The organism is Mesorhizobium sp. M7D.F.Ca.US.005.01.1.1, from assembly GCF_003952545.1.
GTDB classification, from domain to species: domain Bacteria; phylum Pseudomonadota; class Alphaproteobacteria; order Rhizobiales; family Rhizobiaceae; genus Mesorhizobium; species Mesorhizobium loti.
Genome location: NZ_CP034453.1, coordinates 2,045,686 through 2,156,915 on the forward strand (window position 1 = coordinate 2,045,686; position 111,230 = coordinate 2,156,915).

At 58.8% G+C, this 111,230-nt stretch carries 110 protein-coding genes and 11 pseudogenes (1 of these 121 running past the window's edge); 62 read left to right on the forward strand and 59 right to left on the reverse strand.

The window, feature by feature from the left end:
• The 8 genes in view from trbE to EJ076_RS09770 are tightly spaced (at most 10 nt apart) and all read left to right on the forward strand, a layout consistent with a single transcriptional unit that may run on beyond the window.
• Positions 1 to 820, forward strand: the final stretch of a protein-coding gene (gene trbE, locus EJ076_RS09735; protein ID WP_109671158.1) for a conjugal transfer protein TrbE. The gene continues 1,634 nt to the left of window position 1, outside the view; 820 of the gene's 2,454 nt are visible here — the last part of the coding sequence; the start codon falls outside the window, past its left edge; the stop codon is at positions 818 to 820.
• Positions 817 to 1,575, forward strand: a complete 759-nt coding sequence (trbJ, locus tag EJ076_RS09740) for a P-type conjugative transfer protein TrbJ (RefSeq protein WP_109671155.1) — start codon at positions 817 to 819, stop codon at positions 1,573 to 1,575. Before trbE ends, trbJ begins: the two co-directional genes overlap by 4 nt.
• A 10-nt stretch (positions 1,576 to 1,585) precedes the next feature.
• Entirely contained in the window at positions 1,586 to 1,981 is a 396-nt protein-coding gene (trbK-alt, locus tag EJ076_RS09745) for a putative entry exclusion protein TrbK-alt (protein ID WP_109671195.1), read from the forward strand.
• A gap of 1 nt (position 1,982) precedes the next feature.
• Positions 1,983 to 3,344 carry a P-type conjugative transfer protein TrbL gene (gene trbL, locus EJ076_RS09750; protein WP_109671153.1) on the forward strand — a complete coding sequence of 454 codons (1,362 nt, stop codon included), beginning with the start codon at positions 1,983 to 1,985 and terminating at the stop codon, positions 3,342 to 3,344.
• 2 nt (positions 3,345 to 3,346) lie between these two features.
• Positions 3,347 to 4,030, forward strand: a complete 684-nt coding sequence (gene trbF / locus EJ076_RS09755) for a conjugal transfer protein TrbF (protein ID WP_109671150.1) — start codon at positions 3,347 to 3,349, stop codon at positions 4,028 to 4,030.
• The gene (gene trbG / locus EJ076_RS09760; RefSeq protein ID WP_245462985.1) at positions 4,027 to 5,166 is read left to right on the forward strand and encodes a P-type conjugative transfer protein TrbG; all 1,140 of its coding nucleotides are present in this window, start codon (positions 4,027 to 4,029) and stop codon (positions 5,164 to 5,166) included. Before trbF ends, trbG begins: the two co-directional genes overlap by 4 nt.
• On the forward strand, positions 5,163 to 6,407 hold the full coding sequence (locus EJ076_RS09765; protein ID WP_109671147.1) for a TrbI/VirB10 family protein: 1,245 nt from the start codon (positions 5,163 to 5,165) through the stop codon (positions 6,405 to 6,407). The genes trbG and EJ076_RS09765 overlap by 4 nt, the downstream gene beginning before the upstream one ends.
• 2 nt (positions 6,408 to 6,409) lie before the next feature.
• Positions 6,410 to 6,634, forward strand: coding sequence for a DUF2274 domain-containing protein (locus tag EJ076_RS09770; protein ID WP_109671145.1), 225 nt, complete (start codon positions 6,410 to 6,412; stop codon positions 6,632 to 6,634).
• A gap of 159 nt (positions 6,635 to 6,793) precedes the next feature.
• Here EJ076_RS09770 and EJ076_RS09775 read toward each other — a convergent pair whose 3' ends face one another.
• Positions 6,794 to 7,276, reverse strand: coding sequence for a MucR family transcriptional regulator (locus tag EJ076_RS09775; protein ID WP_109671143.1), 483 nt, complete (start codon positions 7,274 to 7,276; stop codon positions 6,794 to 6,796).
• 385 nt (positions 7,277 to 7,661) lie between these two features.
• Here EJ076_RS09775 and EJ076_RS09780 point away from each other — a divergent pair, with 385 nt between their 5' ends.
• From EJ076_RS09780 to EJ076_RS09790, 3 genes are all read left to right on the forward strand, one after another.
• On the forward strand, positions 7,662 to 7,949 hold the full coding sequence (locus tag EJ076_RS09780; protein WP_109671141.1) for a hypothetical protein: 288 nt from the start codon (positions 7,662 to 7,664) through the stop codon (positions 7,947 to 7,949).
• 122 nt (positions 7,950 to 8,071) lie between these two features.
• A complete protein-coding gene (locus EJ076_RS09785; RefSeq protein ID WP_348639825.1) occupies positions 8,072 to 9,121 on the forward strand; it encodes a kinase in 1,050 nt (349 codons plus the stop codon).
• Positions 9,118 to 10,146 (forward strand): PLP-dependent cysteine synthase family protein, encoded by a 1,029-nt coding sequence (locus tag EJ076_RS09790; RefSeq protein WP_109671138.1) that lies wholly within the window; start codon positions 9,118 to 9,120, stop codon positions 10,144 to 10,146. The genes EJ076_RS09785 and EJ076_RS09790 overlap by 4 nt, the downstream gene beginning before the upstream one ends.
• Before the next feature lie 67 nt (positions 10,147 to 10,213).
• Here the strand turns inward: EJ076_RS09790 and EJ076_RS09795 are convergent, their stop codons facing one another.
• The 6 genes from EJ076_RS09795 to EJ076_RS09820 all read right to left on the reverse strand — a co-directional run bounded on the left by EJ076_RS09795 (position 10,214) and on the right by EJ076_RS09820 (position 15,823).
• The gene (locus EJ076_RS09795) at positions 10,214 to 10,945 is read right to left on the reverse strand and encodes an amino acid ABC transporter ATP-binding protein (protein ID WP_109671135.1); all 732 of its coding nucleotides are present in this window, start codon (positions 10,943 to 10,945) and stop codon (positions 10,214 to 10,216) included.
• On the reverse strand, positions 10,942 to 11,598 hold the full coding sequence (locus EJ076_RS09800; RefSeq protein ID WP_109671132.1) for an amino acid ABC transporter permease: 657 nt from the start codon (positions 11,596 to 11,598) through the stop codon (positions 10,942 to 10,944). The genes EJ076_RS09795 and EJ076_RS09800 overlap by 4 nt, the downstream gene beginning before the upstream one ends.
• 93 nt (positions 11,599 to 11,691) lie before the next feature.
• Positions 11,692 to 12,432, reverse strand: a complete 741-nt coding sequence (locus EJ076_RS09805; protein WP_245462987.1) for an ABC transporter substrate-binding protein — start codon at positions 12,430 to 12,432, stop codon at positions 11,692 to 11,694.
• A gap of 154 nt (positions 12,433 to 12,586) precedes the next feature.
• A complete protein-coding gene (locus EJ076_RS09810; protein ID WP_126067726.1) occupies positions 12,587 to 13,864 on the reverse strand; it encodes a threonine synthase in 1,278 nt (425 codons plus the stop codon).
• Positions 13,861 to 15,054, reverse strand: a complete 1,194-nt coding sequence (locus tag EJ076_RS09815) for a Xaa-Pro peptidase family protein (RefSeq protein ID WP_109671124.1) — start codon at positions 15,052 to 15,054, stop codon at positions 13,861 to 13,863. Before EJ076_RS09815 ends, EJ076_RS09810 begins: the two co-directional genes overlap by 4 nt.
• Positions 15,044 to 15,823: an IclR family transcriptional regulator gene (locus EJ076_RS09820; RefSeq protein ID WP_245462988.1), complete on the reverse strand. Its 780-nt coding sequence runs from the start codon at positions 15,821 to 15,823 to the stop codon at positions 15,044 to 15,046. The genes EJ076_RS09815 and EJ076_RS09820 overlap by 11 nt, the downstream gene beginning before the upstream one ends.
• Positions 15,824 to 15,970: 147 nt before the next feature.
• Between EJ076_RS09820 and EJ076_RS09825 the strand changes: the two genes are divergently transcribed.
• Positions 15,971 to 16,234, forward strand: coding sequence for a helix-turn-helix transcriptional regulator (locus tag EJ076_RS09825; protein ID WP_109671118.1), 264 nt, complete (start codon positions 15,971 to 15,973; stop codon positions 16,232 to 16,234).
• A 37-nt stretch (positions 16,235 to 16,271) separates the two neighbouring features.
• Here the strand turns inward: EJ076_RS09825 and EJ076_RS09830 are convergent, their stop codons facing one another.
• Entirely contained in the window at positions 16,272 to 16,496 is a 225-nt protein-coding gene (locus EJ076_RS09830) for a helix-turn-helix transcriptional regulator (protein ID WP_109671115.1), read from the reverse strand.
• Positions 16,497 to 16,623: 127 nt separating this feature from the next.
• Between EJ076_RS09830 and EJ076_RS09835 the strand changes: the two genes are divergently transcribed.
• The 3 genes from EJ076_RS09835 (at position 16,624) to EJ076_RS09845 (ending at position 19,035) form a co-directional block, all read left to right on the forward strand.
• On the forward strand, positions 16,624 to 17,370 hold the full coding sequence (locus EJ076_RS09835) for a LuxR family transcriptional regulator (protein WP_109671113.1): 747 nt from the start codon (positions 16,624 to 16,626) through the stop codon (positions 17,368 to 17,370).
• Positions 17,371 to 17,442: 72 nt separating this feature from the next.
• Positions 17,443 to 18,078: an acyl-homoserine-lactone synthase gene (locus EJ076_RS09840; RefSeq protein WP_109671192.1), complete on the forward strand. Its 636-nt coding sequence runs from the start codon at positions 17,443 to 17,445 to the stop codon at positions 18,076 to 18,078.
• Between the two features lie 63 nt (positions 18,079 to 18,141).
• A complete protein-coding gene (locus tag EJ076_RS09845) occupies positions 18,142 to 19,035 on the forward strand; it encodes a LysR family transcriptional regulator (protein WP_109671110.1) in 894 nt (297 codons plus the stop codon).
• 303 nt (positions 19,036 to 19,338) lie between these two features.
• Here the strand turns inward: EJ076_RS09845 and EJ076_RS09850 are convergent, their stop codons facing one another.
• The gene (locus EJ076_RS09850) at positions 19,339 to 21,732 is read right to left on the reverse strand and encodes a transketolase (protein WP_109671107.1); all 2,394 of its coding nucleotides are present in this window, start codon (positions 21,730 to 21,732) and stop codon (positions 19,339 to 19,341) included.
• Between the two features lie 129 nt (positions 21,733 to 21,861).
• Here EJ076_RS09850 and EJ076_RS09855 point away from each other — a divergent pair, with 129 nt between their 5' ends.
• Both EJ076_RS09855 and EJ076_RS09860 read left to right on the forward strand, forming a co-directional pair.
• Positions 21,862 to 22,326: an Lrp/AsnC family transcriptional regulator gene (locus EJ076_RS09855; protein ID WP_109671105.1), complete on the forward strand. Its 465-nt coding sequence runs from the start codon at positions 21,862 to 21,864 to the stop codon at positions 22,324 to 22,326.
• Positions 22,327 to 22,383: 57 nt separating this feature from the next.
• A pseudogene (locus EJ076_RS09860) lies at positions 22,384 to 22,587 on the forward strand (SAM-dependent methyltransferase); the annotation flags it as partial.
• A 449-nt stretch (positions 22,588 to 23,036) separates the two neighbouring features.
• Here EJ076_RS09860 and EJ076_RS09865 read toward each other — a convergent pair.
• A complete protein-coding gene (locus tag EJ076_RS09865) occupies positions 23,037 to 23,945 on the reverse strand; it encodes a LysR family transcriptional regulator (RefSeq protein WP_109671102.1) in 909 nt (302 codons plus the stop codon).
• A gap of 53 nt (positions 23,946 to 23,998) precedes the next feature.
• Here EJ076_RS09865 and EJ076_RS09870 point away from each other — a divergent pair, with 53 nt between their 5' ends.
• The 4 genes from EJ076_RS09870 to EJ076_RS09885 all read left to right on the forward strand — a co-directional run bounded on the left by EJ076_RS09870 (position 23,999) and on the right by EJ076_RS09885 (position 28,614).
• Positions 23,999 to 24,898 (forward strand): isocitrate lyase/phosphoenolpyruvate mutase family protein, encoded by a 900-nt coding sequence (locus tag EJ076_RS09870; RefSeq protein ID WP_206438779.1) that lies wholly within the window; start codon positions 23,999 to 24,001, stop codon positions 24,896 to 24,898.
• A gap of 153 nt (positions 24,899 to 25,051) precedes the next feature.
• Complete coding sequence (locus EJ076_RS09875; RefSeq protein ID WP_245462989.1) at positions 25,052 to 26,077, forward strand: amino acid ABC transporter substrate-binding protein; 1,026 nt, start codon at positions 25,052 to 25,054, stop codon at positions 26,075 to 26,077.
• Positions 26,078 to 26,121: 44 nt separating this feature from the next.
• Positions 26,122 to 27,324, forward strand: a complete 1,203-nt coding sequence (locus EJ076_RS09880) for a cystathionine beta-lyase (protein ID WP_109671095.1) — start codon at positions 26,122 to 26,124, stop codon at positions 27,322 to 27,324.
• 12 nt (positions 27,325 to 27,336) lie between these two features.
• Entirely contained in the window at positions 27,337 to 28,614 is a 1,278-nt protein-coding gene (locus EJ076_RS09885; RefSeq protein ID WP_109671093.1) for a cytochrome P450, read from the forward strand.
• A gap of 742 nt (positions 28,615 to 29,356) precedes the next feature.
• Here the strand turns inward: EJ076_RS09885 and EJ076_RS09890 are convergent.
• The 5 genes from EJ076_RS09890 to EJ076_RS09910 form a co-directional block, all read right to left on the reverse strand.
• Positions 29,357 to 32,005: an EAL domain-containing protein gene (locus tag EJ076_RS09890; RefSeq protein WP_126070999.1), complete on the reverse strand. Its 2,649-nt coding sequence runs from the start codon at positions 32,003 to 32,005 to the stop codon at positions 29,357 to 29,359.
• Between the two features lie 250 nt (positions 32,006 to 32,255).
• On the reverse strand, positions 32,256 to 32,462 hold the full coding sequence (locus EJ076_RS09895) for a hypothetical protein (RefSeq protein WP_109671083.1): 207 nt from the start codon (positions 32,460 to 32,462) through the stop codon (positions 32,256 to 32,258).
• A gap of 950 nt (positions 32,463 to 33,412) precedes the next feature.
• Complete coding sequence (locus EJ076_RS09900) at positions 33,413 to 34,315, reverse strand: plasmid partitioning protein RepB C-terminal domain-containing protein (protein ID WP_109671072.1); 903 nt, start codon at positions 34,313 to 34,315, stop codon at positions 33,413 to 33,415.
• A complete protein-coding gene (locus EJ076_RS09905) occupies positions 34,312 to 35,199 on the reverse strand; it encodes a plasmid partitioning protein RepB C-terminal domain-containing protein (RefSeq protein WP_109671070.1) in 888 nt (295 codons plus the stop codon). Before EJ076_RS09905 ends, EJ076_RS09900 begins: the two co-directional genes overlap by 4 nt.
• The gene (locus EJ076_RS09910; protein WP_109671067.1) at positions 35,199 to 36,764 is read right to left on the reverse strand and encodes a recombinase family protein; all 1,566 of its coding nucleotides are present in this window, start codon (positions 36,762 to 36,764) and stop codon (positions 35,199 to 35,201) included. Before EJ076_RS09910 ends, EJ076_RS09905 begins: the two co-directional genes overlap by 1 nt.
• A 270-nt stretch (positions 36,765 to 37,034) precedes the next feature.
• Here EJ076_RS09910 and EJ076_RS09915 point away from each other — a divergent pair, with 270 nt between their 5' ends.
• From EJ076_RS09915 to EJ076_RS09925, 4 genes are all read left to right on the forward strand, one after another.
• On the forward strand, positions 37,035 to 37,364 hold the full coding sequence (locus EJ076_RS09915; protein ID WP_109671065.1) for a YMGG-like glycine zipper-containing protein: 330 nt from the start codon (positions 37,035 to 37,037) through the stop codon (positions 37,362 to 37,364).
• A 417-nt stretch (positions 37,365 to 37,781) separates the two neighbouring features.
• Complete coding sequence (locus EJ076_RS35125; RefSeq protein WP_164548590.1) at positions 37,782 to 37,955, forward strand: hypothetical protein; 174 nt, start codon at positions 37,782 to 37,784, stop codon at positions 37,953 to 37,955.
• A 163-nt stretch (positions 37,956 to 38,118) separates the two neighbouring features.
• Positions 38,119 to 38,730: a methyltransferase domain-containing protein gene (locus EJ076_RS09920; protein WP_109671191.1), complete on the forward strand. Its 612-nt coding sequence runs from the start codon at positions 38,119 to 38,121 to the stop codon at positions 38,728 to 38,730.
• Between the two features lie 226 nt (positions 38,731 to 38,956).
• The gene (locus tag EJ076_RS09925; RefSeq protein WP_206438780.1) at positions 38,957 to 39,172 is read left to right on the forward strand and encodes a hypothetical protein; all 216 of its coding nucleotides are present in this window, start codon (positions 38,957 to 38,959) and stop codon (positions 39,170 to 39,172) included.
• 315 nt (positions 39,173 to 39,487) lie between these two features.
• Here the strand turns inward: EJ076_RS09925 and EJ076_RS09930 are convergent, their stop codons facing one another.
• Positions 39,488 to 39,796: a helix-turn-helix transcriptional regulator gene (locus EJ076_RS09930; RefSeq protein ID WP_109671190.1), complete on the reverse strand. Its 309-nt coding sequence runs from the start codon at positions 39,794 to 39,796 to the stop codon at positions 39,488 to 39,490.
• A 35-nt stretch (positions 39,797 to 39,831) separates the two neighbouring features.
• A complete protein-coding gene (locus tag EJ076_RS09935; RefSeq protein ID WP_109671063.1) occupies positions 39,832 to 40,659 on the reverse strand; it encodes a Ku protein in 828 nt (275 codons plus the stop codon).
• Positions 40,660 to 40,759: 100 nt separating this feature from the next.
• Here EJ076_RS09935 and EJ076_RS35130 point away from each other — a divergent pair, with 100 nt between their 5' ends.
• From EJ076_RS35130 to EJ076_RS09950, 4 genes are all read left to right on the forward strand, one after another.
• Positions 40,760 to 40,927 carry a hypothetical protein gene (locus EJ076_RS35130; RefSeq protein WP_164548591.1) on the forward strand — a complete coding sequence of 56 codons (168 nt, stop codon included), beginning with the start codon at positions 40,760 to 40,762 and terminating at the stop codon, positions 40,925 to 40,927.
• A gap of 99 nt (positions 40,928 to 41,026) precedes the next feature.
• Positions 41,027 to 43,684 carry a DNA ligase D gene (gene ligD, locus EJ076_RS09940; protein ID WP_109671060.1) on the forward strand — a complete coding sequence of 886 codons (2,658 nt, stop codon included), beginning with the start codon at positions 41,027 to 41,029 and terminating at the stop codon, positions 43,682 to 43,684.
• Positions 43,681 to 44,697, forward strand: coding sequence for an ATP-dependent DNA ligase (locus EJ076_RS09945; RefSeq protein WP_109671057.1), 1,017 nt, complete (start codon positions 43,681 to 43,683; stop codon positions 44,695 to 44,697). Before ligD ends, EJ076_RS09945 begins: the two co-directional genes overlap by 4 nt.
• 406 nt (positions 44,698 to 45,103) lie before the next feature.
• Positions 45,104 to 45,328: a DUF768 domain-containing protein gene (locus tag EJ076_RS09950; RefSeq protein ID WP_109671054.1), complete on the forward strand. Its 225-nt coding sequence runs from the start codon at positions 45,104 to 45,106 to the stop codon at positions 45,326 to 45,328.
• A gap of 136 nt (positions 45,329 to 45,464) precedes the next feature.
• On the opposite strand, the gene EJ076_RS09955 is transcribed toward EJ076_RS09950, so the two are convergent.
• A complete protein-coding gene (locus tag EJ076_RS09955; protein WP_126067727.1) occupies positions 45,465 to 46,280 on the reverse strand; it encodes a class I SAM-dependent methyltransferase in 816 nt (271 codons plus the stop codon).
• 486 nt (positions 46,281 to 46,766) lie between these two features.
• Between EJ076_RS09955 and EJ076_RS35695 the strand changes: the two genes are divergently transcribed.
• Positions 46,767 to 47,156, forward strand: a complete 390-nt coding sequence (locus EJ076_RS35695; RefSeq protein WP_245462990.1) for a hypothetical protein — start codon at positions 46,767 to 46,769, stop codon at positions 47,154 to 47,156.
• A gap of 112 nt (positions 47,157 to 47,268) precedes the next feature.
• Here EJ076_RS35695 and EJ076_RS09965 read toward each other — a convergent pair whose 3' ends face one another.
• Positions 47,269 to 47,553, reverse strand: coding sequence for a hypothetical protein (locus EJ076_RS09965; RefSeq protein WP_126067728.1), 285 nt, complete (start codon positions 47,551 to 47,553; stop codon positions 47,269 to 47,271).
• A 491-nt stretch (positions 47,554 to 48,044) separates the two neighbouring features.
• Here EJ076_RS09965 and EJ076_RS09970 point away from each other — a divergent pair, with 491 nt between their 5' ends.
• From EJ076_RS09970 to EJ076_RS09985, 3 genes and pseudogenes are all read left to right on the forward strand, one after another.
• A complete protein-coding gene (locus EJ076_RS09970) occupies positions 48,045 to 50,258 on the forward strand; it encodes an EAL domain-containing protein (protein WP_109671046.1) in 2,214 nt (737 codons plus the stop codon).
• Between the two features lie 917 nt (positions 50,259 to 51,175).
• Positions 51,176 to 51,643 (forward strand): hypothetical protein, encoded by a 468-nt coding sequence (locus EJ076_RS09975; protein ID WP_109671042.1) that lies wholly within the window; start codon positions 51,176 to 51,178, stop codon positions 51,641 to 51,643.
• Positions 51,644 to 52,166: 523 nt separating this feature from the next.
• Positions 52,167 to 52,684 (forward strand): annotated as a pseudogene (locus EJ076_RS09985) (amino acid ABC transporter permease); the annotation flags it as partial.
• On the opposite strand, the pseudogene EJ076_RS35700 reads toward EJ076_RS09985, so the two are convergent.
• Together EJ076_RS35700 and EJ076_RS09995 are read right to left on the reverse strand one after the other, a co-directional pair.
• Positions 52,684 to 52,854 (reverse strand): annotated as a pseudogene (locus EJ076_RS35700) (ATP-binding cassette domain-containing protein); the annotation flags it as partial. The pseudogenes EJ076_RS09985 and EJ076_RS35700 overlap by 1 nt on opposite strands.
• Positions 52,851 to 52,970: pseudogene (locus tag EJ076_RS09995) on the reverse strand (amino acid ABC transporter permease); the annotation flags it as partial. The pseudogenes EJ076_RS09995 and EJ076_RS35700, both read right to left, overlap by 4 nt.
• A 943-nt stretch (positions 52,971 to 53,913) precedes the next feature.
• On the opposite strand from EJ076_RS09995, the gene EJ076_RS10000 reads away from it, so the two are divergent.
• The 3 genes from EJ076_RS10000 to EJ076_RS10015 all read left to right on the forward strand — a co-directional run bounded on the left by EJ076_RS10000 (position 53,914) and on the right by EJ076_RS10015 (position 57,396).
• Positions 53,914 to 54,117: a CsbD family protein gene (locus EJ076_RS10000; RefSeq protein WP_109671037.1), complete on the forward strand. Its 204-nt coding sequence runs from the start codon at positions 53,914 to 53,916 to the stop codon at positions 54,115 to 54,117.
• A gap of 1,592 nt (positions 54,118 to 55,709) precedes the next feature.
• Complete coding sequence (xth, locus tag EJ076_RS10010) at positions 55,710 to 56,561, forward strand: exodeoxyribonuclease III (RefSeq protein WP_109671033.1); 852 nt, start codon at positions 55,710 to 55,712, stop codon at positions 56,559 to 56,561.
• Positions 56,562 to 57,201: 640 nt separating this feature from the next.
• Entirely contained in the window at positions 57,202 to 57,396 is a 195-nt protein-coding gene (locus tag EJ076_RS10015; protein ID WP_109671030.1) for a hypothetical protein, read from the forward strand.
• A 1,474-nt stretch (positions 57,397 to 58,870) separates the two neighbouring features.
• Here the strand turns inward: EJ076_RS10015 and EJ076_RS35465 are convergent.
• Complete coding sequence (locus EJ076_RS35465; RefSeq protein WP_206438844.1) at positions 58,871 to 59,395, reverse strand: hypothetical protein; 525 nt, start codon at positions 59,393 to 59,395, stop codon at positions 58,871 to 58,873.
• 512 nt (positions 59,396 to 59,907) lie between these two features.
• Here EJ076_RS35465 and EJ076_RS10040 point away from each other — a divergent pair.
• From EJ076_RS10040 to EJ076_RS10055, 4 genes and pseudogenes are all read left to right on the forward strand, one after another.
• Positions 59,908 to 60,171, forward strand: coding sequence for a hypothetical protein (locus EJ076_RS10040; protein WP_245462991.1), 264 nt, complete (start codon positions 59,908 to 59,910; stop codon positions 60,169 to 60,171).
• A 153-nt stretch (positions 60,172 to 60,324) separates the two neighbouring features.
• The gene (locus EJ076_RS10045) at positions 60,325 to 60,588 is read left to right on the forward strand and encodes a hypothetical protein (protein WP_109671187.1); all 264 of its coding nucleotides are present in this window, start codon (positions 60,325 to 60,327) and stop codon (positions 60,586 to 60,588) included.
• 160 nt (positions 60,589 to 60,748) lie between these two features.
• Positions 60,749 to 61,258, forward strand: a pseudogene (locus EJ076_RS10050) (ABC transporter substrate-binding protein); the annotation flags it as partial.
• A 32-nt stretch (positions 61,259 to 61,290) separates the two neighbouring features.
• Positions 61,291 to 61,581, forward strand: a complete 291-nt coding sequence (locus EJ076_RS10055) for a hypothetical protein (RefSeq protein WP_126067729.1) — start codon at positions 61,291 to 61,293, stop codon at positions 61,579 to 61,581.
• A 959-nt stretch (positions 61,582 to 62,540) separates the two neighbouring features.
• On the opposite strand, the pseudogene EJ076_RS35705 reads toward EJ076_RS10055, so the two are convergent.
• From EJ076_RS35705 to EJ076_RS10080, 3 genes and pseudogenes are all read right to left on the reverse strand, one after another.
• A pseudogene (locus EJ076_RS35705) lies at positions 62,541 to 62,793 on the reverse strand (hypothetical protein).
• Positions 62,794 to 63,006: 213 nt separating this feature from the next.
• On the reverse strand, positions 63,007 to 63,444 hold the full coding sequence (locus tag EJ076_RS10075; RefSeq protein ID WP_109671018.1) for a hypothetical protein: 438 nt from the start codon (positions 63,442 to 63,444) through the stop codon (positions 63,007 to 63,009).
• A 116-nt stretch (positions 63,445 to 63,560) separates the two neighbouring features.
• Positions 63,561 to 63,824 (reverse strand): hypothetical protein, encoded by a 264-nt coding sequence (locus EJ076_RS10080; RefSeq protein WP_245462992.1) that lies wholly within the window; start codon positions 63,822 to 63,824, stop codon positions 63,561 to 63,563.
• A 156-nt stretch (positions 63,825 to 63,980) separates the two neighbouring features.
• On the opposite strand from EJ076_RS10080, the gene EJ076_RS35135 reads away from it, so the two are divergent.
• The 3 genes from EJ076_RS35135 to EJ076_RS10105 all read left to right on the forward strand — a co-directional run bounded on the left by EJ076_RS35135 (position 63,981) and on the right by EJ076_RS10105 (position 66,367).
• Positions 63,981 to 64,202: a hypothetical protein gene (locus EJ076_RS35135; protein WP_164548508.1), complete on the forward strand. Its 222-nt coding sequence runs from the start codon at positions 63,981 to 63,983 to the stop codon at positions 64,200 to 64,202.
• Between the two features lie 652 nt (positions 64,203 to 64,854).
• A complete protein-coding gene (locus tag EJ076_RS10095) occupies positions 64,855 to 65,046 on the forward strand; it encodes a hypothetical protein (RefSeq protein ID WP_109671016.1) in 192 nt (63 codons plus the stop codon).
• Between the two features lie 1,018 nt (positions 65,047 to 66,064).
• Positions 66,065 to 66,367, forward strand: coding sequence for a hypothetical protein (locus EJ076_RS10105; protein ID WP_109671012.1), 303 nt, complete (start codon positions 66,065 to 66,067; stop codon positions 66,365 to 66,367).
• 25 nt (positions 66,368 to 66,392) lie between these two features.
• On the opposite strand, the gene EJ076_RS10110 is transcribed toward EJ076_RS10105, so the two are convergent.
• The gene (locus EJ076_RS10110; protein WP_164548592.1) at positions 66,393 to 67,724 is read right to left on the reverse strand and encodes a phospholipase D-like domain-containing protein; all 1,332 of its coding nucleotides are present in this window, start codon (positions 67,722 to 67,724) and stop codon (positions 66,393 to 66,395) included.
• 613 nt (positions 67,725 to 68,337) lie between these two features.
• On the opposite strand from EJ076_RS10110, the gene EJ076_RS10115 reads away from it, so the two are divergent.
• From EJ076_RS10115 to EJ076_RS10150, 7 genes are all read left to right on the forward strand, one after another.
• On the forward strand, positions 68,338 to 68,646 hold the full coding sequence (locus tag EJ076_RS10115; protein ID WP_126067732.1) for a hypothetical protein: 309 nt from the start codon (positions 68,338 to 68,340) through the stop codon (positions 68,644 to 68,646).
• Positions 68,647 to 68,895: 249 nt separating this feature from the next.
• Positions 68,896 to 71,004: a catalase gene (locus EJ076_RS10120; protein WP_126067733.1), complete on the forward strand. Its 2,109-nt coding sequence runs from the start codon at positions 68,896 to 68,898 to the stop codon at positions 71,002 to 71,004.
• Between the two features lie 64 nt (positions 71,005 to 71,068).
• On the forward strand, positions 71,069 to 71,239 hold the full coding sequence (locus EJ076_RS10125; RefSeq protein WP_109671001.1) for a DUF3606 domain-containing protein: 171 nt from the start codon (positions 71,069 to 71,071) through the stop codon (positions 71,237 to 71,239).
• Positions 71,240 to 72,079: 840 nt separating this feature from the next.
• Entirely contained in the window at positions 72,080 to 72,475 is a 396-nt protein-coding gene (locus EJ076_RS10130; protein ID WP_126067734.1) for a hypothetical protein, read from the forward strand.
• The gene (locus tag EJ076_RS10135; RefSeq protein WP_126067735.1) at positions 72,472 to 73,692 is read left to right on the forward strand and encodes an Nramp family divalent metal transporter; all 1,221 of its coding nucleotides are present in this window, start codon (positions 72,472 to 72,474) and stop codon (positions 73,690 to 73,692) included. The genes EJ076_RS10130 and EJ076_RS10135 overlap by 4 nt, the downstream gene beginning before the upstream one ends.
• Positions 73,692 to 74,051, forward strand: a complete 360-nt coding sequence (locus EJ076_RS10140; RefSeq protein WP_109670993.1) for a hypothetical protein — start codon at positions 73,692 to 73,694, stop codon at positions 74,049 to 74,051. Before EJ076_RS10135 ends, EJ076_RS10140 begins: the two co-directional genes overlap by 1 nt.
• Before the next feature lie 439 nt (positions 74,052 to 74,490).
• Positions 74,491 to 75,336, forward strand: a complete 846-nt coding sequence (locus EJ076_RS10150; RefSeq protein WP_245463075.1) for a cytochrome c — start codon at positions 74,491 to 74,493, stop codon at positions 75,334 to 75,336.
• A gap of 42 nt (positions 75,337 to 75,378) precedes the next feature.
• Here the strand turns inward: EJ076_RS10150 and EJ076_RS10155 are convergent, their stop codons facing one another.
• The 19 genes and pseudogenes from EJ076_RS10155 to EJ076_RS10255 all read right to left on the reverse strand — a co-directional run bounded on the left by EJ076_RS10155 (position 75,379) and on the right by EJ076_RS10255 (position 90,042).
• Positions 75,379 to 75,795 (reverse strand): c-type cytochrome, encoded by a 417-nt coding sequence (locus tag EJ076_RS10155; protein ID WP_109670990.1) that lies wholly within the window; start codon positions 75,793 to 75,795, stop codon positions 75,379 to 75,381.
• Positions 75,788 to 76,666 carry a cytochrome c oxidase assembly protein gene (locus EJ076_RS10160; RefSeq protein WP_109670987.1) on the reverse strand — a complete coding sequence of 293 codons (879 nt, stop codon included), beginning with the start codon at positions 76,664 to 76,666 and terminating at the stop codon, positions 75,788 to 75,790. The genes EJ076_RS10155 and EJ076_RS10160 overlap by 8 nt, the downstream gene beginning before the upstream one ends.
• Positions 76,654 to 76,962: a hypothetical protein gene (locus EJ076_RS10165; RefSeq protein ID WP_109670984.1), complete on the reverse strand. Its 309-nt coding sequence runs from the start codon at positions 76,960 to 76,962 to the stop codon at positions 76,654 to 76,656. Before EJ076_RS10165 ends, EJ076_RS10160 begins: the two co-directional genes overlap by 13 nt.
• A complete protein-coding gene (locus EJ076_RS10170) occupies positions 76,959 to 77,561 on the reverse strand; it encodes a cytochrome c oxidase subunit 3 (protein ID WP_109670982.1) in 603 nt (200 codons plus the stop codon). Before EJ076_RS10170 ends, EJ076_RS10165 begins: the two co-directional genes overlap by 4 nt.
• The gene (ctaD, locus tag EJ076_RS10175; RefSeq protein ID WP_109670980.1) at positions 77,558 to 79,468 is read right to left on the reverse strand and encodes a cytochrome c oxidase subunit I; all 1,911 of its coding nucleotides are present in this window, start codon (positions 79,466 to 79,468) and stop codon (positions 77,558 to 77,560) included. Before ctaD ends, EJ076_RS10170 begins: the two co-directional genes overlap by 4 nt.
• Positions 79,465 to 80,451, reverse strand: a complete 987-nt coding sequence (coxB, locus tag EJ076_RS10180; protein ID WP_245462993.1) for a cytochrome c oxidase subunit II — start codon at positions 80,449 to 80,451, stop codon at positions 79,465 to 79,467. Before coxB ends, ctaD begins: the two co-directional genes overlap by 4 nt.
• Positions 80,448 to 81,068 carry a cytochrome c gene (locus EJ076_RS10185; protein ID WP_109670977.1) on the reverse strand — a complete coding sequence of 207 codons (621 nt, stop codon included), beginning with the start codon at positions 81,066 to 81,068 and terminating at the stop codon, positions 80,448 to 80,450. Before EJ076_RS10185 ends, coxB begins: the two co-directional genes overlap by 4 nt.
• 4 nt (positions 81,069 to 81,072) lie before the next feature.
• Positions 81,073 to 83,463, reverse strand: a complete 2,391-nt coding sequence (locus EJ076_RS10190) for an FdhF/YdeP family oxidoreductase (RefSeq protein WP_109670974.1) — start codon at positions 83,461 to 83,463, stop codon at positions 81,073 to 81,075.
• A 501-nt stretch (positions 83,464 to 83,964) separates the two neighbouring features.
• A complete protein-coding gene (locus tag EJ076_RS10195) occupies positions 83,965 to 84,225 on the reverse strand; it encodes a hypothetical protein (protein WP_126067736.1) in 261 nt (86 codons plus the stop codon).
• Positions 84,226 to 84,565: 340 nt separating this feature from the next.
• Positions 84,566 to 84,763, reverse strand: coding sequence for a DUF3606 domain-containing protein (locus EJ076_RS10200; protein ID WP_109670969.1), 198 nt, complete (start codon positions 84,761 to 84,763; stop codon positions 84,566 to 84,568).
• A gap of 243 nt (positions 84,764 to 85,006) precedes the next feature.
• Positions 85,007 to 85,192 carry a hypothetical protein gene (locus EJ076_RS10205; protein ID WP_109670967.1) on the reverse strand — a complete coding sequence of 62 codons (186 nt, stop codon included), beginning with the start codon at positions 85,190 to 85,192 and terminating at the stop codon, positions 85,007 to 85,009.
• Between the two features lie 120 nt (positions 85,193 to 85,312).
• Positions 85,313 to 85,509 (reverse strand): annotated as a pseudogene (locus EJ076_RS35715) (hypothetical protein).
• 65 nt (positions 85,510 to 85,574) lie between these two features.
• Positions 85,575 to 85,712 carry a hypothetical protein gene (locus EJ076_RS10215; protein ID WP_245462994.1) on the reverse strand — a complete coding sequence of 46 codons (138 nt, stop codon included), beginning with the start codon at positions 85,710 to 85,712 and terminating at the stop codon, positions 85,575 to 85,577.
• Between the two features lie 59 nt (positions 85,713 to 85,771).
• A pseudogene (locus EJ076_RS36120) lies at positions 85,772 to 85,941 on the reverse strand (ATP-dependent DNA ligase); the annotation flags it as partial.
• 677 nt (positions 85,942 to 86,618) lie between these two features.
• Positions 86,619 to 87,011, reverse strand: coding sequence for a DUF982 domain-containing protein (locus EJ076_RS10230; protein WP_245462995.1), 393 nt, complete (start codon positions 87,009 to 87,011; stop codon positions 86,619 to 86,621).
• A 626-nt stretch (positions 87,012 to 87,637) separates the two neighbouring features.
• A complete protein-coding gene (locus EJ076_RS10235) occupies positions 87,638 to 87,940 on the reverse strand; it encodes a hypothetical protein (RefSeq protein WP_109670962.1) in 303 nt (100 codons plus the stop codon).
• A gap of 73 nt (positions 87,941 to 88,013) precedes the next feature.
• Complete coding sequence (locus EJ076_RS36125; RefSeq protein ID WP_348639814.1) at positions 88,014 to 88,538, reverse strand: helix-turn-helix transcriptional regulator; 525 nt, start codon at positions 88,536 to 88,538, stop codon at positions 88,014 to 88,016.
• A 919-nt stretch (positions 88,539 to 89,457) separates the two neighbouring features.
• On the reverse strand, positions 89,458 to 89,667 hold the full coding sequence (locus tag EJ076_RS10250; protein WP_164548593.1) for a hypothetical protein: 210 nt from the start codon (positions 89,665 to 89,667) through the stop codon (positions 89,458 to 89,460).
• Positions 89,668 to 89,742: 75 nt separating this feature from the next.
• Positions 89,743 to 90,042, reverse strand: coding sequence for a DUF1236 domain-containing protein (locus EJ076_RS10255; protein ID WP_109670956.1), 300 nt, complete (start codon positions 90,040 to 90,042; stop codon positions 89,743 to 89,745).
• Positions 90,043 to 90,617: 575 nt separating this feature from the next.
• On the opposite strand from EJ076_RS10255, the gene EJ076_RS10260 reads away from it, so the two are divergent.
• On the forward strand, positions 90,618 to 90,821 hold the full coding sequence (locus EJ076_RS10260) for a hypothetical protein (protein WP_126067737.1): 204 nt from the start codon (positions 90,618 to 90,620) through the stop codon (positions 90,819 to 90,821).
• 178 nt (positions 90,822 to 90,999) lie between these two features.
• Here EJ076_RS10260 and EJ076_RS10265 read toward each other — a convergent pair whose 3' ends face one another.
• Positions 91,000 to 91,752 carry a Crp/Fnr family transcriptional regulator gene (locus EJ076_RS10265; RefSeq protein WP_109670952.1) on the reverse strand — a complete coding sequence of 251 codons (753 nt, stop codon included), beginning with the start codon at positions 91,750 to 91,752 and terminating at the stop codon, positions 91,000 to 91,002.
• Positions 91,753 to 92,315: 563 nt separating this feature from the next.
• On the opposite strand from EJ076_RS10265, the gene EJ076_RS10270 reads away from it, so the two are divergent.
• Positions 92,316 to 92,747 (forward strand): hypothetical protein, encoded by a 432-nt coding sequence (locus EJ076_RS10270; RefSeq protein ID WP_109670949.1) that lies wholly within the window; start codon positions 92,316 to 92,318, stop codon positions 92,745 to 92,747.
• Positions 92,748 to 93,525: 778 nt separating this feature from the next.
• Positions 93,526 to 93,837 (forward strand): hypothetical protein, encoded by a 312-nt coding sequence (locus EJ076_RS10280; RefSeq protein ID WP_109670944.1) that lies wholly within the window; start codon positions 93,526 to 93,528, stop codon positions 93,835 to 93,837.
• 249 nt (positions 93,838 to 94,086) lie between these two features.
• Here the strand turns inward: EJ076_RS10280 and EJ076_RS36130 are convergent, their stop codons facing one another.
• The 3 genes from EJ076_RS36130 to EJ076_RS35140 form a co-directional block, all read right to left on the reverse strand.
• The gene (locus EJ076_RS36130) at positions 94,087 to 94,461 is read right to left on the reverse strand and encodes a KTSC domain-containing protein (protein WP_348639815.1); all 375 of its coding nucleotides are present in this window, start codon (positions 94,459 to 94,461) and stop codon (positions 94,087 to 94,089) included.
• Positions 94,462 to 95,271: 810 nt separating this feature from the next.
• A complete protein-coding gene (locus EJ076_RS10295) occupies positions 95,272 to 95,799 on the reverse strand; it encodes a ferritin-like domain-containing protein (protein ID WP_109670938.1) in 528 nt (175 codons plus the stop codon).
• A 167-nt stretch (positions 95,800 to 95,966) separates the two neighbouring features.
• Positions 95,967 to 96,413, reverse strand: coding sequence for a hypothetical protein (locus tag EJ076_RS35140; RefSeq protein WP_164548594.1), 447 nt, complete (start codon positions 96,411 to 96,413; stop codon positions 95,967 to 95,969).
• A gap of 93 nt (positions 96,414 to 96,506) precedes the next feature.
• Here EJ076_RS35140 and EJ076_RS10300 point away from each other — a divergent pair, with 93 nt between their 5' ends.
• Complete coding sequence (locus EJ076_RS10300; protein ID WP_206438781.1) at positions 96,507 to 97,796, forward strand: divalent metal cation transporter; 1,290 nt, start codon at positions 96,507 to 96,509, stop codon at positions 97,794 to 97,796.
• A gap of 224 nt (positions 97,797 to 98,020) precedes the next feature.
• Here the strand turns inward: EJ076_RS10300 and EJ076_RS10305 are convergent.
• The 6 genes and pseudogenes from EJ076_RS10305 to EJ076_RS10330 all read right to left on the reverse strand — a co-directional run.
• A pseudogene (locus tag EJ076_RS10305) lies at positions 98,021 to 98,804 on the reverse strand (hypothetical protein); the annotation flags it as partial.
• A gap of 505 nt (positions 98,805 to 99,309) precedes the next feature.
• Positions 99,310 to 100,137: a PRC-barrel domain-containing protein gene (locus EJ076_RS10310; RefSeq protein WP_126067740.1), complete on the reverse strand. Its 828-nt coding sequence runs from the start codon at positions 100,135 to 100,137 to the stop codon at positions 99,310 to 99,312.
• A gap of 144 nt (positions 100,138 to 100,281) precedes the next feature.
• Positions 100,282 to 100,444: pseudogene (locus tag EJ076_RS10315) on the reverse strand (leucine zipper domain-containing protein); the annotation flags it as partial.
• A gap of 312 nt (positions 100,445 to 100,756) precedes the next feature.
• Positions 100,757 to 100,927 (reverse strand): hypothetical protein, encoded by a 171-nt coding sequence (locus EJ076_RS35145; protein ID WP_164548595.1) that lies wholly within the window; start codon positions 100,925 to 100,927, stop codon positions 100,757 to 100,759.
• Between the two features lie 80 nt (positions 100,928 to 101,007).
• On the reverse strand, positions 101,008 to 101,172 hold the full coding sequence (locus tag EJ076_RS10320) for a DUF3309 family protein (protein ID WP_109670929.1): 165 nt from the start codon (positions 101,170 to 101,172) through the stop codon (positions 101,008 to 101,010).
• A gap of 963 nt (positions 101,173 to 102,135) precedes the next feature.
• Complete coding sequence (locus EJ076_RS10330) at positions 102,136 to 102,456, reverse strand: GNAT family N-acetyltransferase (RefSeq protein ID WP_348639816.1); 321 nt, start codon at positions 102,454 to 102,456, stop codon at positions 102,136 to 102,138.
• 258 nt (positions 102,457 to 102,714) lie between these two features.
• On the opposite strand from EJ076_RS10330, the gene EJ076_RS10335 reads away from it, so the two are divergent.
• The 4 genes from EJ076_RS10335 to EJ076_RS10350 all read left to right on the forward strand — a co-directional run bounded on the left by EJ076_RS10335 (position 102,715) and on the right by EJ076_RS10350 (position 106,032).
• Entirely contained in the window at positions 102,715 to 103,323 is a 609-nt protein-coding gene (locus tag EJ076_RS10335) for an alpha-ketoglutarate-dependent dioxygenase AlkB (protein ID WP_109671181.1), read from the forward strand.
• 139 nt (positions 103,324 to 103,462) lie between these two features.
• Positions 103,463 to 103,903 (forward strand): DUF2231 domain-containing protein, encoded by a 441-nt coding sequence (locus EJ076_RS10340; RefSeq protein ID WP_109670924.1) that lies wholly within the window; start codon positions 103,463 to 103,465, stop codon positions 103,901 to 103,903.
• Positions 103,900 to 105,249 (forward strand): sorbosone dehydrogenase family protein, encoded by a 1,350-nt coding sequence (locus tag EJ076_RS10345; RefSeq protein ID WP_164548596.1) that lies wholly within the window; start codon positions 103,900 to 103,902, stop codon positions 105,247 to 105,249. Before EJ076_RS10340 ends, EJ076_RS10345 begins: the two co-directional genes overlap by 4 nt.
• Before the next feature lie 165 nt (positions 105,250 to 105,414).
• Complete coding sequence (locus EJ076_RS10350; protein WP_109670922.1) at positions 105,415 to 106,032, forward strand: NAD(P)H-dependent oxidoreductase; 618 nt, start codon at positions 105,415 to 105,417, stop codon at positions 106,030 to 106,032.
• A 222-nt stretch (positions 106,033 to 106,254) separates the two neighbouring features.
• Here EJ076_RS10350 and EJ076_RS35720 read toward each other — a convergent pair.
• Positions 106,255 to 106,404: pseudogene (locus EJ076_RS35720) on the reverse strand (DUF1236 domain-containing protein); the annotation flags it as partial.
• Between the two features lie 477 nt (positions 106,405 to 106,881).
• Between EJ076_RS35720 and EJ076_RS10360 the strand changes: the two are divergent.
• The gene (locus tag EJ076_RS10360; RefSeq protein ID WP_109670919.1) at positions 106,882 to 107,100 is read left to right on the forward strand and encodes a hypothetical protein; all 219 of its coding nucleotides are present in this window, start codon (positions 106,882 to 106,884) and stop codon (positions 107,098 to 107,100) included.
• 116 nt (positions 107,101 to 107,216) lie between these two features.
• Here EJ076_RS10360 and EJ076_RS10365 read toward each other — a convergent pair whose 3' ends face one another.
• Complete coding sequence (locus EJ076_RS10365) at positions 107,217 to 107,936, reverse strand: Crp/Fnr family transcriptional regulator (RefSeq protein ID WP_109670917.1); 720 nt, start codon at positions 107,934 to 107,936, stop codon at positions 107,217 to 107,219.
• A 182-nt stretch (positions 107,937 to 108,118) separates the two neighbouring features.
• Here EJ076_RS10365 and EJ076_RS10370 point away from each other — a divergent pair, with 182 nt between their 5' ends.
• Positions 108,119 to 108,355 carry a hypothetical protein gene (locus tag EJ076_RS10370; RefSeq protein WP_109670915.1) on the forward strand — a complete coding sequence of 79 codons (237 nt, stop codon included), beginning with the start codon at positions 108,119 to 108,121 and terminating at the stop codon, positions 108,353 to 108,355.
• Positions 108,356 to 108,393: 38 nt separating this feature from the next.
• Here EJ076_RS10370 and EJ076_RS10375 read toward each other — a convergent pair whose 3' ends face one another.
• Entirely contained in the window at positions 108,394 to 108,627 is a 234-nt protein-coding gene (locus EJ076_RS10375) for an FAD-dependent monooxygenase (RefSeq protein ID WP_164548597.1), read from the reverse strand.
• Positions 108,628 to 108,775: 148 nt separating this feature from the next.
• Between EJ076_RS10375 and EJ076_RS35725 the strand changes: the two genes are divergently transcribed.
• Positions 108,776 to 109,147 (forward strand): hypothetical protein, encoded by a 372-nt coding sequence (locus EJ076_RS35725; protein WP_245462997.1) that lies wholly within the window; start codon positions 108,776 to 108,778, stop codon positions 109,145 to 109,147.
• Positions 109,148 to 109,166: 19 nt separating this feature from the next.
• On the forward strand, positions 109,167 to 109,346 hold the full coding sequence (locus EJ076_RS35730; RefSeq protein ID WP_245462998.1) for a cbb3-type cytochrome c oxidase subunit I: 180 nt from the start codon (positions 109,167 to 109,169) through the stop codon (positions 109,344 to 109,346).
• Positions 109,347 to 109,544: 198 nt separating this feature from the next.
• On the opposite strand, the gene EJ076_RS10385 is transcribed toward EJ076_RS35730, so the two are convergent.
• Complete coding sequence (locus EJ076_RS10385; protein ID WP_109671179.1) at positions 109,545 to 111,062, reverse strand: calcium-binding protein; 1,518 nt, start codon at positions 111,060 to 111,062, stop codon at positions 109,545 to 109,547.
• Between the last annotated feature and the right edge of the window lie 168 nt (positions 111,063 to 111,230).

Below are 111,230 nucleotides of genomic sequence, written 5' to 3' on the forward strand. Positions count from 1 at the left end.
GGAGCATATCTGGACGGCGTTGAGCTCTCTGGCGTCCGCGCCCGTCGAGGAGCGCACCATCACCGGTCTGGTCGTGCTGCTGCAATCAAATGATCTCAAGCAGGCATTGCGCCCCTATTGCGTCGGAGGCCCCTACGGCCGGTTGCTCGATGCCGAGCGCGAGCATCTCGGATCGGCGTCGGTCCAGGCATTCGAAACCGAAGGGCTGATCGGAACGGGTGCCGCGCCCGCGGTCCTGTCCTATCTCTTTCATCGCATCGAGGACCGGCTCGATGGCTCGCCAACCCTTCTCATCATCGACGAAGGCTGGCTTGCGCTGGATGATGAGGGCTTTGCCGGCCAGCTCCGCGAATGGCTGAAGACGCTGCGCAAGAAGAACGCCAGCGTCATCTTCGCCACGCAGTCGCTCAGCGACATCGACGGCTCGGCGATCGCGCCGGCGATCATCGAGAGCTGCCAGACCCGGCTTCTCCTGCCGAACGAGCGCGCCATCGAGCCGCAGATCACGGCGATCTATCGCCGCTTCGGCCTCAACGACCGGCAGATTGAGATCATCGCACGGGCGATGCAGAAGCGCGATTACTACTGCCAGTCCCGTCGCGGCAACCGGCTGTTCGAGCTTGGGATGTCCGATGTGGCGCTCGCGCTCTGCGCTGTATCCGCGAAAACCGACCAGGCCGCGATCACCCGCATCGTCGCCGAGCATGGCCGAGACGGCTTCCTCGCAGCCTGGCTCAGCCACCGCGACGTGGGCTGGGCCGCTGAACTCGTTGCCGCACTCACCAGCCCCGCCCTCACCAACAAGGAGAAGTCCCCATGAAAATACGCCGTTCACTTGCCATGCGGCTCGCTGCCGCCCTGCTTGCCGTACCCGCCGCATTCTCGCCCATGCTGGCGACGCCGGCACAGGCGCTCATCGTTTTCGATCCCTCGAACTATTCGCAAAACGTCTTGACGGCAGCGCGCTCGCTCGAGCAGATCACCAACCAGATCACCTCGCTTCAGAACCAAGCGCAGATGCTGATCAATCAGGCGCGCAATCTCGCGACCCTGCCGTTCTCCTCACTGCAACAACTCCAACAGTCGGTGCAGCGCACCCAGCAATTGCTCGGTCAAGCGCAAAACATTGCCTATGACGTCCAGCAGATCGATCATGCCTTCCAGCAGAAATACGGCAACGTCTCGCTGTCGGCTTCAGATCAGCAACTCGTCGGCGACGCGCGCTCGCGCTGGGGCAACACGGTTGGTGGCCTTCAGGATGCCATGCGTGTGCAGGCGGGCGTCGTCGGCAACATCGACACCAATCGCAACGAGATGTCGGCGCTCGTCGGCCAGAGCCAGGGTGCGACCGGCGCGCTTCAGGCAACACAGGCCGGCAACCAGCTCCTCGCGCTTCAGGCGCAGCAACTCGCCGATCTCACCGCAGTCGTTGCCGCGAACGGTCGGGCGCAGGCGTTGCAATCGGCCGAGCAGGCCACCGCCGCCGACCAGGGCCGGGAGCAGCGCCGCCGCTTCCTGACGCAGGGCTCGGGCTACCAGCCCGGCAGTGCGCAGATGTTCTATGGCAAGAACTGAGGCCGGCGCCATGGAAGGCAAGATCTTCGCTCGCATCGGCGCAGTCGTCTTCATGGCGATCGCTTTGACAGTGACTGTGATCGAGATGAGCACCAAGGACGATGAGCCTGACGCCCCGGCGATGCGGGACCGTTCCATCGCGTCACAAGACCCGCTCGCGTCCGAATTGCGCCGCTGTTCCCGGATCGGCGAGGCCGGTCCTCGCGATCCCGGCTGTCTGAAAGCGTGGGCAGAAAGCCGGCGCCGGTTTCTCGGTCAGCAGGCACCGGCAACGGCGACTGCTCCGGTAGCGCCGACAACGCGGTTTCCGGATGTAGCGGCGTCAGCCAACCGGAAAGAAGGAAAGCGGAGGGATGTGACAGCTCCCGCGATGCAGGTCGAGCCGCCCCGGCCGGAGATTCGCTGACATGGGCGGCATGGGCGTCATCGACCATTTCCTCGAAGTCTTCACGCGCTACATCGACGGCGGCTTCGGCCTGCTCGGCGGCGAGGTCGGCTTCATCGCCACGACCCTGATTGTCATAGACGTGACGTTGGCGGCGCTCTTCTGGTCCTGGGGGGCGGACGACGATATCATGGCGCGCCTCGTCAAGAAGACGCTGTTCGTCGGCGTCTTCGCCTATCTCATCTCCAACTGGAACAATCTCGCCCGCATCGTCTTCGAAAGCTTCGCCGGGCTTGGCCTGAAGGCCTCGGGAACGGGTTTTGCCGTCGACGATCTCATGCGCCCGGGTAAGGTGGCGCAGACCGGGCTCGACGCCGGCCGGCCGTTGCTGGACTCGATCTCGAACCTGATGGGCTATTGGTCCTTCTTCGAGAACTTCATCCAGATCGCCTGCATGTTCTTCGCCTGGGCGCTGGTGCTGCTGGCCTTCTTCATCCTGGCAATCCAGCTTTTCGTCACCCTGATCGAGTTCAAGCTGACGACGCTCGCCGGTTTCGTGCTGATACCCTTCGGTCTGTTCGGCAAGTCCGCCTTCATGGCCGAGCGGGTGCTCGGCAACGTCATTTCGTCCGGCATCAAGGTGCTGGTGCTCGCCGTCATCATCGGCATTGGCTCGACACTTTTCTCCGAGTTCACCGCAGGGTTCAGCGGCAACACGCCGTCGATCGACGACGCGATGGCGATCGTGCTGGCCGCGCTGTCGCTGCTTGGCCTTGGCATCTTTGGACCTGGCATCGCCAACGGGCTCGTCTCCGGCGGTCCGCAGCTTGGCGCGGGCGCGGCGGTCGGTACCGGGCTCGCCGCCGGCGGCATGGCAGCAGTGGGCGCCGCGACCGCCGGCGCCGTCGTGTCCGGAGGCGCGGTCGTCAGCGGCGGTGCTGCGGCGGCGGCCCGTGGCGGTGCCGCCGCCGCGGGCAGGGCATCCGCAGCCTACGGCCTTGGCGCGGCCGGACAGTCAGGTGTTTCAGTCGTCGCATCAGGTCTCGGCGGTGTCATCAGCGCCGGTGCCCAGGGTGCCATCTCACCGCTGAAGCGCGCGGCCAATCATGCGGCAGGCAGCATGAAGCACAGCTTCCAGTCCGGCGCTCGCGCTGCCTTCGAGACGACGGGCGGATCCTCCACTGCTGGCACAGTCGGCGCAAACGCCGCCGAAGTCGCGTCCGCTTCCGTTGCGTCCTCCGCCACCGAAAGTCAGCCCGCCTGGGCGAAGCGCATGAAGCGCTCACAACAGATGACCCATGGCGTCCAAGCCGCCGCCCACGCCGTTCGCAGTGGCGACAGCCATGGCGGCGGCTCCTCTATCAACCTCTCGGAAAGAGACTGAGCATGTTCAAACGACCGTCCACGCATTACGGCAGATCCCCACAGCCCGAGACGCCCTACCAACGCGCTGCCCAGGTCTGGGACGAGCGCATCGGTTCGGCTCGCGTGCAAGCGCGCAATTGGCGTATCATGGCCTTCGGTTGCCTGGCGCTCGCCGCCGGGGTCTCCACTGCACTCATCTGGCAGTCCGCTAATGGTTCGATCGTGCCCTGGGTGGTGCAGGTCGATCGTCTCGGCCAGGCGCAGGCTGTGGCGCCGGCGGTCGCCGACTATCAGCCCAACGATCCGCAGGTTGCTTTCTACCTGGCGCACTTCATCGAACAGGTGAGGTCGATCCCCGCCGATCCGATCATCCTGCGGCAGAACTGGCTGCGCGCCTATGACTTCACGACACAAGGCGGGGCGCTGGCGCTCAACGACTATGCGCGCGGCAATGACCCGTTCACCAAGGTCGGCAAACAGCAGGTTGCCGTCGACGTCTCGTCGGTCATCCGCGCATCCCCAGTGAGCTTCCGCACCGCCTGGGTCGAACGCCGCTATCAAGACGGATCACTCGCTTCCACGGATCGCTGGTCCGCCATTCTCACCATTGTCGTGCAGCCCCCGCGCGACGCCGACACGCTGAGGAAGAACCCGCTCGGCATCTACATCAACGCCGTCAACTGGTCGAAGGAGCTTGGACAATGACGCCCGCACCCTGCAAAGCCACCCACTGGGGATGTCCAACGTTCCTCATCCACGCAGTGCCGGCCTTCCGCAAGATAGCCTTTCCAGCACTTCTGCTTTGCACTTCGGCGCTTGCAGGCTGTGCCACCAGGCAGAAGCCGCCGGAGATTTCCTATGACGATCCGATCCCGGCCGTGCAGGCCGTCGATCCGCCCGCGCCCGTCAAGGTGGTCGAGCTGTCAAAGCCGCTACCGCTTCCCGGTCAGTTGAAGCCGGTCGGGAGGGACGCGAAGCCCCAGCCGGAACCGACCGATCCGACGGCGCGCGTGAATCTCGCCAACGCCGCCGCGCGCATCCAGCCTGTCCGCAATGGCTTCATCAACTCGATGCAGGTCTATCCCTTCATCGATGGCGCGCTCTATCAGGTCTATGCCTCGCCTGGGCAGATCACCGACATCGCCCTGCAACCCGGCGAACAACTCGTCGGCTCCGGTCCCGTCGCCGCTGGCGACACTGTGCGCTGGATCATCGGCGATACCGAGAGCGGTATTGGTGGGACCACGCAAGTCCACATCCTCGTCAAACCGACGCGGGCGGAGCTGACAACCAATCTCGTCATCAACACCGATCGGCGCACCTATCACATGGAACTGCGCTCGACACCGTCGACCTATATGGCATCGGTTTCCTGGCAATACCCGCAGGACCAGCTGATCGCCTTGCGCCGTCAGAACCAGCAGGCTGAGGCCGCGCAGCCGGTCTCGACAGGCATCGATCTGTCGCGCGTCAATTTCCGCTACGAGGTGACAGGCGATCGCGCACCGTGGCGCCCGCTACGCGCCTTCGACGATGGCAGGCAGGCGTTCATCGAGTTCCCGCGGGGCATCGGTCAGGGCGAGATGCCGCCACTCTTCGTGGTCGGGCCGGAAGGCGACACGTCCGAGCTGGTGAACTATCGCGTGCGCGGCAACTACATGATCGTCGACCGGTTGTTTGCCGCCGCCGAGTTGCGGTTCGGCGCCGGCAAGAACCAGCAGCGCATCCGCATCTCCCGCACCGATGGGGTGGGGAGCAGTCGATTTTCATGGATGCGTGGCCCTGGTGAGACCCCTCGCGCCACGAACCTGCGAGGAGACAGCGGAGGGTCGCCATCATGAGCGAAGGATTGGATCCCGGGAAGGAAGAGGGCCGGGGGCCGGTGGAGGACGCGTGGCCGGAGGCCCTGGCCGATAATGGTTCCTTGCCGTTGACCGGCGAGCCGGCCGCGGCCATGCGGCTGCGCGCCGAGCCGCCGCGCGTAACACGTGTGTCTCGCAAGGCGCTTGCCGGATTGGGGCTCGCGGCAAGCCTCGCTGTCGGCGGTGCGCTGATTTACGCGCTTCAGAACCGTCAGCAAGGCCAGGGGCAGGAGCTGTATTCGACCGACAATCGTTCGACGCCCGATGGGCTCGCGGGCCTGCCGAAGGACTATGCGGGCATTCCCAAGCTTGGCCCGCCGCTTCCCGGCGATCTCGGCCGCCCGATCCTCGCCGCACAGAATAGCGGCCCCGCCCTGTCGACAGGCCCCGTGGGACCGGACCCGGAGGAGCAGCGCCGGGAGCAGGAACTGGAAGCGGCGAGGACCGCGCGACTGTTTGCGTCCACGCAAACGCGGCCCGCAAGTGACGCGACCGTCGCTCGGCCTGGGACAGACGCCACGCCACGGCCCGACCTCTCCAACCTTGGCCTTGCGCCGCAGCCAGCGACGCCCTCGGCGCAGGACCGCCAGCGCGCATTCCTCGATCAGCCGCCGGACAAACGCACCGTCTCACCTGATCGCGTCGTGGCGCCGGTGTCGAAAAACGTCCTGCAGGCTGGCGCGGTCATCGCGGCCGCCCTCATCACCGGCATTCGCTCCGACCTGCCGGGCCAGATTACCGCCCAGGTGACGGAGAATGTCTATGACAGCCCCACCGGCCACGTCCTTCTCGTTCCGCAGGGGACGCGCCTCATCGGCCAGTATGACAATGGCGTCGGCTTCGGCCAGCGTCGCGTGTTGCTGGTCTGGACCAGGCTGATTTTTCCCAACGGCCGATCCTTCGTTCTGGAACGTGAACCTGGCGCGGACGCCGAGGGCTATGCTGGCCTCGAGGATGGCGTCGATTATCATTGGGGCGAGCTGTTCAAGGCTGCAGCACTTTCCACGGTTCTGAGCATCGGGGCGCAAGCAGGCTCATCGAGCCAGGAGAGCGACATCACGCGCGCTCTGCGCCAGGGTGCTTCCGACAGCATCAGCCAGACAGGTCAGCAGATCGTCCAGCGGCAGCTCAACATAGCGCCGACGCTCACCATCCGACCGGGATTCCCGGTGCGCGTTATCGTCACGCGCGATCTCGTGCTTGAACCTTACGGAGGCTGAAAATGACCAAGCTGAAACTTGGGCCAATCGCCGACGATAAACCTGTTAAGGTGATGGTGGAACTCCCCGCTTCATTACATCGTGACCTGACCGCTTACGCCGAAATCCTCGGCCGCGATGCGGGGCAAAGGCCCACCGATGCGCCGCGCCTCATCGTTGCGATGTTGGCGCGGTTCATGGCGACGGATCGAGGCTTCGCCAGGGCAAGGCGTTCGGAGGGTGGTTGAAGGCAGGACCACTGAAGCAAACCGGGTCAGTGGCGCCTCCCAGAGTCACGGCGTGATTTCAGAAAATCGCGCCTTCCTGCGTTGACGGGGAAACACGGAGATGCCGGCCGCCGCTGCCGTCTCAGACAAACCATCCGCTATCGGCGACAGTCCCGGACGTCAGGTCGTCTTGATGCCGATTTTGCGGCGCTTCGCCGGTGCCGGCGCGGGCGGCGCCTCGGGTTCAGGTGCCGCGGCCTTCCGTCCCAGACCGATCGCCTTCGCCAGCCGAGACCGCTCAGCGGCGTAGTTCGGAGCAACCATCGGATAATCGGACGGCAGGCTCCATTTTGAGCGATACGCATCCGGCGTGAGATTATAGTGGGTGCCGATGTGCCGCTTGAGCGATTTGAACTTCTTGCCGTCTTCAAGGCAGATGATGAAGTCCGGCATCACCGATTTCTTGATCGGGACAGCGGGTGCGGACTTCTCTTCCGGCTGGGTTTGAGGTGCTCCCTGCAGCTTGCTGACCGCTGCATAGGTATCAGAAATCACGCGAGCGAGTTCGGACACCGGAAGCGGGTTGTTGCTGACATAGGCGGACACGATGTCGGCGGTCATCGCCAGCAAATCTGCGCCGGACTCTGTAAGATCTTCAGGCATTTGGTCAACCCTCTCAAGTGCTCTCAGTGTCTGTGGCCCCCGCCTGTGTCAGTGACCTCGCTACAGGAAAGCGCACCGGTTGCACAAGACCGGAAATCGCAGCCGACGAACCCAAGAGACACCGACGTCATTCACATCCGCCGAAGTGCAAGGCGGAACTATCGATACTAACCACTCGCCTGAAGCCTGCCTAGGCGCACCTCAACCCATGGAAGTCAGCCGTGAACCTTGGCGATAGAATCGAGAAAGAAAGAGAGCTCGTTGCTGCCGTCGTTTGATCGCGAAAGCTCAATTCGTTCGACGCCTTTGGTGAAGCATTCGTCGCTGCTCGGAAGATCGTCGAGGCCTTCCCTAAGCCTCTAAATACCCAGCGCGGCAAACCGCCGTGTCGCAGGCCCTCGTCGGCTATACCGCGGCAAAACGGGAGGAGGAGGCGGCCGCAAAGGAGGAACAGAAACTTGCCGCCGGCTTATGGGGCGCGCCGGCGCAGTCCAATCCGGGTGTCTGCGCGAAACTGGCGGTCATGCTCGAAACAGGGCAATCGTGCGAGGATTGTTCCGAATTCCCCTGGCCGCAACTTCGTGTCGCACTGTCGGATCTGATGCGCTTGGGCGATATCGCGGACCTCCCAGCGCCTGGCGTCGCCGTTAGCACTCCCGATATCGGAGACTGACGAAGGCGTCGCGCTCCCGCTCCGGCTCAAGGCGCATCTGCGAGTAGCCGTCCCTGAATCGCCGATGCTCTCGGGTAAGCCACCAGCGTTCAAATTTGCACCAAGTAAAATACCTAGAATTGGTGAAAGACGAACGCTGGCAGTCCAAAGCATTATTCGGCGATGCCTCCAGCGAAGGAGATGTCGTGATGTCGAAACTCGACAAAGGCAAGGGCAAATCCATTTTCGGGAAAATTATCGCGGATGCGGAAGGCAAGCGGCGTCGCCCGCTTTCCGTGGGTACAGCTCGGGCTAGCGCCCACCACGGCGAGCTTTTGCAAGGCGTTTTTGAGGACGGGGAGGGGCGTCTTCCCAGAGGCCTCGTCACGCTTCCGCTGCCTTCGCAAGAATCGACGGTCACTTTCTGGCCACGAAAGGAGGGTGGCATCCGAACGCGTCCAGAGAGCAGGACCAAGGCAGCTCGGGCCGCGGAACTGACGCTTGGTCACTTGGGCCTAGGCGGACAGGGTGGCGATCTCACGATCGAGAGCGCGATCTTGATCGGACACGGCTACGGCTCATCCACGGCCGACGTGACAGCCACGATCCGCGCCGTTGCCGCTTCCGCAGGAACGACACTTCGTCAGTCAACGGTTGCCCGATTGGCGGTAGCGGCTGAAGGCGCCAGCGATGCCATAGCTTACCAGGATCAGGCGATCCTCTTTGCGCACCGGGAAGGCCGTCCAATCGAACATTTCGGCGGAGAATTTCCGCCTCTTTTCGTTGTTGGGTTCCGCGGCGCCGCGGACCAGCCCGTAGACACTCTGGGGATGCGCCGAGCCCGCTATGACAGCGAGGAAATCGAGACGTTTCGGGCGCTTCGAGGTTTGGCTCATCGTTCTGTCCGGCTGCAGGATCCGATGTTGCTTGGTCGGGTTGCGACGGTGAGCGCTTGCATAAGCCAGAGACATTTGCCCAGGGCCCATTTTGATACGGTGCTTGCATTGTCTCAGTGGTTTGGCGCCTGCGGAGTTCAGGTCGCGCACAGCGGCACTTTGATCGGCATCCTCCTGGATGCGAACGCGCCAAAGGCCGCTTTGCGTGCCGGTGAAATCGCGAAGACAGCGACCGACACAGGTTTCGCCGATGTTCAGATGTTTTCGCTCAACGCGGAAGGTGCGGTGCTCCAATGACGCAAGATGGAGATTACCTGCGTGCCTTCGAAACGCCGCGGTTCGCAAGGCTTGCGCCCAATCTGAACGCAGCCTGTTTCTCGCTGATGAAGCTGATGCCGGCGCGTTTCATGGTCGATCGTGCGGAAGCCACCGGCGGCATTGCGCGAGGCGGCCATATTGTCGAAACGACATCCGGCACTTTCGGCCTCGCCATTGCTATGCTGGCCGCCGCCCGCGGCTATGGTCTTACGCTTGTTACCGCCTCAAGCCTGATCGACATCAAGCTCACGCGGCGCCTCGAGCAGCTGGGGGCAAAAGTCGTGGCGATTGCCGATCCGAAGGGAGACGGCAATCAACCTGGCCGTCTTGACCATCTTCAGCAGATCCTGTTGCAACAGCCAGGTACCTATTGGCCGCGGCAATACGACAGTCCCGACAACCGGCTTGCCTATGCGCGCCTTGCCGACATGGTGGTGCGTTCCTTTGGCCGGATTGACTGCCTGGTTGGCTGTGTGGGGACGGGGGGATCCCTGTGCGGTACCGGTGGTTTTCTACGCGAGCTGTTTCCAGAAATCCGGATCGTGGCGGTCGATACGCACAGGAGCATCCTTTTCGGCCAGCCTGTCGGGCGGCGTATGCTGCGTGGGCTGGGCAACAGCGTCCTTCCGCAGAACGTCAGGCACGACATGATCGATGAGGTTCACTGGGTGGGGGCCTTGCCAGCCTATGCAAAGTCTCATGAGCTGTTTCGAACGCATGGCGTTTTCATGGGGCCGACGAGCGGGGCAGCCGCTTTGGTCGCCGATTGGTTTGCCCGAAAGAACCCCGGAGCAGCCACCGTCGCAATCATGCCTGATGAGGGGCATCGCCACGCCGACACAGTCTACAACGAGGATTGGCTCGCCACCTTGCAGGGCTGGCCTCTGGCGTTGCCCCTTGAGCCAACCCACATCGACCAGATCAGACCCGCCGCGGAGACTGCCTGGACGCGATTTTCGTGGAACCGGCGAACGTTGCAATCGGTGCTGAGAGATCAGGCATGATCGCGACAGCGATTGTTGGGAAGCTGCGGGAGCCCCATCGGCTTCAAGGGCCACCTGTCTTTGATTCTCACATGGGGTGCGTCACGCGCCGCAGAAAATCACGGGTACGGTCATGCTTCGGATCGCGAAGGATCTCCCCGGCGGGACCTTGCTCAACGATGCGACCTCCATCGAGGAAGAGCACTCTATCGGATACTTCGCGGGCGAACTGGATTTCGTGCGTGACCACGAGCATCGTCATGTCTTCGTCGGCAAGGACACGCATCACCTGCAGCACCTCGCCCACCATCTCCGGGTCGAGAGCAGATGTGGGCTCGTCGAAGAGAATGGCCTGCGGCCGCATTGCCAGGGCGCGTGCGATGGCAACGCGCTGCTGTTGGCCACCGGACAGCGACGAGGGATATGAATTGGTCTTTTCCGCGAGTCCCACACGGTTCAGAAGCGCCATGGCCCGCTCACGGACCTCTTGCCTGTCTTCCTTCAACACATAGACGGGGCCCTCCATGACGTTCTCCAGGGCCGTGCGATGCGGAAACAGGTTAAACTTTTGAAAGACCATCGATACACGGGTGCAGATTGAGTGGAGGTCTGGCGAGGCCGCGTCGACAACGACGCCGTCGATGCTGATGCGACCGCGCTGGTAGTCTTCCAGCCCGTTTACACAACGCAGAAGTGTCGACTTGCCCGATCCCGATGGACCTATCAGGCATACGACCTGACCCTTGGCGATTTCTGCATCTATACCTCTGAGAACTTCGTGGCGGCCGAACGATTTATGCACGTTGTCAAACGCAATCATCCCGCCTGCTCCATGTGGATCTCAACGCGCCGCATAAGGAAATTCAAAGGGATCGTCAGGCAAAGATAGAGAGCGGCTACAAGGGTAAAGACGGTCATATTGTCGAAGGTTGACGATGCCAGCATCTTTCCCTGCATGGTCAGTTCCTGCACCGAGATAACCGACACAAGCGATGAATCTTTTAGGAGCATCACCATGTTGTTGGCGTACGGGGGCAACACGATCCGCAATGCCTGTGGAAGCACGACACGGCGCATCATCAAAGGCCGGCGCATGCCGATCGATTTTGCTGCTTCAATCTGTCCCTTGTCGACTGCTTCAATTCCGGCCCGGAACGTTTCGCCAAGATAGCAAGAATGGGCCAGACCCAGACCGAGCACGCCAGCCTGGAGCGCGGTCAGGTTGATGCCTATGTCGGGTGCGACGAAGTAGATATAAAACAACACGACCAACAGCGGGATGCCGCGCAGGAACTCAACGAGAAAGCGCGCCGGGACGGAGAGGGAGCTGATTCCTGACGTTCTCATTATCGCCCACACCAGCCCCAGAGCTGTCGCAAGACATAATGCAAGCGTCGTGGTCAGCACCGTCAGCCAGACACCGCGAAGTAGAATGGGCAGATATTCTGTTGCGTTTGTAACGAATGTGCTCATGGCCTGCCTTTCCGAATACCGAGTTTCACCTCCCAGATCAGCGTTCGGTCTGATCGACCAACTGGCTGTCCCATCGCTGGCGGATGGATCGCCTCAAAGGCCATATTTGGACAGGATTTTCGCCAGTTCGCCGTTCTTCTCAAACTTGGCTATCGAAGTGTTCACCTCGTTCAAAAGCTGCGAATTGTTCTTGGCCACCGCCAGGGCAACCTTACCCTCGTTCAACGGTCGATAGCCGCCTACAAGACGAACACCAAGCTTGGGATTTCGCGAACTCTGGTACGCCACGATGGGCCTGTCGCCGAAGCCAGCCTTGATGCGCCCTAGAACGACGTCACGCATCATGTCGGCGATCGAGTCATAAAGCTTTACCTGGCCGAACACGCCTAACGCCTGCAAGGCGTCGGCATATGTCGAGCCGATTTGTGCGCCGACATCCTGGCCCTTGAGTTGATCGATCGTATAATCATTGCTGTCGCCAGCGGCGACAAACATCGCTTCCCCATAGGCGTAGACCGGAATGCTGAAGTCGATAATTTCCTGGCGCTTGGCGGTCACGAACATGCTGGCGGAGATGAGGTTGATCTTGCCGGTCGTCAGTGCGGGGATCAGAGCAGGAAAGGCATTGATCTGAAATTGGACATCCGCTCCGATGTCCGCCGCGATGGCCGTGGCAAGGTCGACCATCGCACCAGTTGGCTTTTGCGTTGCTGCATCAACGAATGTGAATGGCACTCCGGTAGGGGTTATTCCGACGGTAATTGTTTCCTTTGCCATAGCAGTGGCGGCGATAAAAATTGCTGCTATGCAGGGGATGATAAATCTCGAAATCACAGAACTTCTCCCTGTTTGTAGTGGCTGATTTGTTGCCGGCATCAGTTGCGCCCTTTCAAGCCGACCCTGTGTTTGGTCTGCTCGGATGCAACGAATGGATGCCCTGATCCGGCATGCGCCATTGATGCAGCAAGATCGTCCGGCTGAGATTGAATCAGGCGGCTTCATATCGCGAGGAACTGTGGTCCTCGTCTTTAAGCAAATGCTCCCAGGCTTCTCCGGCAGTTCCAAACACGGGCTGCCGATCTTCCGGCACTGTCGACCGATCGAGATCCTTCAGGCCACTTGCCGTGATGATCGCAACCACGCGATCGGAAGAGACGATGATCCCCTGCCGCCTCAGAGTTTCAATCGCTGCGAGAGGCGTGACCGAAGCAAGCTCGGCAAAGATACCCTCGCTGGCCGCCAGTTGTCGCTGCAGGTCAATAAGCCCGGGGTTGCCGACGCGTACAGCGGTGCCGCCCGAAAGACGAAGCGCTCGCAACGCCTGGAAGGTACTTCGCGTGGTTCCCATCGACACTGCCAGCGTTTCGAACGCGGCCGGAGCTTCCGCAATCAAGTCTGTCTTGTTGGCGAGCGCTTCAGACAGGGAGCCATGTATCTCGGCGGCAGCAAGGCGAGGAATGCGTTCGATTTTTCCCTGCTCGAGAAGGTCGGTGAAACCTTGGAACAGTCCTGCAAGGGCATCGCCGTAGCAGACCGGCAAGACGCACCAATCAGGCATCGAGCCATGCGTCTGCTCGAAGATCTCATAGGCAAGTGTCTTGTAACCCTCTATCCCCGCGGGATGGCTGCCAACGACCGGTGCCTGAAATGGCGAGGTGGCAAACCATCCAAGGCGCTCGACGCCTGCCGCGAGCAAAGGCCAGCGTTGGGATTTGTCGGCCATTGGGACAATTTTGGCACCATATTTCTTGATCTGCGCCAGCATCGCGCCGGCGGTTCCCGCGAATGTGACGACGACGCATCGCAAACCTGCCCGTGCGGCGTAGGCGGCAAGTGAGGCGCCGGCGTTTCCCGAGGAGGCCGTGGCAATAACCCGCGCCCCGGCTAAACGCGCCATTGATACCGCGACGGTCGAGAAACGATCCTTGTGAGACCATGTCGGGTTTCGACCTTCGTCCTTGATAAGAAGATTGGGAACGCCAAGCGCGCTGCCTATCGTCGTCGCAGGCAGGAGCGGTGTCAGACCCTCGCCAAGGGATATTGCGTCTCTGGACGCGCAAGGAAGCATGTCCGCGTAACGCCACAATGAAGGAAGCTGGTTTTGCGGTGTCTCACCGTGAGGTGCGAGCGTCTGACAATTGTAAGCCACTCTCAGATTGGCAGGCGCGACGGAAACACAAATGGGGCAGCCTCGGGAGTCAATCCGTAGATCGGGAGGAAAGACGGTGCCGCACCGAATGCAGGAAAATCCTGTGGCGCGGCTCATAGCGGCACCGCGATGATTTCGCCGTCTGTTGCCATCAATCGCTCGACGCCACCAGATCGAACGACGAGCATATCCTCGACCTGCAGGCCCCATCGACCGATTTCGTAGTAGGGCGTCTCCACGCATAGGACCATTCCCTCTTCGAGAACCTCACTGCTGTTCGATGAAAGCGTCGGCGCGTCATAACCATCAAGGCCGATGCCGTGGCCAACATGGTCGCGCCTGTAATGCGGAATTCCTTCGCGCTGAACGACGCGCATGACTTCGCCGAAAACATGCGATGCGGCGATGCCCGGTCGGATGATCTCGCAGGCGTGTTGGACTCCGCGCAGCAAGGCCCGGTGAAGGCGCCGGGCCTCAGGAGGAGGCTCGCCCAATGTTGCGATGCGGGCAACGTCGGCGCGGTAATGGTGAAATCGACCACCGACGTCAAAGCGTATGATCTCACCGATGCGCAACCTGCGATCAGATGGCTGAACGTTCATGAGCGCGCTGCGCTCGCCAAAACCGATGCATCCCAGGACCGGGAACGCGCCATCTTCGATGGTCTGGACATGAAACGCGCGCGCGAGATCAAGTTCGGTCGCGCCTACCTTGGCAACACCAAGCGCGGCCTCGATCGAACGTTCGGCAATTCGAGCGACCTGTCTCAGCCGATCGATCTCGTGATCCGTCTTGACCGCGCGAACTTCGCGCAGCAGCGCCGCCGCCGGCGTGATTTTGACGTTTGGCAAACGTGCCGCCAATGCCTCCAGATGTCCGCTTGCAAGGCCGGTTTCGTCAATGCCGATATGACCATTTCCAAGGCGTGCCTCCTCCAAACCCGCCACGAGGGCAGCTATGGCATCTCGGTGTGGCGGCAACCTGCGAAGCTGGAGGTGTTCCTGGCCCACTGGATCGCCGACCGCATTGGGGCTGAGCTCTGCATGGAACTCTCCAAAGCGGCGAACCTTCGCAGCACCCACGTCTTGGTCGGCAACGAGATCAAGCGTGCTTGTGCTGGTAATGATTTCTGGCGCACCCCGGTTGGAGGCGGGCCACACCACATAGGCTTGCGGACCACGGCGAATCCATTGGGGAAGGGCCCAGAATCCGCTCATGTAAGTAACGTTTTCCGGCGCCGTCGCCACGACTGCATCCAACCCGGCGTCAGTCATCCGTTGCCGTAGCCTTGGTTCGTTAAGCAGCATGACTGGGATCCTCGGTCTGATGGCTGGTGGCGCCGCGATAGCCAAGGCTGGCGGAAATTCGGGTGGCGGCTGCCATGACCGTCTCGCCTACCTCGGCGATTTCGACGTGCGGCCCGACCGAGCGGGGATAGGCTACGCTTATTCCTGCAACAATTGCGCGCGACGCGTCGCGAACTGGCGCGCCGATCGCAATCAGACCGGCAAAATTCTCGTCAATCGACGTGGTGTAACCGATGCCTTCCGAGGCATTGATCTGGACCACGAGCTTGCTGGTCTCGGTGACGGTTCTTGGCGTCAGGCGCTCGAGCGGGCCTTCCCCCAGAACCCCGATGACGTCCTTGGCGCTCAATTCCATCAACAGGGCTTTGCCAAGCGCCGTGGAGTGCAGGGGGAAGGTCTCACCCGGAGAGGATCGAATGACGACCGGGCTTTTGCTCTGTACGGTCAGGAGATAGAGGCCGCGATCGCCCCGCCTCACGGCGAGGAACGCATTGAAGCAACCTTCAGCGGCCAAGGCCTGGAGTTCTGTCTCCGCCAAGCCAATGAGGCGGTCCTTGCGCAGAATGTACCGCGCCAGTGCCAGAACAGAATGCCCAAGCCGGTAGCGCCGCGACTCCGCAATCTGCTCGACATAGCCATATGAGGCGAGCGTGTTCAGGGCGCGCTGCACTGCCGCAGCGCTCTGGTCGAGACGGCGGGAAAGGTCGCGCACACCAATCGGCTCATCCGTATCCTTGAGCAGATCCAGTACAGCGAGGCCGCGCTCCAACGAAAGATTGCCTGTCACAGAGTGTTCCTTATATAGGAATGATGTTCCGATTTGTGACATTTAAAGCAGCAAAGCTCGCAGCCGTCAACGACGAATGTGCACTATAGTGTGTCGTCCTAAAGTGTGCGTCATGGCGACCATGCCGCCATGGATCTACGTGTGGTTGTTGGCCTCAACGTACAGAGGATTCGGCGGCAACAAGCGCTGTCCCAGGAGGAACTTTCGTTCCGATCTGGCTTCACGCGCTCGTATCTGAGCGGCCTTGAAGCGGGGCGCCGTAACCCCACCATCCTCTCACTTGAAAAGATCGCCAGCGCGCTGGGCGCAAGCGTCGAAGATCTCATTCATCGTCCGGTGAAAGACACCAAAGCGCGCGACAGGGCGGTTGCTGATGGTGACGGAGAAGCGTAAACCGGTTTCCTGACCTGTTATAGCCCTCCGAAGACGCTCAAGCGCGTCGTGGGATGCTGCGCCGGATCAGGATTTCGACATCGACTTGAAGCGCCAGCGCCAGGACTTCCATGGTGTCCACGGTCGGCGAGTTCTCTTCGCGCTCGAGCTTGCCGACATAGTTGCGATCAAGCCCGGCAAGATCGGCGAGTTGCTCCTGCGACAAGCTCGTCGCTTGTCGAAGCAACCTCAGATTGCGGGCAAAAACCGACCTCAGCCTCATCGGGTGAGGCAGTCAGACCGTTCTCTTTAGTGCCACCTATTATAGTAATCAAACGTAGCGACACGGCTTGCGATCGAGCGGAAGTCACGTATTTTTTGCCAACTCAACATGTCGGGACGATCTCGAGATGGCGAAGACAGCTCAGTCCGTACTGCGGCACGATATCGTCGAAATCTTTGAAGCCACCGCGCTCATGGATAGCGCCATGAGCATCAAGGAAATCATCAGGCAATTGCGCGCGCGCATCCAAAATTATGGCTACGTGGCCTGTCTCATCACCAATTTGCCGAACCCGAGCACGGGCGCGCTGGATGAACATATCCTGGTCAACGGTTGGCCAGCCGATTGGTACAACCATTATATGACCGCAAAGCACTATCGTCATGATCCATGCGCTGCCTTGTGTCGAACCGCGATGGCGCCATTTCTCTGGAGCGACGTTTCCCGAGGTCGGACCGACGCAAACGCGCGGCGCGTGATGGACGAGGCTGCGGAGTTTGGTCTGCGGCAAGGAATCTGCATACCGATCCAATGCCCGTCTGGTGAAAACGCTGCCGTAACGCTTGCAGGCAGCGAGCTTGACTTGACGCCCTCGGCGCGCTGCACCGTTCACGCTCTTGCCCGTCATGCCTATTCAGCTGCCCATCGGCTTGTCGGCGGTTTGCGCAAGCACAAGCAGAGACTCTCCAAACGCGAATGTGAAATTCTGCAATGGGTCGCGGCGGGGAAGACGGCTTGGGAAGTCTCGAGAATCCTCTGCATTTCGGCGTGCACGGTCAACACACATCTACGCAACGTCAGACAAAAGCTCGACACGGCCAACATAGTGCAGGCAATCGTTGAGGCGGTTCGCAGGCATGAAATCCAGCTTTGAACCATCGTCAGATCTGAGTATGGCGCCAGCGGGAGGCGCATGGTCCTTGTTCGCATCCATCAGGGTCCAGCTATGTTCAAGGTTCACGTCGTTGATGCCGCAAACTGCGTGGCTTATCAGGAGCAACTCGATCAGTACTTCCAGCTACGCCATCAGATCTACGTAGGCGAGCGTGGCTGGCAAGCGCTGAAGCGTCCCGACGGCCGGGAGATTGACGCATTTGATACGGTGGATGCGACCCATCTTCTCGGTATCACGGCCGCAGGTCAGGTCGTCGCGGGTTCCAGGCTGATCCCAAGTCTTAAACCTCATTTAATGAGCGAGGTTTTCCCGCAACTGGTGAACGGTCGCGCACAACGCGGCAAGAATATTTTTGAATGGACTCGCTTCTTCGTCGCTCGTCATTTGCGCGAAGCCGGGCGCTCCTCTCAGGCCGCCGGTGTCATCTGCTGTGGCGTCGTGGAGTTATGCCTTCAACGCCATATCCGCCATTTGACTATCGTCTGCGAAGATTATTGGCACGAGCGTTTTGCCTCGATTGGCTGGAATCCGAAGCGACTTGGTCCCGCGAAAGAATGCGACGGCATGTCGATTATAGGGATCATGGTGGACATCTCGCCCGCAGTCCTTACGACCACGCGCCAGATCTATCGAATAGGGGGAACTGTCCTTTGCGACGACGAGCCGATTAAGCCGGTTGCTGAATGACTGATCAGAACCGTGGGTCAAACAGGCAAACTGCAAGCAAAGCCTTCAAACGGCTGGTCGTGGATGCGCAAAATTGAGCACCGCCATCTCCGTTACGCAATCGCGGCGGCAGACCTCGGCAGTTTTCGGCAGACCGCGACAAAATTCAATATCCGGCAGTCCGCCATCAGCCGACGCATTCGGGATTTGGAGAACCAGCTCGGTGCGACCCTATTCGATCGAAGCACAAGTGGTGTTGTGCCCACGGCGGTAGGTCGGGCGTTTCTTGAACGGGCTCGTGCATCCCTTATGCAACTTAACGAAGCGGCAGACATAGCGGCCGAGTCCGGAAGGGGGATGCTTCGGATCGGTTTCGATGCTTCATGCGGCGCAAGCTTTGTCACCGCGCTGCTCGGTCGTTTCGTGTCGGGGCATCGTCGCGCTCAGCCTGTCTTGGTTGAAGCCGACGTACAGGATCTACTAGCCGGGATTCGAGCGCGGCGCCTCGACGTGGCGTTGCTGACGGGTTGGTCCGAAGTGCCTGGCTGCAATGTCATCCAGCTTTGGCTGGATCGAGTAGTTGCTGTTCTGCCAGAGAACAATAGTTTGGCGCGCAAGGAGAAGATTCATTGGGGGGATTTGATGGAGATGAGCTTTCTTGGCGGACAAGGTGACATCGGAACAGTAATCCACGAGTGTCTGACCCGTGGATCGTCAGATACGGGATACGACCCGAAAGTTGAGCATCTTTCCGTGGGCAGAGACATGTTGATTGGAATGGTAAGTTTAGGCAGGGGGTTTAGTCTGACAACGCAATCGATGCCGGAGTGGCGATCTGCTGGGGTAGTCTACCGTCCGATTTTCGCGCCCGGAGCTGAATTGCCTTTCAACGCAGTCACATCCAATCTGAACGATACACAAGCTCTGCGAAGTTTCTTGCGGATGGCATTCCTTGCCCGCACCTCGACAGGACACTAGAGAAAGAACCTTTTAGGTGGGATGCGCCCAGGCCCAGAACCAACTTTGCGATAGCAGTGCAACCGGGCCCGTCTTTCCCGCGACATCAATGCAGCGAGCGGTCTTTCGCTCGGCGTAACCCCATCAAATGGAGTAACGTTATCTGTTGCGCCTCCTTTTTTCCGTGCCCTTGATGATCAGGCGTAGTCCAGTCCAGTCAACTCGTGGCGGTTTTTGAACTGTTGGGTCGCCGGCGCGCCATAATCAGTGGTCACCTTCATCCGGTCGCGCAATGAGCTGCGGACAGGCAAACGAGGCACCCGACTAGACCACCCGCAAATTCCTGATCGGTCGGCCAGGTGTCAGCGCCTCAGCCGCGGCGACGATGCCACGAGCATCAATGCCGAAATGGCGGTAGAGGTCTGCGATGGTGCCGGTTTGGCCAAAGTGCTCAACACCCAGCGCGCGTGTGCGGTGACCGTGCACGGATCCAAGCCAGGCCAAGGCTGCCGGGTGGCCGTCGATGACGCTGACGATGCCGCAATGCGAGGGCAAGCCTTCCAAAAGCCGCTCTATGTGGCTGCGTGCTTGTGAAAGGCCGTTGTCGCGGGCGCGCTGCGCCGCGGTCCAGCCCGCGTTGAGTCTGTCGGCCGAAGTCACGGCGAGAAGGCCTACGTCGCGGCGATCCTCCGCCATCAGGCCTATCGCTTCGATCGCTTCCGGCGCAATTGCGCCGGTGTAGGCAACGACGATCTGAGCATTGGGACCGGGTTTGCGCATCCAGTAGGCCCCGTTGAGAATCTCGTTCTCCAACTCGGGCGTGATGACGCGTTTCGGCTGCTCGATCGAGCGCGTGGATAGGCGGAGATAGACAGAACCGCCGGTTGCGTCGCGGAGCCACGTCACCTTATCCGATTCCGTTTCGCCCGACCGCTGCATGTATTCGAACGACCAGCGCATTATCACGGCAAGCTCGTCGACGAAGGTAGGTTCGAAGCTCGCCAGGCCGTCCTGGGCCATGCCAATCAGCGGCGTGGCGATCGACTGGTGCGCGCCGCCTTCCGGTGCGAGGGTAACGCCAGACGGCGTTGCCACCAGCATGAAGCGGGCGTCCTGATAGCAGGCATAGTTCAGCGCATCGAGCCCGCGTTCGATGAACGGATCGTAGAGCGTACCCACTGGCAGCAGGCGCTCACCGAAAATCGAATGCGACAGGCCAAGTGCCGACAGCATGATGAACAGGTTCATCTCGGCGATGCCAAGTTCCAGATGCTGTCCCTTTGGCGAGAAGGTCCAGTTATATGTCGAAGGAATGCGCTCCACCTTGAACAGATCGGCCATTTCCTCGCGAGCGAAGAGGCCTCGGCGGTTGACCCAGGCACCAAGATTGGTTGATACCGTTACGTCTGGAGAGGTGGTTACAACACGGCTGGCGAATTTCGTGTCGCCCTTGGCGATCTCATGCATCAGCAGCCCGAAACCCTGCTGCGTCGACATCGAGGGTTGGGCGCCGAATTCGAGCCGCTCAGGGACATCGATGATCGGAGAAATGTAGCGGCGGCGGCCGGACTGCACAAACGGCACGCCGGCAAGAAAGTCTCTCAGCGTGGCTTCCGGTGTAGCGAGGCCTTCGAACGGGCTCCACTCGCGGCCCTCGCGCACCTTCATCGACTTGCGCAGCGTATCGACTTGGGTAGGCGTCATCAGTCCGGCATGGTTGTCCTTGTGTCCAGCGAGCGGAAGACCGAAACCCTTGATGGTGTATGCGATAAAGCAGGTCGGGCGGTCATGCGTTCTCGCCTGCTCGAACGCATCGAGAATCGATGGCAGGTCGTGGCCACCCAAATTGCTCATCAGCCGCGCGAGATCATCGTCACTGCGTCTCTCGATCAGTCGTGAGACGTCACCCTGATCGCCGAGGTCATCGAACAGGCGCTTGCGCCACGCCACCCCACCTTGGAAAGCCAAAGCGGAGTAGAGTTGGTTGGGGCAGGCGTCGATCCATTCGCGCAGCTTCTCGCCGCCAGGTTCGGCGAACGCCGCCTGTTGAAGCATCCCGTGTTTCAGGATCACAACATCCCAGCCGAAGTTGCGAAACATGGACTCGAACCTCGCCCATAGTCCCTCGCGTACCACCGCATCAAGGCTTTGCCGGTTGTAGTCGACGATCCACCATGTGTTGCGAAGACCATGCTTCCAGCCTTCGAGCAGAGCCTCGAAGATGTTGCCTTCATCCATCTCGGCGTCGCCGATCAATGCCACCATGCGGCCTTCGGGACGGCTGGTCCCGAGGCCTTTTGCGCGAATGCAATCCTGCACCAGCGAGGAGAAAAGTGTCTGCGCCACGCCGAGCCCGACCGAACCGGTGGAGAAATCGACGTCGTCGACGTCCTTGGTGCGCGATGGATAGGATTGCGCGCCGTTGAAGCCGCGAAAATTCTCAAGCTTCTCCCGAGTCTGATTGCCGAACAGATATTGGATTGCGTGGAAGATCGGGCTGGCATGCGGTTTCACCGCAACCCTGTCCTCAGGTCGCAGAATGGAGAAATAGAGGGCAGTCAGGATCGTGTTCAGCGAGGCCGAAGACGCTTGATGACCCCCGACCTTCAACCCGTCGCCATTGTCGCGCAGATGGTTGGCATTGTGGATCGTCCAGATTGCGAGCCACAGCACTTTGCGCTCAAGTTCGGCAAGGATGGAAAGGCGTTGCGCTGTCATGATCAGGTCCCTTGAGAGGGGCAGAGCCTAAACCTCTTCAAACACGAGATGTAACCAAACTTGCCTTTGACCTGGCGATCATTTAGCTGCTTTCACCAATTTGACACTTATGGTGAAGGAAATCAGCTAGTGCGCGGGTTGGACGAGATTGACAGGAAAATCATCGCGGCGATCCAAGGCAACGGCAAGATCACGGCCAATGAACTGTCTGATCGCGTCGGTTTGTCGCCGTCTCCCTGCGCCCGGCGTGTGCGCTTATTGGAAGATTCTGGCGTGATCAAAGGATACACGGCAGTAATAGACCAGAAGAAGGTCGGCCTGCCCATCAGTGCCTTCGCATCGATCAAGCTCGAGCGGCAGCGCGAAGAAGATCTTGACCGGTTCGCGCTCGCCGTGGCGCGTTGGCCGGAGGTAGTGGACTGCTACCTCATGACTGGGCAGCGCGACTATCTGATGCGCATCGTAGTGCGCGACCTCGAAGCGTACGAGCGGTTCATCAAGGACAAACTCACGCGTTTGGACGGCGTCGCCTCGATCGAAACGAGCTTCGCCCTTGATCAGGTCAAGCGTTCCGAGGTGCTTCCCTTAGAATAGGAATCTGCGGCACCAAAGTCTAGCCGAGGTCGCGCACTCCCAGAGCCGCAACTAGTAAGGTTCACTGACTGGTTCGCAAAAGGCGTGCTGAAGCACCATCGAACCTTGGCCACCACGCTCAACACGCTGATCGGCACGGGGTTCGAGTTGCGCCGGTTGGAAGAGTTTGCGCCCACGCCTGAACAGATCGCGGAGATACCGGAGCTGGCCGAAGAGCTGGAGCGACCGATGATGATGCTGGTTTCGGCGCACAAGCGTTGACCCCACCCGTCGCCCAGCCTCCTTGTCTGGGCGACGGGAAATCGAATGACTGGAAAGGGCCGACTGCGGACGATGATCTTGCCTCGTCCCGCCCAGAAAAAAGCTCGAAAAGAGCTTGACCTCACCCCGCCGATTAGAGAAGCGCCGCCACAGGCGGGACGCGGGACCGCCACCCCCGGCGAGAGGTGCCTTGTCCGCTACCGATCTGCTCGCAGATCGGTAGCGGTGACGAAGTCAAATCGTATCTCGGCAACTGCTCCTCGTGATGCGAGTGGCTCGCGAGAACCTTGTTGATAGCAGGGTCGTGCGCCTTTGATCTGGACGACGATGGTCGCACAAAATAGGCGGGTTGTTCAGAAATGAAAGTCTGGACGTCCAAGCCGCCCACCCTCCTACTCGGTGCATCCATGGCATGTACAACTGGGCTCAGGGGGCGCCGCCGAGATTTTTCAAAGATCGCGGCCGAGATAGTCCGTGCTAAGCAGTTCGTGCAACCTGCTGGCGGCTGCACTCAGGAATCCACCTCGACGCGTAACGATGAAAATCGGAATGGTAAGCGTCAAATCCCTTACATCGATCGTGGCGAGCGTTCCGGCGGCGCGTTCTTCGGCGACACCACTTTCAGTCATCAAGGCGAGACCAAAGCCTGCTTCTACGAGACGCTTCTGCGCAGTCAGGCTGTCCACAGGGGTCCAGTCGACTTCACCGAGCCCAAGCGTCTGGAAAATGCTGAACACATGCGAGGCCCAGATCTCGCGCTGTCCCGGGATTTCCGGAAAGGCTATCCACCGCTCGTCGACCAATCCGGCGAGTGACTTGATCGAACTGCCGGCCGAGGCATGGTCTGTCGAGCAGACGACCAGCAATTTTTCCGCGCCGAGGCAATCATATTGCAGGTCTGGTGAGCGATCCCGGTCATAACGAATGCCAATGGTGGCTTCGCCACGCCGTACCAGATCGCTAACTTCGGTGCTGCGGACCGTCTGCAACGCAAGGTCGACGGAAGGATGGCTGGCGGCAAACCGCTTCAGGATGCCGGTAAGGCTGGTGCTGGCCAGAGTGCCCACGGCCGCCAGTGACAAAGGGCCGGCATTCTCGGTCTTGAGTGCCAGTACCGCTGTCTCGGCGTCCTGAAGGGCAGCAAGCGCGCGCTCCGCATAGGGTAGCAAGACGCGCCCGGCCTGGCTCAGCGCGATGCCGGTGGACATGCGTTCGAAGAGCGGTATGCCAAGTTCCTGTTCCAGCAGACTGATACGGTGCGAGATGGCCGGCTGCGTTCGGTTCAAAACGCGGGCCGCGTTCGAAAAACCACGTTGCCGGTAAACGGTCAGGAATGTGTTCAGTGCTTCAGCATCCATCTCTTCGCTATAAATAAAATCTATGTCCTAGACAAATATTAGAAATTGGACGAATGCCGGCAAGCCAAATAGCAGTGTCCTCGCTTGTGCATTGCGGAGGAGGTACGCTCATGGCCACACAGATCGACAAGGCGAAAGCGTTCAAGGCGCTACACTCCACCGAGCGTGGTTTCGTTATGCCCAATGCATGGGACGCGGGAAGCGCGGTCGTTCTGGCGGAAGGCGGCGTCCAGGCAATCGGCACCACAAGTGCCGGGATCGCCTTCTCGCTCGGCAAGCCCGACTTTGACATTCGCGATGCGGGCTGCGCGCTGACGCGCGAAGAAATGTTCCAACGGCTTCGGCAGATCGTCGACGCCATTGTCTTGCCGGTGAATGGCGATCTCGAGGACGGCTACGGCCGCGATACGCAATCGGTTGCCGAAACGATAAGGCTTGCCATCGCAGTGGGCCTGGCTGGCGGCAACATTGAGGACAACAACCCTCGTACCGAAGGCCTTTACGAGGAGGGGCTTGCGGTCGAGCGCATAAGGGCAGCGAGAGTTGCGATCGAGGCAAGCGGCGGCGCCTTTGTCCTGAACGCCAAGATCGATGCATTCCTTGTCGGGGTGCCCGATCCGCTGGAGACAGCTATAAGGCGGGCGAACCTGTTTCTCGAGGCGGGGGCCGACTGTGTGTATCCCTGCGGTCCCAACGATCTGGACACGATCAAGACCTTGGTCCGCGAAATCAATGGTCCGGTCAATATTGTCATCGGTTGGGGCACCGTTCCCTTAAGTGTGCCGGTGTTGCTCGACATCGGTGTGAAACGCGTCAGCCTCGGTGGCAGCATAGCGCGCTCAGCACTTGGCCTTGTGCGCCGAAGCGTCCGCGAATTGTGCGATCAGGGCACCATCAATTTTGCGGCCGACCAGATTGGCCAGCAGGAGTTGAACGCTCTTTTCTCAAGGTGACCGGAACATCGGGTGATCGCATCGCCGGCGCGGCTTCCTTCGTGCCATCGCCAATTCACGCAAGGCAGAACCAGAACGAATTCCGGGATCGGCGGCCGCGATGCACCGATCGAAGATCCATGGATTCAACACAACAAAATTGGGAGAATGGAAATGACCGAATTGCTGAAGCTGGTGCTTGCTGTGCCACTGCTTGCATATGCGATGCCGGCGGCCGCGGATACGCTTGATAACGTCAAGGCCGCCGGCTTCGTCAAATGCGGCGTCAGCACAGGCGTCTCCGGGTTCTCGGCGCCCAATGACAAGGGCGAGTGGTCCGGTCTCGACGTCGATCTTTGCCGCGCTGTCGCGGCTGCGATTTTCGATGATCCCAAGGCGGTGAAATTCTCTCCCTTGTCGGCCAAGGAGCGGTTTACGGCCATTCAGTCGGGCGAGGTCGACATCCTGCAATACAACACCACCTGGTCGCTCAGCCGCGACACTGCCCTTGGCCTGAATTTCCGCGCCGTCAACTACTATGACGGCCAAGGCTTCATGATCAATTCCGCGAAGTTGCCCGGGGTAAAGTCGGCCCGGCAGTTGGACGGCGCTTCGGTCTGTATCCAGACGGGCACGACCAGCGAGCTGAATGTTGCCGATTACTTCAAGGCCAACAAGATCGAATACACCCCCGTCGTCTTTGAAAAGCTCGAGGAAATCCAGGCCGCGTATGACTCCGGACGCTGCGATGTCGTCACCATCGACCAGTCGGCATTGTACAGCGTTCGGCTGACGCTCGCCAATCCCGCCGACCACATTGTTCTTCCCGAGGTCATTTCCAAGGAGCCGCTCGGGTCGGCGGTCCGACAGGGCGACGACAAGTGGTTCGATGTCGTCAGTTGGACGCACTACGCGATGGTGACGGCAGAGGAACTGGGCATCACCCAGGCCAATGTCGATGACATGAAAGTCAATGGCAATCCCGAGGTGAAGCGTGTGCTCGGCCAGGAGGCGGACAGCAAGCTGGGCGCGGAGCTTGGTCTCGACAGCGACTGGGTTGCCCGCATCGTCAAGCATGTCGGCAACTATGGTGAGGTTTTCGAACGCAATGTCGGCGCCGGGAGCCCATTGAAGATCGCCCGTGGCATCAACGCCTTGTGGACCAATGGCGGTCTGCAATATGCGCCGCCTCTGCGCTGATGCCGCAGGTCACAATTCCAGCCGCGCAACCGCCGAGAGACCGGATGACGCCTGACGGAAAATGTCCGACACCGGTGGGTATCAACACGCGGCTGGCGCATATCGGCTACGAGCCGAGTGGCTATTTCGGGTTCGTCAATCCGCCTGTGGTGCATGCATCGACAGTGTTGTTCCCCGACGCTCAAACGATGGCGAAGCGAGACCAGAAGTACATCTACGGAACACACGGAACGCCGACCACCGAGGCACTTTGCCGTGCCATCGACACGTTGGAAGGCTCAGCCGGCACGGTCCTGGTTCCGTCGGGCCAGGCAGCCGTCGCCCTGCCAATGCTGGCCTTTCTGTCGGTCGGCGATCACGCGCTGATCACGGATTCCGTCTATGCACCGACCCGCCAGTTCGCCGATCTCGTGCTGAGCCGCATGGGCGTAGAGGTCGAGTATTACGCGCCGCGCATCGGTGCCGGCATCAAACGGCTTTTGCGATCCAACACCAAGGTCGTCTTCACCGAGTCTCCGGCCTCCAACACATTCGAAGTGCAGGACATTCCGGTAATCGCCAGAGCCGCTCATGCCGGCAATGCCGTGGTGATGATGGACAACACTTGGGCGACGCCGCTGTTCTTTCGGCCGCTCGAGCATGGCGTCGATATCTCGATCCATGCGGCGACGAAATATCCGGGTGGCCATGCCGACCTGCTGCTTGGCACGGTCTCCGCCAATGCCGCCACCTTGCCACGGCTCTGGGAGATGTTCCTGGCGCTCGGGATTCCCGCCGCGCCCGATGACACCTATCAGGTTCTGCGTGGTCTGCGGACGATGGGAGTGCGGCTCGCCCATCATCAGAAAAGCGCACTCGAGATCGCGTCGTGGCTCGAGCATCAGCCGGGCATTGCGCGCGTGCTTCATCCGGGCCTTTCGAGCCATCCAGACCATGCCATCTGGAAACGCGATTTCTTCGGCGCAAGCGGGGTCTTTTCGATTGTTCTCGCAGGTGGCTCGCAGGCGCACGCATTTCTCGATGCGCTGAAGATATTCGGCTTGGGCTTTTCGTGGGGCAGCTACAGTAGCCTCGCCATGCAGGTCGATCTCGCGGATCGAACCGTCGCCGCTGGCGATTTCGAGGGCCCGCTGATCCGCCTGCAAATCGGCCTCGAGGACATTGAGGACCTCAAGCAGGATCTGGCGCGTGGATTGAGAGCGGCAAGATGCACGGGCCAGCCAGGCGCTGATCAATCGGTTTTATGAAGGAGATTCGACATGGTGAGCCCACGGGACAATGCCGACACATCCGACCCGCTCAACACAGTGAGCCGTGGTTCGGTCATGCCGAACGGCATGGTCACCGATGAGCCCACACACGTGCGGGCAGCGGCGGCGCACGCGGATCCCTATCCCTTCTATGCGCGCCTGGTGTCCGGCGAGCCGATTTATCGAGAGGGGCCGGCCGGACCATGGGTCGCCGTCAGCGCGGCGGCGGTGAACGCTGTGCTGACCAGCCCGCTTTGCCTGACGAGGCCGGCGGTCAGCCCGGTGCCCGAGCCGCTGATCGGTACGCCTGTCGCCGAGATTTTCAGCCGCCTCGTGCGGATGAACGATGGGGAGATTCACTGTCCGTTGAAAAGCACGGTGACGACCACGCTCGAAGGCTTGAACGAACGACGTGTCACTGACCTCGCGAATGATCTGGCGAAGGACCTGGCGGCAACGATCAAACCCGAGGAAGATAGCGAGCGGCTGAACCGGTTTGTTTCTGCCTTGCCGGCACAAATCATCATGAGCCTGCTCGGGATTCCAGCCGCCAGCTTTTCGGACGTCTCACGCTGGATGGGCGACTATGGCGCGGCTGCAACGGCCGCTGTTACGGGTGTTCCCAAGTTCACCCCTGCCATTCTGCAAGCCGGGGCCGACAGTTCGGCCAAGCTTCTCGGCCTGTTTCGCGGCATGCTTGAGGCTCTGCGCGACGATGACGGTTCGCTCTTTGCCACGTTGTCGCGGCAAGCGGCCCGTTCAGGCCGGTTGGATGCGGATCTGGTGATCGCCAACGGCATAGGGCTGATGGCGCAAGGCTTTGCCGGAACCTCCGCGCTGATCGGTTCGACGCTTGTCGCGCTGGCACGCCATCCCGATGCGTTGGCGGCTGTCCGTGGCGATCGCGCACTGCTTGGGCAGGCTATTCAGGAGGTGCTGCGGTTCGATCCGACAACGCACAGCACCCTTCGCTTCGTGGCCCGCGATGGCGTCGTCGCCGGGCAAGCGATGCAGGCGAATGACATGATCATCGTCACCTTGGCCGCGGCCAGCCGCGATCCGGCGCTCAATCCTGATCCTGATCGCTTCGACATGTTTCGCGACAACAGACGATATCTGGAGTTCGGCGCCGGCGTGCATGCCTGCCCCAGTGCTGTGCTAGCGACGACGATCGCCGAGATCGCCCTGAGCCATCTGCTTGGTCGAGGGGTCGTTTGCGAAGGCCTTGAGGAACGGGTTTCCTACCGACACTCAGCGCATGTCCGGATGCCTGTTTTCAGTGTCTAGGTCCCCGGCAAGCGTTCGAGTGGCTTGACCGCTCTGTCGATCGCTGTGTTTTCCCTGGCCCTCGCGTGCAGCGTCAAGCAAAGACGCTTTGTGACTTTGCGCAAAGCAGGGCCAATTCAGGAGGACTTCCCTTCCTCGTCAGTCGGCGCGATCAAGCCGTTCCGCAACCGCCTGTTGAGTTCATGCCACGACGGATCCATTACAAAGCCGCTCATGTTTCCACATGCCTCGGCGAGTGTCAGGTCGCCGAGGCGCTTGATAAGGTCACCCAATCCGCCGGCTCTGCCATCCAGCACCGCCGTGCAGACCATCGATCTCGGACAAGGGCGAACCTCACGGCGGCAGCGAGCGGGAACGTCATGCTGCCGAGATCGCGCGACATGGTCGAATGGCCTGGCAGAAGCGACACGGTTACGGCAAACGCTCCCTCTTCGAAACCGCAATTTCACGCGTCAAGAGGATCAACGGCGGATGCCTGGCGTCCCGGACCCTCGGGTCGCAGCAGAACGAGATAGCCATTCACATCGCCATCGCCAATCGCAACATGCGGATCGCGAGGCCAATCTCCGAGCGCGTCCGCTGAAATCACTACAAAGTCTGCTTCAGCCGCTATAGGCTCAATGCACCAGCGCCGTCCATAATAAGCGCCTTGGAGGCACCCTGCCGATTGTTCATTGGATGCGAGTGCCCGCTGCGGTCATCCTCTTTCCGTGGACGTACTCGTCGCCGATGTGCGTCGATCTCAGGATGCTGTGCGCCTTCGACGGCCGCTTAAGAACTCCATGATGCCGTGTGCGCTCACCGGCCGGCTCAGCCCATAGCCTTGCAGGATGTCGCAGCCCAAATCCTTAAGGATCTCGGCCTGCCGCATCGTCTCGACACCTTCGGCGATGACTTCCACTCCCAAAGATCTGCCAATCTGCACAATCGATTGAACGACCTCTCGCTGCTGGGCTGACTCGGCGACTGGGCCGATTAGCTGGCGTGCAATTTTCAGCCGTCGCGGCTGAAGTTTCATCACGCTGACAATCGACGCGTGGCCGGTGCCAAAATCGTCAATTTCGATGTCGATACCAAGTTCCTTGATCTGGTTGACGTTCCAGACCATAAGCTCATCATTGTCGTCGAGAAAAATTGACTCTAGAAGCTCGAACGAAAGGGTTCCTGGTTTTATTGAAAGCGACGTCAGGCTGTTGATCAGTTCCTCATCCTGCAGCCGCCTCGCAGAGACGTTGACAGAAGCGCGCGGCATCAGCAGCCCGGCTCTCTGCCACTGATCAAAGTCGTGAAGGGTTTGCTCGAGTATCAGCCGGTCAATAATCGCAACGACATCCAACTCTTCCGCAATCTTCAGGAACTCGGCCGGCGTCTGAAGTCCGCCGGTCGGATGGTTCCAGCGCGCGAGCGCCTCAACGCCCGCAACCTCCAGTGTTTTTGCGTCGAACTGCAGCTGGTAATGGGGAACGAATTCGTTACGTTCCAGGCCTGCAAGGATCTCATCGGCGACCCGTTTGGTCCGAACGATCTCAGACTGGAGATCTTGGGTAAAGAACTCATATCGATTGCGTCCGCGGCTCTTTGCCCGGTAGAGCGCTATGTCCGCGTTGACCATCAGGCGCGGGCCGTCGACAGCACCGTCCGCATCGACCGCGATGCCGACGCTGACCCCGATACGGCATTGGTGGTCTTTGTAGGGCACTGGCTGTCGCAATCTCTGTAGAATGCCATCGGCCCGTTGGCTGAGTTGGTCAATCGAGATATCGCTGCTGCAGACTACGACAAACTCATCGCCTCCGACTCGGGCAACGAAATCGGCTGGCCGAACAGTCGATGTCAGCACCTTTGCGGTATGGATCAGCACGGCGTCCCCGACAGCGTGGCCGAGTGTGTCATTGATCTGTTTGAAACGATCGAGATCAAGATGCAGAAGCGCGGCGCCGCGGCCGGCGGTTGAACCTGTGGCGGCGTGGCTGTCAAGCATGATGTCGAGGTAGCGGCGATTTGGAAGGCCGGTCAGCGTATCGTGAAGCGCTGCATACTCATTGCGCGCCGTCGCCGCCTCGAGCTCAGCATTTCTCGTTTCGGCGAGGTCCTTTGCTTGCTCCAACTCCCGCGTCAGGGCCACATCCGCCGTCACGTCCCATTCTGCTCCGACCATTTTGTGCTTGGTATCATCACTGTAACTTTTGGCACGCGCGCGAAGATGTCGAACAATTCCATTGGGAAGCACGACACGATATTCTGAGGAGTACAGACCCGTCGCGATCCCTTGCTTGAAATCCAGCTTGGCCTGCTCAAGATCGTCGATGTGGATCGATCTTGACCACTCTTCGAAGGACCTCGGTTCGCCATCTGCCGGCTTTCCATAAATTTCGTTCAGGCGGTCGTCCCAAAATATGATGTCTGAGTCGAGATCCTGCTCCCAGACGCCAATTTGCGAGGCGTCAAGCGCGAGTTCCAGCCTCTCCGAAAGCTGTGCAAGCCGTCGTTCGCTGCGGCGCAGATCGGCGTAGTGCTTACGCCGTTGCTCGAGAAGCCGCCCTGCAATGACTATGGGAACCACGACCAGTGCGCCGCCGATGAGCATTGCCAGTCGCAAAATCCAGGCGTTGCGGGGCGTAGCACTCCAACCACCCTTGGGAATAGCAGCAATCTGCCACGATCCTGTCGGCAGCCGCACCTCGGCTGTGACGGGATTGCTTTCGATCACGTGCGCGGGACCGTAAAATCGCGCGCCGCTTTGGCCGAGAGAGTCTTTTCCCGTCAGGGCGATCTCGATCGGCAGTTTCTTGTCTAAAAGACCGCTGTCCTCGTACAGTTTTTGAATGTCGATTACCGCAGCCACTATGCCCCAGAACGTCTCGGTTGGGCGGTCACGGTCGAGGAAGACGGGGAATCGCCCGATGAATGCCTGACCGCCTTGTTTGAGTTCTACTGGTCCGGCCAACACCAGTCGTCTGGAATCGCGTGCCCGAAGTACCGCTTCACGCTGCTCTTCATCCTTACTAAGGTCCAGTCCAACGACCTTTTCATTGCCTTCCATCGGATACATCAACGAAATGACCAGGCCAGGGGCCGCGCCAATGTTTCTGAGATGTGTCTTCTCGCGAAAGATGCTCTCTGCCAGCTTGGCAAAGCGGGCTTGGCTCATATTCGGTTCGGTAACGATCGTCGCGATCAGGCCGCGCGCCAATTGGAGATCCCCATTGACGTTGCCCTCGAGATTGGCGCGGATGAGGTTCATCTCCTTCGCAACGTCAACGCGCATTGCCTGCTCGGCAACGACGCTGTTTTGATGGTCGGCAAAAAATCCAGCGATCAACAGCACGACGAGGGCAATCACTGCCGGAAGACTGGTCCAGGTCATCAAGGTGCGGAAGCGCTGCTGCATTGCAAATGGCAAGGTGGAATCTCGATCGGCCAAGCTTCCGATTGGCCAAGGCTATCAGAGCGAACTTAATCGAATCTTGGTTCGCCTACTCAAAGTTTAGAAAGACATTTCTTTGCCGGTTAGGCAAATACTGGAGGCGGCCAGTACGTCAGGGTTTCTTCCGGTTGGCTTTTTTTGATGGAATGGCGCCAGACGACTTCGACAAAGGGCTTCAGTGCTCCGTGTCCGCTACAGACATCGGAGGAGTGCGTTATCTAACTTCGACGATCTTTTGTCGCAAGGCGTTTTCGATGGGATCAGGCATGGTGCCAGCGCTGGTCGCGGACGCACTGAGATGAAGATAAAGCGGCTTGCCGGCGCGTACCATGGCACGCGCGATCGCGAGCTCGGCTTCAGTCTTGGCATTCTCTTTCTGTGTCATGTTGTCGGCGGCAATGAGCCGCTTCAGCGCCCGCAATGTCTCACCCCGGGCCCAGCCCACTTCGACGCGATGGCACGAGGTGAGTTTAATGACGCTGCATTGGATTCATCGAGCGGCGACGGTTGCATTGAGTACCCGTCCCCCGCGCGTTTTCGAGACATTTGATATCGCGACATAAGTTTCCGAACGAAAACTGCGTTCAGCGAGGGCAAATGAGGGACTAGTTCGCCGATGTCCTGAAAACGGTTGATTTCCGGGCAGAGGCCAAGTCGCTTATAAACGCGTTTCGGTTGAGCTCAGCAACGTCTTTTGAAGGGCCGCTTTGCGCCGCTTCTCCGTGATGACCTTGGCAAGCGGAAACGAAACGGCTCCGCTATTGGAAATGGGCAGGTCGGCGCCAGTCGGGCCAACTGTCAGCCCTGGGCTACATACGAGCCGGCACCCTGAGTTGGACATAGGGTCACCGGCCGATCCTCTCACACTCGTCGAGCATCCCGCCGAGTTCCTGGCAAAGAATGACTTGGCCCAAACCGTTCGAATTGTCGTCCAGGCCCATCCGCCGGTTATAAGACGACACCTGGTCCCTCAATTGAGATACCCGGCCAGCGCTATGACCGCTGGAGTAGGCCCATCCGCCTACAGCGCATATGATCAGTGCAGAAACGAAGACGGCAAGTGTCAACTTGTTACCGTGCACCTTTTCAGGCAAAAACTTAACAACGCTTTGCATGAACTATTATCTACAGTTGCCATTTTACGGGCCTCAAGTGTGACGCAAAAAGATAAACATTTTCTTGGGCGCCCGATCACCGAAATGCGCATAGATGTGGCAGATGGGCGCCGTTTTCTACAGGCTGGGGTTTCGGTATGCGCCCCCCGAGTTGCGGCATTACCAAGTCCCCACTGGAAAACCAGCAGCAGGGAGGCATCCTCCTCATGTCCGGCGGATTGCTGACGTTGTCAGTGGGAATGCCTCTTCGCAGACGCTAGACAGGCGTTCGGGCAGCATTGGTCATTTTCTGAAATTCAGAAAGAATCTCCGGGAAACTCTGCGCAAGATATCGAACAATGCGGGCGTTCTCCAGCAGCCGGCTGAGATACCCCGTGGCCACCACCAGATCCAGATGGTCAGATCCATAGCTCTCCTCGACAAGCCGGTATTCCTTATCGAGTTTGGTTGACTCGTTCTCCATCAATGCGATCTGCGCGTCGCTCAGCCCGGCAAGCTTTTTCGGCTGCGACGTATCGGCAAGCTGTGACTGCGGGGTCGCGCCGACCAGGGACTTTGCGTAGTTGATCGAGAATTTGTTCATGGCGATCATCAGTTGCGCCGCCTCGATCTGACGCACCGCGGCCAACTTCCGTAGTTCGATGAATGTGTTGGTCGGGACGAAGCGGTCCTTGAGCATGTCGACCGCTTCCCGACAGATCCCTTTCAGCAGATGTTTTTTAAGCCTGATTTGGGCGATGTTGACATTCAGGGTTCTCGCGATGGTCTCTTCAGGGACGCCGCTGTCGATGGCTTTCAGGATCATGAAGTGTTCCTGGATCGTCGCGAGCCGGCTCACCCGTTTGTTGTAGGTGAATGCCTCGTCATCGTTGGCCACCAGACAATCAACCTCAGTGGCGCCTATCTCGCGCAAGATCTCGATACGCATGTGGCCGTCGACCAGCAGGTACTTTCCCGGCGTGTCTTTGTCCCTTGCGACCACGGGCAGTTCCACAAGTCCGATCTCGCGAACGGATGACCTGACCTGTTGGTATTTCGGAGTTTCCCTGGCGCTTTCGGTAAACAGGTGAAGCGGCTGGATGTCTTCAAGCCGAAGGCGAATTGTATCGCGCTCAAAAGCGGATTTTATGTCCTGAATTGTAGGGTGCTGTGTGGTCATGCGGGCTCAACTCTGCTGATCCTGGCCGCCAGGTTTCGTGGAAGGGTGTTCAGTCCTTCCGCCGCAAGAAGGTCCTGGAATGCCTCTTCTGCCATCAGTTGCCGCAAGGCGTGGGTCACAAACAGCAGGCGGTTTCGCGTTGCGTCCGCTTTCCGGACAAGAATGCGTTTTCTGTCCGTGTCCGCTTTGAAAGCCTTGATCAATGCTGATGCTGAAGGAGTCTTCGTGCGATCTGGCAGGAACGTTCCCAGGCCTTTCCCCCGCCTGCGGCGGTTCTCAATCAAGCGGCGCGCTATCACAAGCTTATGACCACGCAGCTGGTTCTTTTTATAGGCAAGCTGAAGAACCGCTTGGATACCGGGCTCGTCGGCGGTGGAAATATCGACTGCGACCGACAGCGGGATCTGGCCGGAGTCGACGGCCCGCAGAAGGCGCTGTTCGCCTTGTGACAGAAGGCGTGCAACCCCTCTGACATATTCGGTCGAAAGACCGATCTTTGCTGCGATGCCGGCGTCCGAATAGCCGCTTTCTTTCAGCCGACCGATATCGCGAAGAAGGTCATAGGCGGTATGATACCGGCGAGCACAATTTTCCACCAACCCTTTAACCAGCGCTTCGGCCTTGGTTGCCTCTATCACAAAGGCGGGAATCTCGGTCTGGCCAAGCAGCCTGAAGGCCTCGATCCGCCCCTGGCCGCACACCAGATCGTGCGTGAAGGCGCCTTCGTCGACATCGCTTTTCGTCACCGTGACGGGACGCTTCAGGCCGACGCTCTTGATGCTGTCGACAATATCCTGGAAGGATTTTTTGCCTCGCGTGCGCGGGTTGGTAATTTTGATCGCGTCCAGGCGCAGGAGCGAGATTGGTCTGTTGGTGGCGTCCATCAGCGAGCGGCCGTGATGGCGTTGCGTTCGGCCAAGGCGAACAGCGGATCCAGCGATTTGAAGAAGAAAGTGTTGAACTCCAGTCTCTTGTTCAAGGCGCGGTTTAAGGGTTTTCCACCAATCTCATTTGCTGGCGCAATCAGATAATCCAGGATCGTCTGGTTATCCGGGCTCATGCGGATGGCCACTTTCACGTCCGCAGCGGTACCCCGTTCCGCAGGGGCCAACCAATGAGGATAGCCGTATGGCGTGTTGCGACAGCGACCCATCGCAATGGATACGGTGAATTCATCATTGACGCGAAGCACGCCGAGACCGCTCTGACGCACCGCAGAGCCGCCCGCCCGCTCAATGGTCGCGACTATCGTTTGGACGACTTCTTCGAAGATCTCACGAAGCCGCCTTCTGATATCAAGAAACCGATAGTTCTGAGACGGATCGTATCCAACGAGCTTGTAGGCTCGCAGCAGACTGCCGAATTTTTTCCTGTAGCGGCTGCTTGGCGGACAATTAGCCGCCGCGTCAATGATCGGGCCTGAGAGGGTACCGCGCTTCTTCAGAAGTTCGGCGAGCACAACCAACATCTGATTGTTGCCCATCTTAGATGAGCGGGCGTCGGCTATGACTTGAGCCCGTTCGAACAGTTTGCGGTCTACAATGGGTTCAAAGACACCATCGGCGCGCACCCATTTGGTCGTATCATTGGTCACCTTCCTTTGCTTGAGCTTGAAAGACTGCCGATTCCAGACGTTGTTGCCGACATATTTTTCGTTGCTGAGTATCTGGTGAATGGATTCGCGTTTCCACGATCGATTGAGATCGGTGACCACTCCCTTGGTATTCAACGACCGCGCAATTTGTAGCTCGGTCCGACCACCCTTCACATATTCATTATAGATACAGCGCACCGTAGCAATTTCATCAGGTGGTCCAGGTACGAGGATGACCCGATCCGTCTGGAGGCTCTTGTACTCTTTGAGAGCGAGCATGGTCTTTGTGCGCCCATGCTGGTCGATGAGCCGGCGCCTCAGGCCCAGGCCGGACGACCCTCCTTGCCGGTATCCCATTTGAATGAGCCTGCACTGGCCGGCAAACACCTTGACCGACAACACGCGACTGTGCTCGGCCGCCATGGTGCGCTTTATTGCCTTGAGCAGGTCTGATGCGATGGTGCCATCGTTGGCAAACTGTTCGCCACAGTATTCAATTCGCACTCCGGCAACGCGACACCGGTACTCGTACGACGCACTCTCATCGGGGTTCGGGAATCGCCCCCAGCGGCTCACGTCGTAGACGATGATGATTTCGAAACCCGCGTTCTTCGTCTCGACGTCCGCCAACAGCCTTTGCAAGCCGGCGCGACCTTCAAGGTTCAAGCCGCTGCGACCAGCGTCCTCGTATGTGGCTACGATGTCGTAGTTCATCGCAGCCGCGAAGGCGCGGATTGCATCCTTCTGATTGTCGATCGAGAAGCTCTGGCGGTCAGTAGACATTCGCACGTACTGAGCTGCGCGCACGCGTTGTGCGTCTACAGAAGGTCGACGGGCCGTGTGCGCCTCTTCCATCACTCCGCGCCTAAAAGGCAGATTGAACGTTCGCTTGAACCAGCGACCCTAGCGGCATGACGCTTCAATCCCGTTACACATTGACCGACACTTTGTATCGAATGAGGCTTTGTTGCCATGAACCGAGAGGGTCAAAAAATAGCAGGCAGGGTTTCTATCAACGCCCGAGAAACCATGTCTTTTATCGTGAGGCCTCGTGCCCCCGTTCCGCCGCATTGCGGCCGCAGGTGGCAAGCCATAGGGATTTCAGGCCTTCAAGGGAGAACGCACATGAACTTTCACAAAGCCATCGCAGCCGTGCTGATGACCGCAGCACTGGCAGGCTGCGCGCAGACCGAAGGCCAGCAGCGGGCCGGAACCGGCGCGCTGATCGGCGGCGCCGGCGGCGCCCTCGTCGGCCAGGCCATTGGCGGCAACACCAAGAGCACGGTCATCGGCGCGGCCAGCGGCGCCCTGCTCGGCGCCGTCGTCGGCTCAGCCACCACCCCACAGCGCCGCGAAGACCAGCGCCGCGGCGACCAGATGTGCCGCTACGAGGATCGCGACGGCCGCATCTACACGGCGCCCTGCGACGACCGGTACTACAACGGCGATTATTGATGCGAGCCTGACGGCGGGACGCGTTTGCCAGCAGGTAGTTGCTCAAGAAAGGAAGGGGAGCTCGTCGCCCGATCCGGCCTAGGTCGGACGGAATGGACGCGTCCGCGACACGTCCATAGGCATATCAGGCTACGTCTATCGGGCGAATTGCGCGGGATCCAAAACGCGCTCACAATCCATTCTTCCGGAGCACAGTACGCCTCAAGAAGCTTGCTGATATTGCTATCGGATTGTTTGCCGACCCCCGTCTTCCCCCCGAAGCCCTGTCGGCAGACGAGGCGGATTCTGTCCCCGGATCCGCCTCTTTGATGTGCGAGGTATCGGCATTCCGCAGGCCGGTTCCGTCTTCGGGCCGCCCCGGTCCCGTCGCCTCGGCCCGATCAGGCTTCAGTGCTATTTATCGCGATGAACGTCATAATGACGCTGGACGCGGTGCGGTTCCAGTTCGAGTGCCAGTTCGGCGTTGGTGGCGAACTCGTCGGTCGAGGAGGCGTCGAGGAACACGCGGTACGAAGTGCCGGCGACCGTCCTGGATTGTTCGCCGGCTGCGCACGCGGAGCGACGGATCCGGCGTCTGGCAAGATCACGTGAGATTCCTTTGTTGAGAATTGGAGGTCGGTGACGAGCCCTCCCATGGCGAAGCTTTGTTGTCACTCGTTGGAGGGCCTTCGAGGGAGAAATTGGCTCGCTGTCATTTTTTGCCCACTTGCCCGGGCTAGACTGTTCTTCGCGGCGGGTTGTGGAGGAGGTCGATGTGACGACAAGCCTTGCCGCCCTGAAAAGCCAAAGCAAACGCGCCGTGAAACGGCTCATCGGTTACGATTCCCGCAACTGGCTGCGCATCCGCCAGATCGAGGCGTTCACGCTCTTTCTCGAAGCCGGCAACCGCAAGGCCTCCGACGTCATCGAGATCTCGCCTGGCTGGAACCGCTATTGGCGGGCGATGTGCCCCAATTACAGGTCGGTCGATTTCCCTGCTTTCGACATCTGCAAGGACCGCACCGACGAGCAATATTCCATCGTCATCGCCGACCAGGTGCTGGAGCACGTGCGCCGGCCGCAGGCAGCGGTGGAAAACATCCACGCCATGACCCGGTCCGGCGGCTGGGCGATGGTGGCGACACCCTTCCTGTTTCGCGTCCACGCCAGGCCGCACGACTACAACAGATGGACCCCCGCCGGCCTCAAGCAGCTGATGGTCGAGGGCGGCTTCGCGGAAGCCAACGTCAAGGTCCACGGCTGGGGCAACAAGGCCTGCGCCAGGGCCCATATCGGCGGCCCCGTGCGCGCCTACGGCCTGTGGCGCGACCTCAGCAACGACGAGGAATACCCGCTGATGGTCTGGGCGTTCGCGAAGAGAGCGTGAGTGGCCGAGCGCGCTAAGTCGCGACCCCTGCAGTTGAGGTCTTTGCGCTCAATTCTGGCTTGAGCCAAATCCGGCTTCTCGACAACGCCTGCGTTAAGGTTCTTGATCCTGGCCGTGCAGCTATCGCTTTTGCTGGCCAACGATCGGCCCCCCGGGGAATGTTCCATGCGCAATGGAACTCGTGGCGTCGGGTGTGGTTATCGACGATCACACAGGAGGGCTGCACATGTCTGGCAACGACAACCATCGCGAAACGGGAGCAACAAAATATCCGGCCAAGACCGGTCCCGACCCTTCGGATTCTTTCTCCCAGGACGCGGCGGGTAACAAGAAGCCGAGGAGCGGGGTGGGACTGACACGGCCTTCGAACGAAGTGAACGACAAGACCCATCAGTCGGACGGGCAGAACCCTTCGGGGCAGATAAATAAGGACAGCCCATGAACGTCGCAAATCTTCGCGCGAAGGCTGATGACTTCGATTGCGTGGCAACAATGTGCATGTTCACAAGGGCCTGCTGTCGACGACATTGATATCGGTCTGAGAACGGTTGAGGCGTCCCGCGACAGGCAACCAGGGGGCAAATGAAGTTCCCCTGCCAATCGCAACGCGATCTGCTGTCCGATCCCGCTTCTTCAGATCGCTGACAAAGCCCAAGGTGAATCGGACATCCCCCATTTTCCGAACTGGCGAAGATGGTTGGACAAGCGAAAGAGCATTACAACGACCAGATGTGAGGGGCTGCTAGCCTGCAGCATTCTACATTTCACTGTTTTCGATGATGCCGGCTTCGCCATCTCGAACGCGTGTTCGCGGTGCCGTCGGCTTCCTTAGGCGAACTCCCGGTCCTCCGCCTTGCGCAGTCTGCCCATGGCTCAGGAAAGCCACGCCGCCCATTTCCAATGCGGCTTGCATCGCAAGGAGCTTGTCGGTGGCCGGTACACGCTTGCCGTTTTCGAAGTCCCTAACCGTTCCTTCGCTCACATTCGCTTTTGCGCCAAGCCTGGCTTGCGACCAATTTAAGAGCCCTCTTGCCGCACGGCATTGTTCCCGGGTTGGTCGGACCACAAATGTCTCCTCGATCGCGTGGGGCGCGGCCGTGCTCAAGCTTTCTTACGCTTCGGCGAAAGGCTCTTTCTGGATGCTGCCAGCCCTTCCTGCTTGAGACTCTTTTTAAGAATTTCAGCCAGGTTGATGACGTTCTCTTTTGGCTTGGGAGCCGGCTTTGGCGGCGCCTTACCCTTGCGCTTCGCATCGATCATGGCGATCAACGCATCTTCATACGTATCTTCAAATTTTGAAGGATCGAAAGTCGTAACTTTCTTGTCGATCAGCATGCCGGCGATTTCGAGCAATTCAGGATCGTATTTCGCCTTCGTCAAGCCATCGAAAACACTGTCTGCCGAGACCACCTCGTTGTGGCTCCGCAATTCTGTCATCAGCATGCCTTTGCCATGAGGTTGGATCAGCACCTCCCGGCCGCGCTGATAAAGGACGATACAGGATCGGGCAGCAACACCCTTGTTCTTCATCGCGTCGCGAATGACGCCGTAAGCCTCGACAGCGGCGCCGTCGGCAGGAATCAGATAGTAGGGTTTCTCGAGATAGCGCGTATCCACGTCGTCAATGGATACGAATTCGCCGACCTCAAGTGTATGATCCGATGTCAGCTTGAGCGCCTTGATGTCGTTGGGATCGATCTGAAGGAACTCATCTTTCTCGACTTCGAACCCCTTCACCTGGTCTTCCGCCTCGACGGTCTTTCCCGTCTGCTCGTCGGCATAAACACTTTTGACCGGCAGACCGTCTTTTCGGTTCAGGATCTTGAAATGAATCTTGGATGCCTCGCTGGTTGCGCCGATAACCTTCACGCCGCAAGCGACGGAACCAACCTTCAGAAAGCCCTTCCAGGCCGCACGCGGCGCAACCATTTAATTTGTCCTGTTTCCGTCGAGGCAAACGAACGGGCGTTTGAATCGTTCCGCTGCATGCCGGTCTTGCCGCTGTCAGGCGTGCCTGACCAACGGACCTATGCTCATCGAGAACGGCCCGCAGCTCTTCGGCAAGGTCTTCAAGGTTGAAGGGTTTTGGCAACAGCTGCGTGCCGAGATCGAGCTTGTCTTGAGCGACCTTGCTGGACCGCGATGTGTCGAGCGCCAATCCGCGGCGACGGAGATTAAGACGCCACATCTCCTCTGAGACGGAAAAAGTGACTGCCGCGTCATTCCAGCGCCGAACGAACCAAATCTCGTCCACGGCGTTGAGTCGCGCGTCGCGTCCTCAGCCGGGATCTGTTGCATGACAAAAGGCGAGCTTTCCACCTATCGCGCCAAGCGTGATTTTACGAAGACGAAAGAACCGAGTGGCGAGCGCTCGATCGCTAAATCGAACCGGCTCCGCTTCGTCATTCAGAAACACGCGGCGACGCGACTGCACTATGATCTTCGCCTTGAGCTCGACGGTGTCTTCAAGTCGTGGGCTGTTACCAAAGGTCCGTCTCTGGATCCTCAGGACAAGCGCCTGGCCGTCCAGGTTGAGGATCATCCGCTCGACTACGGCGACTTCGAAGGTACCATCCCCAAGGGGCAGTATGGCGGCGGAACGGTGCAGCTGTGGGATCGAGGCTATTGGCAGCCGGAAGGCTCCATGCCTCCTGAGCAGGCACTGGAAAAGGGTGATCTGAAGTTCATGCTCGACGGCAAGCGCCTGCATGGAAGCTTTGTGCTTGTGCGCATGAAGCATGACCGCAATGGCGGGAGACGGACGAACTGGCTGCTGATCAAGCATCGTGACGAATACGCGACGGATGGCAACGGCGACGCGGTGCTGTCTCATGATCGATCCGTGGCCTCCGGACGGAGCATGGAAAAAATTGCCGCGGGCAAGGGTTCCGGCCCGAAGCCGTTCATGATGCAAGGCTCTTCTGTGGCCGATGCCGATGCGGTGTGGGACAGCAATCGTGGCCACGCCGCCGACGAGCGCGCCAAGTCGTCTAAGGGACCGGCGAAGGCGGTGCTGCCTGCGAAAGGAGCCCCGCGGGGTTCGACGGCGAAGATGCCTGGCTTCATCGCACCACAGCTCTGCGCGACGCTTTCGCGGCCGCCGGCAGGGACAGACTGGGTTCATGAAATCAAATTCGACGGCTACCGCGTCCAGTTGCGCATCGAGGACGGCGCCGCCACGTTGAAAACACGAAAAGGTCTGGATTGGACGGAAAAATTTGACGCCATCGCAAAAGAGGCGGCCGATTTCCCCGATGGCATTATCGACGGTGAGATCGTAGCGCTCGGCGAAAATGGCGCACCGGATTTCGCCGCTTTGCAAGCCGCGCTGTCCGAGCGCCGGACAAAGGATCTCGTATTCTTTGCCTTCGACTTGTTGTTCGCCGACGGCGAGGATTTGCGCAGACTGTCTCTTACGCAACGCAAAGAAAAGCTGAGCGAGATGCTGGGCGAGGTGGATCGCGGCGAGGAACACCTGATCCGCTATGTCGAGCACTTCACCAATGGCGGCGATGCGGTGTTGCGTTCTGCTTGTCGTCTTTCGCTTGAAGGCATCATCTCCAAAAAGGCTGATGCAACCTATGTGTCGGGAAGGACCGACACTTGGGTAAAATCGAAATGCCGCGCCGGGCATGAGGTTGTCATCGGTGGCTGGTCTACCACCAACGGCAAATTCCGATCTTTGCTCGTTGGCGTCAACCGCGGCGAACATTTCGCCTATATCGGCCGTGTCGGAACCGGCTTCAGCGAGGCAAAGGTCAAGCAACTGCTGCCCAGGTTGAAGGCAATGACGGCGACCAAATCACCTTTCACCGGCGATGGCGCGCCGAAGAAGGACTCCACCATCTTTTGGACGAAGCCGGAACTGGTTGCTGAGATCGAGTTCGCGGGATGGACTGGGGGCGGCAATGTCAGGCAGGCTGCCTTCAAAGCCCTGCGTGAAGACAAACCAGCGAAGGACGTCGAGGCCGAGCGCCCCGCCGATCCTCAGGACACGAAGCTCGCCGACCCTGCCAAGGCAACGCGAGTTGCGGGAAAAAGCCCGGTTGTCATGGGCGTCATCATTTCCAAGCCGGACAAGCCGCTTTGGCCGAACGCCGGCGACGGCGGGCAGCCGGTGACGAAGCTCGACCTGGCCGAATACTTCGAGGCCGTCGGCCCATGGATGATCAAGCATCTCAAGGGACGACCCTGCTCCCTCGTGCGCGCTCCTGATGGCTATGCGGGCGAACAGTTCTTCCAGCGCCACGCAATGCCAGGCACGTCCAATCTGCTGGAACTGGTGAAGGTTTTCGGCGACCACAAGCCATATCTGCAGATCGATCGTGTCGAGGGGCTGGCGGCCATCGCCCAGATCGGCGGCCTGGAGCTGCACCCCTGGAATTGCCAACCCGGGCAACCCGAGATCCCCGGCCGACTGGTTTTCGATCTCGACCCTGGTCCGGAAGTTGCCTTCGCCGAGGTCGTCGCGGCGGCCAAGGAAATGCGCGACCGTCTGGAGGATTTGGGTTTGGTGAGTTTCTGCAAGACGACGGGCGGCAAGGGGCTGCACGTTGTCACGCCCTTGGCGACCCAGCGCAGCAAAACCACATGGCCCGAGGCCAAGGCCTTCGCCAAGGCGGTCTGCATGCAGATGGCACGCGATAGCCCAGACCTCTACCTTGTAAATATGGCCAAGAAGCTGCGGACGTCCCGAATCTTCCTGGACTACCTTCGAAACGATCGCATGGCGACAGCCGTCGCCCCACTGTCTCCGAGGGCGAGAGAAGGCGCAACGGTATCCATGCCCCTGACATGGGGGCAGGTGAAGGTGGACCTCGATCCGAAGAGATACACGGTCGCCACTGTGCCCGGCCTCCTGAAGAAGACCGTCGCCTGGACCGATTACGGTGATGGCGAACGCTCGATCAGCACCGCTATCAAGCGGCTGGGGTCGGCAAAGCTCGCCGCATGACATCTGAAACCGCAAAGCTGCCGTTTGGCGTTCCATTGGACACCGTGCCGATGGAGGCGAAAACTGCAGACGCGTTGCCTGACGGCGCCGGCCAATGGCAGTACGAACCCAAATGGGACGGGTTCCGCTGCCTTGCCTTCAAAGCCGGCGATAAGGTGGACTTGCGCGCGAAATCGGGCAAGCCGCTCGGCAGGTATTTCCCCGAAGTCGTCTCGATGTTGCGAGCCTTGAAGGCCAAAGAGTTCGTGGTCGATGGGGAAATCGTGATCGACGTCGATGGCGCGCTTTCGTTCGATGCATTGCAGATGCGGCTGCATCCAGCGGAAAGCAGGATCCGGAGACTTTCTGCCGAAACGCCGGCCAAACTGATCCTGTTTGATATGCTGGCCGGTCCCGGCGGCAGCGTGATGGACCAACCGCTGTCAGCGCGCCGCAAGGCCCTGGAAGCGTTCATTCCGTCGACTGGAAGCACCGGCCTTGAGCTTTCGCGGTCGACTCAGGACGTGATGACGGCAGTGAAGTGGCTCAGTCAATCCGGGCAGGGTTCGACGGATGGCGTTGTCGCAAAGCGTCTCGACGAAGGATACCGACCTGGCGAGCGTGCCATGGTCAAGGTCAAGCGTCTGCGCACGGCGGATTGCGTGGTTGGCGGATTCCGGTATCTGGCAAGCTCGCCCGAGGTCGGTTCTCTTTTGCTTGGGCTCTATGATGGTGAGGGCAAGCTCGACCATGTGGGATTCACCTCGACGATCGCTGAGCAGGACCGGCCACAATTGACGCGACAACTCGAAGCTTTGCGTTCACCTCCCGGCTTTACCGGCAAAGCGCCGGGTGGCCCAAGTCGCTGGAGTACGGAAAGAAGCGGGCAATGGGAGCCATTGAAGCCGAAACTGGTCGTAGAAGTTCGGTTCGATCATGTCACAGGCGATCGCTTTCGGCATGGGACCAAGTTCATACGCTGGCGTCCCGACAAGCACCCCAAACAGTGTACGTTCGACCAGCTGCTGAAATAGCGAACGGGGCCCCGTCCATTTCTGAGGGTGCCGGGTAAGGCCATTCGGGCAGTAGCCATCACAGCGTAGGATCAAAAAGGTGGGACCACGCGGAGAGCCGTCGCTACCGCTTCGGCAGCATCCTCGGCCAAATAATATCGGCCCTCAAGGGACTGTCCGGTCAGCGCGCCAAACTCCACCTGTCGTGCTAGGTAGCATTGTCTGGATCTCAAGTGAGGTCGCCAAATCCTACTCCGCCTCAAAGGCAGGTAGCGGTGTGTGCTCTCCGGTTTGGCAAGTATCTGCGGGCGGTTCCGCAGGCATGTGCCCAGGAAGATGAAAGACCCCGAACCAGCTCTCGGTGTTCTGCGCGCAAAGGCGCGGAATGCCCAGCGGAACCGAACGACACCCGCGAACTTAAAGCGATATGAGCACGCGTGGCGCCGACTTTCTCTATCACTGGATTTCAGAACACCTGCCTGAAAAGGCGCCCCCTGATCTGCTGGTTTCGGTCGCCGATCTGGCGGACGAGGCCATGCAAGAGGCCGGCCGGCAGGGAATATCGACCGAAGAAGTCGACGAGGAAGTAGAGAGCGTCTACGAAGCGATTTTTCATGCCATGGAATACCGGGCAGGCGGGTTGGTGGACTGAATCGCTTCCTGTTCGTTGCGGCCGAGTTGCTACTTCACCCACCCCCACTTTTCTACGTCATGATCGTTGCACTGGTGGTCGGCACGACGCTGTCGATTGCTCTATCGCTCGTGCGTCATCGTGCGTCGGGCTCGGGTCAGGCAGTCTTCGAGACAATGACGGCCAGCGATGCCAACCGGCCTTCGCTCAGGCTGCGGATGTAGTTCTTGCGTCGCTGCACGAATTCGGCGCCGAGCACGATTTCATTGGCCTGCTGTTGGGCCGGCGAGGGCATGATGCCGGAGCTTGCCCTTTTCAATGCCAGTTCGACATGTTCGCCGGTCTCGTCAATGATGTCGTCAACATGGAAGCCTGCGTCGACGAACAGGGTCTTCAGGGCGTTTCGGTCAACAAGGTGGCTGGCCTCCGGCGCGACCGCCCAGGGCAACGGGTAATGCGGCTCACCGCCCGCCAGCACGGCTTCGGTCCAGATCAACTTGCCGCCCGGTTTCAGGACGCGAAAAGCCTGCCCGATGACGGCAGCCTTGTCGGCGATGTTCATGCCGACATAGAAGCAGATTGCCGCGTCGAACGTGTTTTCGGCAAAGGGCAGTTTCGCCGCATTGGCTTCGTGGAAGCGAACCTTGTCGGCCAGGCCGCTGAGCTTGGTCAGTCGGCTGGACGCCGCGACAAAGGCTGGCGTGAGGTCGACGCCGTCGACGTCGCAGCCATAGGTGGCGGCAAGGAAGCGCGCCGGGCCGCCAATGCCGCTGCTGATATCGAGGATCCGGTCGGTGGGCGAGGGGGCCAGACGAGCAGCATGATCCTGCGTGGCAATGAGCTCGCGGCCATGCAACTGGTCGAACGGATAGAGTTGCGCGGCACTGAGACTGTCGGGTTTGGCGTCGGGGATCGCGGCCAATATGCGCTCGACGATACCGTCGCTGCCGTAATGCGTGGTGACGCTGCTCATGGATACTCCCTAAGTGCGCAGCTTCCCACTATTGCGTGAGTTCGGCAATGTTTGGCGCCCGTGGGATTCCAATGTCCGCGCCGAGAACCCCATTGTCGGTCCGGATGTCCTCCGCAAGGCGCTCGGTTGCCCAATCGGTCTAAACGAAGTTCCCTGGTTCGCCTCCAGCTCAGCTGATGGTGGACAGAATAAGAACATCGAAGTCAGGAAGCTCTTGACGATAGAGGAATATATTCCTTATTTGATGAGATGTAGATTAGCAGTAGGCGGTCGGTGAGGTCGCGACAGCGCGGCGTGACCGGTCGGACAGAACATCGTTCCGATCAGATTGGGACCAGTCACGGAAATGTGCGGGCGGATAGTCCGGGATGCCTTCTGCCAATGGCGTCGTGTCGAGCAAGCCGATGAACGCCTGCTGAGCGAGCGGCCGCAGCAGAGCCGTTGGGAATTTACGCGTCACAACGCACCTCAGGAGCAGCCGAAGCGATGCAAGACCTCATCGATTTCTTCCAGACCAACTCGGTGCTGGTAGTGGCCAATCCAACGGTGTTTGCAACCTGCGCTGTCCTTTTTGCAAGTGGCGGTTTTGTGGTTGGACGATACTTTTTGACCGAACGCCTCGCCAACCTCGAGAGCCGCATTGCGCGGCGCGACGAGGAAATCAAGGAATTGAAATCTCTTGGTTCGGCGAAGCACTCTGAGCCTCCCCTCATTCCCATCATAGGTACCAGCGCGATCGGCGCATACGAGTGTCGTGAAGTTTCGTGGTGCGAGGCCTGTGGTCGCAATCCCAATGATGACAGCGGCGTTTCAAGCGGCAAAACAGCGGCGAGCTTTGCAGGTCTCGCGTGGCATGGGTCAAAAACAGGACGATGAACAAAATGAGGAGGGCGAAGGCGATTCCGGTGACAAGTGGCATTGCGCGTTCTCTGGCGATCGAACCTGCCGGACGACTGCACTCCCTGACAAAGAAAAGCCCGCAGAACAGTCAGCCCGATCGTATGACGCCCGGCTCTTCGGGGAACGGATCACTGATCGGCTGCCGCCGGGATTCGTCGCGCATCACGTCCGAGAAGTTGACGGTGGCGACCAGATAGCCGGCCTCATCATATACCTTGGTGATCGACGCGGTTTGATCGACGCTTCGATGCGCAAGCAGCACTGCGTGAGCTTTTTCGATGGCGCGCGGACTTGCGAGGTCTGCGCTGGCCAACTCTTCCTCGGATATCGTCGTGCGGTCGGAATCGATGGTCTCAAAGCGGAATTTTGGCATGGACATCTCCTGTCATCAAGCAAATGTCCCTTGAGCCGTTGTGTTCCAACTTGGCCATGCGTCGTCATGGAACAACGGGTAAATATCGTCGGCTTCGTGACATGGGGACCACAGCGGACGGGCGACAGACGGTCCGGCATCCACTCGTCTGGCCGGCGCTAGGGCGGCCTCAACGCAACCGAGCGATCACATTGGTTCGATCAACTGCACTTGCTCTCAGTGCGGTCGGCGCAACAGAGTAAAGGTCAGCCTTCGCGACCTTGTTGTACTCGTTTTTGGGTCGAACCCGAGCAACATCGCGAGCCCGGCCACAACGCTTGATTCGTCCAGCCAAATCACTGCCTGGCCCGGATCGAATCGCAGCAACGCTAAATTCGAGCCCTCTTTGCCCCCTTCAAGGCGCGACGGCGACACGACATATCACCGAGCAGCTTGTCGAGCGACCGGTGCCTTTTAACCGTCCAGAAGCTTTCCTATTGTAAAGGAGGTTCATGAAACCGCTACGGCATTTTGGCGAACCAACCCGCCGTCTCTTCCTGTTGAGAACGGCTTTGCCCATCATCATGTTCACGCTGGTAGTTGCTACCGTCACCACAGGACTTTTGCTGTGGTCGGCTATCCAGACTGACAGTGTTGCCGTGTCGCGACAGAAAAGCCTAGTTGCCCTTATCGTATCCAATCTGGAGAACGGAGTGGCACATGACCAGGAGAGCGTCACGGTTTGGGACGATGCGGTCAATGCGCTGCGGACCCGCGACGCAAAATGGATCGATACCAATCTCGGAAGTTGGATGCACACCTACTTTGGCCATGACGAGGTCTACATTCTCGACGCCAATGACGCCCCGGTCTACGCATTCGTCGACGGCTCGACTGCTGCGTCCTCCAGCTACCGTTCCGTTAGCCAGATGACAGCGCCTCTTGTCGTTCATCTTAGGGCAAGACTGAAACGTGGGGACACCGAGGGAGTAACGGAGCGGGTGCTCACGATAGGTGCCTCCGATATGGCCGTTGTCTCGGGCCATCCTGCCATTGTGAGTATAAAGCCGGTCGTTTCCGACAGTGGCCACATCGCGCAAATACCGGGTCAGGAGTTTCTGCACGTCGCGATTCGATATCTCGATGGCGGTTTCCTTAGCTTGCTGCGCCAGGATTATCTGCTCGACGGGGCGCGTTTCTCCTGGGCGAATAGGCTCGCCTCGGCAGAGACATCTTATCCCCTCATCGACCGATCTGGCTCGACGATCGGCTTCTTCGTCTGGCAGCCATATCGGCCCGGGACCTTCGCCCTTTTTCAACTGCTTCCAATTGTCGTCGCCTTATTCGCGCTGGTGCTGGGCGGTGTCGGTGTAGCCCTGAGGGCCTTTCGCAGGCGAACTTTGAAGCTGATTGAATCGGAAGGTCGAATCTTTCACCTCGCCCACCACGACTTCCTCACGGCGCTGCCCAATCGTGTCCAATTCAACGACCGTTTGGCTGACGCGCTATCGCGACTGCCCTCGACGGGAGAGCAGCTGGCAATTCTTTACCTCGACCTCGACAGGTTCAAGCAGGTTAATGATACCTTTGGTCATCCCGCTGGCGATGAGTTGCTTAGGGAGTTCGCAGACCGGCTGAGGCGGCTAACCACTGATGCAGATACGGTCGCGCGCTTGGGAGGCGACGAATTCATCATCATCCAGCGTTCGGTCGCAGGCGAAGATGAGGTCAAGACATTGTGCGAACATTTGCTCGAGACCGCTCGCCGGCCATTCCAAGTCGCGGGAGCTCAGCTCTTTGTGGGGGTGAGTGTCGGCGTAGCGTTCGCTCCAAGGGACGGATTGGAGTGGGTGGAGTTGGTGCGCAGAGCAGACGTTGCACTGTATCACGCCAAAGCCGGCGGCCGCAGCGGTTATGCATTCTTTGGAACCGAGATGGACCAGACGCTGGTAATGCGCAAGGGTCTCGAACAGGACCTGCGCACTGCTTTGCAAGCGCCCTGCCAGATCCAGGTTCACTACCAACCGCTATACACTGCAGACACAAACAGGATGACGGGCGTTGAAGCCCTTGCTCGCTGGTCGCATGTGGAGCGTGGTTGGGTTGCCCCCGACTTGTTCATACCGTTGGCCGAAGAAACGGGGCTCGTTGAACAACTGGGCGAGCTGGTTCTCCGGCAGGCATGTCTCGATGCTGTGCACTGGCCAATAGAGACATTGGCAGTGAACGTGTCGGCTTTGCAGCTGAGCAATCCGAGTTTCGCCATGAGGGTGACGAGCATCTTACTGGAGACTCAGATGGATCCTCGACGGCTCGAACTCGAGGTTACCGAAAGCACGCTATCTCAAAACCGGACTGAGTGCCGGCAAAACATCGAAGCGTTGCGCAGCATCGGCGTGCGCTTTGCTCTTGATGATTTCGGGACGGGATTTTCCTCGCTTGGACGCCTGCAAAGCCTGGACGTCGATCGGATTAAGATCGATCGGAGTTTTGTGCAGGGCTTCGGTCACTCAAATGGTGACGAGGCTATTGTTCAGGCCATAGTCGACCTGGCCCGCGCCACTGGCCTCAGCACCACGGCGGAAGGTGTGGAGACGCAGAGCCAGTGCGATGTTCTGCGCAAACTCGGCTGCGAGCAGCTACAAGGATTCTTGCTGTCCAGGCCCGTGCCCAAGCAAGAGGTTGAAGATCTCATAGCGGGAGCAGCAAGGCGCGCTTCCGCCTGAGGCCGCCGAATTGGCTCCGCCCGGCTGGTGAGCGGGCAGTTTCGATATGGCCCCCTCGACTTGCGCCCGCGATGGTGCTTTCCTGTCTTGCTGGAGAGGCAAGGAATGGTATGGCAAGGCTCGGCCGGTTCATACTCTGGCTGTTTATCGCGCCAGGCGACATTCTCTCCGATCGGCTTGGCGTTACCAAAGACCAAAACCGCGACCTCGTTCGCATGCTCGTCAATTCGCTCTTCTGGATATTGATCGTCATCATCGGCTTAGCGATCTGGACGTCACGAATGCCGGCGTTCCGATAAGCGGAGATGTAACTACCCTGTTGAAGTGGTGCAGCGAGCGCAGTTCTCCCGTGGAGCCGACGTATTCAAGCGCCTGGTATTTTCGCTGATCAGGTTGCCATCTTGTGTCCACTGCCAAAGCAGACAAGCGCTCCGGATTGGCTTCGGTGGAACAGCTTCGTCAGCACATAGCTGCGGGGCACAAAGTGGCGCCCGCTGTTTGTTACCCAACTACGACTGAAGTCCTAGCGGTGGCCGGCAAAGGTCCGTACTCGGCAACATTTGGCGCCGCCGACCGTTTCGAAACGACCGCCGATTATTAGTCCCTTCATCGTCGGTCGTACCCGCCAGACGGGGGTGGCGGGTACTCATTTGCGGAGGATTCGGGTGCGGCTTGGCGAGGTCATAGCAAACACGTTCACTGCGCTGCTCGTCAGTGGCATTGTCGGAATTTTGTTCTTCCTCTCGGGTCGGATACCATGGCCCGAACGACACGGACGGATGGTGATTATCCAGCCGATTGACCGAATAACTACGACCTCGACCGAGACTCAACTGCTGCTACCGGCCACTTTTGACGCGACTAAAGCGCCTGCGAGACCGAAGCGTCTGGCCTCGAACCAATGATAGATCAAGCCAATGCCACGTCTTGTGCTGAGCCTATTCGCCTATCTTTTTTGCTCCACGCTTCTTCAGGCTCAAGCGTGGCAGCCCTTCGGCGTCCGGCAGCTTGGCTTCACGTTCGATGTTCCTCCTGGTTTCGTGCTGACACAGCATGAGGATCAGGGTGCAGCTTTTCAGGGCCCAAGAAACGCGTTTCTTGCCGTATGGGGTGCAAGGCTCGGCAAGGCCAGCTTTCGCGCAGAGATCGAACATCGGATGATGGAGGACGAAAAGGCGGGCTGGCAGCTCAGCTACCGGCGCCTCACCCCGAAATGGGCTAGCTATTCGGGAGTCAAGAATGGCGAAATCCGTTACGTCCGTGCCATTAAAGTCTGCAACGACCGCGCCGCTCTTTTCACAATCAATTACAGCAGATTTGAAAAGACACCGTACGATCCAATTGTTGTGCGTATGGTGCGGTCTCTGAAAGCCGAAGGCTGCTAGCCGACAGGCGCAGCGACTTTGTGTTGGTACTCCGCTGCAACATGGCGTTAGAGCCGCACCACCTTGTCAAGGCGAAGTCTTATTCGCTGGCCTTCCGCATATGCCATCGCGAGCGATTCATGCTCAAATGAATGGGTAAGTTCTCCGTCATCCGACACTATGCGGACGAACCACTCTCCGCATGCCTCGATCATTTCAACGCAAGGTGAGACCTTGCCTTTCGGCTGCACGCTATCCATCGCAGCCTCCCCTAAAAAGGAAGATTAAATCCGTCAGGATCAGGCCTGCAAGGCTTTGAAAAATACGTACATTGCGTAGAACCCACCCGATGCGTTGATGGTCAGAAGCTTGTCGGAATTTTAGCTCGCTCTAATAATTTATGCGGCAGCGGGATCCCAACGGCCCGTGAGCTCCACCTCAGGGGCGACCCGCCGCTGCCGTGAATGGGGCGGCGGGATTCCGCTGAACTTGGGGTCAGTCAACACCATGCGCGACGGCGTTCCGGTCCGAACATGCACCCTAGAAGCTGCCGTTCCTGATCAGCCAGGGCGTTGTCACCACGCTCTACGTCTCGGCGATTTCCATCGTCATCGCTTCGGTCATCGCGGTCGCCGGCGCGGTCGCCAAGCTTTCCAGCAATGGTTTCGCCTACGCCATCGCCAGCTTCTACACGTCCTTCTTCCGCGGCCTTGCGCTGCTCATCCAGGTTTACCTGATTTATCTCGGCCTGCCGCAACTCGGCTTCGTCATCAACGCGGTGCCTGCCGGCATCCTGGCGCTTTCGCTCTGCTACGGCGCGTACATGACCGAGATCTTTCGCTCCGGCATACAAAGCATCGATCGCGGCCAGTGGGAGGCGTCGCGCTCCATGGGCTTCGGCTTCGCCTTGACTATGCGCCGCATCATCCTGCCGCAGGCTCTGCCGGTCATCATTCCGCGACAGGCAACCAATTCATCTCGATGCTGAGGGATTCCTCGCTGGGCTCGGTCATCGGCGTTTGGGAGCTAATGTTTCTGGCGCGCACACTCGGCCAGAAGACCGCTTCGAGGCGATTGAAGCAACGGATCAGTGTCGACTTGCCTGAGCCGGATGGCCCGCAGATGGACGATGCGTTCGCCCTTGTGGACCGTCAGATTGATGTCCTTCAGCGCGTGGAACTGAGCATACCATTTGATATGGCCTTGGCTTCAATAATGGCCTGAGCGCTCATCGCACCTTGCTCCTGTGGCAATGCCGCTCGATCCGCGCCTGAATCAGTTCGAGGCAGATCGACGGCATCCAGTAGATCATGGCCGCCGAAATCAGCATCTCTATGTGTTGAAAGGTAAAATCCGTCATCGAAGAGAATATCCCTGAAGACAGATGGCGGGCACTGGCCGCCGACTTTATCCGCGACTTCACTGGGAGCGATGACATCGATCCCGCGTTGCTGGAATGGCTTGTGCGAAAATAGTCGGCCACCTCAAATTGCAAATTGAAGCACTTTCACGCCTCACAGCAGCCGGTCTGCCCATAGTGAAAATCTATCCCCACGGCCGTCACGACCGACGCAAAAGTCATCCGGCAGGACATCCTTGGTAACCCTTTTGGCGCAATTGCGTGAACACTGAGGTTTCATGAGCTTGCGAGTTTCCGGGTCATCATGGTCCTTCCAATGGCTCTCGCCGCACCAGTCATGACCTAGGGCTGGAAGGTGGCCATTCATGGTTCATCCATCATATTAGGCCACGATCATATGCGGACATGACAGGTAGATAGTACATGCCTCGAAGCCCTCGGCGCTAGTGATGCGCCGGGGGCTTTAACTTTCATCTCCGGCAGCACGTTTGCCTGTGACATTGTGGTGGTTCCCGATCTGTCGACGGAGATGTGAAGCATAACCACCGGCACCCAGCGAAATAGGCGCCAACGCAACCGCCACTTCACGGAGCCTCCTGCAGGATGGACGAAAGTTCCGACAACATTTCACCGATTGCCAATGGGCCGAAACGGCACTTCGCTCGCAGGCGGCAACTTGAGATCGACTTCGAACCGGTCACCCAATCCTCGCTCGCGATCACTGCGCGGCGTGTGGAGTGCCCCGGAGCGCTCGCGCTGCCTCACAATGGCCGCAACCACCGTCAAGCTGTTCCGTGCGTTTTACGATTAGCTTAAGTCCTATCGCCCGCGAAACGCGCGCCGGCAGGTTCGTGGTCCCGTGGAACCCCACGGCCACAAGACCGTTTCACCGTGAAACGCAGTCTTTCACCGTGAAACGGAGGTCGCTACCATGGATTGGAACCGGGTCGAAGGAAATTGGAAGCAGGTCAAGGGGAAGGTGAAGGAGCAGTGGGGCAAGCTCACTGATGATGATCTCGACCGCATCGCGGGTAAGCGCGATCAGCTCGAAGGCATAATCCAGGAACGCTACGGCATTGAGAAGGATCGCGTCCGGCGTGACGTCGATGACTGGTACGATCGACAGGGCTGGTAGGTTCACGGCACCTTCGCCTACCACGGTCGCTGGTTCACATAGTTTGGCGGTCGCAATTGCTGGGGTACTTTGGCTGCTCGACTTTAGGAGCTACCCGGCCACGCGGAGCTGCGGCAGCCCTGCATGGCGTGTCGGTTCGCCATAGCTGGCAACCACGCGGTCTCGGCCCGGCATCCCAAGGCAGAGTCGTTCCATGATAGTGCCCTAGACTTGGACAGGCGATAAGCATGAGCGACGAAGTGGCGGCCATGGCGACGACGCTGGAGCGTCTGCACAGTCGGGCTAATCCACGATGAGCTCTTGTCGAACGGGGGCGCATTCGAACCATGTGCTTTGGCGCTTAACTTCTCGTGCGCGGCCGTAGTCCGGCGATCGGGCGCGGTCTTATGCGCACCGAGCTACTCCAAGGCTCGGCGACTTGAGCAATGCGCGGATAACGAAACGAATGTGAGCACGGATTTACGGCGCGTGACTTCGCCTCCTGTGCTCCCTGCTGCGAGCCTTTCGACGGGCAACTCTCAGTTCAGCAAGGGTTGGCCTCCACCAGCCTCTTAAGCGTTCAGTCGGCCCGGCGGCTGATCGAGCAGGCCATGTGCTCACAAGTTCGGCCAGGGTTGCCGAACGCCAGTTACCCCAAACGAAGTCACCACTTGCAGGCAAGGCGTGGGGATAGAAGGCGGCTGCGTCTGACAGCTCAACGAGTTCACCGGCAAATTCGCTGAAGACGACAATCCCGTACTGCTCGGTGGCGACGGCGCGGCCCAAGGTAGGTAGATCCTGAGCTGGCAACGGGTAGCGGTGGCGCCGGCGTTCACCAGCCCGCTGTTGTGCGGCTCTACAGGCTTCGGTGTTTCTGGCGGCCGCACGTCGCCGTTTTCTTTCCTCCGGTTCGGCATGCTGGGCAGCCCGTTCGATGCTTGGCCATCGTGCCCGGAGAGCCTCATATGAGCGGAATGGAACTCTCCAGGCCCGCAATTCATCGTCCCAACTCGCCCACGGGACAGCGCGCAGTTCTTCAAGCACAGTCCTCGAATAGGGCGTGCGGACGCGCAGGTCGTCCGCGATGTCCAGATACCGGCTTGAGATTGGCTCGAAGGCGAAGGCATCTCGTCCCTTACTATCGTCATGAGGTACTCGCAACGCCGCCTCTTGCGCCAGCCAGCGGTCGATCCGCTGGGCTGCAGTCTTTCCGGGTACGAACCAGCTCTTGCGCTCGTCGCTCCATCTGGCACGCGGAAATGCTTGCTGAAACCGCTCGACCGCCATTCGATCGTATGAAAAGCGAGCTTCGGCACCAATTGCGTCCTGTTTCTGGGGCGCGGGACCGGCGTTGGAATCCGTCATAGTGCATCAACCGAGTTGGCTGGATGGAACGCCGCGCCAGCCCTAAGGTTCATTAAACGACACGCCGCAGAAATATGGCGCCTGAATGATGCCCAATGCTCGGGAGCGGCGCTGTGAACTTTCCCCGCGCTGGGCGGTTAAGGAGAGCCGATGGATGAACGATGCCTCAGGTTGGCGAGGCCGCTCAGCCCTGGAAAGACCACTGACAACTTCATGTTCATATCGGCAAGGTTTCTTGAGAACTCCAGATGATCCGCATCGCAACCTTCAACTTGAACGGCGTGAACGGACGTCTGCCCGTGCTCATCAAGTGGCTGGGCCAGCACGACTATGACATCGTGTGCCTTCAGGAATTGAAGACGTCGGATGAGAAATTTCCTGCCGAAGCCATTAGGAACGCTGGCTACGGCGCGATCTGGCACGGACAAAAATCCTACAATGGTGTAGCCATACTAGCCCGGGGAAAAATGCCGCTGGAACGTCGACGCGGCCTGCCGGGGGATTCTGGTGACACTCACAGCCGCTACATAGAGGCCGAGGTGGATGGGGTCGTCGTGGGATGCCTGTATCTCCCAAACGGCAATCCGGCGCCGGGCCCGAAATTCGACTATAAGCTGCGCTGGTTCGACCGTCTGATCAGCTACAGCCAGTTACTGCTCACAGAAGGTGTCACAACCGTTCTTTGCGGCGATTACAATGTCGTGCCAACGCCGATCGATGCCGCGGTCCCAAGACGTTGGGTGGGCGACGCAGTCTACTTTCCGGAGAGCCGGCGAGCCTATGCCAAAATGCTTGGTGACGGCTGGATCGATGCCGTCCGTCGCATCCATCCGGAGAAAGGCATCTACACCTATTGGAACTTCTCCTACGGGGGCGGTTATGACCGCAGCTCAGGCCTGCGCATGGACCATCTCCTCCTCAGCCCAGCCCTTTCGACCAGCTTACGTGATGCCGGCGTCGATGCTGCCTTGCGAGCTTGGGAAAAGCCGAGCGATCATGCGCCAGCTTGGATAGAGCTCGATCTTCCGGGAAATCGAAAAACGCCATCACCCACCGCCGACAAAAGTTCCATTCTGGCAAATTTCGTTCCTGGGCCCTAGAGTTCACAACTGCTTTTGTGCGACCGCCTGAACGATGGTGAACGGTGAAAGCATCTGGACACATACCTCAACCTAGCGCCATGTCATCGGATGAACGATTGCGAAAACGCGGTGCAACCGTGGGGAGAAGGCCGCAACGTTGCCGCGCCTATGACTGCCGCGTGGCACCCAGATGCCATCAGCGGCGACCTCCAGGCTTCGGTCAGCAACTTCGTGATGGGCCGCCTTGCTTAAGATCCGAACCGGGCAGTGACGACTTGGTCGCCCTGACAGATCGTTCAAGAAGCGGATCCGCCCGAAAATCGGACTGTCAGACATCCTAGAATCACTACCTGAGAAGCGCCGCGCGGTGATGTAGACCTTATGGCGGTCGAGCGCTTTGCGCACCGCGGCGCTTTCCATTCTGGCTGGTGACCGAACTGACCATTGCTATGACGCGGACTCTTGTATCGCCCGCGCCCAGCGGACGCGGGCCTCCCAAGACACCAAGATCAGCAGCCGTGCCAGGACGGAACGCGGCAGCCGCGATTGAATTAGCTAAGGCTGAAAATAGTTCCAGAATCCGAAATGTTGCCCCCGTGGCCGCAACAAAGCCAAGGGCCGCACGTTGTTCGGTTGGACAGCCTTTAGGAGCGCGCTGGTGCCGAAATATCATGTCGAGGAAATGGACGGCGACAGCGTCACAGCGGCCCACATCGTCAATGCGACCACGCCTTTGAAGGCCGCTAGGGAAGCAACCGAGCGCGAAGTCACGTTGCGCACCAGCGAGCCAGTGTGGATCCGGGTCACGGACGAAAAGCGCGGCCACGTCTTCGAGTACAGTTTCAGCCTATGACGAAGCTGTCAGACCTTGGCCCTCCAATTCCCGGCACGCTGTACGGCGGTGAGGATATCCCGGAAGATCAGCATTTCTATCATGCCCCTCTTGCGGGCAGAAGGTCGATCAGCGCGATTTGCGCCATGGGGAGCCATGGCACGAGCCGCTGGAACTCGAAGATAGCGCCGAGATCATCCAGTTTCCTCGTAAAGAATAAGATAGGCCCCGCCGGCCGGCGCAGATGGCATCGCATAAGACTGAAGTCCATTGCCAGTCAGCCAAAAGACCATGCCCGGAACATTCCTCCATTCCGGTTGTTCTCGGCTTAGCTTAACCGGAGCCCGACAGGGCACCGCGTCAGGGGAACTGCACATGCCTTTATCCGATGATCTACGCGACATGCCAATGGAGTTTCAGTGCCCGGCTTGTTCGCATCCAATGGTCAGACTCGGCTCCTGGCTCCGAACGATCGGCGCGTTCAGATGCGATAGCTGCGGGGTTTCGGTCCGCATCGGCTATGCAAAAAAGCTGTCTATCTTCGAGCGCTATCGTAGGAATTCACAGTCTCAAAAGAGTTACAACGGCCCCGACAGGGACATGCGCCGAGCCCCTCGCGGGTTGCCGCTCAAACATCCTAGTGCTGACAAATCCGATTCGGAAATGGCCGGCGCGTTATTGCCCGGTGAGAACAATAGTGAAACTAGCGCCGGCCACTGCGGCAACTTTGAGGGGATTGCCACTTGGCTGAGTTAGAGCGAACTAATGGGCCGGCAATTGCTTGGTTAAAACCGTACAGAGAATCTCCCTGGGGTAACCCTCAAAAGAGAGTAAAAATATTCCCTTCGTCGGAAGGGAGGCCGCGATGGTTCAACCACATTTAGATAGCGCAAAAGCGGTCATCGAAGCGGCCGCTCTCGTTAGGCAGCACACGATGGCAGGAACTGCCGGATTCCTTGGGGACATGGAACGATCCCGGAAGTCTATCCAAACGTCACGAGATCTCCTGAGGCGCCTTCGTGAACGTCATCGCGACGACATGGCGCGAGCTTGGGAGGATACAGGCCCGGTTCCCGTTGTTGTCTCGGCCTTCGATGCGGACATCCTCCGCTCTGTATTTCGAGATTTGATCCTGGAAACGAAGGTACCAGAGGCCCAATGGCGCAATCTGGCTAGGAGCCTGGTATTCGAATTTACCGGATGCGATCAGACCGAAGCAGGCTTGGTTGACTGGATCATCAGCAAGTAGCCAGTCGCCCTAACGTGAAATTAAAAGCCCGCCACCATTCGGCGGCGGGCAAGGTCTCATGGTGAAGCACTCTGTGGGTCAGTGCATGTAACCAATTTCGTCGGCGTGACAATGTTCCACAACTGCAGACACGTTGCACAAAAAGCCGACCAAGGCAGCGGTATATCCCGTGTACCGTAGACGGCGCCAAATAATGTTGGCGCAACTCGTCCAGCCCGCTACATAGCCTTGAAAGGCGCCCGGTAACTATGTCTCGTCAAACCGACCTTCCCGGGTGGGATGACGGGCTATGGCGGCCTCCTCTTCATCGTCAGGCAAGGCGTCGTCGCTGTTCTGATAAGCGTTGTCATCGTCTTCCTCGACGCCATCCATTTCGATACCGGTATTCGTTTGGGCTGTTGCGAGATTGTCGTCGCGGTCGGGTTCGATGCCGATAGTCTCGCCCTCACCATGGACCTGATCACGATGCCAGTCGTTGGTCTTGTCCGCCGTTTTGACGACGGCTTCGCGACTCCCCCGGTCTGTGTCCTTGCGGGGGTCGGGGCCGGGCATATCGAGAGATGATTTGGGATGCATGGCGTGGTTCTCCTTTTTGAAGACAAACCACTTCGGACATTCAAGGTTCCTCACCCCGCCACGCAGCACGCGCCAGATGTCGTGCCAATAGGCGTTGAACAGTGAGGCCACGGCAGGGGCTGCCATGCCGGTCACACCCTCGACCGAAATGGTAAAAGCCCGGCCCAGCGGGCTCTGCCCTTCCTTCGTTCGCATGTTTCACTAAAATTCCCAGGAATACATATTTCTTCACCAGCCGGCAGCACATCCCAACAACATGCCGCCGGTTAGGCCCAGCGGCCCTCGCTGCGAGCCCCCTCGCAACTAAGCCGTTGGGCCGCAAGTTGTGGAATCGCGCCGGCACGAAGGCGCCGAAGACAAGGAAGTGTTGCCCGATGCCACGGACAGACAAAGGGGAGGCGCTGAGGCTGTCAGTTTTTGTCGATCCTACCGATGCAGTAAATGCCGCAATGGAGCTCTATGGCTCGGAGGCGCAGACCGCAGCGGCCTACTGTGCAATGGAAGCTCACTTCGCGGGTCGACCAGCCGATTTCCGTTTGTGGTGCTCAGTCTTCCGAGAACTCACCCGCGCCAATATTCATTGACGCGCCTGTGTTCGATCCGGATAAGGCGAAGTTCTACCTCAAGGCAGGTCAGTCGAACCATACCTGGATTTGAGTGCGGCAGACGCCGCGTTTGGTGGCATGAAAGGCGAGTGGGAACAGCGGATGGGGGCCGAACGTTCTGTGTTGAGCCAAGGAGCAAACGACATGCGAAAATGCGCAATCGCCGCTGGCGTGATCGGTCAGTTTATTGTTTCGGCCTTTGCAGCCACTGAATATTGGGTGGCGAAAGATGCGGTCTCGAAGCAGTGTGAGGTGGTCACGAAGAAGCCCGATGGAACCCTGGTTATCCCTCTCACGAAGACCAGATACAAAACAGAGGCGGAGGCGAACGCAGCAATGACAAAAATGCCAAGCTGCAAGAAATAACTGCCGCTGGGCAGTCCTGTCCGCCGCTGTCCCCGTCATCCGGCCACCTCAGCTGCTGCATGTGTTTGGAGCACTTGGGTCCGCAAGCGGAACAAAGGAGCTAGGTGATAATTTCTAATGGAAAGGATTGCGGACGCAAAACGGATTCGTGCCATGACAATGCTATTCGAACTACTCGACTCGGATGGTCGCCGGCGAAGCGCGCTCTACCACGCGGCGAGGTTGTCGATGCTCCATGATCGAGTACTGATGCGTTTCGACAAGGTTGAAGAAGCGGCCGACAAGGTTGAGCGTGCCGCCGCCTTCCTGGTTGATGTTGCCCACGGAACCGCCATCGACGCGTTCGATGACGCAGCTTTCAGCAATTCGTCGGCAGCTTTCCTTCACCTCGAAGTGGGTCAGACACTCGGACTCTGACTGCGGAGACCAACATTCGATCTTGGCGCCTCCTCGGCGGAAGCGGAGCACCGGGCAAGGGCAGGCATGACCTGGCCTGAAAGAGTGAGATTCCTGAACGGGTTCAGTAAGGAACTGGTTCAGGCGATTTTCCGTCGAGAACCCTCCTGCCAGTCTTGTCGGCGCAGCCGAGAGCGGCCCCTACAAGTTCGACAGCGATGCGGCCAACCAGAAGACCGTTCTCGTGAAGAACGATGCGCGTAAGGGCACCAAGCAGGCGTTCGACAGGATCGAGTTGGTTCCCATCGGCGATGAAAACGCCGCCGAAATCGCTTTCGAGGCGGGCGAACTGAATTTCACCTACGTTCCCGTTTCGTCGATCAAGCGGCTGCGGGATTCCGGCACCGCCGGGGCGACGCTCAAGGAATACCCTGGGCTCGGATATGTCTGGCTTGGGATGAACGTGGACAACGAGGCGCTCAAGGACATTCGGGTTCGGCAGGCTGTGCAGTATGCGATCAACGTTAACATGGTTCTCAAGGCCTTAAGTTGGGAAATTACCGTTCATCGTCATCTCCGGTTCCATTCGCCCACCGCTTCGGTAAGGTCTGACGCAGGCCAGCAGCGAGAGCAGCACCTTTTTTCGACGCTCTCCGACTTCCACAGGGCGGGAAAAGTCGACGGGAATTGAGTGACGGCAACAAAAGGTGATTTGAGTTTCAGATGAGCCGCATATCGATCGCCCAAGAGCTTGAGAGTGCCGCCGACCGCATCGCGGATATGTCGCGGGGGGATTTGCAGATCATCCTTCGGCGGGCCGCCCTGATGCTCCGCAATGTGGCTGGCGTGCCTCTGGAACCACCGACCGAGGATGCGTTGAATTCAATCGCCGCAGAGATGAAGATGAACCGCCCCGACCTCATCGCGACGATTTTGCGGGATTGGCTTGAGACAAACGCCTACCTGCCTTTCCATGTGTTTGACGATGACACAACGACAGATGGGCGGGGATAGGGCTTCCGCGATCACGCCATAACGCCAAACTGAAGAATCGACCAAGCTTCAGACGCGGCGGACCTGGTTGTCCGCATGGCCGGCGCCGAATCCCATAGCTCCCACCCTTGGCGCCGGCCATCTTGCGATTGCAGGCATCCAGATGCATTCTGCGCATTATGCCCGAGCAGCAATACCTGGACCATCGCCTCGAATGCCCGTATTGCCTCACAATACGACTGAGAATTCCGGATGGCGCCAAACCGGAAACCCAGATTGTTTGCGATGATTGCGGAAAGTTCCTCGGGACGTGGGATGAACTGCTGACCGACTTTGAGAAGCAAGGTGGAAACAATGGGGTGTTCCGTCTCGAAAAGGGTCGGATCAGGCGGGTCGATTAGCAGGACAGGCCGGCTGAGAACTCGGCTACGCCTAAAGGGTTCAAAGGCTTCTTCAACATCCGTGCCTCTCGCACCAGGGACGCCCAATTGAACCCGAGGAAACTGATAAGCTCGCGGGCTTGTGCTTCGGTAATGCCAGTCTCGTCGACAAGACGGCGGGCCATGGTGCCTCTACCATCGGTCGGCGGCTTGCCTGGTTCATCAACCATCGATTGTTCCCCACCCGACCGAACGGTCTCGAAGGGGAAACGTTCCCGAGCTAGCCGGTCAGAGCGCTTTCCCTACGTCTGAATTCAAAATAGCGAGGCCGAAACCGGGTTGGCAGTGTCACAACAAGGTCAGTGACGCGGATCCACTTGCAGCAAGCGCCTCGCAGCGTAACCTTCTGCCCTAACGCTGCCTCTGCTGCCTCGAAAGGCGTGCGACCCTTTGCGTCGAACGTCGAAACAATGGATTCCCCGTCCATTTCCTCAACGCGGTAATTCTTCATGGGCTGCCTTCGGATGGGTGGGCACCGAGCGAATCGTTCTGACCAGGATAGGGTTTCGTTAGCTATCGCTCAACTAAGACCGAAGTCCCTCAGCGCCTACCCGGCCGGGGAGGCGGCCTAACCGGTCCTGTGGTGTTCAACGGGATGAACTCGACTTCCTGCCCGGTGACATCCCGCACGGCTTTTCAACGGCACCTCATGCAAGAGGCGCGTCTGCCGGTAGTGGTCGCAATGCGGCGATATGAACGGCTTGATGATGCTTAGGTGCAGCGCTTCCGCTGCCACCAGAAAGCCCTCGATTTCAGCCTGGGATAATTGCTTTGACGGTTTTGATCTGACCATTTGGCGAACTCCTTGGTTGAGGAATCGCCGCAACGGGAGGATTACATTCCTCGCCTCGATCTCGGTGGCAAGGGCTATTTGGGCAGCCAGGCTTCATAATGCACAGTTGCATCTTGCGCAGCATATAACGCCCGCCGTGTGGCAGCGTGCCACCGCCACACGAACGGCTCGGCAACAAAGTCGCCGGCAGTGGCGAATGCCCCGTTGCAGACCTTAAGCTGGGATCAAGAGTGCAATTCGATGGATGCCAACCACCTTGCTGATGTTGGTGGCTTTATCTGACTTTCCCTTGCCGCAGCTGTAGATGCCGCCATCTTTGACGGTATAGGCCGGAATTCCTTTCTTCTCGATTTTGAACTCCCCGGCAATGATGTGGCAGATCATGTCCATGTCCATCATGGGCTGGTCGTCCGGATCCGAAGCTCCAGGTTGGTAAATCACATCGATTATCTTGATGCTCTTATAAGCACCGATCTGTGACTCCTGTTCCCCGACTTCCACCATCCGTCGCCCGTGCCCCATGTCCATGCCATCGGTAGCGCTATAGCTGGGCGCTGCCGCCTCCGCCGGCGCTGCTAATAAAAATACGGGGGTCGCGGCGGTCGCGGCGAGACCAAATTTAAGGGCTGATCTGCGATTAAGGCGTTCCATGTACGGTCCTCCCTTTGAGCAGTCGTGCGATAATTCGCGCAGGGGACTCGGCGCTCAAGTTCGAAAACTGTCAACCGTTCTCTCCGAAGCGGAGCCGACCGACAGACTGGTCATCCTCATTCCCCACGAAAGTCCTGCAGTGAAGCGTGCTGCAAATCCTCCTCGCCGCGCAAGTGCTTCACGCGGCCGATGATGCCCAGCTTGACCCACTGCGTCGCCGCCCGCTTCATGCCCTTCGGCGCCGTCCCTGCATGGTCCTGGACACGCTTCCACAACCGTTCGCGCATTTCCCGGTTCATGGCGATGAACGCCGACCCGACATAGCGTCCTGTGCCCCGCTCTGCCATCAAAGCGAAGGCCGGCTTGCCCGCTTCGTTCACAGAGTAGCATTTCGCCTTTAGCCGGCTGGTCGATGGGCCGCTGCGATATCTGCTGTCGCGCCGTTTCGACACCATACCGGTGCAGCGAGCGACAAAATGGCGTGAGGTCCGAGAGTTGGCGACGAGATCACCCTGACGGCCACCGTCCTGAAAGTGATGGACGACGGCGTGTCGAGCGTTAGCATTCCCTCCTACAATTTTCCCCTTGCCATCGACACGGCGAAGAAGGCGAAGGCCGGACAGAAGGTCGATATCAGCGGTTTTGCAACGCGCGTCGATGAGGAAGACGAGAAGGTAACGGTCCGGATCGACGGAGGCGGACTTGTGACTATGGATTGTCGATGCTATCGCAAACCTCTCCACGACGTCCGCGAGTGAATGTTCGGGACTAACGAATGGAACCCGGTGTGATCTTCGATGTTGTTTTCGCCAGGAGCAACCGACAATGGCAGACGACAAGAGCAAGCGTGATTTTCGTGACCGCGACCGCGTAGCAGGCGACCAAGAATACGAGGTGGCTATTTGGCCAGCAAGTTCCAACTTACGATTCCTAAAGTGCGGGAACTTATGAGAAAGCACGGCAACGACCGTGATTCGCTGGAGCGTGAGGCAAAGGCACTGGGCAGCCGATGATGAAACAATCAGATCTTGGCCCGCCGATCCCTGGCAAGCTGCATGGCCGGTATCCGACGAGCGCGACCATTTCTACAATTGTCCCAGTTGCGGGCAGATGGTCGACATGCGCGATCTGCGCCAAGTCATCTGGCATGAAGAGACGAAGCACAAGCCTCGCCTCCTGCTGCAGGATTAGCTAGTGCTTCCTTTCCTGCGGCCCGGACGTGATCCCGCCGCCCCATTCACGGCGGCGGCGGGCGCCCTAGGGATTTCGGGACTCGCGGGGTGTTGGGTTCCCACTGATGCACAAAATACCATCAGGCGTCGGCCGGTTCCTAGGCAATGTACGCATCTTACCAAGGCTTGCCGGCCTGATCCTGGCGGAGTTAAAATTCCGCTTTAAGGGGAGGCTACGATGGACAGCGTGCACCCGAACGGCAAGGTTCCGCCTTGCGTTGAAGTGATCGAAGCCTGCGGAGAGTGGTTCGTCCGCATAGTTGGCGACGACGAAGAAATCACCCGCTCATTTGATCTGGAATCATTCGCCCTGTCCTACGCGGAAGGCCAGCGGATCCGGCTAGGTCTCGCCGAGTTCAAGCGGCTGTAGGAGACGCGATGCCTCTCTCTCAGAGCCTAAACTTAGTCGAGATGGAATTCCGATGCTCGGAATGCGGATGTGGCTTCGTAAAGCCTGGGCGCTGGTTTAAGTCTGCCGCTCAACATCGTTGCGACGGTTGCCATCACGTCACGCACCTCACCTACTCCAATAAATTGGCATTGTTCGACAAATACGCCAAGCTTCTGAGCACGGGTTCTGTGGCGAGGGCCGATGCCGCGTGAGTATCGCGCAGAGGCATCAACCTCTTTCCGTGCAGCGGAAGAGGCAAGACGCCGACCTTTGATGCTCCACCGGACGGGAGACTACTTCCTTGAGGTGACCGACGAGGCCAGCGGGCGCGTCTTCGCTTATCGGTACGCAGACTTGCTCTACTGATCCGAGCCCCTAAGATTGGGGGACGCTTCCAAATAGTCGACGGATTCCAACCCAAGACGAAAGGAATTCGCGCACCGCCGCTGCCCGGCTGGGCATCCGCCTCTTCCAAATCGCCAAGCCTCTAGCGCCGCGTAATCCTCCTCGCTGAAAGAACTTATCAGTGCCAAGGTCATGGAGCGCTATAAGACCTTGAACCTCTGTACTGAGCAGCCTCAAGCCACAATGCGAGCGCAATCGATGGAGAACGTGCCTTAACTTCAAAATCATGGCCCCTGTACCCACCTGACGCGATCCATACAGTCTTTGAGCGTTGGTAGATCGCGATGCCCCGTGTGCTCGCCCAATTGCACAGTTCTTCATCATTTCGATACATTACTTCGGCCCCCGCCATCCCTAAATTCGTTATAAACAACAAACGTGCCAAATTTATGAATAGATGTTACTGATTGCAGTGCACCACAAGCTTTACTGCACCTACGGCAACTGCTTCCCGTGTAGGATCGTAAAGTCCCGCTTCATTTCCTGTATGACACGCGTGCATAGACGGGTCGTTGACACCTGCCCTGTGAAAGGCGTACGTCGCCGTTCGCACCCGCGTCCAGGGCGCGCTTTTGCCCATAGAGGTACCAAAATGGACGACAATTATACCAATGCCCGTGAACACTTCTTCGGTGCAATCCGGGCGCTGGCAGCCTCCGAGGATAGCATTCAAGCGAGGCTGATTGAGGCGAACGTAAACATTCTGAACGTCACGATCGATGAATTCGACGGTGACCGTGAACTCAAAATCAAATTTGCAAAATTGCTGGACCTTCTGGCGGTTGATCAGGATGACTTGGAGACGGTCGCTACCGAGAACGCGGCGCACATGACTGATTTCGAAGCTGTAAAAGTCGCCGATCTAATCTGCGATTTCTATTGCGAGATCACCTAGCGTGCGCACCCGCGCAAGCGCCCGGTTAAAGCTGCGACCTCAGCTGGCTGGCAAACCAGTCCGCGACCTTCTCGCGCAACGGACGGGCCTGCCATTCTTCCAGACTGATCTGCCTGGATCGCTGCAGATCCTGGTTGAACAAGTCGATCTGCGTCTTTGCGAAATCCTTGCCGTAAACATTCAGCGTGGCTTCGTCGTTCAGACGTAGGGAGCGTTCGTCCAAATTGGCTGAGCCAAAGCTCGACCAGACATCGTCAACGATCAAGAGTTTGGGATGGTACATGGTGGGCTGAAACTCAAATATCCGAACGCCGGCCTGGAGCAATGAACCCCAGAAGTAGCGCGAGCTCTTTCGAGTCAGCGGCACGTCCGTCAGCGAATTGGGCACGATGACATCAACAGATACGCCGCGTTTCCTAGAGTCCAAGATCTGCTGGAGTGCGACGTCGTCCGGCACGAAGTATGCCATCCCGATGCGCAAATGCTTTTTGGCAGCAGCCATGGCTGTCAACATCATCAGCTCCATGTCCTCCGAGCCATTCGGCTGCGAAGATAGGATCAGCTGCGCATCCAGCTCTCCTGCTGGTTCGGGTCCAGGATAGAACTTTTCACCCTGCAAAGTCTCCCCTGTGGTCTCTAGCCAGTTTTGCGCGAACGCTGCTTGGAAGGCTGACACTGCCGTTCCTTCAATTCGATAGTGCGTGTCGCGCCATTCATCCGGGTTGCGGGCGTTTCCGCGCCAGTTGTCGGCAATGCCGACACCCCCGGTGAATGCGACGTGTCCATCCACGATCAGCAGCTTGCGGTGGGTCCGATTGTTGAACCGGTCAAGCGTATACCAGTGGATGGGTCGATATCGCTCGAACGTGACCCCAGCTCTTGTCATGATCTGGATCAGGTCCTCATCGAACGGAAGGCTGCCGACCCAGTCGACCAGAACGCGGACCTCCACGCCATCTCTCGCTTTGGCCGCCAGGGAAGTCGCGAACTCATAGCCGACAGCACCTGACCAGTAGATGTACGTTTCCATATCGATGGTTGTATGAGCCGCTCTAATCGCCTGCAGCATAGAAGGAAAAATCTCGTCTCCGTTGACCAAAGTTTGCACCGCGTTCGAGCCGAACATCTGCCCTTGCGAGAAACTGCCCATGGTCTTGGCAAATTGGGGATCCGAGGAGTCAAAGCGGTGAGGTACGATCGATCGTAAAACGCGCGGCTCGGGGACGAGATTTATGGCTAGCAACGTGAGCAAGCTGGCGATGACAGCAATTGCGCCGTAGATAACCCCCCTGCGCAAACGCCCGGACTCGCGAGTTTTCGCCCTTGCCGGCTGAGCCAGGAGACCGGAAGACCGCACGTCAATCACCTCTTTGCTTGCGAAATGCCGCGCTACGGGAAATCATTGCTTCAATTGAGGGGAGCATCGTTGCGATGAGTAATTGCCATCTTCAAGAACTTGGAACAGTGATTCAGGTTCCCTGGCATCGCCCTGGATCAGAGAGATCGTGAAGCCCCATAATGCCGTCGGACAGAGCGAGCAAAAACCTCGTGTGCAGCAACCTGCTTGCAGCTCCACAGCGGTGGGTTTTTTCGAGATGTTCCTGCTTCGGCACACGCGGGCACAGGCGCTCGCAAGAATTGCGCAAGGGAACTTCGGTCCGACCAGTTTCTTGAGGATCGTTGCTAAATCCCAAGTCCACCAATCATCCACAGGGCGGAGTCTTTAGATGTCGGCACCATGCTTGCGAAGCCTACTCCAATCGTACCATGACGGCCGTTAAACCGTTCCCACTGAAAAGCTCGATACCGTCAGGAACCGGGCGAAAGTGTTAGCTCGATCGCACCTTGACCTAATTCGAATGTGTGCGTCGGTACCACAATCTCCAAATTGTTTTGAAAGCCACCGGCCTTTTAGGCTGTCAAACGTGGCCCATGCAGCTCAACGCAGGCCGGACCGGACGGAGGTTCAATTGGCCGGCGATAAGTGCAGCCATGATGCTATTCACGACCATCAGGTCGAAAATTTCGCCCGAGAGAACGGCCTAACCCCGGACCTGGTGTGGGACTTGATCCTAAAATACGGCAATGGCCGCAAGGCCGTGATTGAAGCTGCGCAGCGTATGAGAGGTGATAAGTCGAACCATCAGGCAACACGCACCCAACAGACCCCACTAACCCGGCAAAGCCGCGTCCTTCGCGGAAGTGGGCAAACCGATCATTTGCAACTGGGTGAAGCATTCCAAGAGTCCGCCACCAAGGGCAGCGGGCCAAAAGTGTAACCCGTGCGTCCCTTCCCTCTGCCCGCCGCCAACGCAGGCGTATCTGAAGATGGTGCAAATCCGCCGGCCGGACCGCATCGCTTTGATTTGTGACTTGGTGGCTCCCCGGGTTTTCGCGTTCGTCGCACGCACCTGGTCGACTTCCTCCATGCGCCTAGTCGACGAAATTGCTTCTTGGTTCCATGGAACCTGTAGCCCCACCGCAGGTTGCTCAGCAGATCACCGCAGTGCAAACCCAAGGAGGACCGCATGGCGCGTAAAGCAGCTACCAATCCAAATGCCGCGACGATCCACGACCAAACCCTTGTCCGAGGGCAGGGTGGAGAGCTGCACCAACTGGCGGAAGGTAAAACAGTCATTTTGACGACGGCGCAGGGAAGCCCGGTCGCCGACGATCAGAATACCTTGAAAATCGGGGCGCGCGGACCGGCGCTCCTCGAGGATTTTCACTTTCGCGAAAAGATCTTCCATTTCGACCACGAGCGCATTCCCGAGCGGGTCGTGCACGCCCGCGGCTACGGTGCCCACGGCTTTTTCGAGACTTACGATTCCCTCGCCAAGTACACCCGTGCCGACATTTTCCAACGTGCTGGTGAAAAGACGCCGGCGTTCGTTCGCTTCTCGACGGTGGCGGGCAGCAAGGGCTCGTTCGACCTGGCTCGCGACGTACGCGGTTTCGCGGTGAAGCTGTATACCAAGGAGGGCAACTGGGACATTGTCGGGAACAATATTCCGGTGTTCTTCATCCAGGATGCCATCAAGTTTCCCGACGTGATCCATGCGGTAAAGCCGGAGCCCGATCGGGAGTTTCCACAGGCCCAGTCAGCGCACGACACCTTTTGGGATTTCATCAGCCTGACGCCCGAATCCATGCACATGATCATGTGGGTGATGTCTGATCGGGCGATTCCGCGGTCGTTCCGTTTCATGCAGGGTTTCGGAGTCCATACCTTCCGCCTGGTCAACGCGGCCGACGAGTCCACATTCGTGAAATTCATCTGGAAGCCCAAGCTCGGCATGCAATCGGTCGTCTGGAATGAGGCGGTCAAGATCAATGGCGCCGATCCGGATTTTCACCGCAGAGATCTCTGGAACGCCATTCAAGCCGGCCAATTCCCGCAATGGGAGCTCTGCCTGCAACTGTTCGACCAGGAATTCGCCGACAGCTTCGATTTCGACATTCTCGACCCCACCAAGATCATCCCCGAAGAGGTCCTGCCGCCGGTACCCGTTGGCCGGCTGGTCCTCGACCGCATGCCGGATAACTTTTTCGCCGAGACCGAACAGGTGGCGTTCATGACTCAGAACGTCCCGCCGGGCATCGATTTCAGCAATGACCCGCTCCTGCAGGGGCGCAACTTCTCCTATCTCGACACTCAGCTGAAACGCCTTGGCAGTCCCAATTTCACCCATCTGCCGATCAATGCGCCGAAATGCCCGTTCCATCATTTTCAGCAGGATGGTCATATGGCGATGCGCAATCCAGTCGGACGCGCGAATTACCAACCCAACTCGTTTGGAGTGGGACCGCGCGAATCGTCCGAGCGTGGTTTCCGGTCCTTCGCTGACGGCGAGGCGGGACAAAAGGTAAGGCTGCGCCCAGAGAGCTTCGCTGACCACTACAGCCAGGCCGGCCAGTTCTTCAACAGTCAGACGCCTCCTGAGCAGCGCCACATCGCCCAAGCCCTGACGTTTGAGCTTAGCAAGGTCGAAAGCCCGGCTATCCGGGAGCGTATGATCGCGCACCTATTGAACATCGACGAAGTTTTGGCCTCGACAGTCGCCGACAAGCTCGGAATCACCGATTTGCCGAAGGCGGCGGATGCGGCCGTGGCACCGAGAAGGGATCTGGAGCCGTCGCCGGCCTTGAGCATCATCGAGAATGGCCCTCATAGCTTCGAGGGCCGCAAGGTCGGCGTACTGATCAGCAATGGGGCCGACGCGGCTCTGTTCAAAGCGCTGCAGGCGGCGATCGAAATTGAAGGGGCGACAATGGAGGTCATTGCCCTGAAGGTGGGCGGTGTGCAGGCTGATGACGGCACCAAGATAATTGCGAAGCATATGATCGACGGCGGCCCTTCCGTGCTGTTTGACGCCGTGGCTCTGCTGCTCACCGAAGAAGGTGCGGAATTGCTAGCGCGAGAGGCGGCAGCCCGGGATTTCGTGGCGGATGCCTTTGCCCACTGCAAGTTCATCGGATTTACGCCGGCGGCGGTTCCTCTCCTGGCGAAGGCGGGCGTCGATCCGGCATCCGATGAAGGTCTCATTCTTTTGACAGATGGGGACGCTGCCGGAACGTACATGGAGGCATGCCGCAAACTTCGGCTGTGGGCGCGGGAGACCGGCGTCAAGCCATAGGAGAGATTCATCCAGCAACTGCACGATGAGCTGGAGCGTTCCCTTCGAACGAAAGGAATGAGCAATGACTGACGAAGAGGCCAGACGGCCGGTCATAACCCCGCAAGCCGTGCGCGCGCTGGCGCGCGAGTGCGGCGTGACCGAGAGCCAAATCCGTGAGATCGTCTCATTGGTCGGGGTAGACAGGGCGTCGATTCTGCGCGAGGCCCGGCTTCTTCGCAAGGGCGGGAATTGAGCCTTCTGGATTTCCGACCAACGAGGGACTGGCGGAGGATGCGGCAATGGCGCAGGTGAACGATAACCGGCGCAAGCCGGCTTCGCCCGATGATGTCAGGCCCCGTGCGGGCGCCAGCATTTTTCGCCTTCATTGATTTCTTTGCCCAGCTGCAGGGCCCAAGGAGGCGGATATCTTGGCTGTATTCGGGTCCCGTCCTACAGCGGTTGTTCCAACCTCAACCTTACTATCTGAGCTGGGGCGGTTGCCGACGCCTTGCGAAAGCCGGTGCGGCAGCGTGGGCAGATGCTCGTCGCAAGCGCCGGCCCTTCATGAACGTTGCCTGTTCCACCAACAAGCGTCATGCAAACGGTCCCGCAGACGAATTTGTGAGCGCGGGCGGAACCTTCCGATCGCAGCAGCTTTACTCAGATTAGAAGAAGGGATGCCAACAGGCCGGATTCAAGCTGACCTCGATTGCGAGACCAGCCCATCGCCAGCGTGGAAAGGAACACGCAATGGAGTTGTTGTTTCTTCACGACTTGGCCTCAGGCCGAAGCGACGGACTGCACCCCGAACTTTTGCGCCTTTTCAGACAACGGGCTGCTCTGTCGGCATCAACCGTTGTCGAGTTGCACCCAAGTGGACCACGCCGTAGCGCGCAGGGCGATCACAATCCTCCTCGGATCATAGATCGGGGGTCGCCCGGTGATGTGATCCGTTTTCCCAGCAGGCCGAAATCCACACTCCGGAATCCCTGATGTTGGCACCTGACACACAGACCGGCTGTATCATGGTTGCGCGGCCATGCAGCGAAGCCTAGTCAAAGACGTTGCCGATCGGCTTTGGCGCTCCTGTCTTTTGTCGACCATGGTCGCTTTGGCCGCCTGTTCTTCTTCCGAACGCGTCGCCCAGCAATCAAAAATCGCGGCGTCGGCTTCGCAGACGGCAGCCATGGTCTTGGACGCTTGGGCCGCCGGGGATGCCCCTTCATTTTATGCATCGGCCACACTGCAATCAACAGCCGAGACGCTTGCCGCCGCCGGTCGGCAGATGCAGTCTGACAATTCACCTCAATCCTCCGAAGCGCGCGGTATCATGACCGTGATCGGCCGGCTGTCGGCGGCGGCAAGGCGGGCCCAGGCCGGGGTGGAGGCGGGCAACCCGCGGCAGGTGAGCCAGGCGCGGCAGGACCTTGGGACGGCCGCGAAGGACCTCGCCGCCCTCAATGCCAGATATGTCGCGCCGAGATCATGAAGAAGCTGCTTGAAATCTCTCTTGGCATCGTTACCAGCGTCGGCGGCTTCCTCGAGGTCGGATCGATGGCCACAGCCGCGCAAGCCGGGGCGACTTTCGGCTTCCAGCTGATCTGGGTGATCCTCCTTGGCACAATCTGCATCATCTTCCTGGTCGAGATGGCTGGCCGGTTCGCTGCCGTCAGCGGCCACACGATCGCCGACGGGATCCGCGAGAGGTTCGGCTTCAATGCCTTCCTGTGGCCGTTGTTGGCCACCTTGCTGGTCAATTTCATGGTGATGTCGGCAGAGATCGGCGGCGTTTCCATCGCGGCCGAAGTTGCGACAGGGATAGGCTTTCAATGGTGGGCCCTCCCGGTGGCGTTTCTGGCGTGGCTGTTTCTATGGAAAGGCACCTTCGGTTTTATCGAGAAGGGGGTGGCGATCCTCGGTCTCGTCACGCTTTGCTTCGTGGTCGGCGCGGTGATGCTTGAGCCGGATTGGCGACAGGTGGCTGCAGGCGCGGTGCCCAGGCTGCCGGGGCATGACGCGGCAAGCTACTGGTTTATGGCCGTCAGCATTCTGGGGGCATCGATATCGCCCTACCTTTTCATGTTTTATTCCTCGGGCGCTGTCGAGGACCACTGGGACAAGACCTATCTCGGCACCAATCGCGCCATTGCGGGCCTTGGCATGAGTTTCGGCGGCACCATCTCGCTCGGCGTGTTGATCGTCGCCGCACTTGTGCTCGGCGCGCACGGCATTAATCAGGTCAATGACTATCACCAACTGCCCCTAATGCTGATCCCGATATTCGGCTTTTGGGGCTTTGTTCTGCTTGTCGCTTCGCTTGCTATAGCCTGCTTCGGCGCGGCCCTAGAAATCGGCCTTCAGCAGGCATATCTCGTCGCACAGGGCTTTGGATGGACGTGGGGCGAGGATTTGAAACCCCGCAATGATCCCGCCTTCTGCGGTGTCTATACGCTATCATTGCTGCTGACGGCCATCCCGATCGCACTCGGCCTCGACCCGCTGAAGCTTACAATCTTCTCCATGGCCGTGACGGCCGCCAGCCTGCCTCTGACGGTGGTCCCGTTCCTCATTCTGCTCAACGATGAGCGCTATGTCGGTGAGCACGGCAATGGCATGATTTCGAACGCCGCGGTGATCCTTATCGTCGCGCTTGGCTTCGTCCTTGCCGTGGTGAGCATTCCCTTGCAGATACTGGGAGGTTCGTGATGGATTTGCTGCGCGATCTCCTGGACAAGCAGGTGCTTGACCGCAAGCAGGTCAAGATCGGCAAGGTGGACGGATTGGTGGCCGAGTTGAGGCAAGGCAAGCCGCCAAGGGTCGTCGCGGTCGAGCTCGGCTCGATCACGCTGGCGCGGCGTCTTGGTTCGCGGCCGGGACGCTTGATGGCATGGCTTGCGGCAAGGTTTGGAGGCGAACGTCATGCCGAACCGCACCGGATAGCGTGGAACAAGGTGCGCAATATCGGCGTCGACGTCGAGGTTGACGTTGACGTGCGCCGGACAGGGATCTTCGATTGGCAAGACTGGCTGCGCGACCGCGTCATAGGCCGCATTCCGGGAGCCTGACATGGACACAGTCAATCTCGAACATCTTGCCGGACGACGGGTGCTCTCGCTACGCGGCAAAAGCGTCGGTCACATTGAAGAGATACGAGCAGAACAGGACGGTGACGATATGGTTGTCACCGAATTCCACGTCGGCATTTTCGCTGCTTTCGAGCGCCTCTCCGCCTTGGCGCTCGGCACCGCGGTTCTCGATTTCTTTCACCTGCGCCACCGCGACTGCCTGTACCGCATTCCCTGGGACAAGATCGATATCTCGGATCCAGTCAGACCGCGGTTGCGATGCACCCTTGAGCAGCTTTCTCAGATGAAGGGTGGATTTGAAAGCAAGCGCGGGGCGAAATCGTCCAAGGGCCTGGGGATCGCCAGGTGGAGCACCGTGTTGAGATTTGCTCTTGCGGTTTTCCTGTGTGCAGCCGCCGTTTGCGCGGTCTTGTGGTACATGACAGCGGCGAGGCCCCCGTTTGGGGAACAGGATCGGCAATTTGAAGGTCCGGGCAATGTCGCGCACGGCAAGCTCGTCTTCGCTGCAGGTGATTGTGCTTCCTGTCACGCAACACCGGGACAGCCCGACCGCCTGAGGCTTGGCGGCGGCATGGCGATCGCTTCACCATTCGGGACCTTTCGGCCCCCCAACATTTCCCCCGATGCGGTAGATGGTATCGGCGGATGGACTGTCACTGACCTGGCGAACGCCTTGATCGGCGGCGTGTCGCCCAAGCGTGATCATTACTATCCCGCTTTTCCCTACACGAGCTTTACCAGCATAAAGCCCGACGACGTGAAGGATCTTTACGCGTATCTCAAGACACTTCCGAAGGTGTCTGGCCGTGTACCGCCGCCCGATCCTGCACTGCTGTTCAGCATCCGACGGTCTGTCGGGATTTGGAAACTGCTGTTTTTTCGGCAACGATCAACCGCAGCCCGCTTCGATGGAGATCCTTTGCATGATCGTGGCGCTTACCTCGTCGAGACCATTTCACACTGCGCCGAGTGCCATTCGACCCGCAACGCCTTTGGCGCCATCAAACCCGGCACTCGTTTTGCCGGTGGCATCGATCCCCAAGGCACGGGATTTGTGCCGAATATTACCCAGGACAGGCTGCGCGGATGGACCGAGAATGACATCGCCAGGATGCTCAAAACGGGAGAGACGCCCAACCACGGTCGTGTCGGATCGTCGATGTCCGATGTGGTGACAAATACGGCAATGCTGCCTGACAGTGATCGCCAGGCGATTGCGCGCTACATCAAAGGTCTGCCACCCATAGCCACCCCGCGCCCTTGAAGCGGTGTTTCGCCGGGGATTGCGAAAGCCAATATCAGGAATCTACTGGGCGTACAGATACGCGGCAAGGTCTTTGGCTTCCTCTCGCGAAATGCCGGTCGCCGGCATCGCCGTCTGTGGGGAAAAACTCCGGGGCGAAACAATCCATGTGACAAGGTTGTCGGAATTGTTTTCCAGCACGCCCGCTATGTACACACGCTTTGACAACCCGGCCAGCGGCGCACCGGTCTGGCCGTCAGCTCCCGGTATGCCGGGAATGGTGTGGCAACCGGAGCAGCCGTACCGGCGGAAAATTGCTGGAGCCCGACCGGGATCGCCGCCGGTGATCGTTTTGGCCACCGCTGCTTTGGTGTGGTTGTCGCCCGCGACGTTGGCCGCGACGAAGGCGGCTGATGCCGCGGCGAGGACAATACCAATCACGGCGGCAAGGCCAATGGCGGGCGCGAGCGGCTCAGGCATTTTGCGCCCTTCCTTCACTCGCGCCGTGGATCCAGAGCGCCAGCATCGTCATCGCCGCCGCCGCATAGATCGTGCCGGCAGGCACCCACATGATGATCCCGGCCATCTGCTGGTCTTCCAGCGGCGTCAACCCCCAGCCCATAGCGGTCCGGGTCTGAGCCACGTAGAGCACGCGCGGAGCCAGCGCCATCAAAGCACCCAGAACGCTGGTGTGGATCATGGTCGCGAACAGATGCCAGGCTGAGGTGCCATAACCGCTTCGCCAAACAATCGCCCACCAGAACAATATCGCTGTCGCAAAGAAGCTGAGATGCTGGAGGCGATGCAGAGCCGTGTTGGTCACGGCCGCGTCAAACAACGCCGGCACGTGCCAGGCCCAGATGGCCAAGCCATGAATGATGGTTGCATTGGTGGCGCTCGTACACCTTTTCCATGGCCCGCCTATCATGGGCGAACGCATCAGCGACCCCGCGATGCGCCGGGATTTCCCCGGTAGCGCCCAGAGCAGGATGCCAGCCGGGCGCGCCAGCACGATCAGGGGCGCCGACACAACCATGACGATCTCGTGCTCGATCATATGAAAGGTAAAAAGGTGCTCGCCTAGCCAGTGAAGCGGCGAGAGCAGCGCGCAACCCAATGTCAGCATGCCACAGCAGTACAGCAAGGCGCGGAAGAGCATGCTGCCTGGCCTTCTGCTTCGCGATGCCAGCCTTATGACGCCTACGCCATAGAGGGCAACAAGGATGGCAAAGGGTGCTACGATCCACGGATCAAAGGTCCAGGGATAGCCCGCAGGATGTGCATCTTCGCCGTGTGCCATCGCCGGGGCAGCTATCAAAAACGAGGTCAGTGTGCAGATCAGCGTTGGCATGGGTCCAGCAGCACCGTTGCCGCTCCCTGCAATGACAGCGCAAAAACAAACGCCAGCGCGACCAGAAAGCCCGCATCGGCAATGAACCGTTCGGACTTGGCCGTTCCCGTTGAAAGCAGTCGTGATATCACGACGCCAGCAACCGAAACGAGGAGCAGGATGCCGCAAGACACCGCTGTCCACTGGCCATTCCGTTGGCAATCGATGTAGGGCGCGATCTGACCGAACTGGGTGCTGAGCGCCCAGGCGAGGAGCGGCAGGATAAGGGCTGTGTATCGAAGCCAAATGTTCGTCATAGCCTTGGAACCCAATAGAGGCAGGCATACATCGGCAACCACGTCGCCACCACAAAGTTCCAGTACATCGTGTTGTCGCTGACATCTCCGTACCGCCGCGCGTTGTCGCCGTGCCGTGAAAACATCAGGCAAGTCAGCACCAACGTCTCGACCAGATCGGTCAGAATATGCGTCGTGTGCAGGCCGAGCATGACCCACACGATCGAGCCGTAGGCGTTTTGGTCCCACTTGATATGCATTGCCGGAAACTCGAAGACCCGCAGGATCAGCGGCGCCATGCCGAGCAGGGACATGACGATGAGGCCGATACGGACCTTCAGCAAATCTTGGCTACGTGCCCAGCGGGCGAGGAAAATGTTGGGAACAAGGCTTGCTATCAAGAGAGCTGTCAGGATCGTCCCGGCGAGCAGATCAGGCGGTGCGGCATCCAGAGGCCAATGTGGTGCCAAGCTCATGAGATAAAGGTAGACAACGATCGAAAGCGCAAAGCCCGTGCCTTCAATGAGCATAAAGGCAAGCGTTCCCCACCAGGACACGCTCGCGGTGCCGAGGCCGTGAGAGGGAAGGTCTGTCAGGTCGAGCGTGGCGCTATCTTTCATGACTCATCCTCCGGCACGCCCTTTGGCCAGAACCAGCCGATGAGTGCGATCGCCACTGGTATCGAACCCCAGACAACTGCCCACGGCGTGAATATCGACCAGATCAGCGTCGCGGTGGTGGCAAGCGCTGCCCATAGCGGCCAGATCGAATCTCCGGCCGACGATTCTCGCGCTTCCGGAATCGCTTCGACCACACTGCTGACCAACAGTTCTCGACGGTCGACGCGCAGGCCCGTCGCAACGGGAAGGGCAGTCGATTGGTCTGACAAGGCTTCAAGGCTGCCGATCACCGGCAGGCGGGCGAAATTGTACGGTGGCGGCGGCGACGAGGTCGCCCATTCAAGCGTCGAGGCCCCCCACGGGTTGGACGACGCGGCGGCGCCTGACCTGGCACTGCGTATCACGTCGATGAAAAACAGCAGGAAACCGAGGGCGAGGATGCTCGCGCTGAGGCTGATGAACAGGTTCAGCGCCGACCATGGCATCTCGGGCTGGTATGTGTAGACGCGACGCGGCATGCCGCGCAGACCGAGAATATGCATGGGGAAAAAAGTCAGGTTGAAGCCGGCAAAGATGAGGCCGAACACCCAACGGCCGACTGTCTCGCTCATCATCCGTCCCGTGAGCTTAGGGAACCAGTAATAGATCGCGCCGAGCAAAGGAAAAACCGCGCCGCCGACAAGGACATAGTGGAAGTGAGCGACGACGAAATAGGTGTCGTGGACTTGTGTGTCGAACGGCACGGACGCCACCATAACGCCGGTCAGGCCGCCAACGACGAACGTGACCATGAAGCCGATGACAAACAGGAACGGCGTCTTGAAGATCGGCTTGCCTGCCCACATCGTCGCCAGCCAGCAGAATATCTGCAGTCCCGCAGGAACCGCGATCGCCATGCTCGAGGCCGTGAAGAAGCTCTCTCCAAGCCTGGGAAGGCCTGCGACGAACATATGATGGACCCAAAGTCCAAACGCCAGAACGCCCGTAGCGATCAGGGCCATCACCATGGCCAGATAGCCAAACACGGGGCGCCGCGTGAACGTCGCGACGATCGTCGACACCATCCCCACCGCTGGTAGAAAGATGATGTAAACCTCGGGGTGTCCGAAGAACCAGAACAAATGCTGCCACAGCAGCACATCGCCACCTTCAGCGGGATTGAACAGATGCGTTTCGACCAGCCGGTCGAGTATAAGGGACGTGCTGGCGATCATGATCGCCGGCATTGCCAGGATGACGAGAAACGACGTGACCAGCATCGACCATACGAACAATGGGATCCGATCGAGTGACATCCCCGGTGCGCGTTGCTTGAAGACGGTCACGACGATCTCGACGGCGACGGCGAGCGCCGAAACCTCTGTGAAGGTGATCATCTGCGCCCAGATGTCGGCTCGCTTTCCCGCCGCATATTGAGGCCCCGACAGCGGGACATAGGCGAACCAACCGATATCCGGTCCGGTGTCGAGCACGAAGGCGATCCACAACAGCAAACCGCCGGCGAGATACATCCAGTAGGAGAACGCATTGAGGCGCGGGAAAGCGATGTTTCGCGTTCCCACCATCAAGGGCACGAGGTAGACGGCCATTGCCTGCATGACAGGCACGGCAAAAAGGAACATCATGTTTGTGCCGTGCACGGTAAAAATCTGGTTGTAACGATCGGGCCCGATGAAGCGGGCTTCGGGTTGCGCCAGTTGCAGCCGCATCAGCAGGGCCAGCAACCCGCCCAGTGCCAGGAAGACAAAGGCCGTGCTGATGTAGCGCCGGCCGATGATTTTATGGTCGACCGACGACAGCGCGCCCCAGAGGCCCGGCGGTGTCGACCAGACCGACGCAAGGCGGTGATCGAGTTCACCATCGTTGAACCCGGTGTCTCGCGAGTCGGTGCTATCTCTGCCCGTCATTTCAGGCTCTCCATATAGGCGGAGATATTCTGGAGCTCGGCGCTGGTCAGCGGGACCATAGGCATGTTGTTTCCGGGCTTGAGTGTCTGAGGATCGGCAATCCAGGCGGCGAGCGAACCGCGCGTGGTTTCCGCCAGTCCGGCGGCGATCGTCAGCCGGCTGCCAATATGGGTAAGATCCGGTCCGGTCGTGCCATTGGCGGCAGTGCCCCGGATCGTGTGGCAGGCAGCACAGGGCTTTGCCAGGAAGGCCCCTCGTCCTGCGGCCGCATCCGGATCGGCCGGCATCGTCGCATCACCACGCTGCGACGCCGCCCAGCGGTCATAGTCCGCCGGCGCCTCGGCGACGACCATGATCGCCATGTGGCTGTGCTGCAGGCCGCAGAACTCGGCGCATTGTCCCCGGTAGACGCCCGGCTTTTCGGCTCGTAGCAGCATACTGTTGGAGCGACCTGGAACAAGATCCTGCTTTCCCGCAAGGCTGGGCACCCAGAACGAATGAATGACATCGGCGCTTTCAAGCCGCAGATGAACATCTGTCCCGATGGGAATGTGAATTTCATTGGCAGTCTGAAAGCCGGGCGTTGCGTCGGCACCGGCATAAAAGACCTGCCACCACCATTGTTGTCCCCGCACAGTGATTGTCAGGGCATCGCTTTTCGGGACGCCGATGTCCCGGGTGGTATAGAAACTTGCGATCGTCAGGCCAGCTATGATGATTACGGTGGCCGCGACAGCGGCAACCACCGTCATTGCCAGCCATGCCTCGGACTTCGCGGTATCGGCCGCGGCGCGGGGACCCCGTAGAAGCGCGACGCCAAGCATGACCATCACCACGACCCAGATCACCGTGCAAATGGCGACTATGCCGATGATCAGGTGCTCCATATGAATCGCGGGAGCGCCGTGCGGATCAAGTGCTGACTGATTGCCGCTGCAGCCCGACGCGACGGCACTGATCAGAAGGGCGCTGGCCACCCTCAAGGCGACGGTCCTTGGTCTGGATGCGCGCCGAGCGGTCCCTCGTCAAACAGGATTATCGCCGGGCCGCGATTCTCGGCCGGCCGGGTGTGTTCGTTATCATTGCGACTGGGCGCGGCGATCTTCGGCGTATAGGAACCGATTGTCTGGACATATCCTGCGAGCTGCCAGATCTGCTCGATTGTCATCCGGCTGCGAAATGCAGGCATGCCATGCGGGCGGCCATCGCGGATGGACGCGACGATGGAAACCATTTCCGGGCCATAAAGCCACCAGCCGTCGAGGAAGCTGGGCCCGGCCCCGCCGCGACCATCACCATGACATGTCGCGCAATCGAACCAGGTGTAGAGACGCTTGCCCTGGCTCAAATTGTAAGCGTCTGTTTCATACGGCTTGCCCAGTGCAAAATAACTCTCAGGCGGTGTTCCGCTGATGCCATTGGGCATGCGACGGAACTGGTCGAGGTCGGCAACAGCCGGCGGATCGAGGCGAAGCTCTCTGGGTTGCCGAAGCCAACCGAGCAGAGCGCCAACGCCAATAAGGAGTAGAAGCGCGCCAGCTACGAACGCCGGCGCGGGATTTGCGATGGTCCTTTCTGTCAAGCGGTTCTGTGCCCCCATGGGGTCAACCATCTGGAGTTGCGTGCGATCGGCTAAGGCGGACTGGCAAAAGCTTGTATGACGGCGTCTTCGACTTCGGGTCGTGATGCGCCAATGGAAAGAGCGGATTGGTTTCGGGAAAATACGCCCCGCAGCAGCCCTTCGCGATGTTGTAGGAAACGATCCTCAGGCCAGTCACCTTGCGGACGAAATTGTCGTCGATGGCCGTAGTCACATCAACAATTTCGCCATCTGCGAAGCCTAGCCGGACGATGTCTTCCCCGTTCATGAACACAATCCGGCGCGTGCCTTCAACGCCGCGAAAACGGTCGCTGTAGCCGTAGATCGTGGTGTTGAACTGATCGTTCGATCGCAGCGTCGCAAGGTGCAGAACGTCGGTTCTGCCCGAGGTGGAAAATTCGGGAAAGAGCTTGCCTGGCGTAATGAAATTCGCTTTCCCGCTTTGCGTCACCCATTTTCGCTCGCGTGCCGGCAACGGCCTGGCGAACCCGCCAGGCTTGAAAAGCCGCTTGTTGAAATCCTTGAAGGTTTCCGGGTACGTCCGTTCTATGGCGTCGCGGATTTCCGCATAGTTGCCGACCCAGGCATCCCATGGAACCCTGGTCTTCCCAAGCGTCGCCTTGGCTATGCCGGCGACGATCGCCGGTTCCGACAGAAGGGTTGCACTTACGGGTTTTGTTTTTCCGCGAGAACCATGGAAGTGGGCAATGGAGCTTTCTATCGACACGGCCTGTGGACCAGTCGCCTGCTCGTCCATCTCGATACGGCCGAGGCAGGGCAGCAGATAGGCGATTTCGCCATGCAAGACATGGCTGCGGTTGAGCTTTGTCGCGATCTGCACGTTCAGACGCAGCTTGCGCCATCCCGCTTCCATAGCGGTGGTCTCTGGCACCGCCTTCAGGAAGTTACCGCCAAGGCTGATAAAGGCCCGGGATTGGCCGTTGATGATTGCATCGCAGGTCTCGACCGTCGAGCGGCCGGTCCAGCGGGGCGGTTCAAATCCATAAAGCTCGGACAATTTGTCCAGCGGCGCCAGCCCCGGCTTTTCCGTGATCCCGACAGTGCGCTGTCCCTGAACGTTGGAATGGCCGCGGACGGCGCAGATATTCGCTCCCGGCTTGCCGATATTGCCGCGCAACAGCGCGAGGTTGCAAACCATATGGACGTTCTGGACGCCCATGAGGTGTTGCGTCAGACCCATGCCGTAGACCATCAGCACGGCATCGGATTTGGCGTAGATGGCCGCCGCCTTCATCATCTGATCGCGGCTGAGTCCGGAGACCCGCTCCAGCTCATCCCACTGGTGAGCTCGTGCAGCTAAAGCAAACTCCTCGTATCCGGCGGTATGCTCCTTGATGAAATCATGGTCGAGCACATGCTTTTTGTCGGCCGAGGCAATCGAGGCCGCGAATGCGACCATTGCCGCATTATCCGGATCTTTCGGCTTGCCGTCCTCTCCCGCTACGCGGCTGGTGCCCGATGCTTTGAGGGCGTCGTCGGCTTCGATGAGCGCCTTGCAGACACCGAACAGGGCGGCGATATCGCCGCCATTTTTGACCTGATAATATTCCGTCGAGATCTTTGTCTCTCTGCCGGTCAGCATCTGAACCGGCGACTGCGGATTGACGAAGCGCTCCAGCCCCCGTTCGTGAAGCAAGTTGAAGGTGACGATCTTCACGCCGCGGTCGACCGCGTCCTGGAGGTCGTGTAGCAGGCGCGGGGAAGACGTTCCTACGTTTTGGGCGATGTAGAAAATACAGTCGGTGTTTTCGAAGTCCGACAAAATAGCTGTACCGACAGAGGCGCCGATACTTTCCGGAAGTGCCACTGACGAGCTTTCGTGGCACATGTTGGAACTGTCGGGTAAATTGTTGCTGCCGTACATGCGGGCAAACAACTGGTACATATAGCTCGCCTCAAGGGATGCACGGCCCGAGGTGTAAAGGTCGACCTGATGAGGATCGAGCGCGCCCAGCTCCCTGCCGATCTCATCGAAAGCTTCCGCCCATCCCACCGGAAGATACTTGTCGCTAATCGCATCCCAGCGCATGGGATGGGTTAACCGGCCCTGTTCCTCCAGATCGTGATCTGGCCAGAGCTCCAGCTCGCTTAGCGTGTGCTTTTCGAAGAACGCGGGGTCAGCCCGACGGGAAGTGATTTCCCAAGCCGTCGCCTTTGCCCCGTTTTCGCAGAATTCGAGCGGATGCGGTTGCGCCGGTTTTGCCCAGGCACAACTGACGCACATATATCCTTCAGGCTTATTCTGAACCGAAAGCAGCTTTGGCGCCTTCAGAGGGACGTGCTCTCTTGCGATGATCCCCGCCACGGATTTCGCTGAGCCCCAGCCGCCGACCGGTCCGCTGTACGGTTTGATGGTGGCCGGCCTGGTTTTCATCTGGTCTCACCCTATCGACGCGATGCCTGCCGACGTATTGCACTATCCAGGTCACGGATCAGTCTGTCGCCGGTACATAGCAACTTGGAATCTGGCGCGCGGTTCCACGAAGGTTCGTGGCTTCGTTCGAGGTCGCTTCTCGGCAGTCGGCACGACCAAATCCGACCTCTGGCCGATGTGCAGGGGAAGGGCATAGCGCGCCGCTCGTTCAAGACGATCTAGAGGTGCGAGCGTCGCACCGCATATGCGAGATCAGCGAGATGCGCGAATCCCCAGCAGGCATATCCCGCAAGCAACCAGGTAGCCAAGAACGAACTGACTTCGTCAATTCGCGCTGACACGGCTTTGAGACGGTACGGACGTCAGCGCCAAGCTGGCCCGCTCAGGGAGGGCGTTTGTGTTCCTCGCGAAAAAAGGCCCGTGCCAAAGGAACGGGCTCCAGATCAGGCTTGGGAACTACGCCTTTAGAGCGTTCGTGTCCGGCGCCACAGGAGGTTATTTTCAGCCGCCCATCTTCTTCGCCATGGCGCAGAAGTCCGCGTGCGACTTGTTGAGCGTGGTGTCGCCGCAGTCTTTCAGCACCGCCTTTTTTTCATCCGGTTTCATGGCCATCCATGCGGTCTTGAAATCCGCTTCCGACCTCAAGGTTTTCATGCCGGCATCGGTGAAGAACGGCGACATCGTTGCCGGATCGTCAAGTGCGGATGTGTTACCAGCAGCCAGCGCTGAGCCCGTCATCATTGCGAGCGCCATCGCGCCCATCGTGAGCGGTGTTCATTTCAATTTCCTCCGTCTAGGTCATTCAAACCGCGCAAAAACGCGTGACCTGGAGGAAAAAACGTCCGCCTCTGAACTCGGTTCCCGCATGTCGCTTATTCCTTTCATCTATCGACGGCCGTCGGCTTTTTCGGCACCCAATGCGGCTTCTCGACACACTCACGACGTAGGTTTGTGGCCGGCTTGTCGGTCATCTCTTCGCCTGATCGATAAAAGCCCGCGCCACGGAGGGACCAAGACGCGGGCCGGCTGATGAGTTTAACCACCAGCCTTTCGCCGGATGCCAGTGACAACATCCGAGCATGAACTCAACTATTCGAAACAGCTAACGTTCCGCATGCGGTGCTGGTCGGCCGTATTGCCTGTCATCATCTTTCAAACCCTGCGCAGCTTCGATCACGGCCTTGCGGCTGTTGCCGTGTTTTAGGATCAACTCCCAAGTCAGGTCCGGAGACAAACCGTTCTCCGAGGCGAAATACTCGACGTGATGATCGTGAATAGCATCGTCCCTGTCGCCGGCCATTTGAGCTCCGCTCCGCAGTCTAATGCTCCCGTCGGGATCGGTCCAGGGGATGCTTGGGTGAAGCGGCCGCACCAGCCATTGCGGGTCAGTGTTTTGGGATCTCTCCCAGCAATGCCAAAGCTAAATGCATATTAGCATAGCAACAGATCAACTAAGACTGAAGTCTCTAGGTCCCTGAACCGAACGTCGGATTCCAGTCGCGATTGCGCCTGTCCACATCGCGCCGTCGGCGGGCAATTTCGTCTAGTTCTCCGCATGGCTAAAAACGACAGTGCCGTTTTCCTTGCGAATTTCAACGGACACGATTCCATCGTCGCCCTTCCGGGTCTGAAACAGGGAGATTGCATGATCCTTTGCCGCTTTCTCGGCGTGGAATATTTCCTTGTCGACGATGCCCTGTCGTCCATACCAGATGACAGTAAAAGCCATATTCGTCGTCCCTTCGCGGCAGCCACCAAGGGAAATGGTATGGCGGTTGGGACGGAAAGTCACACAATGAAAACAAACGGCTTTGCGGGGTGCAGTGGACGCTCCCGTGGGGGCAACGGATCACACCGGCCACTGCGGGAGCGTTGATTGTCCCCGCACGGCTTTCAACAACACGCCATGCAAGACACGCGTCTTGCCGATAGTGGTCGCAATGCGGCGATCTGAAGGGCTTGATGATGCTCAAGTGCAGCGCTTCCGCCGCCGCCAGAAAGCGCTCGATTTCAGCATACCTGCCTGGAAGGTTTCGATGTGGCTATGGCAGCCGTATGAGGGGGATCGCCGCAACGGGAGAATTATATTCCTCGCCTACCGCCTGGCAAGGTCAGCGCAAGTCCCGCATGATGAACTGATAGATTTGGCCAATTTCTTCATCAATCTCCTGGCCTGGGATGCCTTGGGCTTCGGCCGCCCTTTTTGCATCAACAGCCATCTCAATCACCATCAGAACCGGGTCGACCATCGGAGCGTCCGGTAGGTGGTCCGATATCCAATGGTAGAGAAATTCACTCCCGCGTTTGCTCATTCTACCCTGAAATCCTGCAGTGAAGCGTGCCGGAGGTCTTCCTCGCCGCGGAGGTGCCACACACGGCCGATCAGCCCCGGCTTACCCATTGCGTCGCGGGCCGCTTCAGGCCCTTTGGCGGCGGCCCTGCGTGCTCTTATACGCGCTTCCAAAGCCGATCTCGGACAGCGCGTTTGGAATTCCCAGTCATTCGAGGCGGGACGAACTTCAAATGCATGCATACCGGACTCACAAGCCAGGATTCAATCAGCTTGCGCTAAAATAGTTCCGGAACATTTTAGACGAATTGAATGTTTGGCGGAGATGACGGTGCTATGACCTTAAACCACCCATCCCTGGCAAGCGGCACGGTGGCGAGCCGGCCGACGAGGATGACAACTTCTATACCGGTCCGATTTCCGGTCAGCAGGTCGACATGCACGACCTGCGCCAAGTCATTTGGCACGAGCGGCCAAAGCATAAGCTTGCTGGTGGATTAGGCGAAGATGCGCTCTCAAGCGAAGCGGCAGCGCTTGGTTCATCTCCCGTGGGTCAGTGCAAGGTAGATAGCGGGCACCAACATCAACCGGCCCCCATTGCTAGAACCACCAAAATAGCCATGCGCTCAGTACCCCTAACAAGTTCGGCAAATGTTTTCCCCGTCGGTCAAAGGGTCGGCGTCCAGCAATCTAGGCGCGTGATCATGGTTGTCATTTGCGGGGTGGCTCACGCCACTCTCATTCGATCTCTGGACCATTGCTATTGTTCACCAAATAGTACCGGCCTGATCTCGGCGGGGTGAGCCGAGAACAGACCGGGCGCAAACACCTAGATCGCGGCAGCGGGCTTGTTTGGAATTGAGGCTCAGGCCTCGAGGTCCTTTGTCACATTGTTCAACATCCTCAACGCCGAACTTTTGCTTGTCGGCTGCAGAAGGCGCTGCTCGATCGCAGCGGCTTTGAATGCCGCGAAGGCGATGGCCGGGTTGCATGTGCCGTCCTTTGCCGCGGCGATCAACCGGCAAGCATCCCGGTGAACCGCCGCTCGCTTGTTTGGCCACTGTCCCAGAAGCGCCTGTTCCGCTTCACAGATCGAAGAGACCGATATAGATTTATCATCCAACAACCTGATTTGAAGCGGTGAGAAAGCGCCCATCGCACGGCCTGCTGCATAGAGAGCTGCATAACGCGCCGATAGCATTTTGGTTTCGGCGCCCCGCTTTCCGTTATTCCTGAGCCGCGGACCGCTCTGGAACATCTTCCACTAGACGCCGTTGATGGCCCAGATCGAGATACCCATTCGATCATCCGTCGTGACCCTTCGGTGACGGGCTTCCTTCGTTTCGGAAGACCTCCACCTAAACCGCCTCCCGTTGATGAAGTCGGCGCGGCGATCATCATCACAGCCCCGTCAATTCATTCAACCGGGGCGAGGAGCTATACGACGACAAAGGGGTTGGCATTGCGATCTCCACAAAAGGCCTGGCGAAGCATTGGCCAAACAAGGCAATACGCGCGAACGCTGTTGCGTCTGGGCACGTATGGACACCATTGCAGGTCGCGGGCGGTTGTCGAAGTTCAGTCAAGACACGCGGTCGCACAGGACAGCCTGCGGAACTTGCGCCGTTTCTCCCAAAGGACAGGTGCTGCCGTTGCGGGCGAGAGTCTAGAGGTGGAACATTAGTGTTCTCTAACGGTTCTATGTTGGCGATACCAAATCCACATGGTGGGTACAGCAATGGCAGCGTTGGCGTTTGAGACGGTCTATTTTTTCGGCCTGACCGGGGACGGCCTGTCAGGAGGGGTCGTTTCGCTTGTGGCGTGCACGCTGCTTTTCAATGCTATGGCGAAGGATCGCTCAAACCCATAGGTGCGCCGGGGCAGTTAGTCTACCTTGTCACGCAGCGGCTTACTGCCTTTTGGCCTTCGGAACTTCCTCAATAGCCGGACAGAATTGGCATCGACCGTGATACGGCCAAGCGCCTGCACTGTCACACGGCCTGTGTCGTCATCGACGTGCACGACCTCACCTTCGAACCGGATCTTGTCGCCTGGCTTGGCCTCGGGGTCGATGATCGAACAGGGGAAAGTGGCGGTGGGGAAATGCAGGGCCACCCGCTCCTCGATGCGCTTGCCCACAGTGGCAACGATCGCCACCTTGTCACCAATATTGATTTCCCGCGCCATGTATAGGATTCTGGCGCTGCCCTTCGGTTCGTCAAGGGGTTGCTAATGCACGGCTTTCGAGGGGCCTTTGCCTTTATGCTTTTCTCTGCCGGCGGCGCCACATTCTATTGTCGGTGGCGAGACCGCTATCACCTTCAGGGCGGGCTAGCGATGGAGCGCCTTCGATGGTGAAGATAATTCCGGCGTCCTCAAACGCTTGGCGCATGGCCGCGATGTTGGGGGGACGCGGTTTCCTAAAGCCGTTCTCAAAATCGCTGATCGTCATTTCGCTGAGATTGGCCTTTCCGGCAAAGCGCACTCGCGACCAGTTCAGCAGGGCACGTGCTGCTCTTGATTGATCTGCTGAGAGTAGGTTTCGGCTGTCCATAAGAGTTGAACATTCGATATAGCTAAAATGTTCCCTCGACCTATCATCATTGCCGCATGATGGCCGCTGCAGTGCATGCGGCTGGCCACCGGCAGGCGCCAGAACGCGCGGGACGCTTAGGCAGCGGTAAAATCGGCACAGCCATCTTTGCCGTACCGTGGCTGGAAAGCGCCGCCAAAGGGTATGAAGCGGCCAGCGACCCATTGGGTAAAGCCGGGCATCATCGGCCATGAGAGGCACTTGCGCGGCAAGGAATCATCCAAGGGTTGCGCCAAGGTGGCTACAGTCACGAAGTGCGGCGACCTACGCCTCAGCCGGTCCTATTTGCAACCTTTGAAGGACGAAGTGACCTGATCGCCTCCAGCAGTTGGCGTTCATTGGTATGAGCATTGCGAAAAATCCCGACAACCATCGACGCTATAACTTCAGCATCTCGGCCTAAGGGGTCCAGGTCTTCGTCTGCGCAAACCTGGTCGAACACACGCTGGCAAATTGCCATATCGTGAGGACTTAGGCAGGCTCTAACGGTACGGCGGTCCCGCATAACCTGAAGCCTCCGACCTGTCCACACTACAGTAGCAGGCCTTAGGACCGGAGGGAGTGAAAGTTCCGGTCCCTGACGCAAAATAACGTTCGGTGGTTGAGCGATGTTCCCGGCAGACCGGATTGGTTGATTTCGTACAATATCTTCATATAGCCGCGAGAATCAGGCGAATGCCGTTCGAGTCTTGGCAGCAGCTTGATATCAAGCGTCTCCGCAGGTCGGGTTGAGTGCCAGTCCTCACTGCAGCCGTGGTCACGGGATCGACCGGCATAAGGATGACCATCCGGACTCTAGGTTCAGACCAAAGCGGTCGGCCAATTAGAAACAACGCAATTGCCAGCAGGCGCGCCAAGAAGGCGGCGGTCTGGACATTCGCGATGATCTCGCCGAACTGCATGCTGCTCTCCCGACAATTGGGTGCCCGCCACATCACAAGGAGGTGGCGGGCACCCAATCAACCGGCGATGAAGGGACTTTCTTCGCCGGTTCCCGGTCAATGCAGATGGAATGCATTAGGTTTCGATGCGCGGACCTTTGCGCCTCTCGATTGGACGTTGGTCGGTACAGCCACGAGGAACGCCGGCTCAGGCTAGTCGGCGTGCTCGCTTAGGTCTGCTGCTGATTGGGATCGACAAGAAACGATGCCGCGATCAGGTCGTCGCCATCGATCTGGCCGTGACCGTCATCCATTATTGATGCGACCTTTTGAAAGGTTTTCATTTCGGCCGCCGTTATCCGCGCTTTCCGCATTCTGGTTTGCAGATCAGCCAGGCGGACCACGAGGGCATGCGACGCTTCGAGTTCAATGTTCATCATATCTCGTCCTGATAGATGGAGCTTGGCATGCGCAACCCGCCGCTGGCTGGCGGCGGGTTGGGGACATTCCATAGGTCAGTCGTAAACCTTGACGATCTTGCGGGTGCCGGGATCCACAAGAACCGTCCGGTTGTCGATTACGACGTAGCGGTATTTGACATTGGGAACTTCATGAAGCTCGACTGTGTCGGGGAGTGCTGTGCCGACATTGAGTTCCACGCCGGGAACCTTCAGCGATGCTAGGGGCTGCTTCTTCACATACTCATGGATGACGGTATCCTGTTCGGGCGTGATGACCACGTCCTGAGCAGCAACGGCGCCAGCACCGGCGAAAAGCAACAACGCGGCAGCGGCGCCCGTAAGACGTATTTTCATGATTTTCTCCTTTGCAAAACTGCCCGGACGAATTCGTCGCCCGTCAGTCCAATCGAACTTTGGAGGACAGCAAACGTTCCCGGGATTGGGCTTCGGTCGGAGCCGGTTTGGGACTAAGGTCTGGTCACGGATACGCGGTGCCTGATGTGATCTGACCCTCCTCGCCCAATGCACAACCGAGCAAAAAAATCCCCACCGCTTGATGCCGGCCCCTCCGCCACGATGGCAGAGCCGGTAAGGTTGGCGCCGTCCCGGCAACGTTTGGGCCACGGGACGATTTTGGCCCGGCCATCAGGGGTTTATGCTAGGACCCACAAGCGCCCGGCTGTTCTTGGAACCGGTGCGCGACGGAGCCGAAGACCAGGTTTCTCAACCCTCTTTCGCCGGGGCGCAATCTCTTGACCGACGGGCCGGGCAGCCTCTCGGCGTCTGGCGATTGTCCCGCTCGCGCCTATGTGGCCGAACTGAGGACTTGTATCTGCTTCCTCGCTCGGAAATTTCTACTAAACATTCCCGACCCAGCAGGGAACCCTTTTTCGGCTAGTGAATTAGGGGAAGGACTCGGGGATAACGTGATGACAAAGCACGACAAGGCCGGTCATAAAACCGTCGCTGACTCTCTTCGAGAGTTGATACGCGACGCGGACAATCGTCATCACGTACAGAAGCACTTCAGGCTGTCGGTCGAACCCGAGCTGTCGCCGACGCTAGCCTTACTACTTTTTGCCATCGATCAGGCTCAGCAGGGGAAGCCTTCGGTGGACCAGTGGGATTCATAACCCCAGACCTGTACGGTTTTTACCATCAATTGAACCGGGGGTGTATCGGCTCACAATAGCAGCAGCAGTAGCTTGGGAACGTCCTGGGAGAACCTGGATGAGTATCGCTGGGCGGGGAGCGAGACCTGCTTCGGCTAAGGAGCTTCTGGAGATGATGTCAGGTGTGTTCACCTGGCTCCTAGCCAGAAACCGCCGTGGACAAGGGGAAATCAAATCGGCTGATACCTCCGATCAGGCGAGCGTACGCAGCCTCCGATTTCCCATAGGTGCCATTTGCATGTACCTCAAGGCCGGCGCGGTCGCGAATGGTGATTTCCCCTCGTCGCGAACGGATAAGCCCAAGCCCTTCGAGCACCTGCAGCCCCACGGTAACACCTGGGCGCCGCACACCGAGCATCACTGCGAGAAACTCATGGGTTATTGCAAGATGGTTTCCAAGGACCCGATCGTCGCACATCAGCAGCCATCGCGCCAAACGGTCTTCCACTTTTGCTCGCACATTGCTTAGAGCGGTATAGCTGCCCTGAATGTGGAGATAGTGGACATAACGCAAAAGAAAGAGCCGCAGGCTAAGGCTAATCCGAAGAGCGGCATTGAATGGTTCCGCTTCAATTCGGACCGCACTACCCGCCAACTGGACGAAGCATTCATGCGCCGCGACGTCGACGCCCATCACCAACGCAGTGCCTGTCATTCCGTCGAAGCCGATGAGTCCGACCTCGGCGTCGCTTCCGTTCGGGCCCCTCGCAACAACAGAGCCGAGACCTTCCTCAAGGAAGTAGACCGCCTCAATCTTTGAATCGGCAGTCTCCAATCTCATTCTCAAGTCGAGGGTACGCCGCTCAAAGTGCGGCTCCAGGAGCGCGAGGTCATTCGCGTTCAGCCGACCCAGCAATCCATTCTTGTAGGAAAGGTTTAGTGGATTGGTCATAGCTCAATCCCGCTTGGGGCAAGAGCCTTCCAATCTCCCTGTCGTTCGCGCCCGTGCAAACGTGCGGGCGATCTGGTGACTTTACGCCTTGTGGCAAAGAAATGACAGCGGAAAGCGAATTGATGCACGGCGGCTCCTCCGTCGGATTATTACAAGGACCCACGGAGAAGGTTAGTGTTGGAAACGTACAGAACCGAGATTGGTACGAAACAGACAATCTTGTCGGACCCACCTTCCATGTCCTTTGGGATCAGCTCGACCAGGATTCCACGCCTCTCTTCAGCGCGGTGTCGCGAAAGTCGCGGTTATTGAGGTGAAGCAGGTCAGCGGGGTGGCGAACTGTCCAAAATAACCCGGCTTTGAAACCGTTCTGGGCGGCTTTGATCCCATTTTGGGGGGACGTGGGTCAGTTCGAGCGTCGGCAGCGGCGGAGCAATGCGCAGCATTCGTCAAAATTTGGTAATCGCGATTGTCCGTCGAGAAGCCGCCTACCCGGCCTTGTCGGCGCGTCGTCGCGCGATAATTTTTGTTGAGAAGGGGACTTCGATCAAAAGGAGCCGACCATGAAACACCAAACCCTAAGCCAACTGCAGACAATCGCAGAAGTGGAACCCTTGTCGACATACCCGATCATGACCCGGCAACAGCGCATCGAGCGCTGGGCAAAGTTGCTGGACGAACATCCCGAGCGACGCTTGGGAGCGCTGACTGGCACTGAGCATCTGAAGGGGCAAGCCCGCGACGCAGCACGCAATGAGGGCTCACCAATCACAGTGGCCCTCGAGGATCCGGTACTACGTGCGGTCGGCCTGAAGGATGACACCTATGGAGAAGCAAAACGCTTCTTCGAACTGTCTGACTGGGAATTGCACGACATCGTCTGCAGTTGCCATGTCGGGACCACGATAGGAGGGCAATGGGCTGCCGCTAGAGTCCGTCGGACAATCGCTGAGAACAGGTTTCTCAAATGGCTCAGGGAGAGAATGTGGCACTGAGATTGCCTAGAACGGCGACAACGATTGAAGCTTGTTCGAAGCGCGGTGGGTGCACGATTTCGCGGGACCAAGTGGCGCTCCTTGGTCCCGTTCTTCCCGCAATGCGGTTGCTCCTGTGAATGCACGAGTTGTAGAGGCGAGGGGGCAGCAGGGCAAGCCGCCTTGTCCATAGAGGAGGCGAGACCCTACGCAATGCAGCGCCGTGCATGAAGGCTTCGCCGCCGGTTGCGGCAAGTGACCGGCGGAAACGTTGAGACCGTAGCGGGCTGACTGGCTTTTCGGGCTGATCAGCTGGCACGATGCGACTGGGTTGTGGTGGCGCCGCAAGTGCAAAACACAGCTGGTGAGATGAGGCAAGCGACTCTAATCGGAAGGGAGCAACATCTGTGCTTCCTTAGCCGCAGCCGCGAAAGCCTTGCGTATTATTTGCGGGTTAATAGGATCGCCCTCCAAAGCTGACCTGCAAAGGATCATCGCCTTGTGCCATCTGGGGCCACGTTTTGCCCATTTGAGGAGTTCGTCGGCAGCTACTTCGACGTGGTCGATCCGTTGGCGCGAGCCTGGCAAATCGGACCTCACATAGACTGGAGAAAGGAACGCGTGCATCGCTTGTCCGCGCTATCAAAAGACCCGCCGACCTTCAGCCGGCGGGAGGGAGGTCTGGAGTAGCCAGTGTGACCTGGCGTGTGAAAACGGGCGGATAAGCTTTTTGTTGCAGTTCACCGACGGAATATTAGCAGTCCCTTGACGACTAGGATTTCCGCCCCAGAGTCTCTTTATGGCTTGGAAAGTTACGGACATCAGCATAGGCGACGAAGTTGCGATAACCGTGACCGTGCTTAGAATGCTGGATGGTGCGCGAGCAAGTGTCAGCATTCCGTCCTATGCCTTTCCCCATTCGATGCCAGCACCAAAGAGGACCGAACCGGGCGACGAACTTGAGCTCAGAGGGAAGGTCAGTCGAATCGATGCAGAATCCCAAAAGGTCACCTTGAAGGCTGGCGGTTTGATCACCGTCGATGCCGATGCGATTACTGACTGGACGCCCGTTGCGCGCACGACGACGGCTCTTCGAGATGAGGTGCGCTAGCGACTCCGATTAAAGAGAAACATGGAAGCCCGAGCCGGGCCAAATTGGTTCGCATGACTTAGAACAGACCCGCCCGGCTGGAGTCGTCCAAGCGAGGAGGCCATGGTTCCTGGCCGAGTCTAGTCCATGAGGCCGAAGCCCTTGCGAAAGCCAATCATGACGACTGAAAAACTTACTGCCTGTCGGTTGCGCTCACCTTAAATGGCCGAAAACCAAGCCGCAAACCGGCGAACTGGTGCTCCGAGCAGATCATCCAGAATTGTTATCGGCCAGACGATATCGGAAGCGATTGCGAATATGTTCGTTGAAATAGCGGCCCTTGGCAAAAGCGGAACGGAACTCGGCAAAGATTTCAGGCGGCACGCCCTCAAACTCATACCGTTTGCCGCTGGCCACAAACCACACAGACAGGACTCGCTTGTCAGGATCATATTCGGTTTTGCGTATTGAGGTTGAGGGCATCCGGGAACACCTCTTTACATAACCCTCGCCGGCCACCTCGAGGGTCGAGGACACCTTCGGCAAACGAAGATTTGCGCCGGCCGAAAGTTCCATCGGCGGGAAAAAATGCAACCGCAGATGCTCCCAGCTTGCGCGCACCAGACGTACCGTCAGCGTGCACATGAGCGGCAACTAAATAGCAACTCTTGCGTTGGCGAAGATATAGCGTGAGCACGGGAGACTACGCATGACGGCCGATGCGGCAAACCTTTATCCTCGCGACCGGGACCGAATTTCGGGCAGTGAAGCTTATGTGGTTAGGCAACTTGCACGGCAGAACGGCATTGCCACAACCCAAGTCCACGAGCTAATCAACAGGTATGGCGGCAGCCGCACGAAGCTAATTGCTGCGGCGAAGCTACTTCGCTCCTCAACTGGACGGCTTAGCGCAGGCGAGTAATTATTGGATCTCTGATGACTTTCCAGCCATGGACACCTCCTGCGGCGAACGCTCGATCGCCAAATCTAGCCGACTTCGGATTCAGAAACATGCGGCCATGCGGCTGCATTACGATCTTCGCTTCAAGCTTGATGGTGCCTTCAAGTCATGAAAAAGACCGTGACCTGGGCCGACTACAATGGGATGGATTCAGCAAAGCTCGCCGCATGACTTCGAAAGCGATGGCGCCCCGACAAGGCCCCCAGGCAGTGCAGGTTCGAACAGATTTTAGAAAGATGAGAGATTTCCAGCCAGCGTATGTTTGCAGCGCCGCGCGTACCTTGATCCTTCCCATCGGATCAGTGTGAAGCTGCAGATATCGCGACCGACTCAATCAGGGACTTCATAGCCCAAGAGGTTCAACGCTTGTTAGCCTGGCCACTAATGTGTTGAAGGTCATTCGATAGTAGGGATTCTCTCCGCGTAGCGATCCGGCCATAGAAGAAAAATGGCCCCGGCGGCCACGCCGGAGCCATGGAAAAACCGGCCGCAATTCAAGCTGCTTGCAGTTCGGCCGCCCGGTCGTTCACCCCGCCTTCACCCAGTGACGTCAGGGCCTCGTCGGTAGCTTTCTCTTCCTCGAGGGTCGCGTTTAGCAATTCAACCACGTTATCCTTGCCAAGGGTGGTGGCCCAAGCAATCAACGTGCCGTAGCGAGCGATCTCGTAATGCTCGACAGCCTGCGCCGCGCCGACGAGCCCGGCATCCAGGGACGTCGATCCTTTATACTCATCGAGTATTTCCGATCCTTCCTCCAGAATGCCGTCGATGGCGGGGCAGGTCTTGCCGCGCGCAGGCGCGCCGAGGATTTCGAAAACCTCCTCGAGCCGTTCTACCTGGCCTTCGGTTTCCGCAAGGTGCTTTTCGAAGGCCGCGGTGACCTGCTCGTCATCCGCGTTCTTGGCCATCTTCGGCAAGGCCTTCAGAATTTTCTTCTCAGCATAGTAGATATCCTTGAGCCCATCGAGGAACAGATCCTCAAGGCCCTTGGTCTTGGCACTTGCCTTCTTGGTGGTTGCCATCGTTGTGTCCTCCTTGTTTGAAATGACCCGTTGGGGCATTTTCTAACCCGGAGAGAAGCCGGGAGTTCCCCTATCCGCATAATATTTGAGACTCGTCCCCCGGGCTGAGACGAGAAGACGAATACGACGACAAGCTGGGCATTAGGCACCGCCGGCTATTGGTGTGTTCATGCCGTCGGCGGATCGCCAGATGAGTTCATGTGGGCGAATGAGAAGCCGGGAACGCTGGCTTTGGCGATCGCCATCATGGCGCCTTCGATCCGGCCGAGAACGATGCGCTGCCGGAACCTGGGCCTTCCCCGCCAATCCAAACCAGGTCTGATTGAACGCAACGCCTGCGTTCCCCGACTTGCGACTATGTTGATAAGTTTCTGAGGCAGCACGGAAACGGATTTCCATCGCACCTGCTCGGTCTGATCGCAACTGCGGTAGTACCCGTCTGGCTCTTTGCGGTCCATCTGCTTGGCCAATATGCTCTGCACGGGCAATCCCGCTTCGAGCAGGATGCTCAAGACTGCAACGCATTGATCCGTGCTTTTTTGTGCGCATTGAAACGGGATGCTCTTCCGCCATTCAATGATCCACCATTCACCGAGGCCGACCTCCCGCGCCATTCTTTTAGCAAATCCTACTATAATGATTCTAGCGCTGGAGCCTTTTTCTGGTCAGGTCGTTGACGGACTGAGGGCATCTTGGGAACGCGAGACTTGACCACGAAAATTACGAAGCCTGGATTCGGTCGCGCCAAGCCTAGGTTGCTCGATGTGCTTGGCCCCGGCCTTATCACCGGAGCTTCCGACGACGATCCAAGCGGCATCGCCACGTATTCACAGGCCGGCGCGCAATTCGGTTTCGCCCTGACGTGGACGATGCTGTTCAGTTACCCTCTCATGTCGGTAATCCAGGAGATCAGCGCACGCATCGGCCGCACGACGGGGCGAGGCATCGCCGGCAACATGCGAGCCTATTACCCCAACTGGCTGCTTCAGGCGGTCGTTGCCCTGCTCCTTATAGCCAACACCATCAATATCGGAGCTGACCTCGGAGCCATGGGAGACGCCTTGAAGCTTATCGTTGGCGGTCCGGCTGTACTTTACGTTGTTGTCTTCGGGGTCATGTCGGTCGGGCTCCAGGTCATTCTGAAATACCACCGCTACGTTTCGATACTCAAATGGCTGACGGTCTCACTGTTCGCCTATTTCGGCACGGTGATGTTCGTTCAGGTCCCTTGGGATGAAGTGGCAAAAGGTCTGCTCATCCCGCGGTTCTCGGCTGACGCGTCGTTTTGGACAGCCGTTGTCGCGATTTTCGGCACCACAATCAGTCCATATTTGTTCTTCTGGCAGGCTTCCCAAGAGGTGGAGGACGAAAAGGCCAAGCCTGGCCGCAAGCCGCTCAAGAAGGCGCCAGCGCAGGCGCAGCATGCAATTCATCGCATCCGCCTGGATACTTATGTCGGTATGGCGTTTTCCAACCTGGTCGCCCTCGCGATTATGATCACAGCCGGCGCGACCCTTCACGCCAAGGGCATCACAAATATTGAAACAACCGGCCAAGCGGCTGAAGCATTGCGTCCCGTCGCCGGTGAGTTTGCATTTGCTGTCTTCGCGCTCGGTGTTATCGGAACGGGGCTGCTTGCCATTCCGGTTTTGGCAGGCTCGGCCGGCTATGCCCTTGGTGAGGCGCGCAAATGGCCTGTAGGCCTCGAACGCGAGCCGCTGGCGGCTAAGGCGTTCTACGCGACAATTGCGATAGCGACGCTGGCCGGTACCTGTCTCAACTTCACGCCGATCAATCCCATCAAGGCGCTCTACTGGAGCGCAGTGATCAACGGCATGGTGGCTGTGCCCGTGATGGCAGTTATGATGCTGATGACGGCTCGACGGGATGTGATGGGCAAGACAACCGTGCCACTGGCAATGCGGCTGATGGGATGGGTTGCGACAGCTATCATGGCGGCTGCAGCTATGGTGATGATCTTTCAGCTATCCACCTGATTTCTAGTTCGGATGGAAGAGAGCCGACGATTGGCGGTGCGCAGCGAGCCGTCGAAATTCTGTCGGGGCTCGCACGCTTCTCCTCGCCGCGGTCAAGCTTCCTAGTGATCGCGTCCCAACTCCGCCGACCAAACCCATGCGCGAGATGATAACTTCGCCGCGGCTATGTCCGGTGTCGAGGTGACAGTTGAGGATTCCGGATGCTGAACGTCGTTGCTGCGAGCAAACAGTGCCTCCTCCTCGTCTCTCTGCATCCCACCTACCGCTGCAGCAACGCTTGCTATGAACGCCCCAATCACTAACGACAGGGCGCCCAGCAGCGCGAAACTGGCGCTGGCTTTCCGGACAGTGTCGGCGGTTGCTTTGGCCTTGTTTCTTGCAGCCTCAAGGTTGGCAAGAACAGTGTCGACCCTGGTCTTCGCATCCGTCTCCGACAGACCAGTGCGGGAAGCGACCAGTCGCGTCAGGTAGGTTTTATCGTCAGCTGAGACCTGGCCGTTTGCGGAGCTGGTGATTAAGATGCGTGTTGCTTGTCCGATGGCGGATGCATCGTTTTGGCCAGCTGCGGCTACTGTTCCGGTATCTGTTGGCCGAAACAGCGTATCGACAAAATAGCCGAGAAAATTATCAGTTAGGGGTGCCACGCTGCTCGCTGCTGAGGAGGTCCCACCGCGGCGCCAGGGGCCACGGTGGAAGTTGCTTGCACACCCGAACCCAGCGCTGAGGAAAGAGCCGTGCCGAGAACACCGGCAACCAGTAACGTTGCCAAGGCCCAGGCGAGGAACCGTGAGCGGTGTCACGAAAGTAGACTTCGTCGGTGTGGACGTTCACCCATTTGGTGAGCAGCCGACCGGTAAGATAGCCGCCGACACCCGCTGATAGCCACTGCACCACGACAAGCCAGGCAGCGGTCGAAATCGCGAAGGTTGTGGCGGAGGCGCTCGATCCAGCCGATGACGAAGATTCGGTGACCGGCGAGACGTCGGTCGGTGAAAGGATCGTTTGCATTTCCACCCCCTAACGCGCAAAGAGCATGATCAGAATGATGATGGGGATCGGAACCCCGAGCAACCATAGCAAGATACCGCGTCCCATGAGCTCCTCCTAATAAAACGCTGAGACGAAGTAACAATTGCTTGAGGGTCGTTTCGTTCCGACGACCGTTTTCGAATCCTGTGATTTGCTTCCGTCCGCTGTCGGCTTAAGCCGCGCTTGATAAAGCCAATTACAGTATCTGAACTTCATCAGAAAAGCAGCCGCTGCCTTCATAGCAGCCGCGCTTGCGCCGATCCTGCTCGGCGTGGCGACTGACTTTTACGTGGCGGTCACGGTGCCGCTTCCATAGTAGGGAATTGGCAGGGGTGGGCGCCATCTTGGTTGGAGGAAGCTTGCTGTCCTTTGGTATCTCGTTCCGCTGATCACTCGTCTGCCGATTCGAACCGCTCAACTTAGACGCTGAAATCGAATCGAGATGAGCCCGCAAACCAAAGTTCGCGGGCTCGCCTTGACGAACTCACTTGACGATCAGGCGCTGTTTATCCCGCGACTGCACATAGGTGCCCTTGTCGTACGCGGTCTGCGCCGTAAGTTGGTCTTTGGTGAAATTTGTGTAGAGATATTTATTACCGTCCTTGTCTGTCATGAATTTGAGTTTTTCAAAGCCGACAGCCACCTCCTTGGCGCCGATGCCGAGGAAACCGCCGACGTCGATAATGACCGCATCAATCTTCTTGTCACCGGTCAGCACCACATCCCCGATCTTGCCCACATTCGCATCGTCGGCACCATAGACAGTTGTGCCAATCAGATCCTCAGCGCGGATTTTGTCGATCGGCATTTCAGTGAGTGTCGTCCTATCGACCGTTGTTGCCGAGTTCGCCGGCGCCGGCGTCACGGTCGGCGTCGCGGGCTTGGTCGAAGCGGTCGAAAGGGAGGCATCGTATGCCTTTGTATCGAATGCGGGCAGGGCCGTCAGTTCCTCCTTAGTCGCGCTGATGACCAACCATCGCTTGGCGTTCTTTTCGGCCCACTGGGCCTTATCGAAGTCGTAAGCGACATTTTTTTCACCAACCTTGAGAAAGCCGCCGACGCCGATGATCAGAAACTTAGCTGTGCCGTCCTTCGATAGGAGGATGTCATTTACTTCGCCGATATCTTCGGCATTGTCGCCGGTGCCATTGTAGACTTCCACTCCCATGAACTTCGAGACCAGCTTGCCATCAGGAATAGCTTGGACGGCAACATTTTGGGCAGCGGTTGCAGCAGATATCACATTGCCTGCATAGGCACCGGATGCGATGAACGTGGCGAGTGCGGTGGTAGCAAGGAGCTTATAGAACATGACGTACCTCGTGCGGTTTGAGTGCGCGCCGCTTCATATGAGCGCTCCTCAAACAAACCATTCGCTAAGGCTAATGTTCCATTGCAAACAGCGGTTTATCAATCTTCTCGGGGTTTTCTAGTCCCGTAATGCGACGATGACCTGTGGCATAAGGGCAGGCCGCGAGGAACAGTCCGTCATGCCAGCCCGGCCTTCGGTCTTATAGCGCTCGACCCGGCGCGCCACTCTTGGCCAAGACACCATACGCCCGCACCGCACAGGCTTTGCAAAAGGTGCCTTCTCTCACGCAGAGGCGTGAGACGGGCATGCTTGTGGCGCGCATCCTTGTCATTCGGGGCCTCCGGTGTGTGCCAAAGCCTGGTAACTCCAGTCTCCTCGGTCCAGTCCGATGGATAGCCTCCTGGATAGGGGGACATCCTAGGGCTGCTTCAATCGCGCTGCACGGCGGGACTTCCCGAGCCCTTCGCCATCAACCGTTTGCACATTGTCTTGGTGTTGAAATCTTCCAGTCTTCACGCTCAGCCATTTTAAGTCCGTCGAAGAAACTTCGCCACCCCATCGGCGTTGGAGCATACGAAGGGAACATTCAGCTTGGAGACCCCCTGTGAGGAATTTTTTGCTAACGCGTTCGAAATCGATAAACCCTGATTGAACAGCCTGAAGGGGTCGCCATCAAAGCAGCGCGGGCGATTTCGATTGCTCGGGGGCTGGCAAGGTCTGCGCTGGCAAGACTTTCGTCGAAAGTCTTGGTCTTGCCGAATTCGACGGTCTCAAAGCGGAACTTGGCCATAACGACCTCCTTCCTTTAGCGGAATGCCCCGCTGTGGTTGCACTCCATTTCAGGAAGCTCAGGGATCGCTGGCTGATGAGCTAGAGACGACCGAGGACAACCAGAATGATGACAATGATCAGCAGTAAACCGAGGCCGCCGCCCCCATAGTAGCCGGTACCATAGAAGGGGCCGCCGCCGAGGCCGCTGAAGCCGCCAAGCAGAGCAAGGATCAAAATGATGATCAGAATTGTGCCGAGACCCATGTATGGTTCCTCCGTACTAACCCCGCATGCAGGCACGTGCAGCGCCTATGCGCTGAATATGAACTCGAAACGAAGCTTTCTGTTCCGGCGTCGGGGAGATTGCCCCATTGTTCCTTGGCCTTAACCTTGAACTGCAGCCATTTGCCTTGATTTGATCCAGTCCGTGATTTCCTTTCCTTCTGTTGAGAGACAGTGCTCAGCCTCACCGACCCTTCCTTGTTAGGGGAGAAGCGGGCTGATCAGGGATATCTAATCGGCAGCAGTTGAGGGGACAGCTGGCAGAGGATGAACCCGGGTCGATAACGAATTGTTCCGGAACTCCCAGACGAAATGCTCCGGTGGCAAAAAAAGCCGCCAGCGGCTAGCCAACGGGCTCGAAGTTCTGGAGTAGCCAGAGTGAAATTGGCAAAGGTCAACGCGCGGTGGAGGGCGTTGTTGCGCGGCGCATCCACTTTGCGTCGAGAAGCGCGTCCTCGATGCTGCCCGCCGCGGTGGAACAATCATGCCCCATGTCGGTTTTCCACGCAGGCCGCATCGGCTTGGAGGCAAAGAGAACAGGATTGGTTCCCCGGCTTCACACCCCGGCCCCACCGGCCCGCTGCCTGGCAAAGCGTATCGACACTCGTACCGTCAAGCCTCGCAAGGGAATGCCAACCCTTCGCTTGAGCAAAAAGGAGTTCCAGGATCGGTATCGCAGACAGTTCTGGGCTGCTTTTCGACTGCCGCTGCGCTCTGTCACTGGCCATGCTCCTGCTATCCCAATCATTCTTTGGGACAAATCCACGGGAAGCATCGCTTCCTGGATCATATCACGGCCACGGGTGAGACTTTGACAGCAACGTATAGCCGGTCTCTTGATCGTGAGGCTTGGATTCCGAAAGGCGTTTGGTGGAGGGGCAAGCCGTTAACCGGATCGCGCGCCCAAGGTTGGCCAATCACCTGACCGCAACGGCTAGCTGATGTCTACGTCCAAGTTTTTCGATGACAGATGCGGGCGTATTGCTCAACTCCGAAATCGACCCGAGCGAATTCCTCATAACTTTGGCTGGTGTAGGACTGGCGCGCCTGGAAGCTGCTCGTTTCCACGACAGCTCCCTTGCACCCGCGTCGTCTCGCTTCCTCCTCGACCTGGGCCAAAAGGCGCGCGCCGAGCCACCGTCTACGCAGATGCTGGGGCAGGAAAACATATCGAGAAACCAAAGCCCGAGTTTCGTCCGTCCCAAAGGCCGCCCAATATCTTTCCGGACGCATCGCATAACTCGGCTCCGATCGACGCCCGATCATCCACTTCGGTGGTTTCTACATTATACTTGTACAGGGCGGCAGCCTGCGCCTTTGCCTGCTCGGCATTCGAAGGCTGATCCGGAAATTCCTGCATCGGGAGCATGCTGATAGAACTTACTTCGTGACTTCGGGTTGCGAGGTTGGAGGTCGATGTCCGGGTATAGAGTTGGGGCCACGAACTTCGTTGCAGGATCCGCGACGAAATGTGGCTCGGTTCCTGACATTGCCTGATGGGCTGGCCTTCACCATCTAGCCATGATGTCGACGCTCAAATCAAAAAAATCCGGCGCATCCCTGCGCCAGCGCGATCTCTTCGGCGCCGGCGACGATCTGCCCGAAGGCTTCGTCTATCAGTCGGAATTGATAACACCACAGGAAGAAGCGGAGCTCGCCCGGCATCTTGAAGGCCTGCCCTTCGAGGCGTTCGATTTCCATGGCCATCTGGCAAACCGGCGCGTCGTCGGTTTTGGCCTGCGCTACGACTATGACAGACGCGAGGTCCTTGAGGCGCCGCCCATACCCGACTTTCTGCTACCCCTACGCGTGAAGGTTGCGGCCTTTGCGAGCCGGCCCGCCGAGGCCTTCGCGCAGGTATTGATCAACGAATACCGACCCGGCGCTGGCATTGGCTGGCATCGAGACAAGCCTCATTTCGAAGATGTAGCCGGCGTCTCGTTGCTGGCGCCTTGCATCTTCCGGCTCCGCCGAAAGAGCGGCGCCAAATGGGATCGCCGGACCATCGGCGTCGAGCCAAGGTCGGCCTATCTGATGACCGGACCATCGCGTACGGAATGGGAGCACAGCATTCCGCCGGTTGACCTGCATCGATACTCGATCACCTTGCGGACTTTGCGGTCTCGAAATTGAACATCGCTTTGCGCTCTTGCTGAGCTTTGAAATCGCGTTGCGATGCTTTCACGAGTTCTTGATCGCAAACCGTCCTGGGGAACCTCCCAACCCCAAGATGGTTTGGAAGACAGATCCAGCTTTCAAAGGTAGAGATTCCATGGCCAGGACGGAATCCAACTCGTTGGTGGCCAAGCGCCCGTTCTATAAAACGCCGATGGCGGTGGCCAAGGCGTGTTTCATCGGTACGCTGCTGACCGACGTGACCTATTGGCGAAGCGCGGAAATGATGTGGGCCGATTTTTCCGCCTGGCTGCTCTTCGCCGGCCTGGTCGTGGGCGTGCTTGCGGCTCTAGCGGCCCTTGTCGATTTGTTCACCGGTCGACTTTCCGGTGCGGCAAGGTCTGCGTGGCCCTCACTTCTCGGCAACCTCGTCGTGCTCGTCATAGCGTTCTTCAACGCGCTCGTGCATAGCCGCGATGCCTGGACCTCGGTGATGCCGACAGGGCTCACCCTGTCAGTCGCGGCCGTGATCGTCCTGCTCCTCGTGTGTTTGCTGGGATGGAGTTCCGACCACAATCGAGTGGAGGTGGTCGAATGAGCGCCATAGTGTTCTCCAGCCGATATGTCCAACGCGCGGCAGGTCTCGGTCTGCTGTGCGGATTGCTCCTCACACTGCCGGCGTGCAGCAATGATGAGCCGGACCCAGGTGACCAGGTCGGAGCGAACCCGACACTGCCTCAATTGGCTCAGTATCTTATTCCGCCGATGCACGTCGCTTCGATCATCGGGTGGAAACAGGATGAGACGCCGACGGTCGCCAAGGGCCTGCAGATCAAAGCCTTCGCGAAAGGACTGAAGCATCCGCGCTCGCTCTACACACTTCCGAACGGAGACATTCTCGTGGTCGAGTCCGTGGCGCCGCCCGGTGCTGCGATCAAGCGTCCGAAAGACCTGATCATGGGCTGGATCGAGTCCATGGCGACCTCGGGCGGGGGCAATGAAGGAAGCAACCGCGTCACCTTGCTGCGCGACACGAACGGCGATGGCATGCCCGATGTCCAGGACATATTCCTCGATCATCTCAATTCGCCCTTCGGCGTGGCCCTGGTCGGCAACGATCTCTACGTCGCCAACACCGACGCCATCGTGCGTTACCCCTACACCACGGGCGACACCAAGATCACCGCCCCCGGCACCGTACTCACACCGTTGCCTGGTGGGCCGATCGACCACCATTGGACCAAATCCCTTGTCGCCAGTCCTGACGGGTCGCTGCTTTATGTCGGGATCGGCTCCAACAGCAATATCACCGAGAACGGCATCCAGGCCGAGAAGGACCGGGCCGCGATCTGGGAGGTCGACCGGGCCACCGGGCGCTATCGCATTTTCGCGAGCGGGCTGCGCAATCCGAACGGGCTGAGCTGGGAGCCGCGGAGCGGGGCGCTGTGGGCGGTCATCAACGAGCGTGACGAGCTTGGTCCCGATCTGGTTCCCGATTACATGACATCGGTCAAGGACGGTGCGTTCTATGGCTGGCCCTACAGCTATTACGGCCAGCATGTCGATCCTCGCGTGATGCCGCAGAGGCCGGATCTGGTGGCGAAAGCTATCCCTCCGGACTATGCCTTGAGTTCCCATGTCGCACCGTTGGGCCTGGTGTTCTACACCGGAACCAACCTGCCGGACCCCTATCGCAACGGCGCCTTTGTCGGCGAGCATGGCAGCTGGAACCGCAAGCACTTCAATGGCTACAAAGTCGTCTTCGTAGCGTTCAAGGACGGCCATCCGCAAGGCAAGCCGCAGGATGTCGTCACCGGCTTTCTCGACAACGACAACAAGGCGCATGGGCGGCCCGTCGGAGTTGCCGTCGACAAGGCGGGGGCGCTGTTGATAGCGGACGATGTCGGAAACACGGTCTGGCGCGTGACGTCCGCATCCCGGTAGATATTTCTTCTCGTATAACGCGTGCCGCGAGAAACAGCACCGAGCCCGCTGCCTTTCTCTTCCGGAACAAGTCTTTCAAGATGGCGTTGACTGCCATGTGATCCCGTCGCGAAGGCAACAATGCCGATTGATCGGGGGGCCCTCGAAACAGTCAAGGACGTTCAAATGCAGCTGACAGCCTTCGCCCTCAATTGCTCTCTCAAGGCCTCCGGCGACAAGGAGAAATCCTCCACCGACCGCCTGCTTGCCGACCTTCTGGCAGCGCTGGTACCGCATGGGGTCAAGGGCGAGATCGTGCGTTCGCTCGATCATGATATCAAGGCCGGTGTGCTTTCAGACATGGGCAAGGGCGACGACTGGCCGAAACTCAGGCGGAAGATTCTGGCAGCCGATATTTTCGTGCTTGGGTTGCCGATATGGCTCGGTCAGCCCTCGAGCGTTGCCAAGCGCGTGCTGGAGCGCATGGATGCGTTCTTGGACGAAACCGATGGCCAGGGGCGCATGCCGGCGGCCGGAAAGGTTGCTCTGGTGGCCATTGTCGGCAATGAGGATGGGGCGCATCACTGCCATGCTGCATGCTTTCAAGCCCTGAACGATGTCGGCTTCACCATTCCCGCCAACAGTGGAATCTACTGGGTCGGCGAAGCCATGGGCGATGTCAATTATATCGACCTGCCTGAAACGCCGGAAAAGGTTGCCGCCGCGATCGAAATGACTGCTTCCAACGCTGCCCATCTCGCTGGCTTGTTGAAAGGCGAAGCCTATCCTGGCGTCTTGCGGTGAAGGTCGGTCTGGGTGTTGGCCCTCTGTATCCCAAACGCCTGAATGCTCCAACCGAAAGCCACGCCGGTTCGTCCCTTCATCGGTGATTGCCCGCGATCGCCGGATGGCAATAACGCAGCCCGTCGTGCTGCGGGCAAGACGGGCTGCGGGTATCATGCTAGGAATGAGCACGATCTTAAATGTATCCGGGTCAACGATGACGATCCGGCCGTCGGCGAGCACGAAATACTCATATGTCTCATAAGCTGGGACAATCTTGACGATGCGAGCCGGCAAGCGATGCAGCCTGATCTTGTGACGCGGCACCTCGATGCCTACGGAAACCTCGAAATCGACATTGGCTACGGGCTCGACCTTCGTCTCTTTGATCATCTGGGTGATTTGGGTTTTCTGTTCGACCGTCACATTGTCGAAGCGGTCGAAGTCTTATGCTGCGTAGAGTCTTGCCTTGGGCCTGCTGGTCCGTAGTAGCGCCGGGCTTGCCTTGGGCCTGCTCACCGGCCTTGGCCCCGGTCTTGCGGTTAGCGGTTCCGGCGGCGCAGTTTGTATCTGCTCCCCGCTGGCTTTCCGACTGTTGTTGAGCCATTGCCGTTCCACAGCCAAGCCCGATCACCAGCATGCTGGTGACGGGAACTGTTTCATACGAAAATCTCCCTGAGAAAGTCGTCCCTTCACCGGGTCGAACTTCATCAAAAAGGGTTGGTTCCAGGATGAAGGCGAAGGACTGCCAAAAGTCGCCGCCATGAGGACGGAGCACGGCACATTCGGCAAACCACAGGTCCATCAAATTTAAATGACCGGACCTTCGTTCGATGGGACGCTGATGTCTCGCCAGATCAGGAGGAAGGCGTGGCCCATCCCCAACGCGAAAACGACGAAAAGTTTGAACCCAGCGGCGCCGCCGTAGAGCCGCGCATTGAGGTCGTCGAAGCGTGTGGCGAATGGTTCGTCCGCGTGGTCGGAGACGACCAACAAGTTTGCCGTCAGTTCGAGCTCGAGTCCATCGCCCTTGCCTATGCGGAAGGCCAGCGCAGGCGTTTGAAGCTTGCGGCCATTGTGCGCCTTTAGCAGGCCGGTTCCACATATGGGTGAGCTTGGAGGACATGCCGATACGTCCCGCAACGTTGCCTGTCAGTGGGCACCATTAGACGAGGCAAGCAGCGCGGCGACTTGAAGCAAGTCGCTCACCTGGGTTCGTTGTTCATGCTTAGATAGGTAGGATCGAACTCGGCAAGCTCTGCAAGCTGATCCCAATCCAGAATGGTGACCGTGTGGTTCACCCAGGTGATGACCTTGGTCTTTTTCAGGGATCCGATCACCCGGTTCATATGCACAACCGACAGACCCAGCACATCGGCCATCTCCGCTTGCGAAAGGGGCAGGTCGAAGCTCATGCCGCTGGTGCGCTTGACCACCTGCAGGCGAACGAAGAGTTCGCATATGAGATGGGCGAGATGCGAAGTCTTGGAGCGCCTGCCCATTGCCACGATCCATTCGCGATGAATGGCGCCATCGACCAGTGTGTCGAGCCACAACAGGCGGGTCAGGTGCGGCGCCCGTTCGGTAATTGTCCTCAATTTGCTGTGGTCCGCGAACATGACACGGCAAGGAGAGAGCGCAACGATGCCGTGGTCCATCGTCTTCAGCAGGAAGGCGTGGAGGTCGACGAAGTCGCCAGGCACCTGCAAGGAGGTGAACTGCCGGCCACCATCCTCGAGCACTTTGTAGCGTGCCGCCAGGCCGTCGAGCAGCATCGTGCTGTAGGCTGGCCGCGATCCTGTCGAGACGAGGTCCTGGCCCTTTTCAAAATCTCTTCCAAAGGTGACCGTCTCGGCGAGCACAGCCTTCTCTTCGTTCGATAGATCGTCATGCTGACCAAGTTGCAGATAAAGGGGTTCCAGCATGGCGGCCTCGGGGCGATCGAAGTGGGAAGCCGATCGCCTGTATGTCGGGAAGCCGAACCCTAGACCATCGGAAGATGACAAAAGCTACCATTTGACAGGCTGCGCCAGTTTTCGTGCAAATGCTAGTGCGCAGGGGGAACCATTCGCATGTCGACGTATTTAGAACGCTGAGGCTTCCATGAATGAAACGTTACTATTTCGATCTTTATAACGGCGACGGCCTGGTCTCGGACGAGGTTGGCCAGCTGTTCGAATCCCGAGAGCAGGCAAGAGCGGAAGCAGTTCGCATCTTGCATGACATTGCTCGCGATGAAATGCCGGATCGCGATCTCGTCAAGATAACCCTTAAAATGCGTGACAAGGGTGGGACGCGGGTGTTCGAGGCGTCTCTCACCCTCAACGCCGCCTGGACCGCCTGACAGCCTCATCAATACAACGATGCAGGAATGCGTGGCGGCTAGTTCGTATGGCCATCGTCGATGTCGGCATCGGCCATGCTCCATTGCCTGCGATGCGTATATCCTTCGAACTCCACGGCCATGGCTTGGCGCACCGCGCTTTGCGCGCCATCGGCTCCGAAGACATAGTCGAAACTTTCTTGGCCGTGGGGTGTGTCGATCCGCGCTGCGGAAGCGTCACCGGCTTCCTGCAGGCCGATCAGCGTATTGCGCCATCCGACCGCAGATCTCAAATTCCGCCAACCGCGCAGCCATTACGGTTTCTGTGTCCCCCCGCGGCAACGACAGCAGAAAATTGTAACGACGAGGCAGAACCGAGAAATCAATCCGTCCGAGGGATTGGCCGTTGGCGTGAAACAGGCTCCGCGGATTTTCAGGCCATTGGCCAGCAACTGGGCGGCGACGTCGCTGGGTTTCCAGAATATCGAGGCTGTGCGAACTCATGCCGACCGCCTTGGCGAGCGGTGCCGGTCCGTCCTTGCGGTCGATGATTCGGGATACAACGCCGCGCCTAGCCATTTCAGGCCTGTCGGGCCGGCTCCGACAATCAGGATGGAGGGATCGCGCCATTGGACATCAGCTTTTTGGCAGCGCGTAAGCGATGACATCATCGCCAACTTTCGTCTCCATGAAATGATGGCCGCCGGGAGCTATGACGACGTACTGCCTGCCATCTACCTCATGATCCTGCCCGGCATGGGAGTGGTCTCCGAGGTTGCCCTGTTTCAGCCGGCGGCCGCTGTTCGGCTATAAGGCCGTCGCCCTGTCCTCAATGGCAATCGCCGTGTTCGGCCTCCTGGTAGGGGGCCACCACATGTTCGTCTCCGGCAGTCAAGCCAATGCCGGCCTGCTGTTCTCGTTCCTGTCGTTCTGCGACGCCATTCCCTCGGCGATCAAGGTGTTCAACTGGAGCCTGACGCTGCGCCAGGGATGCAGACCTCACTGTTCTTGAAGGCAGGCCATGTGACCAATCCGAATTTATAGTTCAAGCACAGCTTGATGCTGTGGCCTTCGTTGTCGAACCCGGTGTTTGACGCCAAACTCGATGGTCTGGTTCCAAGGTCTAGATAAACATATTCGGGTTTCGGTGACCAATGGTCATCGAATGATACCGTCGGGCCTTTGATGAGGCCCGGACGTTTTCGCAAGCTTACGTTACGATGAAGGAAGACGCCGACAATGACAAGTGCGGAGAAAGAGTGGCGAACTGAATCTGATGTGCGCCGTGCGAGCCGTCGCTGTCGAAGGAGAGTGCGCCGGTCAAACTGTTGTAGACAATGTGGTCGGTGGTAGCATGTGCACTCCTTCCGGTGTGGAACGCTGCGGAGGGAAGCGTGCCGACGTGAAGCCCTGCAAACACGGTATGGTCGAGGTGGATCTTGTCCTGGGTCACATCGAAGTCGGTAATCTTGTCGACGTTGCCGGCCTTGAGGGCAGAATGGAAGATGAAGACATCCTTGCCCCCATTTCCGGTCAGGACATCTCGCCCGCCCCCGCCTTTGATGACATTGTTGCCAGCATTGCCCTCGATGGTTTGAGAGAATTCATTTCCCGTGAGATTAATGGCGGTGGTGCCGGACCGGCTCGTGGTCGCGAGATGCTCGATCTCCGAGCCGGCCGAAAGCGCATAGCTCACCGATGCCCGCACGGTATCGTTGCCACTGCCCTGCAGTTCCACCACCTTGTCGCCGGTGTTGTTCACATAATAGGTGTCGTTGTAGCCACGGCCGATCATCGTGTCGGCGCCCGTTGTGCCGTGAAGTACATCGGCACGGCCGGTGCCGTGGAAAACATGATCGCTGGTCGACGGCACTGTGCCGGTCGACGGCAGGGTGCTGGTTGGGGGCAAAGAGTTGGCCGGCGGTAGCGTGCTGGCCGGAGGCACTGTGCTGGACGGCATAGCATTGCTGGTCGCAGGGATGCTTGCGCCGCTTTGGTTATGTTGCAAGAAAAAAGCCTTTAATGCCGCCGAGTCTCCAAGAGCCGTATCGCCTTGCTGGGAGCCCCAAGCATACGCGTAGTCGAAGGCGGGTGACGGAACCAGCTTGGCAAAGTGGTCCATCATGGTCTGTTCTTGAGCTGCGGTGGGCACGACATATTGGCCACCCGTGTCGGTTTTATAGTTGCCGCCGCCAAACGCCTGGTAGCCTGGAATCATCTGGCTCACCGGGATGCCCGCTGCCTTGGCGGCAGCGACGTATCGGTCGATCATGTTGTAGTCGACCACGCCACCCGTTCGCACAGGATAGGCATCCACCCCGTAGTAGTCGATATGCGTGTTGGCGGGATTGTAGGTATTCGAAAAATCCGGGTTCGCCGACGTCCCCAAGCTCATCATCGTGATATAGGTCTTGGCGCCTGGCAAATGTGAATGAATCCAGTCGGATTCTGCCATCAGATTGGCGGCGCTGGCGTAAGTACCCCACTTGCCGGTCGGGTCTGGCTCGTCAACAAGGAAGAAGCCAAATACCTTCGAATTGCCGATGAAGGGTGTGACTTTCTGGATAAAAGACGAGGATGCCCCGTTGACCTCGTTGAGCCAGACCAAGCCTTTCATGCCGGACGGCAGTGCGTTGAGCTGGTCAACGGATGAAACGTCAGCCAGATTGAATCCGGCCGTTGCGATGTCGGCGCCCGATCCGCCTGACGTGTAGTGGAGAGTTGTCATGCGCTTTCCTTCAAGTGATTCGGCGCCCGCCCCCTGCGTCGTCGTAGTCGAGGGATACATTAGCGCCAAATCACATACATGCACCCATTGAGAGATTCGTTGATCAATGGGAAGGAATGCGCTGGCGGCCCCCCTCTATTCAGCCATTCTGTGGATTGTGCTAGGCTT

Excerpts from the sequence above, each read along its gene's own strand:
- trbJ (WP_109671155.1), top strand. The coding sequence starts at position 817 with ATGAAAATACGCCGTTCACTTGCCATGCGGCTCGCTGCCGCCCTGCTT.
- trbK-alt (WP_109671195.1), top strand. The coding sequence starts at position 1,586 with ATGGAAGGCAAGATCTTCGCTCGCATCGGCGCAGTCGTCTTCATGGCG.
- trbL (WP_109671153.1), top strand. The coding sequence starts at position 1,983 with ATGGGCGGCATGGGCGTCATCGACCATTTCCTCGAAGTCTTCACGCGC.
- trbF (WP_109671150.1), top strand. The coding sequence starts at position 3,347 with ATGTTCAAACGACCGTCCACGCATTACGGCAGATCCCCACAGCCCGAG.
- trbG (WP_245462985.1), top strand. The coding sequence starts at position 4,027 with ATGACGCCCGCACCCTGCAAAGCCACCCACTGGGGATGTCCAACGTTC.
- EJ076_RS09765 (WP_109671147.1), top strand. The coding sequence starts at position 5,163 with ATGAGCGAAGGATTGGATCCCGGGAAGGAAGAGGGCCGGGGGCCGGTG.
- EJ076_RS09770 (WP_109671145.1), top strand. The coding sequence starts at position 6,410 with ATGACCAAGCTGAAACTTGGGCCAATCGCCGACGATAAACCTGTTAAG.
- EJ076_RS09775 (WP_109671143.1), bottom strand. The coding sequence starts at position 7,276 with ATGCCTGAAGATCTTACAGAGTCCGGCGCAGATTTGCTGGCGATGACC.
- EJ076_RS09790 (WP_109671138.1), top strand. The coding sequence starts at position 9,118 with ATGACGCAAGATGGAGATTACCTGCGTGCCTTCGAAACGCCGCGGTTC.
- EJ076_RS09795 (WP_109671135.1), bottom strand. The coding sequence starts at position 10,945 with ATGATTGCGTTTGACAACGTGCATAAATCGTTCGGCCGCCACGAAGTT.
- EJ076_RS09800 (WP_109671132.1), bottom strand. The coding sequence starts at position 11,598 with ATGAGCACATTCGTTACAAACGCAACAGAATATCTGCCCATTCTACTT.
- EJ076_RS09810 (WP_126067726.1), bottom strand. The coding sequence starts at position 13,864 with ATGAGCCGCGCCACAGGATTTTCCTGCATTCGGTGCGGCACCGTCTTT.
- EJ076_RS09815 (WP_109671124.1), bottom strand. The coding sequence starts at position 15,054 with ATGCTGCTTAACGAACCAAGGCTACGGCAACGGATGACTGACGCCGGG.
- EJ076_RS09825 (WP_109671118.1), top strand. The coding sequence starts at position 15,971 with ATGGATCTACGTGTGGTTGTTGGCCTCAACGTACAGAGGATTCGGCGG.
- EJ076_RS09830 (WP_109671115.1), bottom strand. The coding sequence starts at position 16,496 with ATGAGGCTGAGGTCGGTTTTTGCCCGCAATCTGAGGTTGCTTCGACAA.
- EJ076_RS09835 (WP_109671113.1), top strand. The coding sequence starts at position 16,624 with ATGGCGAAGACAGCTCAGTCCGTACTGCGGCACGATATCGTCGAAATC.
- EJ076_RS09840 (WP_109671192.1), top strand. The coding sequence starts at position 17,443 with ATGTTCAAGGTTCACGTCGTTGATGCCGCAAACTGCGTGGCTTATCAG.
- EJ076_RS09845 (WP_109671110.1), top strand. The coding sequence starts at position 18,142 with ATGCGCAAAATTGAGCACCGCCATCTCCGTTACGCAATCGCGGCGGCA.
- EJ076_RS09850 (WP_109671107.1), bottom strand. The coding sequence starts at position 21,732 with ATGACAGCGCAACGCCTTTCCATCCTTGCCGAACTTGAGCGCAAAGTG.
- EJ076_RS09865 (WP_109671102.1), bottom strand. The coding sequence starts at position 23,945 with ATGGATGCTGAAGCACTGAACACATTCCTGACCGTTTACCGGCAACGT.
- EJ076_RS09870 (WP_206438779.1), top strand. The coding sequence starts at position 23,999 with ATGCCGGCAAGCCAAATAGCAGTGTCCTCGCTTGTGCATTGCGGAGGA.
- EJ076_RS09875 (WP_245462989.1), top strand. The coding sequence starts at position 25,052 with ATGACCGAATTGCTGAAGCTGGTGCTTGCTGTGCCACTGCTTGCATAT.
- EJ076_RS09880 (WP_109671095.1), top strand. The coding sequence starts at position 26,122 with ATGACGCCTGACGGAAAATGTCCGACACCGGTGGGTATCAACACGCGG.
- EJ076_RS09885 (WP_109671093.1), top strand. The coding sequence starts at position 27,337 with ATGGTGAGCCCACGGGACAATGCCGACACATCCGACCCGCTCAACACA.
- EJ076_RS09890 (WP_126070999.1), bottom strand. The coding sequence starts at position 32,005 with ATGCAGCAGCGCTTCCGCACCTTGATGACCTGGACCAGTCTTCCGGCA.
- EJ076_RS09900 (WP_109671072.1), bottom strand. The coding sequence starts at position 34,315 with ATGACCACACAGCACCCTACAATTCAGGACATAAAATCCGCTTTTGAG.
- EJ076_RS09905 (WP_109671070.1), bottom strand. The coding sequence starts at position 35,199 with ATGGACGCCACCAACAGACCAATCTCGCTCCTGCGCCTGGACGCGATC.
- EJ076_RS09910 (WP_109671067.1), bottom strand. The coding sequence starts at position 36,764 with ATGGAAGAGGCGCACACGGCCCGTCGACCTTCTGTAGACGCACAACGC.
- EJ076_RS09915 (WP_109671065.1), top strand. The coding sequence starts at position 37,035 with ATGAACTTTCACAAAGCCATCGCAGCCGTGCTGATGACCGCAGCACTG.
- EJ076_RS35125 (WP_164548590.1), top strand. The coding sequence starts at position 37,782 with ATGACGCTGGACGCGGTGCGGTTCCAGTTCGAGTGCCAGTTCGGCGTT.
- EJ076_RS09925 (WP_206438780.1), top strand. The coding sequence starts at position 38,957 with ATGTCTGGCAACGACAACCATCGCGAAACGGGAGCAACAAAATATCCG.
- EJ076_RS09935 (WP_109671063.1), bottom strand. The coding sequence starts at position 40,659 with ATGGTTGCGCCGCGTGCGGCCTGGAAGGGCTTTCTGAAGGTTGGTTCC.
- EJ076_RS35130 (WP_164548591.1), top strand. The coding sequence starts at position 40,760 with ATGCTCATCGAGAACGGCCCGCAGCTCTTCGGCAAGGTCTTCAAGGTT.
- ligD (WP_109671060.1), top strand. The coding sequence starts at position 41,027 with ATGACAAAAGGCGAGCTTTCCACCTATCGCGCCAAGCGTGATTTTACG.
- EJ076_RS09945 (WP_109671057.1), top strand. The coding sequence starts at position 43,681 with ATGACATCTGAAACCGCAAAGCTGCCGTTTGGCGTTCCATTGGACACC.
- EJ076_RS09950 (WP_109671054.1), top strand. The coding sequence starts at position 45,104 with ATGAGCACGCGTGGCGCCGACTTTCTCTATCACTGGATTTCAGAACAC.
- EJ076_RS09955 (WP_126067727.1), bottom strand. The coding sequence starts at position 46,280 with ATGAGCAGCGTCACCACGCATTACGGCAGCGACGGTATCGTCGAGCGC.
- EJ076_RS35695 (WP_245462990.1), top strand. The coding sequence starts at position 46,767 with ATGCAAGACCTCATCGATTTCTTCCAGACCAACTCGGTGCTGGTAGTG.
- EJ076_RS09965 (WP_126067728.1), bottom strand. The coding sequence starts at position 47,553 with ATGCCAAAATTCCGCTTTGAGACCATCGATTCCGACCGCACGACGATA.
- EJ076_RS09970 (WP_109671046.1), top strand. The coding sequence starts at position 48,045 with ATGAAACCGCTACGGCATTTTGGCGAACCAACCCGCCGTCTCTTCCTG.
- EJ076_RS09975 (WP_109671042.1), top strand. The coding sequence starts at position 51,176 with ATGCCACGTCTTGTGCTGAGCCTATTCGCCTATCTTTTTTGCTCCACG.
- EJ076_RS10000 (WP_109671037.1), top strand. The coding sequence starts at position 53,914 with ATGGATTGGAACCGGGTCGAAGGAAATTGGAAGCAGGTCAAGGGGAAG.
- xth (WP_109671033.1), top strand. The coding sequence starts at position 55,710 with ATGATCCGCATCGCAACCTTCAACTTGAACGGCGTGAACGGACGTCTG.
- EJ076_RS35465 (WP_206438844.1), bottom strand. The coding sequence starts at position 59,395 with ATGCGAACGAAGGAAGGGCAGAGCCCGCTGGGCCGGGCTTTTACCATT.
- EJ076_RS10040 (WP_245462991.1), top strand. The coding sequence starts at position 59,908 with ATGGGGGCCGAACGTTCTGTGTTGAGCCAAGGAGCAAACGACATGCGA.
- EJ076_RS10045 (WP_109671187.1), top strand. The coding sequence starts at position 60,325 with ATGACAATGCTATTCGAACTACTCGACTCGGATGGTCGCCGGCGAAGC.
- EJ076_RS10055 (WP_126067729.1), top strand. The coding sequence starts at position 61,291 with ATGAGCCGCATATCGATCGCCCAAGAGCTTGAGAGTGCCGCCGACCGC.
- EJ076_RS10075 (WP_109671018.1), bottom strand. The coding sequence starts at position 63,444 with ATGGAACGCCTTAATCGCAGATCAGCCCTTAAATTTGGTCTCGCCGCG.
- EJ076_RS35135 (WP_164548508.1), top strand. The coding sequence starts at position 63,981 with ATGGACGACGGCGTGTCGAGCGTTAGCATTCCCTCCTACAATTTTCCC.
- EJ076_RS10095 (WP_109671016.1), top strand. The coding sequence starts at position 64,855 with ATGGACAGCGTGCACCCGAACGGCAAGGTTCCGCCTTGCGTTGAAGTG.
- EJ076_RS10105 (WP_109671012.1), top strand. The coding sequence starts at position 66,065 with ATGGACGACAATTATACCAATGCCCGTGAACACTTCTTCGGTGCAATC.
- EJ076_RS10120 (WP_126067733.1), top strand. The coding sequence starts at position 68,896 with ATGGCGCGTAAAGCAGCTACCAATCCAAATGCCGCGACGATCCACGAC.
- EJ076_RS10125 (WP_109671001.1), top strand. The coding sequence starts at position 71,069 with ATGACTGACGAAGAGGCCAGACGGCCGGTCATAACCCCGCAAGCCGTG.
- EJ076_RS10135 (WP_126067735.1), top strand. The coding sequence starts at position 72,472 with ATGAAGAAGCTGCTTGAAATCTCTCTTGGCATCGTTACCAGCGTCGGC.
- EJ076_RS10140 (WP_109670993.1), top strand. The coding sequence starts at position 73,692 with ATGGATTTGCTGCGCGATCTCCTGGACAAGCAGGTGCTTGACCGCAAG.
- EJ076_RS10150 (WP_245463075.1), top strand. The coding sequence starts at position 74,491 with ATGACAGCGGCGAGGCCCCCGTTTGGGGAACAGGATCGGCAATTTGAA.
- EJ076_RS10155 (WP_109670990.1), bottom strand. The coding sequence starts at position 75,795 with ATGCCTGAGCCGCTCGCGCCCGCCATTGGCCTTGCCGCCGTGATTGGT.
- EJ076_RS10160 (WP_109670987.1), bottom strand. The coding sequence starts at position 76,666 with ATGCCAACGCTGATCTGCACACTGACCTCGTTTTTGATAGCTGCCCCG.
- EJ076_RS10165 (WP_109670984.1), bottom strand. The coding sequence starts at position 76,962 with ATGACGAACATTTGGCTTCGATACACAGCCCTTATCCTGCCGCTCCTC.
- EJ076_RS10170 (WP_109670982.1), bottom strand. The coding sequence starts at position 77,561 with ATGAAAGATAGCGCCACGCTCGACCTGACAGACCTTCCCTCTCACGGC.
- ctaD (WP_109670980.1), bottom strand. The coding sequence starts at position 79,468 with ATGACGGGCAGAGATAGCACCGACTCGCGAGACACCGGGTTCAACGAT.
- EJ076_RS10185 (WP_109670977.1), bottom strand. The coding sequence starts at position 81,068 with ATGGGGGCACAGAACCGCTTGACAGAAAGGACCATCGCAAATCCCGCG.
- EJ076_RS10190 (WP_109670974.1), bottom strand. The coding sequence starts at position 83,463 with ATGAAAACCAGGCCGGCCACCATCAAACCGTACAGCGGACCGGTCGGC.
- EJ076_RS10195 (WP_126067736.1), bottom strand. The coding sequence starts at position 84,225 with ATGGGCGCGATGGCGCTCGCAATGATGACGGGCTCAGCGCTGGCTGCT.
- EJ076_RS10200 (WP_109670969.1), bottom strand. The coding sequence starts at position 84,763 with ATGGCCGGCGACAGGGACGATGCTATTCACGATCATCACGTCGAGTAT.
- EJ076_RS10205 (WP_109670967.1), bottom strand. The coding sequence starts at position 85,192 with ATGGCTTTTACTGTCATCTGGTATGGACGACAGGGCATCGTCGACAAG.
- EJ076_RS10215 (WP_245462994.1), bottom strand. The coding sequence starts at position 85,712 with ATGGTCGACCCGGTTCTGATGGTGATTGAGATGGCTGTTGATGCAAAA.
- EJ076_RS10230 (WP_245462995.1), bottom strand. The coding sequence starts at position 87,011 with ATGTTCCAGAGCGGTCCGCGGCTCAGGAATAACGGAAAGCGGGGCGCC.
- EJ076_RS10235 (WP_109670962.1), bottom strand. The coding sequence starts at position 87,940 with ATGGCGCGGGAAATCAATATTGGTGACAAGGTGGCGATCGTTGCCACT.
- EJ076_RS36125 (WP_348639814.1), bottom strand. The coding sequence starts at position 88,538 with ATGGCCGATGATGCCCGGCTTTACCCAATGGGTCGCTGGCCGCTTCAT.
- EJ076_RS10250 (WP_164548593.1), bottom strand. The coding sequence starts at position 89,667 with ATGATGAACATTGAACTCGAAGCGTCGCATGCCCTCGTGGTCCGCCTG.
- EJ076_RS10255 (WP_109670956.1), bottom strand. The coding sequence starts at position 90,042 with ATGAAAATACGTCTTACGGGCGCCGCTGCCGCGTTGTTGCTTTTCGCC.
- EJ076_RS10260 (WP_126067737.1), top strand. The coding sequence starts at position 90,618 with ATGACAAAGCACGACAAGGCCGGTCATAAAACCGTCGCTGACTCTCTT.
- EJ076_RS10265 (WP_109670952.1), bottom strand. The coding sequence starts at position 91,752 with ATGACCAATCCACTAAACCTTTCCTACAAGAATGGATTGCTGGGTCGG.
- EJ076_RS10270 (WP_109670949.1), top strand. The coding sequence starts at position 92,316 with ATGAAACACCAAACCCTAAGCCAACTGCAGACAATCGCAGAAGTGGAA.
- EJ076_RS10280 (WP_109670944.1), top strand. The coding sequence starts at position 93,526 with ATGGCTTGGAAAGTTACGGACATCAGCATAGGCGACGAAGTTGCGATA.
- EJ076_RS36130 (WP_348639815.1), bottom strand. The coding sequence starts at position 94,461 with ATGTGCACGCTGACGGTACGTCTGGTGCGCGCAAGCTGGGAGCATCTG.
- EJ076_RS10295 (WP_109670938.1), bottom strand. The coding sequence starts at position 95,799 with ATGGCAACCACCAAGAAGGCAAGTGCCAAGACCAAGGGCCTTGAGGAT.
- EJ076_RS35140 (WP_164548594.1), bottom strand. The coding sequence starts at position 96,413 with ATGGCGCGGGAGGTCGGCCTCGGTGAATGGTGGATCATTGAATGGCGG.
- EJ076_RS10310 (WP_126067740.1), bottom strand. The coding sequence starts at position 100,137 with ATGTTCTATAAGCTCCTTGCTACCACCGCACTCGCCACGTTCATCGCA.
- EJ076_RS35145 (WP_164548595.1), bottom strand. The coding sequence starts at position 100,927 with ATGGCCAAGTTCCGCTTTGAGACCGTCGAATTCGGCAAGACCAAGACT.
- EJ076_RS10320 (WP_109670929.1), bottom strand. The coding sequence starts at position 101,172 with ATGGGTCTCGGCACAATTCTGATCATCATTTTGATCCTTGCTCTGCTT.
- EJ076_RS10330 (WP_348639816.1), bottom strand. The coding sequence starts at position 102,456 with ATGATCGGGCGTCGATCGGAGCCGAGTTATGCGATGCGTCCGGAAAGA.
- EJ076_RS10335 (WP_109671181.1), top strand. The coding sequence starts at position 102,715 with ATGTCGACGCTCAAATCAAAAAAATCCGGCGCATCCCTGCGCCAGCGC.
- EJ076_RS10340 (WP_109670924.1), top strand. The coding sequence starts at position 103,463 with ATGGCCAGGACGGAATCCAACTCGTTGGTGGCCAAGCGCCCGTTCTAT.
- EJ076_RS10345 (WP_164548596.1), top strand. The coding sequence starts at position 103,900 with ATGAGCGCCATAGTGTTCTCCAGCCGATATGTCCAACGCGCGGCAGGT.
- EJ076_RS10350 (WP_109670922.1), top strand. The coding sequence starts at position 105,415 with ATGCAGCTGACAGCCTTCGCCCTCAATTGCTCTCTCAAGGCCTCCGGC.
- EJ076_RS10365 (WP_109670917.1), bottom strand. The coding sequence starts at position 107,936 with ATGCTGGAACCCCTTTATCTGCAACTTGGTCAGCATGACGATCTATCG.
- EJ076_RS10370 (WP_109670915.1), top strand. The coding sequence starts at position 108,119 with ATGAAACGTTACTATTTCGATCTTTATAACGGCGACGGCCTGGTCTCG.
- EJ076_RS35730 (WP_245462998.1), top strand. The coding sequence starts at position 109,167 with ATGGCAATCGCCGTGTTCGGCCTCCTGGTAGGGGGCCACCACATGTTC.
- EJ076_RS10385 (WP_109671179.1), bottom strand. The coding sequence starts at position 111,062 with ATGACAACTCTCCACTACACGTCAGGCGGATCGGGCGCCGACATCGCA.